Source organism: Mesorhizobium sp. B2-5-3, assembly GCF_006441005.1.
Classification (GTDB): Bacteria; Pseudomonadota; Alphaproteobacteria; order Rhizobiales; family Rhizobiaceae; genus Mesorhizobium.
Genome location: NZ_VFUS01000012.1, coordinates 1 through 115,343, shown reverse-complemented (window position 1 = coordinate 115,343; position 115,343 = coordinate 1). Strand labels below are relative to the sequence as shown.

Annotated in this window: 94 protein-coding genes, 1 tRNA gene and 3 pseudogenes (1 of these 98 running past the window's edge); 42 read left to right on the top strand and 56 right to left on the bottom strand. The window is 61.3% G+C overall.

All coding sequences use genetic code 11. From position 1 onward, the window contains the following. From FJ867_RS24030 to FJ867_RS24005, 6 genes are all read left to right on the top strand, one after another. Positions 1 to 573, top strand: partial view of a DegT/DnrJ/EryC1/StrS aminotransferase family protein gene (locus FJ867_RS24030; RefSeq protein ID WP_140513507.1) — the 3' portion only. Its footprint begins 603 nt before the window's first position; 573 of the gene's 1,176 nt are visible here — the last part of the coding sequence; its start codon lies beyond the left edge, outside the window; the stop codon is at positions 571 to 573. Next, the gene (locus FJ867_RS24025) at positions 570 to 1,580 is read left to right on the top strand and encodes a thiamine pyrophosphate-dependent dehydrogenase E1 component subunit alpha (protein ID WP_140561286.1); all 1,011 of its coding nucleotides are present in this window, start codon (positions 570 to 572) and stop codon (positions 1,578 to 1,580) included. The genes FJ867_RS24030 and FJ867_RS24025 overlap by 4 nt, the downstream gene beginning before the upstream one ends. 3 nt (positions 1,581 to 1,583) lie before the next feature. Beyond that, on the top strand, positions 1,584 to 2,516 hold the full coding sequence (locus tag FJ867_RS24020) for a transketolase C-terminal domain-containing protein (RefSeq protein ID WP_140561287.1): 933 nt from the start codon (positions 1,584 to 1,586) through the stop codon (positions 2,514 to 2,516). Positions 2,517 to 2,522: 6 nt separating this feature from the next. Then, positions 2,523 to 3,617 carry a NeuD/PglB/VioB family sugar acetyltransferase gene (locus FJ867_RS24015; RefSeq protein ID WP_140818778.1) on the top strand — a complete coding sequence of 365 codons (1,095 nt, stop codon included), beginning with the start codon at positions 2,523 to 2,525 and terminating at the stop codon, positions 3,615 to 3,617. A gap of 322 nt (positions 3,618 to 3,939) precedes the next feature. Further along, positions 3,940 to 5,124: an acyltransferase gene (locus FJ867_RS24010; RefSeq protein ID WP_140818776.1), complete on the top strand. Its 1,185-nt coding sequence runs from the start codon at positions 3,940 to 3,942 to the stop codon at positions 5,122 to 5,124. 97 nt (positions 5,125 to 5,221) lie between these two features. After that, positions 5,222 to 5,953 (top strand): cysteine hydrolase, encoded by a 732-nt coding sequence (locus FJ867_RS24005; RefSeq protein WP_140498451.1) that lies wholly within the window; start codon positions 5,222 to 5,224, stop codon positions 5,951 to 5,953. 128 nt (positions 5,954 to 6,081) lie between these two features. Here the strand turns inward: FJ867_RS24005 and FJ867_RS24000 are convergent, their stop codons facing one another. From FJ867_RS24000 to FJ867_RS23980, 5 genes are all read right to left on the bottom strand, one after another. Next, positions 6,082 to 6,843, bottom strand: coding sequence for a Crp/Fnr family transcriptional regulator (locus FJ867_RS24000; protein ID WP_140498452.1), 762 nt, complete (start codon positions 6,841 to 6,843; stop codon positions 6,082 to 6,084). 131 nt (positions 6,844 to 6,974) lie between these two features. Then, on the bottom strand, positions 6,975 to 7,754 hold the full coding sequence (locus FJ867_RS23995) for a response regulator transcription factor (protein WP_140498453.1): 780 nt from the start codon (positions 7,752 to 7,754) through the stop codon (positions 6,975 to 6,977). 440 nt (positions 7,755 to 8,194) lie between these two features. Continuing rightward, entirely contained in the window at positions 8,195 to 9,781 is a 1,587-nt protein-coding gene (locus FJ867_RS23990; RefSeq protein WP_181168430.1) for a GMC family oxidoreductase, read from the bottom strand. 207 nt (positions 9,782 to 9,988) lie between these two features. Beyond that, on the bottom strand, positions 9,989 to 10,468 hold the full coding sequence (locus FJ867_RS23985) for a MucR family transcriptional regulator (RefSeq protein ID WP_318012505.1): 480 nt from the start codon (positions 10,466 to 10,468) through the stop codon (positions 9,989 to 9,991). Between the two features lie 485 nt (positions 10,469 to 10,953). Beyond that, positions 10,954 to 11,148, bottom strand: a complete 195-nt coding sequence (locus FJ867_RS23980; RefSeq protein WP_140498455.1) for a hypothetical protein — start codon at positions 11,146 to 11,148, stop codon at positions 10,954 to 10,956. A 499-nt stretch (positions 11,149 to 11,647) separates the two neighbouring features. On the opposite strand from FJ867_RS23980, the gene FJ867_RS23975 reads away from it, so the two are divergent. From FJ867_RS23975 to FJ867_RS23960, 4 genes are all read left to right on the top strand, one after another. Then, a complete protein-coding gene (locus tag FJ867_RS23975; protein WP_140625471.1) occupies positions 11,648 to 13,654 on the top strand; it encodes a DUF4838 domain-containing protein in 2,007 nt (668 codons plus the stop codon). 758 nt (positions 13,655 to 14,412) lie between these two features. Next, positions 14,413 to 14,742: a DUF768 domain-containing protein gene (locus tag FJ867_RS23970; RefSeq protein ID WP_140658147.1), complete on the top strand. Its 330-nt coding sequence runs from the start codon at positions 14,413 to 14,415 to the stop codon at positions 14,740 to 14,742. Positions 14,743 to 14,821: 79 nt separating this feature from the next. Then, the gene (locus tag FJ867_RS23965) at positions 14,822 to 15,322 is read left to right on the top strand and encodes a metallophosphoesterase family protein (protein ID WP_140498549.1); all 501 of its coding nucleotides are present in this window, start codon (positions 14,822 to 14,824) and stop codon (positions 15,320 to 15,322) included. 178 nt (positions 15,323 to 15,500) lie between these two features. Then, positions 15,501 to 15,806 (top strand): hypothetical protein, encoded by a 306-nt coding sequence (locus tag FJ867_RS23960; RefSeq protein WP_140498458.1) that lies wholly within the window; start codon positions 15,501 to 15,503, stop codon positions 15,804 to 15,806. 135 nt (positions 15,807 to 15,941) lie between these two features. Here the strand turns inward: FJ867_RS23960 and FJ867_RS23955 are convergent, their stop codons facing one another. From FJ867_RS23955 to FJ867_RS23920, 8 genes are all read right to left on the bottom strand, one after another. After that, positions 15,942 to 17,126, bottom strand: a complete 1,185-nt coding sequence (locus tag FJ867_RS23955; protein ID WP_140672073.1) for an FAD-dependent monooxygenase — start codon at positions 17,124 to 17,126, stop codon at positions 15,942 to 15,944. Beyond that, a complete protein-coding gene (locus FJ867_RS23950; protein ID WP_140672075.1) occupies positions 17,123 to 17,845 on the bottom strand; it encodes a class I SAM-dependent methyltransferase in 723 nt (240 codons plus the stop codon). Before FJ867_RS23950 ends, FJ867_RS23955 begins: the two co-directional genes overlap by 4 nt. Beyond that, positions 17,846 to 18,931, bottom strand: coding sequence for a type III polyketide synthase (locus tag FJ867_RS23945; RefSeq protein ID WP_140513489.1), 1,086 nt, complete (start codon positions 18,929 to 18,931; stop codon positions 17,846 to 17,848). 455 nt (positions 18,932 to 19,386) lie between these two features. Continuing rightward, positions 19,387 to 20,574 carry an extracellular solute-binding protein gene (locus FJ867_RS23940; protein ID WP_140672076.1) on the bottom strand — a complete coding sequence of 396 codons (1,188 nt, stop codon included), beginning with the start codon at positions 20,572 to 20,574 and terminating at the stop codon, positions 19,387 to 19,389. Positions 20,575 to 20,608: 34 nt separating this feature from the next. Further along, entirely contained in the window at positions 20,609 to 21,370 is a 762-nt protein-coding gene (locus FJ867_RS23935; protein ID WP_140672078.1) for a glucosamine-6-phosphate deaminase, read from the bottom strand. Positions 21,371 to 21,372: 2 nt separating this feature from the next. Further along, complete coding sequence (locus FJ867_RS23930) at positions 21,373 to 22,425, bottom strand: LacI family DNA-binding transcriptional regulator (protein WP_140650349.1); 1,053 nt, start codon at positions 22,423 to 22,425, stop codon at positions 21,373 to 21,375. Positions 22,426 to 22,637: 212 nt separating this feature from the next. After that, positions 22,638 to 23,822: a mannonate dehydratase gene (uxuA, locus tag FJ867_RS23925; RefSeq protein WP_140625465.1), complete on the bottom strand. Its 1,185-nt coding sequence runs from the start codon at positions 23,820 to 23,822 to the stop codon at positions 22,638 to 22,640. A gap of 35 nt (positions 23,823 to 23,857) precedes the next feature. Further along, complete coding sequence (locus FJ867_RS23920; protein ID WP_140672117.1) at positions 23,858 to 24,532, bottom strand: GntR family transcriptional regulator; 675 nt, start codon at positions 24,530 to 24,532, stop codon at positions 23,858 to 23,860. Positions 24,533 to 24,761: 229 nt separating this feature from the next. On the opposite strand from FJ867_RS23920, the gene uxaC reads away from it, so the two are divergent. The 6 genes from uxaC (at position 24,762) to FJ867_RS23890 (ending at position 30,570) form a co-directional block, all read left to right on the top strand. Next, the gene (uxaC, locus tag FJ867_RS23915; protein ID WP_140818772.1) at positions 24,762 to 26,162 is read left to right on the top strand and encodes a glucuronate isomerase; all 1,401 of its coding nucleotides are present in this window, start codon (positions 24,762 to 24,764) and stop codon (positions 26,160 to 26,162) included. A gap of 2 nt (positions 26,163 to 26,164) precedes the next feature. Continuing rightward, positions 26,165 to 26,380 (top strand): hypothetical protein, encoded by a 216-nt coding sequence (locus FJ867_RS23910; protein ID WP_140686367.1) that lies wholly within the window; start codon positions 26,165 to 26,167, stop codon positions 26,378 to 26,380. Between the two features lie 117 nt (positions 26,381 to 26,497). Continuing rightward, a complete protein-coding gene (locus tag FJ867_RS23905; protein WP_140686374.1) occupies positions 26,498 to 27,673 on the top strand; it encodes an extracellular solute-binding protein in 1,176 nt (391 codons plus the stop codon). A 77-nt stretch (positions 27,674 to 27,750) separates the two neighbouring features. After that, the gene (locus FJ867_RS23900) at positions 27,751 to 28,818 is read left to right on the top strand and encodes an ABC transporter ATP-binding protein (RefSeq protein WP_140498466.1); all 1,068 of its coding nucleotides are present in this window, start codon (positions 27,751 to 27,753) and stop codon (positions 28,816 to 28,818) included. An 8-nt stretch (positions 28,819 to 28,826) separates the two neighbouring features. Beyond that, positions 28,827 to 29,723 (top strand): sugar ABC transporter permease, encoded by an 897-nt coding sequence (locus FJ867_RS23895; RefSeq protein ID WP_140686366.1) that lies wholly within the window; start codon positions 28,827 to 28,829, stop codon positions 29,721 to 29,723. A gap of 1 nt (position 29,724) precedes the next feature. Beyond that, positions 29,725 to 30,570, top strand: coding sequence for an ABC transporter permease subunit (locus FJ867_RS23890; RefSeq protein WP_140513473.1), 846 nt, complete (start codon positions 29,725 to 29,727; stop codon positions 30,568 to 30,570). Positions 30,571 to 30,651: 81 nt separating this feature from the next. Here the strand turns inward: FJ867_RS23890 and FJ867_RS23885 are convergent, their stop codons facing one another. The 5 genes from FJ867_RS23885 to FJ867_RS23865 form a co-directional block, all read right to left on the bottom strand. Next, complete coding sequence (locus tag FJ867_RS23885) at positions 30,652 to 31,668, bottom strand: Gfo/Idh/MocA family oxidoreductase (RefSeq protein ID WP_140625462.1); 1,017 nt, start codon at positions 31,666 to 31,668, stop codon at positions 30,652 to 30,654. Next, positions 31,665 to 32,687 carry a Gfo/Idh/MocA family oxidoreductase gene (locus FJ867_RS23880; RefSeq protein WP_140625461.1) on the bottom strand — a complete coding sequence of 341 codons (1,023 nt, stop codon included), beginning with the start codon at positions 32,685 to 32,687 and terminating at the stop codon, positions 31,665 to 31,667. Before FJ867_RS23880 ends, FJ867_RS23885 begins: the two co-directional genes overlap by 4 nt. Before the next feature lie 7 nt (positions 32,688 to 32,694). Beyond that, complete coding sequence (locus FJ867_RS23875) at positions 32,695 to 33,879, bottom strand: extracellular solute-binding protein (RefSeq protein ID WP_140513467.1); 1,185 nt, start codon at positions 33,877 to 33,879, stop codon at positions 32,695 to 32,697. 224 nt (positions 33,880 to 34,103) lie between these two features. Next, positions 34,104 to 35,297 carry an extracellular solute-binding protein gene (locus tag FJ867_RS23870; protein WP_140513465.1) on the bottom strand — a complete coding sequence of 398 codons (1,194 nt, stop codon included), beginning with the start codon at positions 35,295 to 35,297 and terminating at the stop codon, positions 34,104 to 34,106. Then, entirely contained in the window at positions 35,294 to 36,346 is a 1,053-nt protein-coding gene (locus tag FJ867_RS23865) for an N-acetylglucosamine-6-phosphate deacetylase (protein WP_140513463.1), read from the bottom strand. Before FJ867_RS23865 ends, FJ867_RS23870 begins: the two co-directional genes overlap by 4 nt. Positions 36,347 to 36,457: 111 nt before the next feature. Here FJ867_RS23865 and FJ867_RS23860 point away from each other — a divergent pair, with 111 nt between their 5' ends. Continuing rightward, entirely contained in the window at positions 36,458 to 37,699 is a 1,242-nt protein-coding gene (locus tag FJ867_RS23860; RefSeq protein WP_181167348.1) for an ROK family transcriptional regulator, read from the top strand. 201 nt (positions 37,700 to 37,900) lie between these two features. Here FJ867_RS23860 and FJ867_RS23855 read toward each other — a convergent pair whose 3' ends face one another. The 6 genes from FJ867_RS23855 to FJ867_RS23830 all read right to left on the bottom strand — a co-directional run bounded on the left by FJ867_RS23855 (position 37,901) and on the right by FJ867_RS23830 (position 43,735). Next, positions 37,901 to 38,353 carry a VOC family protein gene (locus FJ867_RS23855; RefSeq protein ID WP_140625459.1) on the bottom strand — a complete coding sequence of 151 codons (453 nt, stop codon included), beginning with the start codon at positions 38,351 to 38,353 and terminating at the stop codon, positions 37,901 to 37,903. A gap of 64 nt (positions 38,354 to 38,417) precedes the next feature. Next, positions 38,418 to 38,696 carry a hypothetical protein gene (locus FJ867_RS23850; RefSeq protein WP_140625458.1) on the bottom strand — a complete coding sequence of 93 codons (279 nt, stop codon included), beginning with the start codon at positions 38,694 to 38,696 and terminating at the stop codon, positions 38,418 to 38,420. An 83-nt stretch (positions 38,697 to 38,779) separates the two neighbouring features. Beyond that, complete coding sequence (locus FJ867_RS23845; RefSeq protein WP_140561318.1) at positions 38,780 to 39,478, bottom strand: ABC transporter ATP-binding protein; 699 nt, start codon at positions 39,476 to 39,478, stop codon at positions 38,780 to 38,782. Then, positions 39,475 to 41,310, bottom strand: coding sequence for a branched-chain amino acid ABC transporter ATP-binding protein/permease (locus tag FJ867_RS23840; RefSeq protein WP_140561320.1), 1,836 nt, complete (start codon positions 41,308 to 41,310; stop codon positions 39,475 to 39,477). Before FJ867_RS23840 ends, FJ867_RS23845 begins: the two co-directional genes overlap by 4 nt. Positions 41,311 to 41,321: 11 nt before the next feature. Beyond that, positions 41,322 to 42,197 carry a branched-chain amino acid ABC transporter permease gene (locus tag FJ867_RS23835; protein ID WP_140561321.1) on the bottom strand — a complete coding sequence of 292 codons (876 nt, stop codon included), beginning with the start codon at positions 42,195 to 42,197 and terminating at the stop codon, positions 41,322 to 41,324. A 185-nt stretch (positions 42,198 to 42,382) separates the two neighbouring features. After that, positions 42,383 to 43,735 carry a substrate-binding protein gene (locus tag FJ867_RS23830; protein WP_140673400.1) on the bottom strand — a complete coding sequence of 451 codons (1,353 nt, stop codon included), beginning with the start codon at positions 43,733 to 43,735 and terminating at the stop codon, positions 42,383 to 42,385. Positions 43,736 to 43,958: 223 nt separating this feature from the next. Here FJ867_RS23830 and FJ867_RS23825 point away from each other — a divergent pair, with 223 nt between their 5' ends. Together FJ867_RS23825 and FJ867_RS23820 are read left to right on the top strand one after the other, a co-directional pair. After that, the gene (locus FJ867_RS23825; RefSeq protein ID WP_140498481.1) at positions 43,959 to 44,696 is read left to right on the top strand and encodes a Crp/Fnr family transcriptional regulator; all 738 of its coding nucleotides are present in this window, start codon (positions 43,959 to 43,961) and stop codon (positions 44,694 to 44,696) included. Positions 44,697 to 44,920: 224 nt separating this feature from the next. Beyond that, positions 44,921 to 45,193, top strand: a complete 273-nt coding sequence (locus FJ867_RS23820) for a hypothetical protein (RefSeq protein WP_140498482.1) — start codon at positions 44,921 to 44,923, stop codon at positions 45,191 to 45,193. A 264-nt stretch (positions 45,194 to 45,457) separates the two neighbouring features. Here the strand turns inward: FJ867_RS23820 and FJ867_RS23815 are convergent, their stop codons facing one another. Next, complete coding sequence (locus FJ867_RS23815; RefSeq protein ID WP_140763130.1) at positions 45,458 to 46,144, bottom strand: Crp/Fnr family transcriptional regulator; 687 nt, start codon at positions 46,142 to 46,144, stop codon at positions 45,458 to 45,460. A gap of 46 nt (positions 46,145 to 46,190) precedes the next feature. Beyond that, positions 46,191 to 49,943, bottom strand: a complete 3,753-nt coding sequence (locus FJ867_RS23810; protein ID WP_181168429.1) for an adenylate/guanylate cyclase domain-containing protein — start codon at positions 49,941 to 49,943, stop codon at positions 46,191 to 46,193. Positions 49,944 to 50,359: 416 nt separating this feature from the next. Here FJ867_RS23810 and FJ867_RS23805 point away from each other — a divergent pair, with 416 nt between their 5' ends. Continuing rightward, positions 50,360 to 54,571, top strand: coding sequence for a GMC oxidoreductase (locus FJ867_RS23805; RefSeq protein WP_140818768.1), 4,212 nt, complete (start codon positions 50,360 to 50,362; stop codon positions 54,569 to 54,571). After that, on the top strand, positions 54,568 to 56,277 hold the full coding sequence (locus FJ867_RS23800) for an alkaline phosphatase D family protein (RefSeq protein WP_140525292.1): 1,710 nt from the start codon (positions 54,568 to 54,570) through the stop codon (positions 56,275 to 56,277). Before FJ867_RS23805 ends, FJ867_RS23800 begins: the two co-directional genes overlap by 4 nt. A gap of 285 nt (positions 56,278 to 56,562) precedes the next feature. Here the strand turns inward: FJ867_RS23800 and proX are convergent, their stop codons facing one another. Genes proX through FJ867_RS23785 form a run of 3 tightly spaced genes read right to left on the bottom strand, consistent with a single transcriptional unit; the run spans position 56,563 to position 59,806 of the window. After that, positions 56,563 to 57,615 carry a glycine betaine/L-proline ABC transporter substrate-binding protein ProX gene (proX, locus tag FJ867_RS23795; RefSeq protein ID WP_224519139.1) on the bottom strand — a complete coding sequence of 351 codons (1,053 nt, stop codon included), beginning with the start codon at positions 57,613 to 57,615 and terminating at the stop codon, positions 56,563 to 56,565. A gap of 56 nt (positions 57,616 to 57,671) precedes the next feature. Beyond that, positions 57,672 to 58,610, bottom strand: coding sequence for a proline/glycine betaine ABC transporter permease (locus tag FJ867_RS23790; protein ID WP_140498487.1), 939 nt, complete (start codon positions 58,608 to 58,610; stop codon positions 57,672 to 57,674). 2 nt (positions 58,611 to 58,612) lie between these two features. After that, positions 58,613 to 59,806 (bottom strand): glycine betaine/L-proline ABC transporter ATP-binding protein, encoded by a 1,194-nt coding sequence (locus FJ867_RS23785; protein ID WP_140525291.1) that lies wholly within the window; start codon positions 59,804 to 59,806, stop codon positions 58,613 to 58,615. A 221-nt stretch (positions 59,807 to 60,027) separates the two neighbouring features. On the opposite strand from FJ867_RS23785, the gene FJ867_RS23780 reads away from it, so the two are divergent. Further along, a complete protein-coding gene (locus FJ867_RS23780) occupies positions 60,028 to 60,690 on the top strand; it encodes a cysteine hydrolase (protein ID WP_140525290.1) in 663 nt (220 codons plus the stop codon). Here FJ867_RS23780 and FJ867_RS23775 read toward each other — a convergent pair. The 15 genes from FJ867_RS23775 to FJ867_RS23705 all read right to left on the bottom strand — a co-directional run bounded on the left by FJ867_RS23775 (position 60,676) and on the right by FJ867_RS23705 (position 77,965). Then, the gene (locus FJ867_RS23775) at positions 60,676 to 60,990 is read right to left on the bottom strand and encodes an NIPSNAP family protein (protein ID WP_140525289.1); all 315 of its coding nucleotides are present in this window, start codon (positions 60,988 to 60,990) and stop codon (positions 60,676 to 60,678) included. The two genes, FJ867_RS23780 and FJ867_RS23775, sit on opposite strands and share 15 nt — an antisense overlap. 16 nt (positions 60,991 to 61,006) lie before the next feature. Then, positions 61,007 to 62,089: an LLM class flavin-dependent oxidoreductase gene (locus FJ867_RS23770; RefSeq protein ID WP_140498491.1), complete on the bottom strand. Its 1,083-nt coding sequence runs from the start codon at positions 62,087 to 62,089 to the stop codon at positions 61,007 to 61,009. 43 nt (positions 62,090 to 62,132) lie between these two features. Then, positions 62,133 to 63,635: an aldehyde dehydrogenase gene (locus FJ867_RS23765; RefSeq protein WP_140818787.1), complete on the bottom strand. Its 1,503-nt coding sequence runs from the start codon at positions 63,633 to 63,635 to the stop codon at positions 62,133 to 62,135. Between the two features lie 4 nt (positions 63,636 to 63,639). After that, positions 63,640 to 64,653, bottom strand: coding sequence for a flavin reductase (locus FJ867_RS23760; protein ID WP_140525288.1), 1,014 nt, complete (start codon positions 64,651 to 64,653; stop codon positions 63,640 to 63,642). A gap of 112 nt (positions 64,654 to 64,765) precedes the next feature. Continuing rightward, positions 64,766 to 66,571: a helix-turn-helix domain-containing protein gene (locus FJ867_RS23755; protein ID WP_181168428.1), complete on the bottom strand. Its 1,806-nt coding sequence runs from the start codon at positions 66,569 to 66,571 to the stop codon at positions 64,766 to 64,768. Between the two features lie 157 nt (positions 66,572 to 66,728). Continuing rightward, on the bottom strand, positions 66,729 to 68,285 hold the full coding sequence (locus FJ867_RS23750) for an aldehyde dehydrogenase family protein (RefSeq protein ID WP_281405512.1): 1,557 nt from the start codon (positions 68,283 to 68,285) through the stop codon (positions 66,729 to 66,731). A 24-nt stretch (positions 68,286 to 68,309) separates the two neighbouring features. Further along, entirely contained in the window at positions 68,310 to 70,058 is a 1,749-nt protein-coding gene (locus FJ867_RS23745; RefSeq protein ID WP_140561338.1) for an ABC transporter ATP-binding protein, read from the bottom strand. Continuing rightward, on the bottom strand, positions 70,055 to 70,825 hold the full coding sequence (locus tag FJ867_RS23740; RefSeq protein ID WP_140633075.1) for a hypothetical protein: 771 nt from the start codon (positions 70,823 to 70,825) through the stop codon (positions 70,055 to 70,057). Before FJ867_RS23740 ends, FJ867_RS23745 begins: the two co-directional genes overlap by 4 nt. Next, positions 70,822 to 72,579 (bottom strand): hypothetical protein, encoded by a 1,758-nt coding sequence (locus tag FJ867_RS23735; RefSeq protein ID WP_140558050.1) that lies wholly within the window; start codon positions 72,577 to 72,579, stop codon positions 70,822 to 70,824. Before FJ867_RS23735 ends, FJ867_RS23740 begins: the two co-directional genes overlap by 4 nt. A gap of 13 nt (positions 72,580 to 72,592) precedes the next feature. Further along, positions 72,593 to 73,333 (bottom strand): ABC transporter permease, encoded by a 741-nt coding sequence (locus FJ867_RS23730; RefSeq protein WP_224619722.1) that lies wholly within the window; start codon positions 73,331 to 73,333, stop codon positions 72,593 to 72,595. A gap of 72 nt (positions 73,334 to 73,405) precedes the next feature. Continuing rightward, the gene (locus tag FJ867_RS23725) at positions 73,406 to 74,347 is read right to left on the bottom strand and encodes an ABC transporter permease (RefSeq protein WP_140513435.1); all 942 of its coding nucleotides are present in this window, start codon (positions 74,345 to 74,347) and stop codon (positions 73,406 to 73,408) included. 195 nt (positions 74,348 to 74,542) lie between these two features. Beyond that, the gene (locus FJ867_RS23720; protein ID WP_181168427.1) at positions 74,543 to 76,054 is read right to left on the bottom strand and encodes an ABC transporter substrate-binding protein; all 1,512 of its coding nucleotides are present in this window, start codon (positions 76,052 to 76,054) and stop codon (positions 74,543 to 74,545) included. Between the two features lie 101 nt (positions 76,055 to 76,155). Further along, positions 76,156 to 76,779: an amino acid synthesis family protein gene (locus tag FJ867_RS23715; protein WP_140498500.1), complete on the bottom strand. Its 624-nt coding sequence runs from the start codon at positions 76,777 to 76,779 to the stop codon at positions 76,156 to 76,158. Next, entirely contained in the window at positions 76,776 to 77,168 is a 393-nt protein-coding gene (locus tag FJ867_RS23710) for a carboxymuconolactone decarboxylase family protein (protein ID WP_140498501.1), read from the bottom strand. Before FJ867_RS23710 ends, FJ867_RS23715 begins: the two co-directional genes overlap by 4 nt. Positions 77,169 to 77,185: 17 nt before the next feature. Further along, entirely contained in the window at positions 77,186 to 77,965 is a 780-nt protein-coding gene (locus tag FJ867_RS23705; RefSeq protein ID WP_181165367.1) for an alpha/beta hydrolase, read from the bottom strand. A gap of 149 nt (positions 77,966 to 78,114) precedes the next feature. On the opposite strand from FJ867_RS23705, the gene FJ867_RS23700 reads away from it, so the two are divergent. The 4 genes from FJ867_RS23700 (at position 78,115) to FJ867_RS23685 (ending at position 81,480) form a co-directional block, all read left to right on the top strand. Further along, complete coding sequence (locus FJ867_RS23700; RefSeq protein WP_181165366.1) at positions 78,115 to 78,837, top strand: GntR family transcriptional regulator; 723 nt, start codon at positions 78,115 to 78,117, stop codon at positions 78,835 to 78,837. Beyond that, positions 78,834 to 79,814 carry an aldo/keto reductase gene (locus FJ867_RS23695; protein ID WP_140498503.1) on the top strand — a complete coding sequence of 327 codons (981 nt, stop codon included), beginning with the start codon at positions 78,834 to 78,836 and terminating at the stop codon, positions 79,812 to 79,814. Before FJ867_RS23700 ends, FJ867_RS23695 begins: the two co-directional genes overlap by 4 nt. Positions 79,815 to 79,895: 81 nt before the next feature. Continuing rightward, positions 79,896 to 80,576: a GntR family transcriptional regulator gene (locus FJ867_RS23690; RefSeq protein WP_140498504.1), complete on the top strand. Its 681-nt coding sequence runs from the start codon at positions 79,896 to 79,898 to the stop codon at positions 80,574 to 80,576. Then, on the top strand, positions 80,554 to 81,480 hold the full coding sequence (locus FJ867_RS23685; protein WP_140567215.1) for an alpha/beta hydrolase: 927 nt from the start codon (positions 80,554 to 80,556) through the stop codon (positions 81,478 to 81,480). The genes FJ867_RS23690 and FJ867_RS23685 overlap by 23 nt, the downstream gene beginning before the upstream one ends. 59 nt (positions 81,481 to 81,539) lie before the next feature. Here FJ867_RS23685 and FJ867_RS29155 read toward each other — a convergent pair. Then, a pseudogene (locus FJ867_RS29155) lies at positions 81,540 to 82,117 on the bottom strand (glycerol-3-phosphate dehydrogenase); the annotation flags it as partial. A 123-nt stretch (positions 82,118 to 82,240) separates the two neighbouring features. Here FJ867_RS29155 and FJ867_RS23675 point away from each other — a divergent pair. The 8 genes from FJ867_RS23675 to FJ867_RS23640 all read left to right on the top strand — a co-directional run bounded on the left by FJ867_RS23675 (position 82,241) and on the right by FJ867_RS23640 (position 90,161). After that, positions 82,241 to 83,281: a metallophosphoesterase gene (locus tag FJ867_RS23675; RefSeq protein ID WP_140818766.1), complete on the top strand. Its 1,041-nt coding sequence runs from the start codon at positions 82,241 to 82,243 to the stop codon at positions 83,279 to 83,281. A 38-nt stretch (positions 83,282 to 83,319) separates the two neighbouring features. Beyond that, positions 83,320 to 84,525 (top strand): ABC transporter ATP-binding protein, encoded by a 1,206-nt coding sequence (locus FJ867_RS23670; RefSeq protein ID WP_140525274.1) that lies wholly within the window; start codon positions 83,320 to 83,322, stop codon positions 84,523 to 84,525. Continuing rightward, complete coding sequence (locus FJ867_RS23665; protein ID WP_140498510.1) at positions 84,522 to 85,442, top strand: sugar ABC transporter permease; 921 nt, start codon at positions 84,522 to 84,524, stop codon at positions 85,440 to 85,442. The genes FJ867_RS23670 and FJ867_RS23665 overlap by 4 nt, the downstream gene beginning before the upstream one ends. A gap of 29 nt (positions 85,443 to 85,471) precedes the next feature. Beyond that, entirely contained in the window at positions 85,472 to 86,332 is an 861-nt protein-coding gene (locus FJ867_RS23660; protein WP_140525325.1) for a carbohydrate ABC transporter permease, read from the top strand. A 120-nt stretch (positions 86,333 to 86,452) separates the two neighbouring features. Continuing rightward, complete coding sequence (locus FJ867_RS23655; protein ID WP_140498511.1) at positions 86,453 to 87,727, top strand: ABC transporter substrate-binding protein; 1,275 nt, start codon at positions 86,453 to 86,455, stop codon at positions 87,725 to 87,727. A gap of 111 nt (positions 87,728 to 87,838) precedes the next feature. Further along, a complete protein-coding gene (locus FJ867_RS23650; RefSeq protein ID WP_140558059.1) occupies positions 87,839 to 88,672 on the top strand; it encodes a phosphodiesterase in 834 nt (277 codons plus the stop codon). After that, the gene (locus tag FJ867_RS23645) at positions 88,669 to 89,454 is read left to right on the top strand and encodes an inositol monophosphatase (protein ID WP_140525272.1); all 786 of its coding nucleotides are present in this window, start codon (positions 88,669 to 88,671) and stop codon (positions 89,452 to 89,454) included. Before FJ867_RS23650 ends, FJ867_RS23645 begins: the two co-directional genes overlap by 4 nt. 26 nt (positions 89,455 to 89,480) lie before the next feature. Then, positions 89,481 to 90,161, top strand: coding sequence for an HAD family phosphatase (locus tag FJ867_RS23640; protein WP_140818764.1), 681 nt, complete (start codon positions 89,481 to 89,483; stop codon positions 90,159 to 90,161). A 300-nt stretch (positions 90,162 to 90,461) separates the two neighbouring features. On the opposite strand, the pseudogene FJ867_RS23630 reads toward FJ867_RS23640, so the two are convergent. After that, positions 90,462 to 92,408: pseudogene (locus FJ867_RS23630) on the bottom strand (AI-2E family transporter); the annotation flags it as partial. 747 nt (positions 92,409 to 93,155) lie between these two features. Between FJ867_RS23630 and FJ867_RS23620 the strand changes: the two are divergent. Together FJ867_RS23620 and FJ867_RS29405 are read left to right on the top strand one after the other, a co-directional pair. Continuing rightward, on the top strand, positions 93,156 to 93,800 hold the full coding sequence (locus tag FJ867_RS23620) for a redoxin domain-containing protein (protein ID WP_140818758.1): 645 nt from the start codon (positions 93,156 to 93,158) through the stop codon (positions 93,798 to 93,800). A gap of 63 nt (positions 93,801 to 93,863) precedes the next feature. Further along, positions 93,864 to 94,034, top strand: a pseudogene (locus tag FJ867_RS29405) (MBL fold metallo-hydrolase); the annotation flags it as partial. A 90-nt stretch (positions 94,035 to 94,124) separates the two neighbouring features. On the opposite strand, the gene FJ867_RS23610 reads toward FJ867_RS29405, so the two are convergent. After that, positions 94,125 to 94,201 (bottom strand) — tRNA-His (locus tag FJ867_RS23610). Positions 94,202 to 94,539: 338 nt separating this feature from the next. Further along, the gene (locus tag FJ867_RS23605; protein ID WP_140498518.1) at positions 94,540 to 94,998 is read right to left on the bottom strand and encodes a phasin; all 459 of its coding nucleotides are present in this window, start codon (positions 94,996 to 94,998) and stop codon (positions 94,540 to 94,542) included. A 251-nt stretch (positions 94,999 to 95,249) separates the two neighbouring features. Here FJ867_RS23605 and FJ867_RS23600 point away from each other — a divergent pair, with 251 nt between their 5' ends. Further along, a complete protein-coding gene (locus FJ867_RS23600; RefSeq protein WP_140818756.1) occupies positions 95,250 to 99,038 on the top strand; it encodes a histidine kinase dimerization/phospho-acceptor domain-containing protein in 3,789 nt (1,262 codons plus the stop codon). 271 nt (positions 99,039 to 99,309) lie between these two features. Here the strand turns inward: FJ867_RS23600 and FJ867_RS23595 are convergent, their stop codons facing one another. Further along, the gene (locus FJ867_RS23595) at positions 99,310 to 101,280 is read right to left on the bottom strand and encodes an acetoacetate--CoA ligase (RefSeq protein WP_140818754.1); all 1,971 of its coding nucleotides are present in this window, start codon (positions 101,278 to 101,280) and stop codon (positions 99,310 to 99,312) included. 239 nt (positions 101,281 to 101,519) lie between these two features. On the opposite strand from FJ867_RS23595, the gene FJ867_RS23590 reads away from it, so the two are divergent. Beyond that, on the top strand, positions 101,520 to 103,373 hold the full coding sequence (locus FJ867_RS23590; protein ID WP_140498521.1) for an AsmA family protein: 1,854 nt from the start codon (positions 101,520 to 101,522) through the stop codon (positions 103,371 to 103,373). Between the two features lie 147 nt (positions 103,374 to 103,520). On the opposite strand, the gene FJ867_RS23585 is transcribed toward FJ867_RS23590, so the two are convergent. From FJ867_RS23585 to FJ867_RS23560, 6 genes are all read right to left on the bottom strand, one after another. Next, the gene (locus FJ867_RS23585) at positions 103,521 to 104,339 is read right to left on the bottom strand and encodes an ABC transporter permease subunit (RefSeq protein ID WP_140513402.1); all 819 of its coding nucleotides are present in this window, start codon (positions 104,337 to 104,339) and stop codon (positions 103,521 to 103,523) included. Next, positions 104,336 to 105,301, bottom strand: coding sequence for an ABC transporter permease subunit (locus FJ867_RS23580; protein WP_140498523.1), 966 nt, complete (start codon positions 105,299 to 105,301; stop codon positions 104,336 to 104,338). Before FJ867_RS23580 ends, FJ867_RS23585 begins: the two co-directional genes overlap by 4 nt. 9 nt (positions 105,302 to 105,310) lie before the next feature. Continuing rightward, positions 105,311 to 106,453 carry an ABC transporter ATP-binding protein gene (locus tag FJ867_RS23575; protein ID WP_140498524.1) on the bottom strand — a complete coding sequence of 381 codons (1,143 nt, stop codon included), beginning with the start codon at positions 106,451 to 106,453 and terminating at the stop codon, positions 105,311 to 105,313. A gap of 80 nt (positions 106,454 to 106,533) precedes the next feature. Further along, entirely contained in the window at positions 106,534 to 107,631 is a 1,098-nt protein-coding gene (locus FJ867_RS23570; RefSeq protein ID WP_140561373.1) for a polyamine ABC transporter substrate-binding protein, read from the bottom strand. Positions 107,632 to 107,969: 338 nt separating this feature from the next. Further along, positions 107,970 to 108,923 (bottom strand): DMT family transporter, encoded by a 954-nt coding sequence (locus FJ867_RS23565; RefSeq protein ID WP_140818752.1) that lies wholly within the window; start codon positions 108,921 to 108,923, stop codon positions 107,970 to 107,972. A 140-nt stretch (positions 108,924 to 109,063) separates the two neighbouring features. After that, on the bottom strand, positions 109,064 to 110,509 hold the full coding sequence (locus tag FJ867_RS23560; protein WP_140561374.1) for an XRE family transcriptional regulator: 1,446 nt from the start codon (positions 110,507 to 110,509) through the stop codon (positions 109,064 to 109,066). Positions 110,510 to 110,743: 234 nt separating this feature from the next. Here FJ867_RS23560 and aceA point away from each other — a divergent pair, with 234 nt between their 5' ends. The 3 genes from aceA to FJ867_RS23545 all read left to right on the top strand — a co-directional run bounded on the left by aceA (position 110,744) and on the right by FJ867_RS23545 (position 113,011). Continuing rightward, positions 110,744 to 112,033, top strand: coding sequence for an isocitrate lyase (gene aceA, locus FJ867_RS23555; protein WP_140818750.1), 1,290 nt, complete (start codon positions 110,744 to 110,746; stop codon positions 112,031 to 112,033). A gap of 52 nt (positions 112,034 to 112,085) precedes the next feature. After that, a complete protein-coding gene (locus FJ867_RS23550; RefSeq protein WP_140498529.1) occupies positions 112,086 to 112,328 on the top strand; it encodes a hypothetical protein in 243 nt (80 codons plus the stop codon). Between the two features lie 239 nt (positions 112,329 to 112,567). Next, positions 112,568 to 113,011, top strand: a complete 444-nt coding sequence (locus FJ867_RS23545; RefSeq protein ID WP_140525262.1) for a response regulator — start codon at positions 112,568 to 112,570, stop codon at positions 113,009 to 113,011. Between the two features lie 16 nt (positions 113,012 to 113,027). On the opposite strand, the gene FJ867_RS23540 is transcribed toward FJ867_RS23545, so the two are convergent. Further along, the gene (locus tag FJ867_RS23540; RefSeq protein ID WP_140561376.1) at positions 113,028 to 113,738 is read right to left on the bottom strand and encodes an HAD family hydrolase; all 711 of its coding nucleotides are present in this window, start codon (positions 113,736 to 113,738) and stop codon (positions 113,028 to 113,030) included. A gap of 141 nt (positions 113,739 to 113,879) precedes the next feature. Here FJ867_RS23540 and FJ867_RS23535 point away from each other — a divergent pair, with 141 nt between their 5' ends. Continuing rightward, positions 113,880 to 115,316: a glutamine synthetase family protein gene (locus FJ867_RS23535; RefSeq protein ID WP_181168425.1), complete on the top strand. Its 1,437-nt coding sequence runs from the start codon at positions 113,880 to 113,882 to the stop codon at positions 115,314 to 115,316. Positions 115,317 to 115,343 lie beyond the last annotated feature (27 nt).

Genomic DNA, 115,343 nt, shown 5'->3' with positions numbered 1-115,343 from the left:
GCCTGGAGCCTCAAGGACCACGGCAAGAACTACGATCTGGTCTTTGCCCCCCATAGGGCGACAGGGTTTCGCTGGCTGCATGACAGCATCGGCACCAACTGGCGCATGACATCAATCCAGGCAGTGCTTGGCTTGCGGCAGCTCGAGCGCCTACCCGACTGGACTCGCCAACGCGAGCGAAATGCCAGCATCTGGATGAGGACGCTTGCTGAATTGCCGATGCTGCACGCGCCCCAGCTCGGTTCGGAGCATAAGCATGCCTGGTACCGATGCTATTTCTATATCAAGCCCGAGATGCTGTCCCCCGGATGGTCGCGCGACGAGTTGATTGCGGCTATCAATGCGGCCGGCGTCCCATGCTTCTCGGGAAGCTGCTCTGAGATCTATCTTGAACATGCCTTCGCGGACGCCGGGGTAGCGCCGCCCGAACGTCTGCCGATCGCACGGCAGCTCGGTGAAACGAGTATGGCTTTTCTGGTCGACCCGTCCTGGACGACCGAGGAGACCATGGCTGCCGCGTCGACGGCGCGGTCAATCCTTGTTACGGCTTCGCGCCAGCTCGAGGCAGCATGACAAAGGAACGCGCGATCAGGAAGGATGAAACCGTTCCAGCGTCTTCTCTGGCAGAGCTGCAGATAGTGACGTCGTCAGCAGCGCGGAACCTCACCCTTGCCCCTACAGAGCGTGGTTTGCTCGGATTCGAACTGCCAGCCGCGGCTCGATTTTATCAGCAGATGATGCTCATCCGGCTCGTGGAGGAGCGCTTGCTCGATCTTTTTTCCCAAGGTCTCCTGTTCGGCACGACGCACACGTCCATTGGACAGGAAGCCAATGCGGTTGGCGTGATAAACGCTCTTGACCGGGACCGCGACATTGTCTGGAGCAACCACCGCTGCCACGGTCATTTCATTGCCTATTCGGGCGAAGTCGAGGGCCTGATAGCCGAGATCATGGGGCGTGTAACCGGCATTTGCGGCGGACGCGGCGGCAGCCAGCACCTGTGCTTCCGCAACTTCCACTCCAATGGCATCCAAGGAGGCATCGCACCCGTCGCGGTTGGTAGTGCGCTGGCGCGAAAGGACGAAGGCGCCGTCGCAGTGGTCTTTCTCGGCGACGGCACGATGGGCGAGGGAGCCGTATACGAGAGCCTTAACCTTGCGTCTGTTTTCGCCGCCCCGGTGGTCTTTGTGATCGAGGACAACGAGATCGCCCAGACGACGCCCAAGCATCTGACCGTCTCCGGTTCGATCGTCGCCAGGGCCGAGCCGTTCGGCGTCCGCACATTCGCCTATGACGGCAACGATCCGGTCGCGATATATGAGCTCGCCCAAGAAGCCGTAGGCTATGTACGCGCCGAATCCCGCCCTTGCTGGCTCTACTTGCGAACCGAACGGATCGGCCCCCACAGCAAGGGAGATGATACGAGGCCGGCGGAGCGTCTTGAGCAAGCTCGAGCCAGAGATCCCATACCCCCGATGCGCCGGCGCGTTGCGAACGCCGATGAGATCGACGCCTACTGCCTGAATGTCGTGGACAGCGCGGTCGAATCCGCCGCCGCGGCCGCCTTGGCGCGGGGCTGATCCATGCGTGTCGTCGAATCTATCAACCGCGCGCTACACGATCTCATGGGAGCCGATCTCCGTCTGGTGATTTTGGGTGAGGATGTCCTTGACCCCTACGGTGGCGCCTTCAAAGTCACCAAGGGTCTTTCGTCAGCCTATAAGGACCGTGTCTGGACCACGCCGATCAGCGAAGGCGGCATTGTTGGCATGGCGGCAGGCATGGCCATCAAAGGCCGGCCTGTGATCGTCGAACTCATGTTCGGAGACTTCATAGCCCTTGCTGCCGACCAGATCATCAATCACGTCGCCAAGTTCCGCTGGATGTACAACGATCAGGTTGAGGTCCCCGTCATCATCCGCGCTCCCATGGGCGGACGGCGCGGCTATGGGCCGACGCACTCGCAAAGTCTGGAAAAGCATTTTTGCGGCGTGCCCGGGCTGACGGTGCTTGCCACTCACGAGTATGCCGATCCTGGCACGCTTCTGCATCGGGCCTTCGCGTCGCGATCCCCTCACCTGATCATCGAAAACAAGGTGATGTATTCCAGGCCCGTGCTCGGACCCGACGCGCTTCCACGCCCGGCGGATGCAGATGTCGTGATCCTGACATATGGGGGTTGCGTCGAGCACGCTGTCGCGGCCGCAAAGAAACTCGCGCAAGAGGAGGAAATCGCGACCACCGTGGTGGCCGTCGAACAGCTGTCGCCCTTCCCTGGCGATGAGGTCCGAAGCCAGGTCGGCAACTGCACGCGTGTGGTCGCGGTGGAGGAAGGCTCTCCCGGCTGGGGCTTCGCGTCGGAGTGTGCGCGCGCGCTGATCGGCCGGGTCAGGCACTTCAGCGCATTGACCGGGCCCGATCACCCCATTCCCTCAAGCCGCGACTGGGAGGACGATCTGCTGCCGGGTGTGAACGCCATCCAGGCGGCCTGCATCGACCTGTTCCAGAAAGGCTAAGCGTACATGACCGTGCTTGTCGAAGCCCCGCGGGTTAACGCCAACGAGGACAATCTCCAGCTCATCGAGATTCGGGTCGCACAAGGTGAAAGGGTCGAACAAGGCACCATTCTTTTCGTGCTTGAGACCACCAAGGCCGCAGTCGAGGTAGATGCTCCGGAGGCAGGAACTGTCGGCCTGCTGGACATCAAGGTCGGTGACTTCGTTCCTGTCGGCGCAACGCTTTGCAAAATCATCGACGAAAATTCGAATGTCGTTGTCGGGGAGACCAGCGCGGCCGATGTCGGGGCCAGCGAAGTCGCGATAACGGCTAAAGCCCGCAAGGCCGCATCCGAGCTCGGGGTCAACCTTGCGGACGTCATTCCGTCCAATGGCCGCATTGGCGAAGCCGAGGTGCGCGCTGCTGCCGGTCGCCGATCCGCCGCCAAGAGAGCCGAACCGGGCGAGCCGAGTTCCGTCGCCTTCTCCAGGCGGGCCGTCATCATCGGCGGCGGCGGCCACGCCGCCTGTTTGATCGATGCTCTCGATGGTGCCGGATACGATATCCTGGGCTGCACCGATCAAGCGTTGCCCGCCGGCCACCACGTCTGCGGCGGTATTTCGGTGATCGGCACGGAAGACTGCCTGGAGCGTTTGCTTTCCGAGGGCACGCGCTATGCTTTCATCGGCATCGGAGGCGCCCAGTCAAGCCAGGTGAGGCGGGCAATGTATGAACGCGCCACCGCAATGGGCTTCGTTCTGCCGCCTGTGATCCATCCTTCCGCGATCGTCTCCAAGGCGACCAGGATTGGACATGGCTGCCATATTCTGGCCGGCGCGAGCATCGGTCCGCGCTGTACGATCGGTAACAACGTCATCGTCAATCAGGGAACTATAGTCTGCCACGACAGCGTCGTTCAGGACAATGCGCACCTGACACCAGGCGCTATCATAGCCGGCGGAGTGGGCATCGGAGCCTTGACCGTCGTGGGAATGGGCGCAACGGTGCTCCTGGGCGTCCAGATCGGCGCCGACTGCCTGATCCACAACGGCGCGCACATCAGCGCCAATGTCGCAGACAACACCATCGTCGACGCGCAGGGCCGCCGCCATCTCCGCTAATGCATGTCGCCCAAGGCGATCTCCGGCTCGAGAAAGCGACATAGCGGGGCGGTTCGACGGGGCGGCTCCCGTGGCTGCGGCCGAGGGTTCGCTACTTCCGATCGGTGTCAAGCCGTACTTCGGTTGCGGTCCAGCGATCGCCCGCAATCAGCATCGGGCCTGGGTTAAATCAGTCCCGCAATGCGGCTGTTAGTCATCCGGTGGAGTTTTTCTGCGGCAGCCCACTACTTTTGGGCGGGGGTGTCCTTCGAATTCCCGAGCATTGCGAGACCTGGGATGGTGTACGGTGAAATGGTCTGCGAGATCCAACTTGAAGGCTCAGATGACCGTTGCACATCTCCATTCTCAGAACTCATCGGGTCCGCAGCATTTTCCCGTCGAAGCGTCAGCGAAGCCGGCTGGCGACAATTCGTTCAATGTAGCCGCGCATGGGTTGCGCGGCATTGCTTCTCTTATGGTCTTCTTCGCTCACCTCCTGGGCGGCACGGCGGAGCACGTCTACGCCTCCAATTCGGCCTATGTCGACCGCATTACGCCCTTCTGGAATTTCGGCACCTTCGGAGTCTGCCTTTTCTTCGTAATCAGTGGCTTCGTCATCCTGCCCAGTGCGATACGCTATAGTCCCGCTCAGTTTGCTGCCCGACGGTTCCTGCGCCTCTACCCTCTGTTTTTCGCGCTAAGCCTGCTTTTCATCTTGCTGAACGCAACCACCAACTTTTATCCCGAAACCAACAATCTCACAGCGGTTCTGGCAGGACTGACATTCCTGAACCTTGCAACCCATACCGAGCAATTGACGCCGAACGCGTGGAGCCTGACCTTCGAGGTCTGGTTCTATGTGTTTACGGCAGCGTTCGTTTTCCTGACGGTTCGTCGCCCAACCAGACTCGGCACAATTGCGCTCGGTCTTCTCGCGGCGCTCTTTATCGCCCGGTACCCGATCGCCTTGTATTTTCTTGCCGGCGGGCTGATCCGCCTTGCCTACGACCGATTTGAATGGGTAAACCGGGGCCGCCATCGGCTTGCCGAGAGCGGGGCGCTGGCAGCTTGCGTCTTTCTCGCCAGCCGCGGCCATTACGACTATCACTGGTCCGATTTCCAAAATGCCGAGCTTCCCTTGCTCATGGTCGCGACGGGGCTCTACTTCTGCCTTGCAGTGTCGCGGAACAGCTTGACGGCACTACTCCTTGGCAATCGGCTGCTTCGATACTTCGGAACGGTGAGCTACAGCCTGTATCTGGTGCATCCCTACACGTATCTTCTGACACGCTCGCTGTTTTCCCGCGCCCATCTTTTTTCCGGCAATGTTGTCCTATCGATGAGCGCCTTCATTTTGGCGGCGGCGGCGATCACCTGGGTGCTGACGCATTTCGCGAACCGAACGCTTGAGCTGTGGCCCTATGAGTTTGTCTATCATCAGAAGATCTATCGCTCGGCCTCGCAGCCAAGCGCGATGCGGCTTTGGCTGGCGTCAAATGCCAAACGTGCGGCATGGCTAAGGGGGTAGGATCGCCGTTGCGCGGCGGCCTGCGGCTTTTGAGGCGGATAGATAGCAGACTGGTCGTAACCATTGTTGTTAGGCTGCAAGCAGGGATGAGGACGAAATGCATCCATTTGTCATCGACGCCAAGCCTCAACCTATTTCAATTGATCCCGCTGACGCCGCCGTACTCGTCGTGGACATGCAGAATGACTTCGGCTCCAACGGTGGAATGTTCGACAGAGCCGGAATCGATATCTCCGGGATTCAACGGGCTGTAGGCCCTACTGCCAGCGTAATAGCTGCCGCTCGCGAATTGAGCATGCCCATCGTCTACCTGAAGATGGGATATCATCGCGACCTCTCGGACCTTGGAACGTCGGACGCCCCCAACCGTATTCGACATCTCCAGATCTTCGGGGTGGGCGCGAACATGACAGCCCCGGATGGCAGCGAGAGCCGGATTCTGATCCGCGACACCTGGGGAACAGAGGTCGTCAACGGCCTCAAGCCACAGGCAGGGGATGTCGTCCTCTATAAAACGCGATTCAGCGGTTTCTACGAAACCGAACTCGATTCTGTTCTGAAATCCGCAGGCGTCAAACACCTCATCGTGACAGGATGCACGACCAGCGTGTGTGTGGAATCGACAATTCGGGATGCCTTCTTCAGGGACTATCGCTGCATACTGCTGACGGATTGCACCAGCGAGCCCATCGCTTGGGACGCCCCAAGGAGCAATCATGATGCCTCGATCACGCTCGTTCAGATACTCTTTGGATGGACATCGACGTCCGACCAATTCCTGAAGTCGGTCGCAGAGCGAGTTCACGGTCGTCTTGAACTAGCCGAATGAGCAGGCGAAGCTGCCTATCAGTCGCCTTGGAGCACCGCGGCTGCCGCTCAGGGCCAGCGTAGATCAAGCCCAAACACAACCGACGTCCCGACCACTCTCGAAAGGTGCCCCGACGCATCGCCTACGATTTAGTCGTCCGACTTTGCCACAAGATCGGCGATACGGGATACATCAGGCACGTAAAGCTCTTTGGCGTGGCGCAGCACGAGTCCGATGTTTTGCAGGTAGCTCAACTCGCGTGCCACCGCCTCGCGGTGGGTGCCAATGCGGTGGGCCAGATCCGTATGGGTCGGGATAGGAGAAATCCTCGCCGAACCGTCGGCTCCGATGTCTTCAGCGCATAAGCGCAGCAACTCCTTATGCACCCGGGACCGAACGTTGAGCGTCGAAAGCTCAACGATGTGCTCGACAAGCACCTGCTGACGTTCCACCAACAATTGTACAACCGCATGCAGGGCTTCAGGATCCTGCTTGACTATGTCCAGAAAGGCACGACTGCCGATCGAAGCGATAGTGCATGGTCCCGCCGCTTCGACCGAATATGGCATCTGGATGTCGCCGCTCAAGGCAATTCCGTTAACAAGCGAGCCACGATGCGCAGGGGGGAGCGACACAATCTTGCCATTGCGGGTATAAACGAGCGCTCGAAGCTCGCCCTCGAGCAGAAAAAAAAGCCGGTCGACACTTTCGCCGGCCGGGACCAGGACGTCCCCTTCATTGAGATGCAACCAACGACAGCGGCGGTCTATCTCGATCAGCGTGGACGACTTAACATTGCTGAAATGCTCGATATTTTTCAAATCCGGCCCGTGCATATGGTTGGCATCAGCTACGGAGGTGATCTCCCCGTCAGTCTGCGGGCCTGGATATCGAACGGGCGGTTGTTTCATCCTGGGTAGCGCCCCCTTGCAAAGGTTCGCAGCCGCTTCCGTTGCGGCTGCTCCCCAAACTCAAGCAAATCACATCTACTAAAACGGTCCGTCAAGAACCATTACTCGTTGAGTGAGGCGGCACCCATATTTCAATTCCGTATGGCAATCCCTTCATACGGCGTTGTGTTGAGTATGTAGGCGACTTCGGTACGGTTTCTCGCACGAAGTTTTTTCATGACATTCCGAATGTGTACCTTGACCGTACTTTCACACATGTTGAGCTCGTACGCGATGACCTTGTTCGCCTTTCCTCGACGCAATGCCTCGATGACAGACATCTGACGCGAGGTAAAAGTGTTGTCTCCGTGCGGCTGCTGCTTGGTCGCGGACTGACCGTCGGTGACGGCGCGTCCTGAATGAAAGAGAACACTGGGCGGGACGAAAGTTCCGCCCGCCGCGACAAGCTGGATGGCCTTGGCGGCCACCTGCAACCTGACGCTGGTGGGAATATAGCCACGCGCGCCGTTTTCGACCACTTTGAGAATGTCCTCAAAGTTCTCGATATCCGATAGGATGACCACCCCTACCTCGGGCCTGGTCGCTTTCAGATGGCCTATCTGGGAAAGATGATAGTCCGCCTGGGAGTTCGACCACATCACACACATCAGGACCGTCGAAACTCTCTGCGTTTCTTCGGGATCCGCCATGTCGAACGCTTCGACCGACGCGTAATGCTGGATATGAAATGATGGCTCAATGATTTCGAGGCTTCTGCTGAAGCAGTCACACATCAAAGGCCGGCCATCGATGATTGCAATCTCGATTCCCTCTCCCGAGGACGGTGAGAGACGATTGACGTCGAGAATAGATGGATATTGATCAAGATCAGTTTTGTCCGTCCGATCATTCGCAGGCAAAAAACTTGTCATGACTCACCCCCGCGCAAATCTCGCCCCAACGGAGATTTCGCTTTTAAACCCATACCTTAACACTTTAGTAATAGCTTGTGGACCGGAGGTGGTGGTGTGACAAAACGCACAGCGCGGCCAAAATTTCGGTTTCCTCAAGCAATCAAAGTGAAAAAGTCGTGATTGCAGTATTATAGTTGGCTTCGAAGTCCATGCGCTTACCAATAGGGGGTAGCTACGGAAGTAGCGGTCATCCAGAATCGTTACGACAAAGAGCTGAACAGGGGTGGCTATGTGAGCCGTTGGTCAGACCTTCGCTCAAAACGCGCACACTTTCTCGGCAAAGCGTAAAATTACATTCAGGAGCCGGCATATTCCATATGGCGGACCTGCGGCATGAGACGTCGCAGCCTGCTCCCTTTCCTCGTCGATTGACCGCTTTGGCGAAGGTGGAGGCGAGCTTATTCGAGGCTTTGCCGCAAGTGCTGGCCCAGTCTGATAGCGAGCGCGACAATGGTGAGGGTGGGCATGTCGTTGCCTCCGGTCGGGAAGACCGAGCTGCCGGCGACGAACAGATTTGCGAGGCCGTGCACCTGGCACGAACTATCAACCACGCCGGTTCGCGGGTCGTCGCTCATCCTCGTCGTGCCCATGTGGTGTCGAACCCAGTGATATGGAATGTCTCGCTCCCCCGCCGGGTTTTTGTCCTGGCCTGGATGAATGGCGCTTCTATGCCCCAGCCGCTTCATCTCTTCAGTGATGATCGCCTGGACACGCTCAAGCGTCCGTCGGACGAGAGGCCCCACGTTCCATTGCAGCTTCACACGGGGCAGACTGAACTCGTCGAGCCTTGTATCGAGCGTGACGCGGCTTGCCGGATCCGGTTCTTGTTCCAGTATCGTGTCAAAATGAAAATGCCTTGCACGCCGACGTGAGTGCCAGATCCGTTCGAAACCTGCCGATATTGCTCCCGCCGGATGCATCAGGATAGTTCGGCCGCATTTGATAAGGTCGCGATGCAGCCGGCCTCTCCGCAGCCAGAAGGTAAGATACTGCAAAGCTTCGGAACCATCCATATGATTGACGCAAGGCCCAGGCTTGATCCATGTGCGGGAATCGAGGAGGCGCTCGCTTGCACGTATTTCGGGCCGCAGCGCCAGTCCGAATGCATCATTGGTGCCGCGGTTTTCAGGCGACAATCCGGTCGTGCGGGTCCAAGGCACGTGGAGGTCTATCATGTTGTCGGGCTGGCTGACTTGCAAGCTTCCCCATTTTACCCGGGGATGCTCCATGAAATAGCGGCCAACCAGGTCATACTGGTTTCCTATGCCATTCGGCGCCTGTCGGTTTGAAACAAGGAGCAGGCGCGCGTTTTCGATACCGCCGCAGGCCAGCACGAAAAATCGCGCAGCAATCTGGAATCGTTTGTTCGGCGTTCTCGCTACCTCGATGGAGCGAACCCGCCTTCCGCAGTCGTCGGTGTCGAGCCGCAGCGCCGTGGCATGCAGCACGACCTGGACGTTTTTTGCGTCCTGAAGCTTCTTGCGAAGCGTTGCTCCGATATCCGGAGTGGGACTGAGAAAGCAGCGTTCCGAAAAGAGCGGCCCGTTTTCAGGCATGACCGCGGAAGTCGGCCAATCGGTCAGCAGGTCGTCGATTCCGAGCAGGCGGGCTGCGGTCTCATAATGGGGTAGTAATGATTTATGGGCGACGGGCCAACCACTCAGGGGTATCCAGGGCCGGTGCTCGAAATCGCCATGGTCCAACATCTTGCACCATCCGCCCCAACCAGCCTTGCCTGTGCTCCCGCCGAACTGACGAAGGCGGCAAAGATCAAGAGCTTCGTAAGGTTGACCCACGGACAGCCCGCGCGACAGCCGTTGGCGCCAGTGCTCGTACGTCATGCCACCGCTTTCGATGACGCATATGCGATGCCGCGTGCCTTCTAGTTGTGATGCTATCGCCAGGCCGGCGGCACCCGCTCCCACGATGCACACATCCGCCTCCAGGCGCATGCCTTGCGGAAAGGCGTTGCAATCTTCAATCATGGCGTCGATCGGGCATGGTGTCGATCGGGACCAGCAATTGCACGCCTGTGAGAGCGTGGCCATTTGCGCCTTGCCCCCAGCCCCATTTGGCTGTTGGTCCCGCTGGCATCGGGCGGGCACGTCAAACTTGTGATCCGAAGAAAACAAATGTCACGATACGAGCAACGGCGCGAGGACTGCCGGAGCCTCGCCCTGTGCTCCATTCGGTTAGCCTCTGGAAGTTCGGCCACTGGCATTCCGTTGTCCAAGCCTGATCCTCTTGGCTGCCTCCGAGCGCAACGCAGTTAAATTTGGCGCCACAATCGGATAATCCGGCGGCAAGCCCCATTTCTGGCGATATTGCGCTGGCGTCATGCCGATGGATGTCAGATACCGCTTCAAGGATTTCATGCGGCGCCCGTCCTCCAGGTTGACGATGAAGTCAGGGGTCACCGACTTGCGGATCGGCACGGCTGGAACAGGTTTCGGTTCGGGCTGGTGATCGCCCACGGCAAGCTTTTGCAAAGCACGGCCGACATTCTGGATCAGGTCAACCAGATCGGAAGGCGACGTCCGGTTTTTCCTGACATAGGCCGAAACAATATCAGCGGTTAGCTCAATGTGGTCGGCGGGGTCAGAGTCCATGAGTCCGCTCATTGCCTGAAGAAGGCTATCTTCCGTGGCCGAGGCGCGGAGCACGTTCTGCATCGCTCATTGAAGGATTGCCCACCGTCACAGGAGAATGCTCCTGATGCCCCGCTCCTTGCATGGCCCAATGCCATCCCCAGGTGCCGTTTGTGTCAATTGTCCCTTGGCGGCAGTCGATCCATCCAAAAGTGGTACCGCTTGCCAATCCCGATCCCGTGATGGCAGCGGCGAAACCGGCAACACCGGCGGCACAGCTAAGCCGGCAAGACCTCACTGATCCGATGCCGGTGCGCACATGTCGCGTACCGGTATCGACCGTCAAATCGATATCCAGCGCCGCCTCGCTGCGACGGCTCGACTTATTCGCGACGGCTCGACTTGTTCAAGGCTGTCGTGTCTGGAGCTTCATGGCGCGCTTGAAGTCACGATTGTCCACGCGGCCGGCGCAAGACATGTCCAGGCCCGTAAGCCTTGAACAATGCTTGCGCCTTGTACTGTGCATGGGCGCTTGGACCTGAGCGGCGCGGCTTGACGAACCGCTCTTTCTACCACTCCGAGCCGGTATAGCCCGCAGCTTCCTTCCACAATGCGAGTGCGATGCTTGGCGAGCGGCCTTTCACTTCAATGTCTTTGCCGCGGTACTTTCCAGCCGCAATCCACACTGTCTTTGAACGCTGATAGATGTTGATGTCGAGGGCGCTGGCTAGAGCTTCCCAGTCCCTGCGTCTCGAAAAATCCATCCGACCCCCATCTCTCCATAATGTGGAGCAGTAACGAACATGGCGGATGAGAGTTCCCAGATCGTGAGGACCTCGGACGACCCGGTCTTTGTCCGGAATCGGCAAAACGGCGAGATGAAAGAAGCCACTGAAGCACTCAGTGAGATTGTCAAAAGAATGTGTTTGATCGTGATAAGCCTCCAAAAGAGGGCATTGCTTATCCCGTGGAGATGGATAGTTTTTCCCGAAAAATATCGCGTATATCTCGATTAATTCTTTGCACTCTTTAAATGATATGGGACTCTGCGTGTATGTACCTATTATACAAAGAGAACCCTCACACGCTGATCTTCGTCTTGGCCCCGAACTGCAGACTGGCCATCAATGGATCGGCATGCGGGTAAGGGAAACGTAACGGCTGAAGCATGCAAAGCTTACGTGATACAAATTGTTGTGAACGCCCGTCCTCCTAAAATGGGTCTACATTCTTGGATGCGCGCGCATAGGTGAGGTCTTTGGCATGGGGCCGTTATCGCGAAGGACGTTTGCACAGGGAACGGTTCTGGGCCTGTTACACTGGCTTGGCTTTACCAACCCTGGCAAAGCGGCCACTCAATCTTCAGCTGGCGTAACGCTTATCGCCCGCGGCAGACCTGCGGCAACGCTCGTTACTTCGGATCAGCCGAGTGGCTCTGTTCACTACGCCGCCACGGAACTCGGCTGGCACATAAAAAAAGCGACCGGCATCCAACCTGCCATCACAACTGAAAACCATGTCTCGCCGGCTGGCCTGCGTAACGCCGCCCATATTTTTCTGGGCGACACCCGGTTCGCCCGGGCAGCCGGAATCACATTCGGCGCATTGGCGCGTGAAACCTGTATCATCCGAACCGTCGGCAACCATCTGTGCATCGCCGGCCTCGATCATCCCGGCAGTGCACTCGACCAAAACACGTCCGCGGGCACCCTCTTCGGCGTGTACGAGCTCCTTGATCGCTATTTCGGTGTCCGATGGCTATGGCCAGGTGAACTGGGAACGTTTGTCCCAAAGGCACAGTCCTTGGTGATCCCCGCGCTTGATTACGTCGTTACGCCCCGGTTCATGCAGCGTCGCGTGCGCGCTGGAGCTGGCTTCACGAGCGAAGAACATCCCGAAATGGGTTTCACCGCAGCAGCGGCGAAAGAATATATGAAAGCCCAGGCCACGTTCCTGCGTCGCCACCGAATGGGCCGCAGAGTACCCACGAACTACGGTCACGCTTTCGTCGACTGGTGGCAGCGGTATGGCACCGAGCATCCCGAATGGTTTCAATTGGTCAGAGGCAAACGGGGCCCGGTGAGGCTGGGCGCTCGCTTCTCGATGTGCATTTCCAATCCGGGCTTGCGAGAAGAGATCGTCTCGCAATGGCGTGAGCATCGGAGCGCCTCTGCGGGACAGCCAACTTTCGTCAATGCGGTCGAGAACGACATCCCGGGGCAGTGCGAGTGCGAAATATGCAAAGCGCTGGATGGCCCAGAGCCGCCTGACTATCGAAAGTTCATTCCGTCGAAGTCGAAGATCGCCAGCAAGCCTTTCGTATCGGACCGCTATGCGCGTTCCTGGCAAGCCATTCAGCGGATAGCCGCGAAAGACGACCCTAACGCGGTCGTGGTGGGATACGCCTATATGAATTACTTCGCGGCACCGACATCGGGAATCAAGTTGAACCCGAATATCCTGATCGGGTTTTGCCCATCGGCCTGGTACTATCCACGCAGCGGCGAAGAGCAGGACTGGATAAAAGACCAGTGGCGCGGATGGGCGGCAACGACTGCCCAGGTGTTCATGCGCACCAACTATTTCCTGGATGGCTACTGCATGCCGCACATATTCGCCGGCCAGTTCGCCGACGAGTTTCAGAACGCGGCGCGAAACGGGATGGTCGGAACCGATTTTGACTCGCTGACAGGCCATTGGGCGACGCAAGGTCCAAATCTCTATTTGTTGATGCGCCTGCAGACACATCCTGAGACTGCCGTGGAGTCATTGTTGTCGGAATATTATTCAGCCTTCGGACCTGCGGCCGACGACGTCAAAAGCTATTTTGATTATTGGCAGGCGTATACTTCGAACGCTCGCGCCCAGCTGCGGGAGGGGTTCGAGGCTCTTGGAGCATCTCGTTGGCGAAGCTGGGCGAAGGCGGCGCACGCTGTCTATCCAGAGGAGAGTTTCGCGCCGGCGGAAGCCTTGCTTGACAGGGCGGCAGCCTCCGCAATCCAAGATCCGGAAGCCTCGATGCGGGTGAAGTTTCTTGAGCTGGGATTGCAGCATGCGAAGCTGTGCTCGCGAGCGGCCAGCAAGCTCACGCTCGGCGATCCGCAATCCGCCTATGAGCGCGGAAAGCCGGAACTGGAAGCGTTGCTGCAATTTCGGCGATCATATGAGCATATGTGGATATCTAACATGAATCACTGCGCGTGGGTAGAGAGCCAGAGTTGGATCCTCCCGGGCTTTGCGATTCAATCTCCGGACCTTGATCCGGAATGATCCATCTATTTTGAAAGAAGGTTTGCGGGAAGCTAGCTGGCCGAGCCGCACGATATCGCGCCCTGGCCAGCTAGGGAGAGGTGGTCGGCGTTGTGCCAGGCACTGCCGACTGTGCTCGGTGCAGTTGCGGGAGCGCTTCTGTCCATGAACGGGGGGACTGCGTCAAGACAGGCGACAGACGCGACAATCACCTCGCAATTTTTCCTCAATCGCCGGAGAGGACACGTCGTGCTGCGCGGAAGTCGGTGCCTGGCTCTGGTTTCCCGATGTGAGGCCGAGACTTGCCGGACTGCATTTTTCCTGTCGGCTTTGAGCTGTGTTAACGTTGCCCTTGAACCGGTGGATCGGACCGAGGGGACTAGGGTCCGAAACCCGATTTTCATCCTGTTTGGCTGACACCTCCCATTGTTTTGGGAGTTGTGAACCACCTGGGCATTTCGCGATTCGAAGGCGAACCGTCAACCGCGCACTAAAGTATTGTTAGGCCCAGGTACTTCCCACCTCCCTTTATAGAACACGGGAAGTCTGTAACCTATGACTGCAAATTGTAAGCTGACAGTTTGGGGCTACTCCGTTCGGATACCGTGTGTTGCCGACGGCAAGGGCCGCGGCACCGATGGCAGCGGCAATGGCCATGCTCAACCGGCGCGTTCATCGGATCCCCGGTACCCAAGGTCAACGTCACAAGAGTCCGCAAAGTGTAGCCAGGAACATGGAACAACCGCTCTCAGCAGCAGTTGTCCGGTTCAGGAGGCAATATGAGCGCGACGATCGAGTTCTTTCGAACCTGGCTGCAGGAGAATGTCGGAAACCTGGCGACCGACACGCAAGTCAGCGTCGCGGTGTTGGCCCAGCAATTCGAGCAGGATGCGGACGCCGCAGGATACGGGCGCGAGGTTCGCGAAGAAGATATCGGCAACATAGAGGACGCCATCCAGCAGGCCCTCGACAAGGCGAACGCAGCCAACGGCCGGCAACCAGTTCCGGAGGAAGATGGCTCGCTTACGCCGATTATCCAAGGTCTTGAGGCTGCGGAGCCTGAACACTCAGCGTCTGCCGCCGGTGACGGCCGTAAGGAAGGAAGCTGACGAGCGCGTACAGCCGAATACCGGATCGTTAGTCCGGCGTATCGGGCTGGGTCGATCAGCGAGGGAAGTCGCGCACAGGATGATCTTCTTCACGAGCGATACTCATTTCAACGACCCACGCATCCTGCGAATTGATCGGCGGCCGTTCGGCTCGCTGGCAACGCATGACGCGGCGCTGATGAGCCTCTGGAACGAGACCGTCGGCTCGGACGACGAGATCTGGCATCTGGGTGATTTTGCCCGCCCGAAGGCCGGCATCGAAAACATCCTGTCGCAGCTCAACGGGCGCAAGCACCTGATCATCGGCAACAATGACGGAAGCGATGCAACGCTCGCATCTGGCTGGGCCAGCATCCAGCACTATGCGGAACTGGTGGTGGACGGTACCCTCCTCGTCCTGTGCCACTATCCGTTTCGGACCTGGAATCAGATGGGCAAGGGATCGGTGAATTTGCACGGCCATTCGCATGGCAAGCTGAAGCCGCTTACTCGCCAGCGTGATGTCGGCGTTGACGTGTGGAATTTCCGGCCGGTTTCCCTGCCGATCCTGCTCAGCAAGCACAACCGTCGATCAGGCTGAGCGTGGCCCGTCGCCACTGACCGGCAGTCGTCCTTTATACAGTTCTGGATGTGCTTCGCTCAGCATCAAAGCCGGACAAGAATGAAGATCGATCACGATTTTCCGTTACAGGAACAACAAGGACGGCGCTCCGTTGGGAAAGTGATCGCAACAAGCGATTTAACCAATGGAGGCACTTATGATGAAAACGATCTTGGTCGCATCCGCCCTGTCCTTAGCGCTCGCCACATCCGCCCTGGCCCAAACGAGCGGCTCGGGCAATGCCGGCGGTACCGCGGGCGGCGGCATGAACAACAGCGGCACGAGCGTCAACGGCTCCGGCAGCACCACGGGGACCGTCACAACTGATCCGAATGCGACGAACTCGACCACGACAACACCAAACGGCATGAATGACCGTTGCAAGGACACTGCGGGCAATGACGTCGACACCAATACCGCCAGCGGCACTGCCACCTCGCCGTCCCAAAATTGCAACAAATAGTTCCGCCAGCAGAATTCAGCTCAGGCCCGGCGATGACCCGGGCCTGAGACGTCATCCCTAATCGCAAGGCTGCGCCTATCGAAAGACAGAGTTCATGACCGCTATAGCGTCTTGGAGCACCAAGTCTTGAGCCTCTCAGTCGCACGCGATCGGCAGCGGTTTCGTCTTGCCGGTCAATCTGGCTCCCAGCGTCAGGCTGTTCGGGAAACCGCTCACGAACGTGTTCATCGCGGCAGCGGACATGGGATGGGAGGCAAGGCGTGCCAACAAGGCAGCCACGCGAATGCGGGTTGCAAATTGGCTGTTCCAGCCCTTGGAATAGCGGCGTCCAACAGCAATCCTTGCCGCTCGGTCCCAACGGGCGAACCTAGCCAGTTCATTGGCCAACAACCAGCCTGACTGCAAGGCCATCGAGATCCCTTCAGCGATGATGGGATGGGACTCACCGGCGAGGTTGCCCACCCGAAATATGTCGTTGGCAAAACATGGGCGTATGCCAGGCCGTATGGGACCTGCGGCGAGCCATTCGCCATCGAGCGTGGCATTCACGATCGTGGAGGCGACACGGGGACACGAAGCAAGGATATGCGCATGAACAGCTTGGGCTGCCGACGAGGCGTTGCCTTTTTTGCGTAGCCTGATCAAGGCGTCGCGGCGTATGCAGCACGACAGCGACATCCTGTTCCGGTCGGCCCAGACCATGCCGCCATAGCCGCCCGGAAATGCCAGCAGGGGCATGAGGTCGCGGTCGAGCTCAGCGCCGGTGAAATGAGCCTTGAATCCGAAAAGATCGTGCGGCGCGTTGGTTTTCGGCAGGTTCGTCGGAAGCCTTCCTTGTTCCCACGAGCCATGCGCGGCAATAACGACCGGCGCAACGAGAACTCCCTGATCGTGCTTGCTTTCGATCCGAACCATAGCGTTGTCACCATCGGTGGTGATCTCCGCCGCCCGCCAAGGCTGGAACACGTCGGCTCCGGCATCGCGAGCCGCATCCAAAAGCATGCCATCCAGAACGTCGCGCCCGAGCGCGCGTCCAAATGCATCTCCCGCGGCCCGCGGCATGCCCGCATCCGTGCCGGGACCCGATGCAAAAAGTGCAACCCGCTTGACCTCCGGACCGGCTTTGGCGCGAACCGCGGCGCCTCCGCCCAATCTATCCAATAGATCCAGATTGACCGCGGACATGTATTCCCCGCAAACTTTGCGGCGCGGGAATTCACTTCGCTCGACGATGGCAACGGCGCGCCCCTGGCCGCTCAAAGCCAAGGCCACCGAAGAACCACTTGGCCCGGCGCCTATGACGATGGCGTCGTACATCATGGCAAACCTTCCGAAGCGCGGTCGACGGCAAGGAAGGCATGGGTAAACGGTCCAATTCTGCGTTCTGCACACTGGCGCCTGAAATCCGGGGGCCATAAGCTGGAAAGCTCATGACCCGCAAAACCGGCGCGGACGCTTGCCGGCGCATCGTGCAAAGTCACCTCGTTCGCGCCAATGATATGCAGAAGCGAGCAGGCTCTTAAGGCAATGGCGTTTCGGCTCGGCTCGGTGGCGAGAAACACTGGCGCCAGAGGGCGAATCGCCAAAAACAGGCGTTTCAGGGCTGCGTCCGGAAAATGGTGCAGAAACAAGTTGGCCGATACCACATCGAAGGCGCCTGCTCGGGGGCTTTCGATCCATTCGAAGACATCATCGATGATGATTTCGACCCGCCAACCAAGTGCATAGAAATCAGCGAACCGCCTGTCCGAAATGAGGTTGAACTGGTCAAGCATGACCAGGTCGACATCTGTCCAGCGCCGGGCGAGGCGCTTTGCGACGGAAAGCATGAATGCTCCATCGCCGGAACCAATTTCCAAAAATCTGGTCGGGCTTTTGCGCACGCTTGCCTTCAACAGGCTGGCCATGATCGCGCTCTGAAACATCAGTGCGTTTATCCAGGCGAGATCACGCCGCGAACCGACGGCCCTTGGATCGTCGGGAGGCAAATTGTCGAGCAGTTCCCGCTCGATCCGACGATGGTCGAGATCATTGACCATTCAGGTATCGCCGGCTGTGTGGAACATCATCGTCTCGGTCGTCAGGCCAGGTCCGAATGCCATGGCACAACCCACACGGTCTTCCTTTGTGGCCTCGCGCAGCATTCGCTCGAGTACGAACATGACGGTAGCAGAGGACATGTTTCCGTTTTCACGAAGGACCTCGCGGGAGGTCGACAACGCATCGGAACGGAGATTCAGCGCGCGCTCCACTGCGTCGAGAACGGAGCGGCCGCCCGGGTGGACGGCCCAAAGGTCGACGTCTGAAACGCTCCTGTTTCCCAGAATGCTGCCTATGTCTGTGCCGAGTGCATGGTGGATTGCGGCGGGAACCTCTCCCGACAACACCATGTCGAAACCGTCGTCGTGTATGTTCCAGGTCATGAGGTCGCGGCTGCCGCCATCGACGAGCGCGTGAAAACTATCCAGTCCTATGCCAAAAGGACTGGCGCTTACCGACGCAGCCGAGCAGCCATCGCCCCACAGGCAGAACGAGAGCAGCTTTTCAAGGTCGGAGGTCTCCTTGAGGTGAAGCGTACAGAGTTCGATGCTGACCACCAGAACCCGGGCCTCGGGTTCCGACCGGATGATGTGTCGTGCCTGCTTGAGTGCGTTGATCGCTGCATAGCAACCCATGAAGCCGAGGATTGTGCGCTCGATGGAGGTCGGCAGGTTGCACCGGGCAATTATTTCCAGATCCAGGCCGGGGGCGGAAAACCCCGTGCAGGTGGTGACGATCAAATGTGTGATACGGCTCCTGTCCTGACCATGAAGGAGCTTCTCCACGGCCTGTTCAGCCAGAGCGGGCGCTGTGGCCGCGAACATCTCCATGCGCTTTGCCGTGCCTGGAAACGCGCCGCGTTTGAAAACACCCTCCAAATCGACACTTGGGCCTTCAGGATCATCGGCGGGCGCAAAGCACGAATAACGATGCTCTATTCCGCATCTGTCCGCCATGCGATCAAAGATCGCCCGGCGACGGGGATTTGCCGTCAACTGGGAACCGGCAAATTGAAGAAAGAAGCGGTGAACGCCATTCTCCGGAACGGCTGCCGCAATCCGGTTGATGAAAGCTTGAGCGGGCATCTTTTCCTCGGCCTACAGCTTTAGGCTGGTGTACCGCGGGCGGTGACTACGAACCCGACCGGGTCGGGACCAGCCCCTGAGAGGTGGTAAACACTCTCATAAACGTTCGGGACAGATGAAAGCTTCCCTCGTCCTCGACGATTTCCAAGGTGCCGGCCAATGGCGGCACCAAGCGCAATTGGAGGCTTCCTCGCTGTCGGCGGCGCAGGCGGGCGAGCGTCGAATGTGGCACCGTACCGCAACGGATGCCGCATTCGCATCAGGATGGATGGCATCGCGGCCGCCATATAGCCAGACGAGTCATCCATTCCTTGACCGGCCAAGGCCTGGCCAGTCGACCGCGATCTCGGGTGGACCGGCGGCTTCCCCGGACCACCAGGGGTATTGTTTAAGGCGGCCTAGCCATCATGGCGGCGGGGACAAACCGCTGTCGAATGGCGGTGCGCGGAGATACCCTATTTGCCGTTTTTGGCCCCGCCGATCTCCTTGTCCCACTTCTCGAACATGGCAACCAGCGGTTTGGCGTCGAGCGGCGGTTCGATCGGGTTGTCGGCGATCATCGCGGCATATTCGGGCCGGCCGAAACGCTTGATCGTGTCCTGGCTGTCCTGCGGCGCCATCTCTATCGGCACGTCCCTGATCGACGGGCCGGGGTACATGTAGCCGTGATCGTACATGAATGCCTGCTGCTCGGGCTCAAGGATGAAGGCGATCAGTTGCAGGAGAACGCCGAGCTTTTCGTCGGAAACGCCCTTTGGGATAGCCACATAGTTGGCGTCGCTGACCCAGTGGAAGCCCTTCAGGGTCGCAATCTTGTAGTCTTCGGGAACGATGCCGAGATAGCGCGGATTGATGTCCCATCCGGTGGTCGTGACGATGATGTCGCGCGTGCCGTCACCCAGTTCCTTCATGGTGACGGTCGTGCCGGAGGGATAATAGTCGATGCAGTCGTTCAGTTCCTTGAGATAGGCCCAGGTCTTCTCCCAGCCGTCGATAGGATCCAGCGGATCCTTGTCGCCGAGCAGGTAGGGAAGGCCCATGACGAAGGTTCGGCCGGGGCCGGAATTCGCCGGGCGCGCATACATGAACTTTCCCGGATGCGCCTTGCACCAGGCAAGCAACTCTTCAGCGGTCCCAGGAAGGTCCTTGACCCGATCCGGCGCATATTCCAGGAGCGGGCCTGACGGATACCAGCTATCGACGAAGGCTTGGCCCTTCGCCATCTGCTGCATGGCATAGGCGCCCGGTAGGTAGCGCTCGTCGAGCTTGGGGAACATATCGGCGTAGTCGGGCAGGATCTGGGTCCACAATCCCTGGTCGATGCCCGCGGCAAGGGCGTCGTTACCGGTGAGCACGAAATCGATGTCCAACCGGCCTGCCGCCTGCTGGGCCTTGAGCTTGGCGGCAAGTTCGGGCGCGGGCGCCTGCGTGTAAACGAACTTCGAAATCAGTTCCGGATGGGTCTCGGCGAACTTTTCAAGCGCCCGCTGGCTGAGTTGCAGGTCGCCGGCAACGTCGACCACATTGATGACCAGCGGTTCCTTCGGCTTCGGGAACTCCTTGGCAAGCACGAAAACCGGCCTTGCCGCCGCGGCAACGCCAGCACCCAGGATCGTTAGAAGGGCATTGCGTCGGGTTGTCATTGGTGTCTCCTCCCTTTCTAGGTTGCGTGGACGGTTATTCGCCCACGGTGTCCGGCACTTCGCGAAGCAGAGCAGCCGATTGCGGATCGAGAAACAGGTGGCAGTCGGCATGCCTGCGCAAGATACCGGCCGGCACCATCGGCGAGATCGGCGCTTCGACCGTGTCGCGCACCGCCTCGGCCTTGCGGCGGTCCGGCACCGCCAGCACGATCAGACCGCTTTTCATGATCTGGTTGACGGTCATGGAGATCGCCCTGTGCGGGACGTCTTCCAGCGTCGGAAACCAGCCTTCGCCGAACTGCTGGCGGCGGCAGCGGTCGTCCAGCGTTACCAGGTGGAACGGTGCGGTCGTCTCGAAGTCCGCGGGCGGATCGTTGAAGGCGAGGTGGCCGTTCTCGCCGATGCCCGCGAAGGTCACATCGATGGGGTGACGCGCAATCAACGCATTGATGCGCGCCACCTCGGCACCTGGATCCGGCACGTCCCCGTCGATGAAATGAAAGGCCCCGAACGACGGCAGCAACGCGGTGAAGCGCTCCTTGAGATAGCGCCGAAAACTGGCCGGATGCGTATCCGGCATGGCGACATATTCATCGAGGTGAAAGCCGGTGACGCGCGACCAGTCGATGTCATCCCGCTCCACCAGCGCGGCAAGTACCTCGAACTGGCTGGCTCCGGTGGCGACGACGATATTGGCCGCGCCGCGCGCCTCGATCGCGGCGCGGATCGACTGCGCCCCCAGTTCAGCGGCAGCGGCGCCCAGCAGCTTTTTGTCCGGTTTCACGTAAATTCGCATGATCACTCCGTGGTTGTAAGTCGATCGAGCCCCGCCGTGGCTCGCTGCGAGCACGGGGCCTGGGTTGTCGCCCTGATGACGAATTCGGTGACGAGATTGATGCGCTTGTGAGCGAGCGGCTTGCCTTGCAGCATAGCGACGAGAAGCTCGACCGCCTGCCTGCCGGCCTCCGCGCAATGGGTTGCGATGGACGTCAGGGGCGGGAAAAGGGTCGGCGCCAGTATGCCGTCGCAGCCGATCACGCTGTAGTCGCCCGGCACCGACAGGCCGCGCGCGGCAAGCCCGGCCATGATGCCTTGCGCCATGACATCGTCGAATGCGAGTACGGCGGTCGCGGCCGTCAGGACGAGTTCATCGACGCAGGCCTGGCCGGCCTCGAAGCTTGGCCGCGAGGTCGGAACCCGTACAATCTCAACCCCAAGCTCGGCGGCCCTCCTGGTCACGGTGCCGTAGCGCTGGCTGTTCGACCAGGAGAATGCCGGCCCGGAAACATAGGCGATCGATCTATGGCCCAGCGAAACCAGATGCTCCAGCGCCTGCCCATAGCTTGGCCCGCTATCGACCAGAAGCCGTACCATGCCGGGAATGTCGCGGTTGACGAGGACGCAAGGCCGCCTCCGCGCATGTTCAAGGATCTGTTTCGTGTGCAGGCGCGAAGAGGCGATGATGAAACCTTCTACCTGCGCCGACAGCTTGGTCAGGAGAATGTCTTCCACTTCCGGCGTCTCGTCAGAATCGCCGATAAATGTCGCATAGCCACAGTCGCGGGCCGTCGCCTGCCCCCCACGCATCAACGCCGCGAAGAACGGGTTGGTGATGTCGGGCACGATCAGCGCGATATTGCCCATCCGGCCGGTGCTTAGTGCGCGCGCGGCATGGTTGGGGACATAGCCGAGTCTTGCGGCGACCGAGTGAACCCGCGCGACCGTCTCGCGACTGAGAAGCTCCGGCCGGCTGAAAGCACGCGAAACCGTAGCCGAAGAGACGTTGGCTGCGTCCGCCACCTCGCTCAGCGTCGGTGCTGAAGATGAATTGTTCCGCCTTCGGTCAGGCATGCGCGCCCCTAATGCAAGCGCTTGCATGAAAGCGCTTGCACGAAGTCGTGTCAAGGATTGATTGGCCTAGAACAGGTCGGATAATCGGACTGTCCCCCGAGGCAGTCCTCCACAGGCGGAAACCGACCTAATGCCGATCGACGTCAGGGATAGGGCAGGATCGGCGCAGGCGGACCGAAGCCGCGCCGATCACGGTAGGCATTGCCGCGCTGTCAACCCTTCGACTGGAGCGCGTGGATCACGCCGCGCAGTTCCGCCAGACCGCGCAGGCGACCTATCGCCGGATAGCCGGGATTCACCGTTTTTGTGAGATCATCCAGCATGCGGTGGCCGTGGTCGGAGCGGAAGACGATGGTGTCGTGCGGTTCCCGTTTGCCGTCTTCGGCCAACAATTCGCGCAGTACCGCAACCATGTCCACGTCGCCGTCCAGATGCGCCGCTTCATGGAAGGTGCGGCCATCGCCTTCGCGCTTGGTCGCCCGCAAATGTGCGAAGGGGATGCGCGACGCGAAGTGCTTCGCCATCGCCGGAAGATCGTTGTCGGCGCGCACGCCAAGGCTTCCGGTGCAAAAGCACATGCCGACGGCCGGCGACGGAACTGCCTCGAAGAGCGCGTTGTAGTCGGCGGCGGTCGAGGCCACCCGCGGCAGACCAAAGAGCGAGCGGGGCGGATCGTCCGGATGCAGCGCAAGCCGGACGCCGCTGCTCTCTGCGGCGGGCGCGATCGCCGCCAGGAATTCGGTGAGATGGTGGCGCAGCCGGGCGGCATCGATGCCCGCATAACGCGCCAGCCGGTCGCGAAACTGCGGGACCGTCAACGGCTCCGTGGTCGAGCCCGGCAGCGCACTGGCGATGTTGGCGACGAGGGTCGCGGCCTCCTCTTCGCTCATCGCCTCGAAAACAGCTTTCGCCCGCTCGCGGTCCTCGTTCGAATAATCGGCTTCGGCTCCCCTGCGCTGCAGGATGTGGAGGTCGAAGGCTGCAAACCGGTCCTGGTCGAAACGCATCGCGGTCGCGCCGCTTGGCAGTTCGTAATCGAGATCGGTGCGGGTCCAGTCCACCAGGGGCATGAAATTGAAACAGATGATATGGATGCCGTTGGCCGCAACCGCTTCCATGCTGGCGATCCAGGCCTCGATCTCGGCTTTCGCCTCGCCGCCGTGACGCTTGACAGCGTCGGGGACCGGTATGCTTTCAACGACCGACCAGACAAGCGGCGAGCGGTCGGACGGCGTATCCTCGATCATCGCCTTGCGCGTCGCCACCTCCGCCTTCGTCCAGGCACGCCCGATCGGGACTTCGTGCAACGCCGATACGATATCGGTGGCGCCGGCCTGACGCACGGCATCGAGCGGAACCCCCGCATCCGGCCCAAACCATCTCCATGCCTCGCGCATTCGTCATTTCTCCAACTATTTCAGGGCTGGTCGGCTCAAATAAACCAGTCGGGGTAGGCGTCGCGCAGTTGCTCGACATCGGGAATGACAGCGCCCAGGTGGATTCGCATGGCCTCGCAGGCAGCCTTCACGTCATGCGCCCCTATAGCGTTGCGGATGACCGTATGCTCGCCAATCACATGGTCCATGCGGCCGAGCGCGGGCAGCGTCATGCGTCGCGCCCGGTCGATCTGCACCTTGACCGGCTTCAGATAGTTCCAGATGCCGGAATAGCTGGCTATTCGGGCAATCGCCTCGTGAAAGGCCTCGTCGGCCTCGTGAAATCCGTTCATGTCCTGTCGTTCGGCAAGGAACCGCTGCCGCGCCAATATGTCGTCGAGCTTTCCCACATCGTCGCCGTTTGCGCATTGCGCGGCCTTTTCGACCGTGGCGCCTTCCAGCGCCTTACGGATGACGACGGCTTCGGGAATGAGCGAGATCGGTATCGGCGCGACGAAGGTTCCCGACTGAGGATAGATATTGACCAGCCCGTCTTCGACTAGGCGAATCAACGCCTCGCGCACCGGCGTGCGGCTGACACCGAAACGCTCGGTCAGCACCTTTTCATTCAAGGCGTTGCCGGGCTTAAGCTGCATGGATACGATCGCCTCGTGCAGTTCGCGGTATACTGCGGACGCAGCCGTCGTACGCACGATGCCCGGCCGACGCATCTTCGTTCGAACGGAGACGGCGTCGCGGTCGGAGCCCGCAATGCCCGCATGCGCCTTTGCTGATGTCATTTCTCGATCCCCGATCTTCAATCAGTTGACATATTAATATATTATTCCTTACTGTTCGCCAATATCGGAACGCCGCTTCATCCCAAATTATGATCGCGCGCATTCAATCGCCCCTCCCTTCCGAACGCCGCTTTCGCGGCTCGACCGCAAGGATTTTGCAATGCCGCTCCATCCCGACAGGCTTTTTTCGCCTGATCCTACCGTCCGTTCCATCGCCAGGCGCCTCTATGAAGGCGTGCGTGCCTTGCCGATCATCTCCCCGCACGGCCATACCGAGCCGGATTGGTATGCGTATGACCTGCCGTTCCCGGATCCGGCCACGCTGTTCGTCAAGCCCGACCACTACATTTTGCGCATGTTCTATTCCCACGGAATGCGCATGGAAGATTTCGGCGTCCCACGACTGGATGGGGGCCCGATCGAAACCGATCCCCGCAAGATCTGGCGCCGCTTCGCCGAGAACTACGCCCTTTTCCGCGGCACGCCGACACGGCTGTGGTTCGAGCATTCGCTGGCAACGGTCTTCGGAATCGAAGAGCGGCTCGGCGCGAAGAATGCCGACCTTCTTTATGACCGCATCGCCGAACAGCTCGAGCGGCCGGAGATGCGCCCGCGCGCGCTCTACAAGCGTTTCAACATCGAAGCCATCTCAACGACGGACGCCGCCACCGATGCGCTTGCCGCGCATGATGCGATCAAGGCTTCCGGATGGGACGGCCGGGTTGTGCCAGCCTACCGGCCAGACGCCGTCGTCGACCCTTCGCGCAAGGGTTTCCATGCCGAGGTGGAGCGGTTCCTGGCGTTGGCCGGAACGCCGGCCAGCTATCCCGGCTATCTTGAGGCGCACCGAATCCGCCGTGCATATTTCAAGCAGCGCGGCGCGACGTCCACCGACCACGGCCATCCGAATGCCCGCACCGCCGACCTGTCGAAGGCGGAAGCAACGGCTCTGTTCAACCGGGTGCTGAAGGCCGATGTTTCGCCCGAGCATGCCGACCTGTTCCGCGCGCAAATGCTGACCGAAATGGCGCGCATGAGCGTCGAGGACGGCCTGGTCATGCAAATCCATCCCGGCTCTTTCCGCAACCACAACCCGCAGATTTTCGCCGAGTTCGGCTTCGACAAGGGCGCAGACATTCCCACCGGCACCGATTATGTCCACGACCTCAAGCCGCTCCTCGACGCGTTCGGCAACGACACGCGCCTGACATTGATCCTGTTCACACTGGACGAGACGGCCTATGGGCGCGAGCTTGCGCCGCTTGCCGGGCATTATCCGGCGCTGCGCCTCGGGCCGCCCTGGTGGTTTTTCGACAGCCCCGGAGGCATGTACCGGTTTCGCAAGCTTACCACGGAGACAGCCGGCTTCTATAACACGGTGGGCTTCAACGACGACACCCGTGCCTTCTGTTCGATCCCCGCGCGGCACGACATGGCGCGCCGCGTCGACTGCAATTTTCTCGCGGAATTGGTGGCTGACCACCGGCTCGACGAGGACGAGGCGCAGGAAGTGGCGCACGATCTCGCCTACTGCCTGGCCAAGAAAGCCTATAGGCTCTGACCATGGCGCAGCGGCTTTCCAATCGGACCTGGGTGACCTGCCGGCCGGGATCGGGCGCGCGGACCGCAAAGATCGGCTTGGCTGCCCAACTGGCCGCCGTCTTCCTGCGGCTGAAGCAGGTCCTCGGCACCGATCTCCCGGCCGAGCCCATTTCGCAAGCCTGGGAACCGTATTTGACCGATCTTTTGAACGACGGCGCCGCAGCCACCGTGGCATGATTGGCGCAGCGGTTCATGCACGGAGCAGAAAGCGGTTGTTTTTGATGACTGGTAGATTAATATATCAAAATTGAAATCCTGCCGGACAAGACAGGACCAGCGGAGGAGATGAAGATGATCAAGATCACTCGGCGACAGGCGGTCGGCGGACTAGCCGGCATGGCGGCGCTTCCGGTTGCGCGCGCGTTTGCCCAGACCGCCAAGCTGCCGACCGCGCCCGTCACCATCAATATCGTCGATGTCGCCGGCAATCTGGCGCTAACCCAGAAGGCGATCGAGAATTACAAGACGGCCAAGCCGGAACTGATCTCGAACATCGTCTTCACCAAGGCGCCCGCCCCCGAGCTTCCCGGCAAGATCAAGGCGCAGCAGGCGGCGAACCGCGTCGATATCGACCTCGTGCTTACCGGAACGGATGCGCTGTCGGCAGGCCTCGAGATGGACCTGTGGGTCAAGCTGCTTCCTGACGATGCGGGCGCCTTGCCGAAGCTGGCCGATATCTATCAGGAGCCGGCAGCGCGGATGCAGACGCTGGCCAAGGACCACGGCGTCGTCGTCACCTACTACCCGTCCGGGCCGCTGCTCGAATACATGCCCGACAAGGTCAAGACGGTGCCGACCACGGCGGAGGAGCTTCTGGTGTGGGCCAAGGAGAACCCGAACCGGTTCCTCTATGCGCGCCCGGCCAATTCCGGCCCCGGCCGCACCTTCCTGATGGGTCTTCCCTATCTGCTCGGCGACAGCGATCCGAAGGATCCGGTCAAGGGCTGGGACAAGACCTGGGCCTATCTTAAGGAACTGCACAAATACATCGAATATTATCCGACCGGCACCGGTGCGCTGATGAAGGAACTCGGCGAAGGCACGCGCGACATGACGGTGTCGACGACTGGCTGGGACATCAACCCGCGCGTTCTCGGCGTCGTGCCGAAGGAAGCCAAGGTTGGGGCGCTGAAAGGCTTCCATTGGGTCGCCGACGCCCATTACATGTGCGTGCCGAAAGGGGTCAGCGACGAAAAACTGGCCGTGCTCAAGGACCTGATGGCATTCCTGCTGACGCCTAAGCAGCAGGCCTATACCTATGACGAGGGCTATTTCTATCCGGGCCCGGCGGTCAAGGATGTCACCCTCGACATGGCGCCGCAGGAAAGCCAGAATGCGATCGCCGAATTCGGCCGCACCGAATATGCCGACCTGATCGCCAACAACCCGATCGAACTGCCGCTGGAGCCCGCTTCGATGGTAACGGCATTCCGAATCTGGGACGAACAGGTCGCCGCCGCCGCGAAATGACAAACTTTTGAGTTTCAGCGCATAATAGGAACCGGGCATGCCGCCCGGTTCGCCTACAACAATGGGGCTACGAACGGATGCTGCTCGCCTCGTCGAAATTCGACGAACTCCGCCTCGATCATATGAGTCGAAAATTCGGCAGTATGAGCGCGCTGAGTGACGTTTCGCTGACCGTGCGCAAGGGGGAATTCATCGCCCTGCTCGGACCTTCGGGCTGCGGCAAGTCGACCGCACTGAACTGCATCGCCGGACTGCTTTCCACCACGGGCGGCAGCATCTATCTCGACGACAAGCGCATCGACCAGCTTAAGCCGGAAGACCGCGGCTTCGGCATGGTCTTCCAGAACTATGCGCTGTTCCCGCATATGACCGTCAAAGCCAATATCGGCTTCGGCCTGAAGATGCGCGGCACGCCCAAGGCCGAGATCACGCAACGCGTCGACGAGGCGCTGGGGCTGGTGCGGCTGGAAACGCAGGGCCACAAGCTGCCGGGTCAACTGTCAGGCGGTCAGCAGCAGCGGGTGGCCATCGCCCGCGCCATCGTCATCGAGCCGCCGCTGGTGCTGATGGACGAGCCGCTCTCCAACCTCGACGCGAAATTGCGCATCGAGATGCGTGCGGAAATCCGGCGCATCCACAACCAGCTCGGGGCCACCACCCTTTATGTGACGCATGACCAGGACGAGGCCTTGTCGCTTGCCGACCGCATAGTCGTGCTGCGCGATGGCCGAATCCGGCAGGTCGGCGCTCCGCGGGACCTCTATGAGAGCCCGGACCATCTCGACGTCGCCGAATTCATGGGTTACCGTAACCGGCTAACCGGCAAGGTCACCCGGCGCGACGGCGACATTGCCATGGTCGAAGTCGGCGGCGTCAGCCTTTCGGGCAGGCTGCGCGACGATCTCGCGGTTGGCGCGCAAGCCGTGATCGCCGCCAGGCCGGACGATGTCACCGTGAGCGACAAGGGCATCGGGACGCTTGATGCGAAGGTCGAAACCATCGAGTATCGCGGCCGGGAATTCGTCGGCACGGCACGCACCGAGGGCGGCCTCGAGCTGATCTTCCATGCCAGCCAGGCCGCGTCGGTCGGGAACACGGTTTCGCTCTCGATCGATTCTGCCCACGCCCTGATCTACGCGGCCTGAGGACGGCGATGTCGACGCTCGATCATACGCCCTCTCCTTCCCTGCGCCAGCGGCTGGCCTTGCACGGGATCGACGGCATCACCCTTCTGGTGCTTCCGGCCGCCTTGTTTACGCTGGCGATCTTCGTCTATCCCTTTGTCTACGGCCTGCTCCTGTCCTTCCAGCCGAAGGAAGGGGGGCTCCTCGCCAACTACCAGCGTTTCTTCTCCGACCCGTTCCTTTACAACACCATTGCCACAACGCTGTGGCTGGCGGTGCCGGTCACCGTTATCAGCCTGGCGCTGGCGCTGCCCATCGCCTTTCGCGTTCGCCTGATGACGCACCAGCGTATGCTGACCACCATCCTCGTGCTGCCGGTAACGCTCGGCACGGTGCTGGTGGCGGAAGGCCTGCTCAACTATCTGGGACCGCAGGGCTGGTTCAGCCGCACGCTGATGTTGTTCGGCGTCATCAGCAGTCCCGTGAAACTCACCAACAATTACTGGGGTGTTTTCGCGTCGCTGATCATCACCGGTTTCCCGTTCACGTTCCTGTTGACGCTTTCCTATGTGACAGGCATCGATCCGGCACTGGAACAGGCAGCGGCGACCCACGGCGCGCGCTCCTGGCAGCGGTTCCGCTATGTGTTCCTGCCGCTGCTGATCCCCGGCCTGGCCATCGCCTTCCTGCTTTCGTTCGTACAGGCCTTCGCCGTCTTTCCGTCGGCGGTTCTGCTCGGTGCGCCGGCCGGGCCGACCCGCGTGATCTCGATTGCGGCCTACCAGGCCGCCTTCGAGCAATATGACTACTCGATGGCCTCGGCAATCGCGATGATCATGGCCGGTGTGCAGTTGGTCATCGTCGTCGCCATCCTGATGCTGCGCAACCTGTTCTATCGCGGCAGCACCGCAGGCGGAAAGGGCTGACATGATCCGCGACACAACCATCGCCGCCAAGCTCTGGATCACCGCCATCTGGGTGGTGGTGGGTTTCTTCGTACTCAACCTCGCGGCGATGATTGCCACGGTCATCCTGTCGTCCTTCGGCACGCGCTGGCTGGGCACATGGATTCCTGCCGGCTTCACCACCCGCTGGTATTTCGCCGCCTGGGCGGAATTCCAGCTCCACGATATCCTGATCGTAACCTTCCAGATCGCCTTCACCGTGGTCGCGCTTTCAGGCCTGCTCGGCGTGACGGCAGCCTATGCGCTGGCGCGGCGCGATTTTCCCGGCAAGAAGCTGATCATGCTTCTGTTCCTGCTGCCGCTTCTGGTGCCGCCGATCACCTTCGGCATTCCGCTGGCTACCGTGCTCTACCAATCGGGGGTCGGCGGCACATTCTGGGGCGTGGTGCTGGCCAATCTTGTGCCGACGGTTCCTTTCGTCATCCTGGTGATGATCCCCTTCATCGAGCAGATCGATCCCAAGATCGAGGCGGCCGCGCGTGTCTTCGGCGCCAACACGTTCCAGCTCTTCCTCCATGTTCTGCTGCCGATGCTGATGCCGGGCATCTTGGCGGCGCTGCTGCTGGTGCTGGTGCGTACCATCGGCATGTTCGAACTGACCTTCCTGACGGCCGGGCCGACCAGCCAGACGCTCGTCGTGGCGCTGTACTATTCTGTCTTCGCCTCGGGCGTGCGCGCGGTGCAGTCGATCGACGCGATGGCGGTGGTGTATATGATAACGACGCTGGTCTGGCTGCTGATCGCACTGCGCTTCGTCAATCCGACGCAGATTGTCGCGCGGGCAAAGCAGCAGCCCGCCTCCGCCTGAAGCAGGCTTTTCTTTCCGCCGCATGATGGCGGCGGAAAGCCACTCTCTCCAGGAATCCTGGAGCGTTCGAGAAGGAAGCTCTTATACGGGTTGGTTGCTGGCCGGATCCGCACGGATGAGGGCTGCGATCAGGCGCTGTGTCTGGAGCGCCTCCTCACCCGTCACGACCGGATCGCGGTCTTGCGAAATCGCATCGGCGAAATCGTCAATCAGCGCACGATGCGCGTCATGGGGGAAGTCCATGATGGCTGCGCCGCTGCCTGTCTTCCCCTCCGCCTCGACGCGCTCTTCGCGCCCGTCGAGCCAGTCGACGCTCAGCGCCCCGCCGGTCAGCGTGGCCGTGCCGACCGAGCCGACAATCTCCATGGTTTCAGGCGAGCCCGGATAGGCCGCCGTCGTGGCGAGCAGCGAGGCCGGTGAGCCGTTGCCGAGCCGCATCAGGGCGGTGACGTAATCCTCAGCTTCCATCCGGTGCAGGCCAGTCGTCCGCACCTGCGAAGCCAGCACCTCTACCTCTCCCAGCAGAGAGCGGAAAAGGTCGATGGCGTGGATGGCCTGCGACAACAGCACGCCGCCCCCGTCCCGCGCGAAGCTGCCGCGGCCGCCGGTGTCGTAGTAGGCCTGCGGCCGCCACCACGGAACCCGAAGACTGGCCGCCTCCACCGTGCCGATGGCGCCGGAAGCCAGCAGTTGGCGCAGCCGCAGGCTGGCCGGCCGGAAACGGTGCTGCAGGACGACGCCGAGGCGCAGGCCGGCCCCGCGGGCCAGCGTGACCAGCTTCTCGGCGCGGGCCAGTGTTGTTTCGAGCGGCTTTTCGACGAGCACGTGCTTGCCGGCGGCAAGGGCCAGTTCGGCCACCGCCAGATGTGCGTTGGCCGGCGTCAGCACCAGCACCGCCTGAACCTCGGGATCGGCAATCGCGGCCGCAATATCGGTCGTCACGGGAAAGGAAAACTGGTCGGCAAAGGCTTCTGCCGTCGCCTGGCTGCGGCTGGCCGCCCATTTCACCTCGATCCTGCCAGCAAGATCGACGAGGCTCTTCGCATGCGGCAACGCCGCCGGACCCAAGCCGATCATGGCGACACGTAGCCTGCTCATCGCGCGTTCCTTTCCTGCCCCGTCACGACGACCGCCGCCGCCTGCGCCTCGAGCGCCAGCCGGCAGACCGTGAAGACATGCTCCTGCGTCATCGCCGTTTCGGTACGCTCGCACACGTCGGCAAGCAGGCGCTCGAAATAGGATATCTTTTCGCCCGACGCATCGAAATGGCGCGTGCCCTGGCCATCGACGAGGAATACGTGGTCCGTGCCAGGTTTGCCGGCTATGTCGACATATTTCCTAAGTTCGATCGTGCCCTTGGTGCCGAGCAGGATGAGCCGTCCATCCCCCCAGGTCGGCAGCCCGTCGGCGGTGAACCAGTCGACGCGGATATAGCCGCTCGCTTTGTCTCCGCGCAGGAGGATGTCGCCGAAATCCTGGAATGCTGGAATGTCAGGAGCGCCAAAATGGCCGACCGCACTTGAAACGACATTCGCGTCGGCGCAGCCAGTATAGAACAGGAACTGATCAATTTGGTGCGAGGCGATATCGACCAGGATGCCGCCGTAATTCACGGGATCGAAAAACCACGCCGGGCGTAGCGCACGGTTGAGCCGGTGCGGCCCCAGGCCCGTCACATGGATGACTTCGCCGATGGCGCCCTCCATCGCCAGCTGCGTCGCCAGCGTCGAGGCTCGGGTCAGGAGGCGCTCCGAAAAGCAGATCGAAAAGATGCGTCCCGTCTCACGCACGGTCTGCCGCACGGCGGCAAGCTGCTCGAACGTGGTCAGGCCGGGCTTGTCCGCAAGCACGTCCTTGCCATGCCACATGGCCTCGACGGCAATGGCGGCCCGGTCGGAGGGGACAGCCGCGGTAACGACGAGGTCGATGGCGGGATCCTCGATCAGGCGCCGTCGTTCGACCGGCGCGATCCGTGGAAAACGCTCGGCGATGCCGGCGGCAACCTTGGGATCGGTCGTCGCGGGATCGTAGCCGGCGCACTCGGCGCCGGCATCCAGAAGCCCACCGATCAGGTCATAGACGTGACGATGATCGATGCCGATCACGGCAAATCGCATTGGTCCGCTATTTCATCTTGTTGGCACCGACCTCGCGGTCCCATTTCTCGAAGGCGGCGACCAGTGCTTCCGGCTTTAACGGCGCTTCGACCGGGAACTTCCTGATCAGCTCTTCATATTGTGGGCGGCCGAACTCTGCGATGGCGTCCTGGCTTTCCTGCGGCGCGGCGCTGAGTGGTACCCCCTTGACCGCTGGACCGGGATAGAAATAGCCCTTGTCGTAGGTATAGGCCTGCTGCGCGGGTTCGAGCATGAAGGCCATGAGCTTGACCAGAACCGCGACCTTTTCCTCCGCGACGCCCTTGGGAATGCACATGAACTGCGTATCGGGCACCCAATGCGTGCCTTCGAGCGCAAACGTCTCGATCTCCTTCGGCACGATGCCCAACACACGCGGGTTGATGTCCCAGCCGAAGGTGGAAACGATCATGTCGCGGGTGCCCTCGGCCAGCTCCTTCATCGTCACCGTGGTGCCGGAGGGATAGTAATCGATGCCTTCATCCAGCGCCTTCAGATAGGCCCAGGTCTTCTCCCAGCCATTGATGGGATCGGAAGGATTCTTGTCGCCGAGGATGTAGGGCATGGCCATCAGGAAGGTCCAGCCCGGTCCCGAATTGACCGGCCGCGCATAGCAGAATTTGCCGGGATTGGCCTTCACCCACGCCAGCAGTTCGTCGGTGTTCCTGGGGATGGTCTTGACCCTGTCCGGCGCATATTCGAAGAGTGGGCCCGACGGCGAATAGACGACGGCGACGCCTTCGTTCTGGCCGAAGTTCTTCTGCATCATCAAGGCGCTGTCGAGATAGACGTCCTCAGCCTTGGGCAGCACAGTGGGGTATTTCGTCCACACGTCGATCCACAGGCCCTGGGTGATGCCGTCCGACATGGCACCCGGCCCCGTCAGCACCAGGTCGATGTCGACCCGGTTGGCCGCCTGCTGCGCGGCGAGCTTGGCCGGCAGTTCGGGGGACGGCGCGCGCGAGAACGTGATCTTGGAGACGAGCCCCGGATTTTCCTTGCCGAATTTCTCGATTGCCGCCTGGGTAAGCTGCAGATTGCCCGCGACATCAATGATGTTGAGCGCCACCGGCGAAGTGGGCAGGGCAAGCTCGTCGGCGAATGACCTGCCAAAGGGCAGCGCTGCAAACCCGGCCAATCCGCCGAGCGCCTGGCGGCGTGAAATCGTGAACATCGTCGTCGTCCTCCTCATTTATCTCCTTGAAAGAGCGGCATCTCCACACTTTCATCCCGGCTCTCCCAGACGAATGATATATTAGTCTATTAGTATCGAATGCAACGCAAATGACGCCCCGCTGCGCTGAAGGTCCCGTCGCGGACAGGCCGCGTCAGGCCGCGCCTGGCATGCTGCACTATCCTAGCGCCAGCCCCTCGACGCGGCCGGCCTTTGGCGAAGCATCAGGATTTCTTTGCGCCGACCAATTCGTCCCACTTTCGGAAGGCGGCGATCATCTTTTCCGGCGGCAGCGGCAGTTCGATCGGGTTGTCGGCGATGAGGCTGGCATACTCGTCCCTGCCGAAACGTTTGACGATGTCCTGGCTGTGCTGCGGCGCCATGGAGACAGGCACGTTCTTCACCGCCGGGCCGGGGTAGAGATAGCCCTCATCGTAGGAATAAGCCTGCGCTTCGGGCGTAAGCAAAAATGCCATCAGATCAAGCACCACGGCGAGCTTGTCGTCGGAAATGCCTTTCGGAACGCACATGAAAAAGGCGTCCGAAACCCAATGGAAGCCCTTGAGCGTGCCGATCCTTGCCGATTCCGGCACGATGCCGAGGGCACGTGGATTGATATCCCATCCCGTGGTCGAAATGATGATGTCGCGGCTGCCTTCCCCGAATTCCTTCATGGTGACGCCGGTGCCCGCGGGATAATAGTCGATATACTGGCCGATCTCTGCCAGATAACCCCACGTCTTCTCCCAGCCGTCGACGGGATCCTGCGGATCCTTGTCGCCGAGCAGGTAGGGGAGACCCATCATGAATGTGCGGCCAGGGCCGGAATTGGTGGGCCGCGCATACATGAAGCGGCCCGGATTGGCCTTGGCCCAGGCTAGCAGCTCCTCGACCGAGCCGGGAACCTCCTTCACCCGCTCAGGGGCGTATTCGATCAGCGGGCCGGAAGGATAGTAGTTGACGACAACGCCATATCCCGCGCCCTGCTTCTTGTGCAGGGCCAGTGCGGCCGGTTCGTAATTGTCCTCGATTTTGGGAAACTTGTCGTTGAAATCAGGCAGAATCTTGATCCATGTGCCGTTGGCTAGGCCTGCCGCCAGACCGTCGGAGCCGGTCAGCACCATGTCGATATCGACGCGGTTGGCTTCTTGCTGCGCGCGCAGCTTTCCGGCAAGCTCGGTCACCGGCGCCTTGGTGAAGACGATCCGTTCGGTGCGCTCGGGATATTTCTTGGCGTAGTTTTCGAAGGCCGGCTGCGAAAGCGCCAGCGCGCCGCCCACGTCCATCACCGAAATGACGACCGGCGATGCCGGCAATTTGGGTGACTGCGCCCAGGCCCGCGTCGTGCCGGCGAGGAATGTACCGCCAATGCCGCCAAGGATGGTGCGGCGATTCACCTTGAGTTCACGAGCAGTCATGGTTGTCTTCCTTCCCATTTTGTCGTTTGCCGGTCGTATTCGCGTTCTTCTTCTCCGACGCGCGCATGGGTGATGGTCATGTCGGGCGCCCACTCGATCTCGCTGGCGGGCACGCGAAGGCCATGCGCGTCCAGCACCGGCTGCAGCAGCGCCATCACATTTGCCGAGGCCATATCGACAGCCTGTGCGAAACCGGCGATGCCCCAGCGCACCAGGTTGCGCACGGCGTCGTCCAGTCGCAGCGCCGACCCGGCGAGCCCGATGCCGCCAGGAACGCGGACCGAGCCATCGGCGCGGCTCTCGACCCGCATTCCGGCAAATTCGTAAGACCCGTGCGGCGCACCGGCCGCCGAAACGGCATCGGTAACCAGGACCGACCGGTCCAGCCCTTTTGCCCGGACCAGCGATTTCAACGCGCCTGGCGGAACGTGAATCCCGTCGGCGATGAATGTCGCGGCGAGACGGTCTTCGGCCAGTTGGGCAAACAGGGTATTGTCCAGTTTCGGCAAGGTTTGCGGCAGCCCGTTGCCGAGATGGGTGGAAAGGACAGCGCCAGCCGCCGCGGCCTGCGCCACGAGCTCAAAACCGCAAGCCGAGTGGCCGATCGAAACAAGAATGTTGTGCCGGTTCATGGCCCGTATGAAAGCAATGCCACCTTCCACTTCGGGAGCCAGCGTCGTCAAAAGGATCGGGCGCTTGAGCAGCGACTGCAGACGCTCAATGAGCGCAGGATCCGCAGCGGTCATCGCCGAGGCGGGATGGCATCCGGAATAACCCGGGGCGGGATTGAGGAACGGACCTTCCAGATGATAGCCGGGGCACATGAGGGGACCGAGGCGGCTTTCGGAGACAGCCTTGTCGAGAGCGCTGAACCGCGCCGACAATTCGTCCGGCCTTGCCGTGATGATCGTCGGCAGGCACGCTGTCACGCCGCACGCCAGGAGGGCCTCCAGCGCTTCGTCGAGTTCCGCCGCCGTCAGGGTCCCCGAGTTGAAATCGACGCCGGCGAAGCCATTGACCTGCATGTCGACCAGACCGGGAGTAATCATGTTGCGGCCGATCGCCAAGATTCCTTACGCGGAGAGTACACGGCTTGATACCGCTTGCAAGCCATTTTTGAATAATGTTATCCAAAAATGCGAAAGGAAAAGAATCCGGGCATGTTGACGCTCTACACCGCGGATTTCGAGGACGCCCGCCAACGCGACTGCGCACGCGTCATCGCCAGCCTGCACGAAGGCGGCGGCAAATCCCGCGCCGCACTTGCCGCCGAGTTGGACATGACCTCGATGGCGATCTCGCGCGCCATCGCCGACCTCGTCGGCAGGGGCATCATCGAGCAAAGCGTCGGCCAGGTGAGCGGCCGTGGCCGCCCACCGGCGCAAATCGTTTTGAACCCCGGTTGCGCGGGCGCGACCGTCCTTCTTGTTTCCAGCCAGGAACTGGTTGGCGTCCTTGTCGATTTCCGCGGAAGTGTCCTCGCCCGGCAAACCGCCCATGTTCCGTCCGACGCCGATTCGGCCCGCATGACCGCGACGATGCGTGACCTTGTCGCCGGTCTGCTCGGCAGCTGCCCGTCTGGCATGCGTCATGTCGGAACGTCCGTTGCCGTTTCCGGCATCGTGGACGTGAAGACCCGGACGTGGATATTGACCTCGCGATGGCCGAACGTTCGCGATTTCGACGTCGGCAAGGCGCTCGATGGCATCACGCCGCGCGTGTTCCTGTTTCGCCAACTGGATGTCGAATTGAGCGCCCGATACGCCGTGCCGGGCATGGAACGACTGGAAGGCGCCTTCATTCTTCATTGGGGTTGGGGCATCGGCCTGGCCTATCGCGGCAGCGACGATGCGCCGATGCGCCAGGGCGGCCCCTTCGGCGAAATCGGCCATTGGCGTTTCAACGTGCTCAAGGATCGCCCCTGCGGATGCGGCAACCGGGGCTGTCTCGAAACAGCAGCTTCGCTGTCAGCCCTGTTGCCGGTCATACGGGAGATATATCCGTGGGCTTCAGGGGAGGAGGAACTCCTCTCCAGCCAAATCGAGACGATGGAGCTGACGGATATTCCCGAAATCCGGGTCGCCGTCGATCTTATGGCGCGCGCGCTGGGGAACGCCTGCAGGCTGCTTTTCCCCGAGAAGGTGTTCATCACCGGCCCGTTTACCTGCAATGCCGGACTCTACGAACTTCTACGCTCCCGCTTCGAGGCGGAAGGATTGATCGGCACCTTGCGCCTGCCGACCCTGATCTCCGATCGCTCCAGCCTGGACTACGTCGTCCAAGGCGCCGCGCAACCGCTTCATGAAATCGCCGTTCGCGTGCTGCTCGGCACACCGCAGGGGAAACCGAATGGCGCAGGGCGGACCCGGCGGAATGGAAAGCGGCAAAGGCCGATGCCCTGACACGAAGCATCTGAATGATTCACGCTGCGGGTTCAGAGATCCGGGAGCAATCTCGATGCCCCACACCTCTCACGTCCTGTGGAGAATGCTGCGACGCCGCTCGGGCGAAGCTCACTGCCTCGCGGAGGTTTTCGAGCCGGTTCTCACTAGCGAGCCGCACAGCGAACAGCCGCATTTAGCATGTCGCCAGCGTTTTCTTCTTTAGGCCAGGAGCGCATTCCCGCGCCGTTCCATCTCTGCCGGATCGAGGTCCTCCCTCCACGACAGGAGCACCCAGACGTGGCCGAAGGGATCGCGCACGGTGGCGGAACTGGCGCCATAGAACATATTCGTGGGTGGCTGAATCTCTTCCGCGCCAGCCTTGACCGCGCGCCGCAGCAAGGTCGCGTTATCATCAGTGAAGATGTGAAGGCCAGCTGTGCAGCGACCAAGTGTCTGCGGCTCGCCGTATAGTCTCTCGTCCGGATCCCCGATCATGATCACGGCTCCGCAGATCAAAATCTCGGCGTGCATGATTTTGCCGCCTGGGTGGGCAATTCGGAACAATTCCATCGCTCCGAATGCCCGCTCGTAGAACGCGATCCCATCCGACGCCCCGTCGACGTAGATATGAGGGACAATCGCATTTCGATATCTCTCCGGTCGTTCAGTCATCTCGGTGTCCTCGCGCCAAATATCAGAGCGCTCGTTTGCGGTGCACAAGCCGGCGAAACACTCTTTACAAGACCCGGCGGAAGGCTCGCCTCAGGTCGCCCACCGCACCGCCGGAGACCATCAACCGTGCGTCGACACGATCCGTTCCGGGTTCCACGCGATCATCTGCTCGATTGCCGCCGAAGCCGGCGCCGGCTCGACTTGAAATTCCTCGAAAATCGAACGGTGCCTCTCTTTTCCAACACGGCAGGTCGGCAAAAATCCAGGCCGACTCCAACCTGGAGACTGTCCTGATATTTCCGGCGATCAGCGGCTGGCGCCAGAAGGCGATACGGTCCTGCAAGCGATGGCCTGGATAGTCGCCGGCATGAAGCACGGATGGCCGAAGGCGGTCGGAAGTCGAACGCCGTCCGCGGCTGCTCGCCCCTAGACGCCGAGATGATGCTGCAGCAGCCCCGGCTGTGTCTTGAGCTCGGCGGCCGGGCCCTCGTGGGCGATATGGCCGTTATTGATGATATAAACGCGGCTCGCGAGCGCCAGCGTCGCGGCGATGTTCTGTTCCACCAGCACGATTGTCTGCCCTGCCTGGGCCAGTTCGCGGCAGGCGCGCACCAGATCGTGCACAATGACTGGAGCAAGTCCTTCGAAGGGCTCATCAAGCAGAAGGATCTTCGGGTTGCGCACCAATGCACGGGCTATGGCCAGCATCTGCTGTTCGCCACCCGAGAGATCCGTGCCACGGCTGGTGCGCCGTTCCTTCAGCCGTGGGAACATCGTGTAGATGCGTTCCAGCGGCCAGCGGCCGTCGGCGGTCAATCCGGCCAGAATGATGTTTTCCTCGACGCTCAGGCTGCCGAAGATGCGCCGATTTTCGTGCACGAGCTGCATGCCTTCCCGAGCGATGCTGTGCGCCTTCCTGCCAACCAGCTCAACCCCGTCGAGCTCAACCGAGCCGGCTCGTGGCGTCACCACGCCCATCAGGCTCTTCAGCGTCGTCGACTTGCCCGCGCCGTTGCGCCCGAGCAGCGCCACGACCTCGTTTTTCTCGACCCTCAATGAGACGTCGAACAGAATGTGACTGTCGCCATAATAGCTGTTCAACGCCCTGACTTCGAGCAGGCTCATGCAACCTCTCCATGTACCCCGCCGAGGTAGGCTTCCTGCACCTTTGCGTTGGTCTTGATCTCAGCGGGCATGCCTTCGACCAGTACCCTGCCCTCCTGCAGGACGGTCACTTTCTCGACCAGCTCGAAGAGCGAATCCATGTCGTGGTCGATGATGATCATCGTGCGTCCACGCGCGATTGACTTGAGCAGCGCCACGGTCTCGACGCGCTCGCGCGGGCTCATGCCGGCAAGCGGCTCGTCAAGCAGGAGCAGGCTCGGCGACGTCGCCAGCGCAAGGCCGATTTCCAGCCGCCGCTTCTCGCCATAGGCCAGTTCCGAAACGGGCCGATCGAGCCGCGCCGTAAGGTTCACCAGCGCCGCCGTTCGCTCGACCTGCTCATTGAGACCGGGAACGCTGTGGATACTCTTGAACAGGTCAAGCCGGAACTTTCCACGCGCCTCGCCCAGCGCGGCAATCATCAGGTTCCGCCGCACCGTCAGGCGGTCGAACAGCTGGTTGATCTGGTAGCTCTTGGTGAGCCCGAGCTGGCACACCTCGGACACACCCATGCCCGTAATGTCGCGGCCGGCCAGTATGATGCGGCCGGAGGTCGGCGCGATCTCGCAGGTGAGCATCTTGAAGAACGTCGTCTTGCCCGCGCCGTTGGGTCCAATGATGCCCCTTATCTCCCCATGGTCGACGCTGAAGTCGATGTCGCTGTTGGCTGTGATACCGCCATAGCGTTTGGTTAGGCCCTGCACCTGCAGGATCGGTCCGGATGCTGGCGCAGTGCCATGCCGGCGCGCCGGCATCGGTTCGACGACGGTCACGACGTGCGGCGCACTCTCGACCGCGGGATTGGCCCGTTCGATGCGCTTGCGGCCGCCGGTCAACCCATAGAGATCGACGATCGCACCGACGATGCCGCGCCGCAGGAAGCAGACCAGCAGCACGAAAACGATGCCGAGCACCAACTTCCATGTGGCGCCGAGATGCAATGTGTTCTGGAAAAAGTCGCTCAGATAGAGCCACACCGTCGCGCCCACCAGCGGCCCGAACAGTGTGCCGGCACCGCCGATCGCCGTCTGCATCACGACCTGGCCAGACGTGTCGAACATGAAAGCGTCCGGCGGCATGAAGCCCTGCATGACGCCCAACAGGCCGCCGGCAAAGCCGGCATAGATCGCCGCAACCACGAAGGCCGTGAGCTTGTAGCCGTGTATGTCGTGGCCGAGCGCCGCGGCGCGGAGCGGATTGTCACGGATCGCCGAAAGGATCGCGCCAACCGGCGAGCGTACGATGCGAAGTGCGACGACAATGCCCACGAAATACCAGAACGCCAGGAAGGTATACATCGTCCAGTCGGTGTTGAATTCGAGTACCGTGAAGCCGAGGTTGACGACCGGGGTTGGCACGCCAGGCAAGCCGTTCTCGCCGCCTGTGAATGCCGAGAGCGGATTGAACTCGACAAAGAAGAAGACTTCGGCGATGGCCACCGTGATCATGGCGAAATAGATGCCGGTGCGTCTCAGGGCGATCAGGCCGATCACATAGCCGACGACACCCGACACGACGGCGCCCATGACGATGGCAGCCATGACATAGGAGAAGCCGGTTTCAGTCAGGAGATAGGCGGCGAACATCCCGCCAGTACCGTAGAAGGCCGACTGGCCGAACGACAGCAATCCCGTGTAGCCGAACAGGATGTCGAAGCCGATCCCGAACAGGCCCCATATAAGGATACGATTGATCGTGCTGGGCGAAAAGCCGAGATGGGGCAGCACGAACGGCGCCAGGACGAGCGCCAGCGCCGTCAGAAGCTCGACAAGGAAGGGATGTTTGATGTTCATGGCGACCGCGTCTACTCGCGCCCTGCCGTGCCGAGCAGCCCGTGCGGGCGAAGCACCAGCACCAGAGTCATCGCCACGAACAGCATGACATACGAATAACCGGGATTGAACATCGAGGTGATGCTGATGATTTCGCCGGCGATGAGGCCGCCGAGGATCGCGCCCGGAAAGGAACCGACGCCGCCGATCACCACGACCACGAAGGTCTGGACCAGTATGGCTTCCCCGACATCGGGCGCGATCGACACCACGGGTGCATTGACAATGCCGGCGAAGCCGGCCGCCATGGCTCCGATGCCGAAGACGAGCATGAAGATCTTGTAGACGTCGATTCCAAGCGAATCGACCATTACCGAATCCTCGATGCCTGCTCGCACGATCATCCCGATGCGGGTGCGATAGAGCACGACATAGAGCATCAGCAGCGCCAGGGCGACGATGCCGAGGAGCGCCAATCGGTAGGTGGGATAGACCATGAAGCCCAGATGGGTGATGCCGACCAGCGAGGCGGGCGGCGGCACCGTGCGCGAGAGGCTGCCGAAGAAGAAGCGGATCGTCTCGACGAAAACGATGCCGAGCCCGAACGTAACGAGAAGCTGGTCCTCAAGCGGCCGCATGTAGAAATGGCGAATGATCAGCCGCTCGATCAACACGCCGACGATCATCACGAACAGCGATCCGGCCGCCACCGCGGCCAGGAATGAACCTGTGTAGGTGTAGGCGAGCCAGCCGGCATAGCCTCCGAGCATGAACATCGCGCCATGGGCAAGGTTCAGGACGCCGAGCGTCCCGTAGATGATGGTCAGCCCGGAGGAGATCAGCGCCAGAAGCGCGCCGAGCACGAGCCCATTGAAGCACTGCGAGATGAAATTTGCCCAGTTGATCACTCTGCGCCCACCTTAATCATGAAAAATATGCCCTGCCCTCGCGCCAGCAAGGGTTTGGTTGACAAGTCGCGAACAATCGACATTCCACCGACCGCCGGGAGACGAACCGTCTGCGTCCAGCCAGAGCCAGTCCCGGTGCGAGCGCCTTCTCCACCCGTGACGGGCGGAGAAGGCGCTGCGGGATATCAGGTGTAGCTGCCCAGGTTGCAGCCGAACTCGTCAGGCTTCTGCATCAGCGGCGCGCCATCGACCACCTCGACCACGTTCCAGTAGTCGTCGTCGCTCTTCATGTCCTTGGGGTCCTTACCCTGGACGAGTACGACCGGTCGCACGCACTGATGGTCTTCCGGCCGATAGTGAACGTCGCCGACGAGTGAAGGGATGGTCTCACCCTTCTCGTATTGCTTGATGACGTCCGGCGGATAGAAGCTACCGGCCTGCGACACCATGCGCGCCCAATGAGCGAAGCTGACATAGGCATTTTCGGCGCCCCATTCCGGCCGATAACCGAACTTTTTCTGGAACGCGTCCACGAACTGCTTGGCGAGCGGGTACTTGTCCTGCAGGGTCCACCAGAAATCGGTAGCGGCAAAAACGCCGGCTGTCAGTTCGGGGCCTACTTCCTTGGCAAGGAAGGGGATCTGGTAGGGGATGACCATCTTCATGCTCGGAGTCAGGCCGAACTGCTTGGCCTGCTGGATCGACAGCACCGCGTCGCGGCCCCAGTTGACGTTGACAATGAATTCGGCGCCCGAATTGGCGATGTTGGTCAGATACTGGCTGAAATCCTGGGTGCCTAGCGGCGAGACCTGGTCCGTCACCATCTCCCATCCACCCTGAGAGGTCAGGTAGTCGTTCACCGACTTGGTGACGGTGTGACCGTAAGTGTAGTCCGGCGTCATGAATGCCGCCTTCTTTCCCTTTCCGTAGGTCTTCAGAAGGATCGGGCCGATCGCGTTGGCTGCGGTCTGGCCGTAGAAGTTCTGGCGGAAGCCGTAGCGGACACAGTCCTTGCCTGTTGTGTCGTTTGAGCCGGAGATGCCCGCGACGTAGAGGATCTTCTCGCGCTGCGCGAATTTGTTGAGCGCAACCGCGACCGCCGATGAAGTCGAGCCAGTCATCAGGATGATGTTGTTTTGGTGGATGAAATTCTGCTCGAGCTCGACGGCCTGGTTCGGCTTGGCCGCGCTGTCGGCGGACAACAGCTCGACCTTCTTGCCGAGCAACCCCTTGTCGACTTTCGGCGCCAACGCCTTCATCAACTCATGGCCGTTGTTGATGTGGTCGACCGCCAGCTGCCAGCCCTTAAGTTCATCAGCACCCTGCACGGCATAGGCACCGGTAAGGGGCACCGCGGCTCCGATGTAGACGGTGTCGCCCGCCGACCCGGCCGGCCAGGTGCCTATCGCGGGCTTGTCGTCGGCTGCAAAAGCCGCAAAGCTGGATAAGGGCAGAACGGCACTACCGAGAAGACCTGCGCCCGCGTGCAGCATGGTACGGCGGGATATATTGGAAGTATTTTGATCGTCGAGCGGCATCAGCTGTTCCTCCTTAGCGTGGAGCCGTCGGACGGCTCTCATTTGTTGTTCCCGGAAACCGGTTTTTTCCAGCGAAACGCTGAAAATTGCCTATTTGCATGGGCATTCGCAGTGGCGTAGGCCTGCCAGTCAATACAACTTTCGTTTGATGATTCTGTTCATTGATCTGGATTAATAAGCATAGGAAAGTTTCGTTGAAGGTCATGAACATTTGGAGCATGGCATGCCGCTGACCGGCCACCCGATTGTGACCCGACTGACACGTGCAATGAAGCTGGATTCGCTAGACATCAAACGTCTTGAGGCAATCTTCGAGCGCGATCTTACCATTCGGAAACGGGAGGAACTCGTCGTTCACGGCTCCGAGTTCCGAAACCTGTGCTTTGTTAAAGACGGCTACGCGATCCGCTACAGGTTGCTGCGCAGCGGCAGGCGGCAAATCCTGAAGCTCATCCTGCCCGGTGATGTCATTGGATTCCCGGTCAGCTTTTTCGATCGATCCACTTGTTCGGTCGTTGCCGTGAGCGAACTGACCTACGCCGTCTGCTCGTTCGACGCGTACATTCGTCTCTGCTACGAGCAGCCCCAATTCGGTCTGGTGTTAAGTTGGCTCGCCGCCCAAGAGGCAGCGACTTATGCGGAACACATCGTCAATCTAGGTCGGCGCACTCCGATTGAAAGGTTGGCGCACCTTTTGCTGGAGATTCACGCGCGTCTCCTGGAAGTCGAACGCGCCGACGAAGCAAGTTTCGATCTGCCGTTTTCACAGGAAATCATGGCGGACGCGCTCGGGTTGAGCGTGCCCCATCTCAATCGCATCATTCAGCAATTGCGCGCCGAACAGCTTATCACCAGCAACGCGCGCTTCATCGACTTGACTGATCTTGCGGGCCTTCGAAGACTGGCTCAGTACCAGCCGATGTCCCTCGTTCCGATCCCGGTGCTGAAGCAGCGGGAATGAAAAGCGTCCCGTCGATCATATTAGCACCCTGCGTGAATTCCTTCACATACAAATCTCACCCGCGGCGTACAAGAGATGACAGAGCAGGCAATTTAGTCTCTCTTTCGGACAGATCATAAAGAAAATAGCAAAGATCAAGCCCGAAGAGGAAGTTGGTTTTTAAACTAAGCCAATTTCGTTCTCATCACGAATTTTGTGATGCCATCAACCAAAGGGAGAGAAACATGTATAAGATCATTACAGCTGCGTCTGCATTCTTCATCCTCACGGTGCCTTCGTTCGCGATCGACTCGACCTTCGTCCACAGTCTGCGAGCCGACAATGGTGACTTCGAAGCCCCAGGTGACTTGAAGGGTCAACATTCATTGGCTTCAGAAGAAGCGGTGTATGGCTTCCCGACCGGGTCGATCGGATTGCCTGGTGGCGCTTCGAACTCCAAGTGCATGGGGGTCAGCCCACACCAGTACGATCCTGTCAGCCCGGACTGCCGGAATTGATCCAGATAAGAGCGGTGGCTAGCGCCACCGCTCTGCCTCCTTGAGCGGGTACCGACTGACCGACGGACTATTAAGAAAAGCCCGACCATAGATCGCGCGACAGCCGTGGCAGGTCCAATCGCCTGGGACGGCGTCAGGATGCTGAACGGAGGTTCCCAGTTCGTCACCACGACAGGTGGAGGACTATCCCTTCATGCCGATCCGGTCTTCGTTGCGCAATCTGATTCGCGGCTCTGATGCGCGCGCCGATTGCGAATGGCGAGATCAGTCATCGTCCTGTGACTCGGCAATGTGACGAAGCGCACCGGCATTCGTTATGCGCAGGCCACCACGCTTGATTGCGATGATCGAACGGTTGCGCCAATCGTTAAGTGTCTTGTTGACGGACTCGCGCGTGGCGCCCAGGAACTCCCCCAGTTCGGACTGGGAGATCGGTATCCAACCTGAGCCATCCGCCATAACGCCGGCCAAAAAGACCAGTCGTTTTGCCAGCCTGGCCTCAATGCCGAAGAAAGCCTGATCGCCAAGTTCGCCGCTGACCCAACGCAGCCGTGCGCACAAAAGCTCAATCATGGCGCGTGCCAGAGGTGGAGTTTTTTCGATGCGATCGAAGAGCTGCTTCCGACCGAGCGAGGCCAGATCGCAAACGGTCAGGCAAGTGGCGGTTGCGGTGCGCGGGCGCCCGTCGAGCGCGCCGATCTCTCCGACCAAGCTGTGCGAAAGCTCGATATTGGCCACCAGCTTCCGGCCTCCCGGCGAATACATCGAGATCTCCACCGTCCCGCTCATCACCCCGTAAATACGATCGGATGGATCTTCCTGGACGAAGAGAATCTGGCCCGCCGCGTGGCGTTCAACCTTGCAGCCGCCGAAAAGAAGATCGAACAGGCGCGGATCGATCCGTGCAAGGCGCGGGAGATCATTTCTTTCGTTCGCGCCGCCAAAAGCCATGTCGCCCCCAAGTTGCCGATCGGATACTCCAACGCAGGAGAGTATCTTAGATCTTGTCTTGCCGGCGCCTCAGCTCGGCCGCAATGATCGACTGATCCCTGCGTAACGAGAGGCGCCGCGCAGCCGCGAGTGCTTGCCGCCAAGTAGAGACGGCGCGGTCACCGCGTCCGTCCAGCCAATGGGCCACGCCGACCCACAGCCCATATTGGGCGGTGCCGACAGGAAACGCGCGGCGGTAGCGCTTGAGCTCATGCAGCGCTTGGCGCTCCCAGTGGCGCCACTGGTCGTACTCGCGCGAGAGGCCTGCCTCCCTGCCGCGCAGAAGCACTTCGCACACGCCGGCAATGCCGGGCAGTGTGCTGTGCACAGTCGGCCGACGCATCTCGCGCAGCAGGCGTAGCGTCTCGACCACAGCCCGAAGGCTCTCAGCATGGAGCCCGACCCGTGCAAGCGCGAGCGCAAGCGACCCTTTGGCGGAGACCAAGTCGGCGAGATCGGCGGATCCGACCATAGCGGACGTGGTCAGCCGAAGGATGTCGACCGCTTCACGGGGGCTATCCGTGTGGAGCACACACAACGACTTGCATCGGAGCGCCCAAATCTCTTGCTGGAGGTTTCCGCTGTTCTGCGCGCGGGAGAGCAGCGCCTGGGCGGTGTACTCCAGCGCACCCGATTCACCGCGGTAGTACATTGACCAGAAGCGCATGGCCTGGGCGTTGCACCAACTTAGTTGATCGCCCGCCTTTAGACACAGCTCTTGAGACTGATCCAGACGACGATCTACCATCAGCCAGTCGCAGCGGCCGATGCGCCAGAGCGCATCGAGATTACACAGGTGGGCATGGACCGCTGGATCGGCGAGCGCAGTCACCACCCGTTCTGCCCTTGCCATGAAGTAGTTGCAAGCGCGCCGGCGCCCCAGAATTCCCAGCCCGCATGCCAGTTGGGCGGACGCGACCACCATCTCCATGGTGAGCCCCGTGCGCTCCGCATGGGCGACAGCCGCGACGGTGTGGGAAAACGCTCGCGAAAAGCGAAGCTCGAAATAGTCCACGACCGCCGCCTGGTTAAGGCAGCGAGCTAGTTCTCGCTCCCAGGAGTCCAGCACACCATCCTGAGTTGACCATAGCGAAGGAGGTAACACTTGTTGGAACGCGAGCCGCATTCCACCCCCAAGCAGCCGCATCAAAAGGGCTGCCGAGGAACGTGGAACCGGCGTGCCCGCCAAGGTGAGGGCGCGCCTCACCGAAATGCCCTGAGCATGGAGGTCGCCACGACTGTAATGGGCCTCGCCGAGCTGCCTGCGCCAACGCACCGACTGAAGTCTTTGCTCAGCACTCCAAGGCTGCTTCGACTCGTATCTCAAGCAGATTTCCAGAAACGCCTCGACCTCTCGAAAAGCACCGACCTGCAGCGCCTTGATTGCTGCCAAATTGGCATATCCAACTGCCTTGAAATTGTTTCCGGCGGCCTCAAAATGCTGAACGAGGGCCGCGACATCCGCGCCCATGGCGGCCGACTGGCTCGACTCGATCCAAACGGCCAGAGCTGCATGAAGTCGCTGTCGCACTTCACTGGGAATTGAGCCATAAACGACGTCTCGGATTTGATCATGACGGAACTCGTAGTTCCCTGATCCAGTGCCCTGACGCACGAGATGCGCCGCCACGAGCGACTCGACAGCTGCACCCACACCGTCGTGATCCAACTCGCCCTCGAGCAACGTCGCCAGGGCCTCGCCGGTAAATGAACGCCCGATCACGGCCGCAGCCCTGAGAACGTGCTGGACTGGGGTCTCCAATCGATCAACGCGCTCCCGAATGACCCGATCGACACCTTCGAAATATCGAAGGCTCTCGAGCGGGCGGATCGGACACCACAAACCATCGCGTATGGCGATGAGCCCCTGGCTCTTTAATGTCAGCGCTATCTCCTCGGCGAAAAACGGATTGCCACCGGCTAAGGCCGAGACCCGGCGCGCCAGTTCGCCATGTGGGGGCACATCCCCGAGCGTGCGGGCGACCAGTTCGCAAATCGACGCCTCGCTGAGTTCCTCAAGATCCAGGATACGACACAGGCGCGCGGGATCGTCAGGTTCCGTTCCGGATGTATTCCTTCTTGTGGCCTCGGCTCGCCTTCGTAGGTTTTTTAACTCCTCCGGAACTTCGTCCGAGCGTACGCACAGGACCAGAAGCAACGAGGACAGAGATGAGAGAACCCACTCGACGAGGCGCCACGATGCCGAATCCAGCCACTGACTGTCCTCCAGGACCAATGCCAACGGGCGCGGTGCCAAGTTATCCATGAGATCACCCAAAAGACGCATGGTGGCATCAGCGCGATGAGGTCCCTCCAGATGTCGCGTCCCGTCGTTTTGGGGAATTTCGATGCTCAGAACATCACCTAGCAAGGGCAGTCGCCCAACGAGCGACGAGTTGCCTTGAACCCGTTGTGTGACGACATCAAGCACCGCAAATCCATCGCTGTCGGACGGTAGGCCGAGAAGGGACACAAGCACCCGCCGCCATGGCAGGAGCGATGTCCGGCGATCGTCACGTTCGGCGCGCGCGGTCAAAACCTCGATTGCGGTTGAGCGCAGTTCGTCCGTGAAAGCTCTGATCAAAGCGGTTTTTCCAATGCCCGACTCACCCAAGACAACGAGCAAACGCCTGCCTCCACGGCGGGTCTCCTCGAACGTACGTTTCAGGAACTCCAGCTCGCTCTGCCGACCAATCAGCGGACTAAGAGGTTGGACCGGGGCGCGCGGATCCATGGGACAAAATACCGTTGCCATGTCCCCAAGTCCGTCCAGTTGCAACGTGCCGTGTTCTTCGAACCAAAACGCCGTCCGGCTGGCTCGCTCTGTTGGTGCATCGCAGAGAACGTTTGCCGATGCCGCCGTCATAAGCCGCGCCGCCCGATTCACGGGCGCGCCGATCACCATCAGCTGGCGCCGACGTGCGCTTCCGACAACACTAAAAAGCGCATCGCCGGTAGCCACGCCCATCGACGCGGAGAGGCCCAAGCGTTGGGCCGTCAGACGGATCGCGCGAGCAGCATCGACGGCACGGCAAGGATCGTCGCGGTGGAAACTGCCTCGCGCTCCGAACGTCGCAAAGAAAATCAGACCTTTGTCGTCAAAGAGCAACTCGCCGGCCGGCCCACCGCGCGAACGCAGATCCTCCTGGAGGGTCGCGCATAGCAATTGATAGCGCGCAAGCGCCTGAGGTTGACGATGGTCAAGTCCGGCAATTCGCGCGAAAAGGGCGGTGATCGGCCTAATCTCCGCCAGGGCGTCTAAGCGGGCGGTCGTTGGATGATCTTCTTCGGAACGGATGGCAACGGCGCTGTCCGCGGCAACTGAGCGCAAGTCGGCTTCGGACAGCAGGTCCCTGAGCTGCAAAGGCAAAAACCTTGCCAGCCAGCCCGGAGGCGGAGAAGCCAGCGTAGGCCGACTGCGCCGCGATTGAGACGGCTGCGCAAGGGCCAAGTTGGCTTTGTCGGAAAGTACATATTCCCATCGGCGCGCAGCCGCTTGGGACTGAGCGGCCTGCATGATGGCATCTCCGCCTGCAAAGAGAGTCCAGACCGGCTGACCGCCTAAAGCCGCCGCCCAGAGGGCCCCCGCCCCTACTCCAACATGCAGCGCGGGTGCGATTTCAGCTGTTCCGTCCTCCAAACGCTCGTTCCGGCCGCCGCAGATTGCCTTGGCACAGGCTGTCGCCGCTCGCACCGCGCTTTCAAGTCCGCGGACATCCGCCGACCAGTAGGCCAGCAGTTCGTCGCCGGCGAGGTACAAAATCTCGCCTCCACGATTGTATACTTGCTCTACGCATCGTGCGTAGGAATGACTAAGCAGGCTCGGGATTCTTTCAAGTCCTTCTTGCCCCCGTCGTGCTAGTTGCTCGACCAAGGCCGTGTATCTGGACACATCGACAAACACCACTGCAGCCTGGAATTCGACGGCTACTGGGCCATCCGCTCGAAGTGCGTGAATTCTACCGAGTAATTCCAGCGGCAGAAAACTCTCAAGTAGCTCGCAAGTACCCTCCATGGGTTCCTTCCCGCAGCCGTGCCCATGGTTTCAGGGCAGAGAAAGGCACCGCCGACCGCGCACTTCCTAAAGGGAATGAATATCGCCCCGATAGATTGCGTGACTTCCTGACGTTACACCAAATTTCGTATATGATTGATATCTAAATTAGGGAGGACGCATTGCCTGTACACATCAAGGCAGCGCCGGAGCCGCCACGTGCGACGGCTTGGCTCTCGCACCGACTCGAGACATTGGTCCACGATTTTCCGCAGATCGCCGATAGGGAAAGGACAACCGTCAAGGGCGGATATGACTTTGATGTTGCCATCGTTGGCAGCGGCTATGGCGGCTCGGTGGCTGCCGCCGAATTGAGCGCCTGCAAGGATGTGCAAGGCCAATCTTTAAAAATCTGCGTACTGGAACGCGGCAAGGAGTACCTGGCCGGAATGTTCCCTTCGCGATTGGCCGATCTGGGCGGCCACGTCCGCTTTGCCACCCCCTTTGCGAAACGCCAACGCGGCGTGTTCGATGGTCTTTACGACTTGCGCTGCAGCGACGACGCGGTAGCTCTCGTCGCGTGTGGCTTGGGTGGAGGCTCATTAATTAACGCCGGCGTGATGGAGATGCCGCTGCCGGAGATTTTCCGGGAAGCACGCTGGCCCACCAAAATCCGCAGAGATACGACGCTCACAGAGACGGCTAAACGGCTGGGCGATTGGCTGGGAGCCAAGCCGATACGTGTCACCAAGCCTTTCCTGGCCAAGTCCGAAGCAATTAGAAATTTGGCTGGTGGCAAAGCACGACCCGCTCACATAACCGTCGCTTCCGATTGCCACACCAACCACGCTGGGGTCGCGATGAGCGAATGTCGCCGTTGCGGCGACTGCGCCACTGGTTGCAACTACAATGCCAAAGAATCCCTCGACCTGAATTTGTTGCGGCTGGCTCGACAAAGCGGAGTACGAATCGTCACTGGCGCCACCGTCTTGCGCGTTTTGCGCGCGGGCGAAGGATGGCAGTTGGACGTCAATCACACCGATGGCCATCTACGCGACAACCAGCGGAACCCGTTCGCGCTGCTGGCGAGGCGCGTGATCCTTGCAGCAGGCACATTCGGCTCGACGGAAATTTTGATGCGCTCGCAAATCCGCGGGATAAAGTTCTCCGATCAGCTGGGAGGCAAGTTCTCCGCCAATGGTGACATGCTCGTCGTTGCCCATGATTTGGCGGCAAGGGTGAATGGCGTCGCTGATGAAACCGAGGATCCGGCCCCAAACACCAAAAGCGAGGATTGCGGTCGCGCGGTCGGCCCGACAATAACCGCAATGATCGATCTGCGCGACGGCAACGCGGCTACTGACCTGGTGATCCAGGATCTTGCCGTACCGGGACCGCTGCGCCGCCTGTTTGAGGAAAGCGCCACCACATTCGATGTGCTCAATCGCGTCGCCGATGGCGACTGGGCGAAGCATGAGCCGGATCCTTCACGAGTAGACGACGCAGCCGTCAATCCTGCCGCCATCACCAACTCCCTGGTGCTGGCCATGATCGGCCGCGACGACGCGGAGGGAGCACTTGCGCTAGGGCCCTCGATGCAAAACAGCGCCGATGAGATGCAAGGCGATCCTGAAAAAATGCGCGCCGACGGGATGCAAAAGGATGCTGAAAAATTGCGCGCCGACGGGGTGCAAAAGGATGCTGAAAAAATGCTCGCCGACGGGATGCTCACGGTGCGCTGGCCGGAGTTGCGACTGGACCCCCGGCTGGAGAACCATCATGCGCGCCTTGGCAAGTTGCTTCGAGAGTCTGGATTGGGCGGACGGCTGGTGAACAACCTGTTGTGGCGACCTTTGTCCGACAGGCTCGAAGCCGTGTTCGGTCGCCAACGCGGGCCGCTGCTGACGGTGCATCCCCTTGGGGGCTGCGCCATGGGTGACGACGTTCGCCAAGGCGTGACCGATCATTGCGGCCGCGTGTTCGATGCCGCCGCGGTCGGCCTCAGACGCACTCACGAAGGGTTGATCGTGCTCGATGGCTCGGTCGTGCCCACGTCGCTGGGCATCAATCCCGCCTTGACCATAGCCGTTCTGGCATTGCGAGCGATCAGCGAGCTCAAGGAGGAATGGCAACTCAGTGGCGGCCGTTTGATCAACGCCCCCTTGCCTGGGAACTCTCGTGGCGAAACGCGGCCGATATATTCCACGCCGCGGACGAACCCTGCGCCTACGCCTACCAGCATCGAACTGACCGAACAGGTGCGCGGCAAGGTCCCTCTGGCGATGCGCGGCAGCGGTGTGAAACCACACATGGTCGAACTGACGCTAACCACCAAGCCGGTGGTGCTCACCGATCTCTACGCGCTGCAAACGCCCCGTGGACGGTGTTTGCCGATTGCCCATGGTCGGCTGCGCATTCTGCGTGCAGGAAAGGAGTTCGACCCCATTGCAGATCAGGCCTATGAAAGCCATGTTGCGCTCGAGGCGGAGATCTCGGGATCGCTCCACCTGTTCGATCTGGAAGAATCGCGCCCCGTGCCCCGAATGCTGCGCGCTATCCTTGCGTGGGCGCTCAACCGCGGGATGCGCGACTTTGCTTACCGCTTGGTCCGCCAGGGCCAGGAATGGTTGCGTCTCACGCCGCCTAGCGGAGGGGCATCCCATCTCAGACTGCTCGACATTCTGCACCTGTGCTCGCGTGCGGGCGGGGTCCGCCTGATCGAATACGATTTGCACATCGACAAGGTTGTCGAGCCGGAAGATCTCGGCACGGGCGCGAGGTTCGACAGCTCTCTGTTCACGCAGAAGAAAATCAGAGCGGTTAAGCGCCTCACCTATGCGCGCGGCGCCAGCCCTTGGCAGCAATTGATGGAGATGTCGGTCGAAGTTTTCCCGCAGATGAGCAAGACCGTCATTGGCAAGAAGCTACCGTCGCTAGAGCTAAACAAACGATACCTGGCGCGGCAATCGGTGCCTCTGCTGCGGATAGTGGGGCAGCAAGACCGTGTCGCGGCACTGGCAGATCTGGCCTCTTTCATACTCTACGGTTTTCGCGTCGTGCTTCAGATACATGCACTGAGTTTTCGCCGCCCCGACCCGCCATCTGCGCGTGAACCACAACGGTTGCCCGGGGCGGTGCCGGGCTTACCTGCGCCCCAAATCGACTGGTTGACCTTGAAAGGTCAGCTCAGCCCGCCGATCCGCATTCGCCTGGCCCGCTATGACGGCAGTTCCGCAAAGGTGATCGAGAAGGGCGTCCCGAAACGCCCCGTCTTGCTCATCCATGGTTACAGTGCGAGCGGCACCACATTTGCTCATGCTGCCGTACCCGGCAACCTCGCTCAATCGCTGTGTGATGCTGGGCGCGATGTCTGGGTGCTCGATATGCGATCGAGTTCAGGCCTGACTACCGCCACAGGCGGTTGGTCTTTTGAGGAGATGGCGGAGAATGACATTCCGATCGCCGTCCAACACGTGCTGGCTGCGACAGGGCAGGAAAGGCTCGATGTCGTCTGCCATTGCATGGGCGCGGCAATGTTCAGCATGGCAGTGCTTGGCGAGCATGATCGAAGGAATTTGCACAATAAGATCGGGCGCGTGGTGTTTTCGCAAGTCGGCCCGGCAATGCTGTTGAGTTCGGCAAATGTGCTCGCCGCATATGTGATGCGATATGTACGTTATTTTCTTCAACTTGAAGACTATGTGTTCAGTCCGCATGGCGATATCTCGCTCGCCGGTCAATTGCTCGACAGAGCGCTCTCGGCAATGTGGCTGCCGTCCGACGAGTATCGGCGCGAGAATCCCCTCTGGCCCCCAGGCAAAGCGACGCCTTGGGTCGGCACAAGACATCGGATGGACGCGCTCTATGCACGCACCTTCTCGCTCAACAATCTCTCTGACCTCGTACTCGACCACATCGACGATTTCTTCGGCCCGCTCAGCGTCGAGACAGTCTCGCAGGTCATACATTTTGCTGGCTTCAACACCGTGACCGATCGCGCCGGCATAAATCGCTATGTGCTGCCGGACCGGGTGAGGGATCGACTGAGATTCCCGATGATGTCGATCCATGGAGCGGAAAACGGTTTGGTCGCCCCCTCAACGCTAAGACTGATGCGAAATATGCTCAAAGGGGCCGGCGTGCCGCATTTGAACTCATCTCTGCATGCGGTCGAGGCGGTGCAATCGGAGGAAGAAATCAGGGATCTTATTGACAAAAGCGGCCAGTTCCTGGCGCTCGGCCAACCGTCCTACCTGACCTGGTGCATTGCCGGCCACGGTCATCAGGATTGCCTGATCGGCAAAGACGCCTCGTCGATCTGCGGCGTTATAGCGAAATACCTAGGAATGCCGGATATCTCCGATATGCCGGGGCCCTTGGAGGAAAAGCCATGACGCATTCTCTCCCCTCTGAAGCCAGGGCGCCCGCCTTCGGGGTGCGCGTAGAGGTCGAGGCGGGCAAGATCCTGGTGCAAGCGGCCGATAGCGGAGGGCGGGGCTTGCCTCATGCAGCTTTCATTGTTCCCGTCTACGCAAAGGGCGACCGCCTGCACATGATCGGTCCGCCGGTTACGAGCCGCGGCGACGAGAAAGGACAGAGCGACGATAGCCTCTATAATAGTCTTCCGCATTACTATATTAAGCAACCCGCATCTCCTTACGTATTTGAAGTTCCGCTCCATGAGTGGCCTGAAGCGCAGCAGGTACTGGTCTTGCTGCTGTACGTTCAGGCGCAGGGTATTGGCGGCTTGGCTCGGTTACCGAAACTGCCCGACGCGGCGGGATCACCACCTGAAATCCTCGACACAGGTTCGCATGCCAAGAACGCGGTGAAGAGGGCCGCCGAGGCTATTCGGTATGCGCTCGAGACTGACACATTGGATGATTTGCGAGGTGGCCTGATCGTCGGCAGGCCTGGAAGGTCGCACAGAAGCCATCGGCACAAGAGCGATGCCCGCGCGGTATCGAACCTTTCATTCGCTCTCGCAAGTTGCCAATACCCCAGTGATTTCCTCGACCACATGCCCGACGGTCAGCATGCGACACGAGGGCCCGCGGATGCGTCTCTGCTCGCGCTCGGCGATCTACTGGGCAAACCCGGCGCCCCAACGTTGCTGCTGCTGGCCGGCGATCAGGTATATATCGACGCTACGGCAGGGCTTTTCGACCCTAAGGTAGTCAACGACCGATTCCGAATACCCTACGAACGCCGGGGCCAGAGCCGCGGTGTGAAGGCGGTGATGCAGCGCTTGGACATGGCGGTTGAAATGATGCTGGACGATCATGAGATTCGCGACAATTGGGCAAAAGACCCCGACCCGGCGATGCGCAAGAATGATATCGTCATAAAGCCTGGGAAGCTGGCTTACTTCAGGTACGAACGTGGCAAGACCGAGGTGCTGGAAAAGCGCCTGCCGGCACACATCTGGCGAGACGATTTAACCCACAACGGTATGCCATTCTTCCTTTGCGACACGCGCACCGAACGTCAAGGACGGACGGTTTCGAACTGGTGCGAAGCGCGGATCATGGGTTCAACGCAATTCGCCAAACTTTGTGAATGGCTTACCAAGCCTGAACACACCGAAATGCCCAAATTTGTTCTCACATCCTCGGCAGTGCTGCCGCGGCGGCGGGAGGTGGCCGAGGCCCCCACTTGTGCCTTGCGTTCGGACGCGTGGGATGGATACCCGTTTTCCTTACATAAACTGCTCAGGTTCGTGTGCAACAAGGAAATAAAGGGACTGGTATTCCTGTCGGGTGACGAGCACGTGAGCAGCCTGGTCACCGCTCGTGTAACAAACAGCAAAACCGGCAAGCAGAGCATCCTGCATTGTATCCACAGTTCGGCGCTGTACGCGCCATATCCGTTTGCGAACGGAACTGCCGACAATTTCCAGGCCAATGAGACTTTTTGCTTTCCCGATCCCGATCCTGAGCAGGGGCCGTATTGTTGCGAGGTGCAGACAAGTTTCGCCCCTGGCGACGGTTTCGCGCTTGTAACGACATGCCGCCGCCGTTCGCATTGGCGTCTGGATGTCAAGTTCCACGACAGCGGGGGGCTCAAGGAGAACGGAACCTTCACGCGCGACCTAGAGTAATAGCTGCGCGTGAAATAAGGCTTCACTCAGTTTTTCTCACTATACCAAGCGGCCCGCGCTCGATCAGGCGCGGCGGCAGCTATTTATCCCGAGATAATCGTCTCTGAGGCCGCATGTCCAAACGATCGCCTGCCCTTTGCATGAGCCTGTGTAGCCGCTCCCCATAAGGAAACGTCGCCATGAAGCGAAAACGCTTGGCCGGCAATCGGTCTCCTCAATCGACAATGGTGGCGGACAGGGTCCGCCACCATTGTGATAACAGGCCACGATAGAGGCCTGCCCGGATTATTTCCCGGCGGCAGCCGCATTCTTTACCCAGCCATCGAACTCCGACTGATTTGCGGCAATCCAGTCGTTGGCGATCTTCTTGATCTCGGCGTCGGTCTTGTTGCCGGCCCCCAGATCGCCTTCCCACTGGCTCCAGATGTCCAGCGACCATTTCGCTTGTTCGATGAATTTCTTGGCCGCCGGATTGTCAGCCAGGAACTTCTTGTTGGCGAGCGTGCGCCAGTTCCATGGGCCAACCGCCATGCGGCATGGGTTCTGCCCCCCCGCACAGCCAACCACGTCCTTGACCTCGTGCGTCTTCGGTTTCGATACGCCCTCGGGAAGAGCGTCATACGGGATCGGCAGCCACACCACGTCCTTGCCGGGCTTCAGCCGATAGACGATCCAGGACGGGCTCCAGGTGTAAAGAAGGATCGGCTCTCCTCGGTCGGCCCGTGCAAAGACCTCGCCGATCAGCGGCTCGTATTTGGCGCGGATGGAGCGCACCGTATCGCTCAAGCCGAACTCCTTGACCTGGAAATCGACGACGTCACCGCACTTCCAAGCGGGATCGCAATTCACCAGATTGGCTTTTCCGTCACCGTCGGTGTCGAACAAGGCGGCGATCTTCGGGTCCTTCAGTTGCGAGACATTGGTGATGTTGTTGGCTTCGGCTGTCTTCTTGTCGATCATGTAGCCGTTGATGCCGCCGCCCGCGATCGTGCCTTCATTGATCAGTTCGACCGTATCCGAGATCTGTGCGATGGCGGGCTCGGCCTGCGGCCAGTTGATGTCGCCGGTCATGTCGAGGTCGTCCTGCGAAATGGCCTGCAGGATCGCCGACATGTTCATGGTCGACAACTTTACGTCGTAACCGAGTTTCTCGAGGCCCGCTATCAGGACCTGGTCCTGAATATAGTTGGCGCCCAGGCTGTCGGAGGACGTGAAACGAATGGTCTTGCCTTCGCCAGGCTTATCCTGCGCAAAACTCTGCCCACCCATCATGGTTGCTGCAACAGCCATGGCGCAGGCCAGTCTCAGCCCTTTGCGGTATCGATAATTCGCCGACATGTATTCTCCCCTTGTTGTGATATTTGTTGCGTCGTTCCGCCTGATCGAGACGGTGTTCAAACCTGCTGGTGGTTCGTTTCGAAACTCCCCGCTTCCTCATTTCTGGGACGCAGCAACTGAGCCAGGGCGGCCCGGATGCCCCGGGTTGGTCCGGCCTTGTCCTGGTTGGCCAGGCCCTGCGTGATGCGATCGAGGATCATGGCTAGCAGGACGATGGCGATGCCGCCGACGGCAGCCATGCCGACATCGAGACGTCCCAGCCCCTGCAGGACCACAAGTCCGAGCCCTTCGGCCCCGATCATGGATACGATCACCGACATGACCATGGCCATCAGTACTGTCTGGTTGAGGCCGCCCAGAATGGTTGGCAAGGCCAATGGAAGTTGGACTTCCCAGAGAAGTTGGCGATCGGTGGCACCGAAGGCCCGCCCCGCCTCGACCATCTCCTTGTCGACAAGACGAATCCCGAGATTGGTGAAGCGGATCAGCGGCGATATCGCCGCCACGATGACCGCGACTGCCCCAGGCACCGTTCCGACGCCGAACAGCATGACCACCGGGACCAGGTAGACGAAGCTGGGCGTCGTCTGCATGACATCGAGCACCGGCCGCACGATGGTCCAGGCGCGATCGTGGCGCGCGCACAGGATTCCGATTGGAATGCCAAGGATGACGCACACCACGATTGCCGTGGCGATGAGCGACAGGGTGGTGATCGCTTCCGCCCACAGGCCCATGAAGGCAATCAGGGTCAGCGAAAGCAGCGTGAATATAGCCACGCCACGCGATGCGGAGCGCCATGCGATGAGGGCAAAGATCCCGATCAGGATCGGAAACGGAATGGCATGGAGTCCATGGTCGATCGCGGTCAGAAGGGTCTCGACGGGCCACTTGATGGTCTGGAAAAGTGGCCGGAAATGCATTGCCAGCCAGCGGACGCCGACCTGGATCCATTGGTCCAGCGGGATGACATAGAGATTATCGACATCCAGCATGATCAGGCCTCCGCTCCCCGGGATTGCGAGGAAGCCGCCGCCGGAGCGCCAATGCGGGACAGTATCTGGAGTGGATCGACACGCCCCAAATATCGGCCGCCCTCGTCAACAACGGCTATCGGCCGGTCTCGATGGCACAGGCTGGCCACCACCGACAGCTTTTCCGTGCCGCATACCGTCTCATAGTCCTTGCTCATCAATGATTGGATCGCCGAACCATCGGCGAGGCGTGGCAACTGGCGTGGTCCGACGACACCCACGACCTGCATCGAATCGTCGACGATGAACACCGGTTCGCCATCGGCATCGCGGCCGCCGGACGCACGTCCGTCTAGCCGGAGCGGGCTGCTTTCCACCATCACGGAACTCGCATCGAACAGATGGGCCCGGTTGACGTCGCGGGTGAAGGCTGCGACGTAGTCATTGCCGGGCTTGGTCACGATGTCCTGCGGAACGCCTTCGCGCATCACCATTCCATCCGCCATGATGGCGACCCTGCTTCCGAGCTTCAGCGCCTCCTGGAAATCATGCGTGATGAACAGGATGGTCTTGTGGAAAGTCCTGTGCAGGCGCAGCAGTTCGTCCTGCATTTCGCTGCGGATGAGTGGGTCCAGCGCGCTGAAAGCCTCGTCCATGATCAGGACATCGGCATCCGTGGCGAGTGCGCGGGCCAATCCGACGCGCTGACGCATGCCGCCGCTCAGCGTACCGGGAAGATGATTTGCCCACGAAGCCAGCCCGACGACCTCCAGCACCTCCATCACCTTCTTCCTGCGCGCGGCGGCTGGCACACCGCGCAGTTTCAGGCCGAACTCGGCATTCTCCAACACCGTTCTGTTCGGCAACAGGCCGAAGTGCTGGAACACCATGGAGATACGCGTCCGGCGGATTTCGCGCAGCCGCGCTTCGCTGGCGCCGGTGATCTCCTCGCCATCGATAAGGATGCGCCCTGCATTCGGCTCGATGAGGCGATTGATGCATCGCGCAAGCGTCGACTTACCGGAGCCGGACAAGCCCATGATCATGTAAATCGAACCGACGGGAACGGACAGCGACACGTCGCTCAAGCCGACGACCTGCCCGGTCTTCTGGAGCACAGCTTCCTTTGTCTCGCCAGACTTCAGCATGGCCAAAGCCGATTCCGGCGATCTGCCGAAAATCTTGTACACGCCCTCGACCGTTATGCGATCCGTCACACCTGTCCTCCACTCCTGGCCTGGCGGACGATAGTCAGCACATTCCAGAGCCACGATCCCGATTAATGAAGATAGAACTGCACCCGCCGTCTTCCCCCGTTCGGCAGGATACCCGCCTAGCCCAATGCTATGAAGGAAAGCATACGGCTCGCGGGTTCGATGATATAGGCTCTCCGCTACCCGGATAGGTATAATCCGGGACGCCTGTATGGAGGAACGGCATGCTGGCTTCGCCTAAAAACCCTGCCCTCATGGTCGTGGACATGCAGAACGATTTCGTGCGCAGGCATGCGCCGATGGAGGTTGCATCCGCGCGCGAAACCATACCTTCGATCAGCAGACTCATTGCGGCGTTTCGCGGCAACGGCAAGGCGGTGGTATTCACGCGATACGTTGCCGACCCCCTGTATCAGGCCTTGGCCGGCAAGCTGACCTGGATCAAGCTGACCGATGCGCCGACCCATGCGTGCGTGCCGGGCTTCATGCGATCCTACGGCGATGTCGAGGGCCTGCGGGATGCCGCGGAGGTGATCGACGAGCTTGCGCCACAGGATGGCGATATCGTGCTGGACAAGGTCTATTTCAGCGCCTTTCATGCCACGGATCTTGCCAAGACGCTCAAGCTGCTTGCGGTAGACGGTCTGGTATTCGTCGGCACGGTAGCGGAGATGTGCGTCGAAGATAGCTGCCGTCACGCCGTGCATTTCGGTTATCCCACGATTGTGGTGGAGGATGCTGTTTCTTCCAACCATCCGCCCAGCCGGCAGGCCATGCTCGATGCTTTCGCACGCAACTACGGCTGGGTGATGACCACGGACCGGCTCCTGGATTCTTTCGCGGTCGGGCAAGCGGGATGCGAGGTCTTGAACCTACCGCAGCGGTGAAAAATCGGTCGGGATCAGGATTCGGTTTTCCATCGTTTCGATATTCTCGGTGAGCTTGACCGTAAACGCCCGCCACGCGGGATCTTCGGCCAGCCGCTGACGCCGCTCGGCGCGGTCGTTCAGGTTGCTATAGCCCCATAGATGCACGACATGGTTGAGAGGTCCGATCTCGGTGCGGAAATAGCCGATCAGGTTGCCCAAGATCGGCTGCTGGATGGCAAGGCCTTCCTCGCTGATAAGTTGCATGTATCTGGCGAGACGGCCGGCCCTTATCTTGTAGATGCGTTCCTCGACAATCATGGCGCGACAGCTCCCATCAGGCGATCACCCGCGACTTTTCCCTGCCCGCTTCCTTCTCGCGCATCGCAAATACGGGCATCACTTCCTTGATGAACAACGCCAGCGATTTCTTCTGCACTTCAAACGGCAGGTCGAAGGCGAGGCCGAGGCAGAACTGGTCTACGCCCGCCGCTTCATAGACCATCAGCTTTTCGACCACCTCGTCCGGCGTGCCGAACAGGAGATTGTCGCGGATCGACCGCGGATCGTAGTCGCCGCTGTTGCCAACGGTGTCGTAAGAAACCGCTTCAGGAAAGCCGTTCTTCACCGTGCCGATGTTCTGGAACAGGTTCTCGAAGCTGCGCCCATATTGATAGCTGTAGCGAACCGGCAGTTCCCAGTCCTCGGGACGTTCATACACGCAAGTGCGGCGCAGCATCATGAACCGCGGCCTCGGCACTTCGGGATGATCCTGGACCGCCTTCTTGAACTTGTCGCCGAGAATGCCGATTTCCGCGACCGGCCGCGACAACGGCGTGGAGAGGATGTTGTGGCCATTGCGCACCGCCCAATCGAATGTGCCGGGGTCACGCGCCGCCACCCAGATGGGCGGGTTGGGTTGCTGCAAGGGCTTCGGCACCGAGGTTGCCAGCGGGAAGTGGTAATACTTACCCTCGTGGGCGTAGTCGCCTGCCCATAATTTCTGGACTGCCGGCAGCAGTTCCTGCATGTAGGCGCCGCCTTCCTGTTGCGGGATGCCTCCCGCCATACGGTCAAATTCATACTGATAGGCGCCGCGGGCGATGCCGAATTCCAGCCGCCCTCCCGTCAGGTGATCGCAAAGTGCGGCCTCTCCCGCGAGACGGATCGGGGTCCAGTACGGCGCGACGATGGTGGCGGTGCCAAGCCGGATCTGTTCGGTATGAGCTCCCCACCAGACCAGCAACTGGAACGGGCCGGGCGCGATCGTGAATTCAATCGTGTGATGCTCGGGCGACCAGGCGGTCTCGAAGCCGCCGGCATCGGCCATACGGACCAGTTCCAGCGTCTCAGCCGCCACCTGGCGCATATCCTTGTCGGGACTGAACCTCTCCATGTTCAGGGAAACGGAAAATTTCATGGCAATGACCTTTTCGAATATTAGGGGAACCGTCGGATGAGCGTCAGCACAAACGGATTACGAACGGGTCCTGCGTGGCGCCGGAGTAGTCGATGACGACATTCTTCAGGCGGGAGAACTCGCGCATAACCTCGAAGCCCCCGCGCTTGCCGTAACCGCTCTCCTTGAACCCGCCGGAGGGCGACATGTAAGCAGCAGAGCGATACGTATTGACCCAGACCGTGCCGGCATCAACGTTGCGCGCAAAGCGCAGCGCCCGGTCGATGTCGCGGGTCCAGACACCCGCCGCCAGCCCATAATGGGTGTCGTTGGCAAGCCCAATCAGCTCGCTTTCATTGTCGAACGACACGACGCCCACGACGGGCCCGAAAATTTCGTCGCGCATGAAGCGCATGTCGTTGCGCGCATCCGCCAGAACCGTGGGCTCGTAATACCAGCCGCCGGGGAGGTCGTCCCGCCGCGGCCGGTGGCCTCCGGCAACCAGCCGCGCGCCATCGGCGACGCCGTAGTCCACATACTGCTCGACCTTGTCGAGTTGGGCAGCGAGCGCCAGCGGACCGATTTCCGTGTCCTCATCGGTCGGATGGCCGATACGCACGCGCCTGGTACGATCCGCCAGCTTTTCTACGAATGCGGCATAGATGGATTTTTCGACGAAACAGCGCGAGCCTGCGATACAGGTCTGCCCGGCAGCGGCGAACACGCCGGCAACCACGCCGTTCACCGCGCGCTCGATGTCGGTATCGGCGAATACGACATGAGGCGACTTGCCGCCCAGTTCCATCTGACACGAAACAAGTCGGTTGGCGGCGATGCGGCGGCCGGTTGCCGTACTGCCCGTGAAGGCGATCTTGGCGACATCGGGATGCAAGGTCAGCGCTTCGCCCGCCGTGGCGCCCTTGCCGGTAATGACATTGAAAACGCCAGCCGGGAAGCCCGCTTTTGCAATCAGTTCGGCGAGGGCAAGGGTGGACGCGGAAGTATGCTCTGATGGCTTGACCACGACCGTATTGCCAATCGCCAGGCAGGGTGCGAGCGTGCCGGTCAGCAGCATCAGCGGTGAATTCCACGGCGAGATCATGCCCACCACGCCGATCGGCTCGCGCAGCGTGAAGTTCAGCATATCGAGCTTATTGACCGGTATGGTCTCGCCATGCAGCTTGTCGGCCATTCCGGCGAAATAGAGATAGCTGTCCGGCGCCGCGCGCAGTTGCACACGCATCTCTTTCAGAAGCTTGCCGTTGTCACGCGTCTCGATGGCCGCGAGTTCATCGGCGTGTTCCGCGATGAGATCGGCCAACCGGCGCAGCAGCTTGCCGCGATCCGTCTGCGTCAGCCTGCGCCAGGCCGGATCGTGAAACGCTCTTTTGGCTGCCTGCACGGCGGCGTCGACATCATCCGCCCCGGCGTCGGCAACCTCATACCAAGGCGCCGCGTTCGTCGGATCGTAGCTCGGCATGTAGCGGCCGGACCGCGGCGCGACGCGCTCCCCGGCAATGAAAAGATCCTGGCGCGATCCTTCGATCACCTTCAGCGTCAGGTCCATCATCTCATCCCTTCGCGGTTTCTCGGTCGCCAGCCAAGCCGTTAAGCGACCGCCACGGACGCGGGGCGCCGTCTATCATCGCCACCCGGCCGCCATCGCTGGAATCGACGTAGATCCCGAAGCGAGAGTCCGCGCGCTCATGCAGGTAACGGCGCAGCGTTGCGCGTATCTGCCTGATCGGAATGCTGTCCCAAGGCAGCTCTTCATGGGCAAAGAACCTCAGCGACGGCGACAAATCCGGAATTTCGCCGGGCGGGCCCGCGAGCGCGCCACGGTAAACGACATAACCGGGCTGCTGGTCGGCCACATCGAAGACCGAATAGAGAAACGCATCGCTGGTGAGCGGCGCAACCACGCCGCCGCCTTCGAAGCTGAGCATGTCGCCCGGCTTACGGTGCGTTGCCGTCGGCAGTTCCCAGCCTCCGGCGCCATCGTCGCGCAGCAGGATGCGGCCGTCATGCTCGACCAGGTAGCCGATGATCATGCGATGGGAAGGCGTCCAGCCAGGCGGCATCGGGTCTTCCACGCAGACATAGCGCCCCCGGCAAAACCCTAGCGGAGCGGCAGGGCTGGTGCCGAAAGCACGCACCCGGCCGATCAGGATCACATGGTCTCCCGCCTCGATACGGTCATGCACCGTGCAGTCGAACCAGGTAAGGCTGTCGGTGAGCACCGGCGAGCCCGTATGCACGGTAGTATGGGCTATCGTCTCGAACTTGGAGAGTGACTTCGAGGCGAAGAGGCTCGCCACCTCCTTCTGGCGCTCGTGCAGTACGTTGACGGCGAAGCCTTCGGCCGTGTTGAATGCCGGAAAGCTGCTGGCGCTCTTTCCTATGCAGACGAGCAGCAGCGGCGGCTCAAGGGAGACTGAGGTGAAGGAATTCGCAGTCATGCCGCGCGGCGAACCATCTTCGTCCCGCGTCGTCACCACCGTGATGCCCGTGACGAAGGTGCCGAACGTTCGCCGCAGTTCCACTGGATCGATCGTGCTCAGCTCTTTTTCCCTCTTGTCCGCCATGCGTCCTGCCTCTCCAGGAGGGTGGAAGGATAAAGGGACGTGAGAGAGGGTCTTCCTGCTCTACGCAGGAGAGGCGGTAGTCAGACTCCTAGGACACGAAGCAGAGACCGCATCAGACAGGTTGCTCCCGGGCAATGGTCTCGTTGAGGCGTATTGCCAGTTCAAGCGCGAACCGACGTTCGGGTGAATCGATCTCGATGCCAAACAGTTCCTGGATACGGTTCAGGCGATAACGAAGCGTAGTAACATGCAATTCCATCGCGTCCGCGCAGGCCTGGCTGCGGCAACCGTGCTCCAGAAAGACGGTCAGGGTCCTGATATAGTCCGTTGCATGCGCCTCGTCGTGACGCACGACCGCGCCAATGGCGATATCCACGAACGACCTCACTTCCTTGCTGTCGGCCGCCGAAAGCAGCAGCGGAAAAGGACCGAAGTCCTGGGGCGCAAGCAACCCGGTACGGTTGAAGCGGACGGCAAGACGGATCATGCGCTCGCATTCAAGCCATGCCTGGGGATAGTCGTGAATGCTCGAACAGGTCTTACCCGCCACGATGATCGGCTTGGTGCCGATCAGCCACTGCGTTTCCTCGATCAGCTTGCGCACAAACGTCTTGACCACCGTGTCCGCGTCGCGGGGCGCGTCGGGAATGCGGCACAGAATGATCTCGCCCAATGCGGCGGCGGTCGCCTGCGGCGCCAATTGGCCGGCGAGCCGCATGATGGAGCGGTGCAGTTCGGGTATGGTCTTGCCCTTTTCCGGCACAGTTTCCGGGAGGCCGATCGCGACCAGCCTGGCGGTGGCGTTTACGTCAATGCCGAGCCGGCGCGCCCGCGCCGTCAAATCGTCCACGTTGCGCCAGTTGCCGGAAACGATTTCCATGAACAATTCGCTGGAAGTCTGCGATTCCGTCTGGAACCGTAAATGGCTGCGCATCAACTGGACGCTGAGCGCGAACCGAGCGCTCTGAAGAAGAAGATGATCGAGGTCGCCGAAATTGGCGTCGAGCGAAAACACGATCAGCGCCCCTACCGTCTTGCCATCCACGACCAACGGCTCCACCGCCGCCGGCAGGTTGAGGTGATGGCCGCCGCAGTTCAGGTACAGCTTGCGCATTTCAAGCCCGGCCTGGTCCGAGATATCGCGAGCAAGACGGAGAAACTGGCGGCTCATGCAATCGTCCATCTCCTCGCGCCAGCGGTCGGTGTCGATGAGGTCCGGCTTGGGCGAACGTCCGGCAACGACCAGGTTGGCAGTCAGATCCACCACGACGATTGCGTTCGGCAGGAAGGTTTCGACCATGGAAGCCGCGGATGCGACGGAACCGTCCGACAGGACCTGGTGCATCAGGGAGGAATGCGCGGCAAGTGCGTTTTGGAGTTGCGCGGCGGCAGCATGTTCCGCCCTTAGCCTGTGGGCCTTGTCCACGGCTATGGCGCCCAGATGGACGATCGTCTGCAGGAATGCGAGATCGGCCGCTGACAGATCGACAACGTCGCGCGACTGCACCGACAAGACCATCGCGCGATCTTCCATGTCCCGGCAGCCCAGAGGCAAAACCACGACAGTGCGATAACCGCGCTGGATTGCCTCTTCCCGATAGCCCGGAAATTCGATGCTCTCCTGGGCATCGCGAATGATCACCGGATCATTGCGGGTCAACGCGATGAGGGATGGGCTTGTCGCCAGCGTCCAGCGGTTGCGATAGGACTTCGTCAACTGGCTAGGATCATGCCGGGTCACGACCACAGCATTGCCATCCGCCTGATCGATGCTCATCACCGCCGCCATCGACCAGGCATCGTGCTGGCATGCCGCATCGACAAGGTGCTGCAGCGTTGTCTCGAGGTCGACGCTGGAATTGATGAGGCTGGTCACGTCGCGCAGGACGCGTGACAGCGGGCGATCCAAAGCGCTCAACAGAACCTCGCTGCTTGCCGGTACTCGATCGTTACATAGCCTTCCTGGTCGATGGCGCGCCACAGTCATATTCGTTACCGGGGGTCATGCCGCCGCCATATGGCCGGCATGGATAGGATCGACCTTGCCGGCTGTTCGCGAAAGGTTTGGCAGGCCTTCAAAGCGACATGATGACCGACTTGGTCTCCGTATAAAGGTTCAGCCCTTCCTGTCCCCGTTCCCTGCCCCAGCCGGATTGCTTGAAGCCGCCGGTGGGTATCGCCGCGTCCACCGAGCCGTGTACGTTGACCCCGATCCGGCCCGCGCGAATTCGCCGTACCATCTTGTGGGCGACGCTCAGGTCCCGCGTCCAGACGCTGCCAGCTAGTCCGAAGATGCTGTCATTCGCCTGCCGCGCGATCTGTTCCAGGTCGTCGTCATCGAAGCTCATGGCGCACAGGACAGGACCGAAAATCTCTTCCTGCACCACCGCCATGTCGGGTCGGGTATCGGTCAGCACCGTCGGCGCAATGAAGTTGCCTTCATTGCCTATCCGCGTGCCGCCAAACGCCACCGTTGCACCGGCGCTCCTGCCCTGCTCGATATAGCTCATGACGCGGTCGCACTGGACCGGGGAAATGACCGGCCCCATCTGGACGCCTTCGCTGAGGCCATGACCAACGCGGATGTTCCCCGCCCGCTGGCCGATCCCATCCACGATCTGGTCGAACACCTTCTTGTGGGCGAACAGCCGCGATCCTGCGGTGCAGACCTGGCCGCTATTGGCAAAAATGCCCTGCGTGACACCGGGAATGGCAACCGACATGTCAGCATCGGGAAAGACGATGACGGGCGACTTCCCTCCCAATTCGAGCGACACTTTCTTCAAATTGCCCGCGGCAGCCTTGACGATGATGCGGCCGACCTCGCTGGAACCCGTAAAGGCAACCTTGTCGATCTGGGGGTGCGAGGCTATCGCTGCGCCCGCCGTAGGTCCAAAACCGGTCACGATATTGATCACGCCGGCGGGAATGCCGGCCTCCTGGACCAGTTCACCGAAGCGCAGCGCCGTCAGCGGCGTCTGCTCCGCCGGCTTGAGCACGATCGTGCAGCCGGTGGCCAGCGCCGGAGCTACCTTCCAGGCCAGCATGAGCAGTGGCGCATTCCACGGAATGATCTGCCCGACGACGCCGACCGGCTCGCGCACCGTGAAGGCATGGTACTTGTCCGGCGCAGAGATCGAAATGGTTTCGCCTGTGATCTTGGTCGCCCAGCCCGCCATGTAGCGGAACATATCCACGCTGAGCGCGACGTCGGAATTCCGGGCATTGGCAAGCGGCTTGCCATTGTTGAGAACCTCCAGTTCGGCCAGTTCATCGGCGTTCTGTTCCAGCAGATCCGCCAGTTTCCAGATGAGACGTCCACGTTCGCTGGGCGTGATGCGGCTCCATGGGCCTTCTTCAAAGGCCCGCCGCGCAGCTTTGACGGCATTGTCGATATCGGCGGCGCCGCCCTCCGGAACCTGTGCAATTATGCGTCCCGTGCCCGGATCATATGTGTCGAAAATCTTCCCGGACTGAGCCGGCACCCATTTTCCATCGATAAGGAGTTTTTTCTCCTGGCGTAAAAAGGAAGCCGCCTTCTCTCCAATTCGGAACTGATCAGCATGTGTGTTCATCGAATTCTCCATAGGTATCGGGAAGCGCCTTGCCCGGATTCGTTCAAGGGCGTCCATCTGAAGCGCCCTCGTTAAAGCTTGTCACTCGATCACGAAGTGGTCGGGTCCGACCGCGCGAGGCTGCCGCTTCGGCGGAATGAAATCGAGCGGCCGCACGGGAGACGGCAATTCCGTCACCGGCTTGCCGATCAAGCGGTGCCTGTCCGCGGCCGGCTCCGGGTTCGGCACCGCTGCCATCAGCTTCTGGGTATAGGGATGTTTCGGATTCCCTATCACCTCGCGGCTGGGCCCGATCTCCACGATCTCGCCAAGATACATGACCGCCACGCGGTGGCTGACACGTTCGACAATGGCCATGTCGTGACTGATGAAGAGGTAGGACAACCGCAGGTCCTCCTGCAACTCAAGCAGCAGGTCGATCACCTGCGCCTTTACCGAAACGTCGAGCGCCGAGACAGCCTCGTCGGCTATAATGACCTTCGGGTCGAGCATCAGGGTCCGCGCAATGCAGATTCTCTGGCGCTGTCCGCCGGAAAACTCGTGCGGAAGACGGGTGATCATCGACGGTTCGAGGCCGACACGCTCCAGAAGATGTTTCGCCTTGTCCAGGGCCTTGGCCCTGGTCGCCAGCCCATGGCATAGCAGGGGCTCAGCCAGGATCGCACCGACGTTTTGCTTCGGGTCCAGGGAACTGAACGGATCCTGGAAGATCATCTGCACATTGCGCCGGAGATCCGAAAGATCGGACCTGTTGTCGCGCCGCACCGTGCGTCCGTCGAAGACCACCTCGCCGGAATCCGGAGGATTGAGAAACAGGATGCTGCGTCCGGTCGTCGACTTGCCGCAGCCGGACTCGCCAACCAGCGACAGCGTTTCTCCAGGCATGATGTCGAAGCTCAGACCCTCGACGGCATGGAGACGCCCCACCTTGCGACGCATCGCCCCGCCACGCACGTCGAACCGGGTCACCAGCTTGCGCACGCTCAAAACCGGCTTCGGAACAACATCCTTGGCAGGCGCGCGGTAGGAGCGGGCGACGCCTTGCCCCAGGCGGGGGACCGCGTCGATCAGCATCCTCGTATAGTCCTCGCGCGGACGCTCGAAAACGTCCTTTACTGCTCCCGTCTCCACCACGCGTCCCTTGTGCATGACCATGACGCGGTCGGCGATGTTGGCCACTACGCCCATGTCATGCGTGATGAACAGGATCGCGGTGCCGGTATCGCGCTGGACCTCGTTCAGGAGATCGAGGATTTGCGCCTGTATCGTCACGTCGAGCGCTGTTGTCGGCTCGTCGGCGATAAGCAGCTTCGGCGAGCACGCCAATGCGATGGCGATCATGATCCGCTGCCGCATCCCCCCGGAGAACATGTGAGGATAGTCATTGAACCGCCGCCGCGCGTCAGGAATGCGAACGCGGTCGAAAAGCCGGATGCCCTCCTCCCGCGCCTCGGCATCGCTTAAGGGTCGATGCTGGCGCAGCATTTCCTTGATTTGGGTGCTGACCTGCAGAACCGGGTTCAGGCTCATCATCGGTTCTTGGAAGATCATGCTGGCAATGCCGCCACGCACCCGCCGCAATGTCGATGTCGACGCCCCCACTACTTGCTGGCCATCCACGATGACCGAACCGGTCACTTGGGTATTGCCGGAAAGCAGTCCCATGATCGTCATGGAGGTGACGCTCTTGCCGGACCCCGACTCGCCGACAAGCGCCAGCGTCTCGCCAGCATGGATGGCCAGATCGACATCATGCACCACCTGATGCTTGCCGAAAGCGACGTTGAGGCCTTTTACCTCGACCACTGGATCGGATTTCCGTTCACTCATGAGTTTGGCGCCGGTGCAACAGTGAAGCCCGCCTGCGAGCGAGAGCGCTCCGAAGTTGGAGCCCAGGTGAGCATTTCGAGCGCGTACAGCGCATCCAGCGTCTCGCGCGACAGGGGAATGCCCTTCTGGTGCGCCATGGCGATCTTTTCCCGAGGCCGAACGGCAATGTGCCCGGACGCCTTCAGTTCAGGCCTGCGGGCGCTGACCATGAGAAGCGCGCAGCCCGGCGTCAGCCCGGCGGCGTCGATCGATTCCAGAACCGCCGTGTCCTCACCGAGGAGCGCCGCCAGGGCATCCCGGCCCCGGCCCGAATAAAGCGCACCCCGTGCGTCGGGGTCAGCCAACAGCCAGTCGAAGGTTCCATCCCTGGCGATGATGCCGATAGAGGAGAGATTGTAGTCCATCGCACCGACCAGCGTGGCCGGAACAAGCGACAGCTCGGTCGCCGCCAATATCCGGCACATTTCCCATTTGGCGCCGCCTGCATGCGCGGCGAGAGCATCGATCGCGGCAGGTCCCGTTTCCAGAAATGAAACGCCGGCGGCGTCCAGCATCGTGAGCCCGTTCGATTTCCGGTAGCGGAAGCCATGGGAGGGCCGCGGTCCCGCCTGGCGAATTTCATCCAGAATAGCCGGATCGAGCGCCGCACCTGTTGCAACGAGATGAGCGCCCCGGTCAGCGGTTCCGAACGCGTAGCCCAGCGCCCTGAGCGACCACGGCAGGACGCGAGTCAGTTCGGAATAGGCAACAAACATGCTCGTGCTCACAGGGCGACCTCATTCTCATGCTTGCGAACCCGGGAACCCGGCCTGTCAGGCTCGAGGAATTCCGAAGGCAGCGGCTGGTCTTGGAAGAAAGTCCCCCGCACATAGCGGATGCTGAGCGGCGTCGAGCCGCGAATGCCCAGCGACGCAAGGAAAAACCGTATGAGATCGGCGGGGACGAAATCGCGATGCGCGAGCGGATCGCGTATTTCCGCATAGAGCAGGCCATCCAGATATTGCACCCGCGAAATGGCGTAATGCAAGTCCGGATGGTCGAGGACGACGTCGCCGGCGCGCTCCTTGTCACCACGGCTGACCAGCACCGCCGCCAGCCTCTGGATCAATCCGATATGATCGATGAAGGATTCGAAACGCTCGTGCGGGTCGATGACCCGCTCGCCGCGCCTTTGTTCGCCATTGTCGATCGAATGGTACCAGAAGTGCTGATGGGTTTCGGCAAGCGTGCGGTCGGCGGTGAGAGCCCAGACGTAGTTCCTGCGCAGGATCTCGCGCAATTCAGCGACCGTCATTGCTGGCTGCAATTGCCGCTTGCGGGCTGCGCCGATCTGGAAATAGGGCGCGATGGCGTCACAAAAGTCCGGTACCACGTCGAGAAGTACGCTGTGGAACTGCTCACTGGTCTCGCCATCCATGACTTCTGCGACGTGCGCAGCAACGTCGCCCCAGCACCGAAACTGTCCTTCGCGCAGGCTTGCCGATATGCGTGTCAGGTTCTCGATGATGGTTTCGTTGGCCACCACGTAGTCCTGCGTCTGTGGGTCGGTCTGCGCATAGATGCGGATGGTGCTCTCTATCGAGCCGCGGACAACTGAAATGCTTCCCGCATCGACCGGCAGGCTTTTTGCGTAGCCAAGAGCCGCCTCGCGTACGGTCACCCATGTGGCGACCCAATGCGGCCAGCGCTGGAGGGCAACGCACATGCCCTGGCCTGAGGAGTTGCCTATTCCAAGCCCGCGCGCGATCGAAATGTCGAGCTGCGCTGCGTCCGGATTGCGCCGCCGCGCCACGGCATTGACGAGATCGATGGAGACGAGCCGCACCAGGTAGATGGCGAAGATATCCGCAAAGAACGGGTGCGCCAGCGGATGCCCCTCGGGAATGCCCGGATAGGAAACCGTGCCATTCCGGCCGCTGCTTTGAAAGCCACCGTTCCGCATGAGATAGGCGATGCCGAGCTCGGGGGCGGGCTGTTCGCCGCGGGACAGTGCTTCGACTACGGCGTCGAAATGCCGGCTGCTGCGATTGGCCGGGGTCCAGCCGACCACATCCGAATCCGTACGCATCTGGCCTTCAGCCTTGATGTCGAACGTTTCAAATTCCCGCTCGATACGCTGTTGGCTGGCAAGATTGACGAAGAGCGCGCCGAACATGTCACGGTCCGCGCCATCGGAGCGGCGTCCGACTTTTTCGATTCCGTCCCATGGATATGCTCGGGCAATATAGGAGAAGGAATGGCCTTCCGCGTCGATCCGGTAGACGAATCTCGCCGCGCCGTCATCGCCGCATTCCGCCGAGATCATCCTTATCTGCCAGCGTTCGCGAACGATCCTGCGCAACAACATGTCGGCAAAACTGACGCGCGAAGCCTTGAAGCAGCGAAGGTTCTCCACACGCATCAGAACATCCGCCGGCCGCATCCATCGCCGCGCTTTCAGGGCACCTTCCCGGCCGGCAAACTCCTGCAGGCGTTGTTCTATGAATGCCGGCAGCGGCGGCTCGATCTGGTTAGACGTCATTTCCCTGTTCCAATCAGCGATCATTGCGGGACGCGGCCTCGTTCATGCTCGACCCGACAAGATAAAATGTGAAAACTGTAAGGGCGACGGCAGCGCCCGGCCCCAGGCTGAGCAGCGGCAGGATCGGCAGGAACATCGAACCGTCGCGTACCATGCCGCCCCAGTCCGGAGCCGGCGGAGGAACGCCCAGCCCCAGGAAGCTGAGGCTTGCGGAGGTGAAGATCGCGAAGGCCACATTGATTGCGAACTGCGCCCACACCACGCGCATCGTGTTTGGCATGATATGATGGCGGATGATCCAGAAAGAGCTTGCGCCCGTGGCGCGCGCAGCTTCCACGAAGACCATTTCCCGGACGACGAAGACCTGACCACGAACCAGCCGGGCGACCGTCGGCGCGGTGACGACACCCAGCGTGACCGCCAGGTTGACCACCGATGGCCCGAGCATCGCGGTGATGATCAATGCGAGAACGAGCCCCGGCAAGGCGATGAAAATGTCGATGATCTGGACGAGGACAAAATCGATCCAGCCACGGAAAAATCCGGCGATCAGGCCAATGGGGGCGCCGATCAGCACAGCCACTATGGCCGCCGAAGCGCCCACCTGCAGTGAAACCCTTGTTCCGTAGATGACGCGCGACAGCACGTCCCGGCCAAGTTGATCCGTGCCAAGGATGTTTTCAGCCGAAGGCGGGCCGAGGACGTTTACCGTCGTGGCGGTCGGGTGCAGGGGCGCGATCAAGGGCGCGAACACCGCGATCAAAGTGATGATCACCAGAAGCGTCAGGCCAAGGACCAATCGGAATGGAAGTTTTCTCATTGGATGCTAAGCCGATGTTCGCACGAGCGGATTGACGAGGCTGTAGGTCACGTCCGCCACAAGGTTGAGGATCATCACGCCGACGATGATCACCATTCCAACCGACAGCATGACAGGAAAATCCCGGGACGAGATCGCTTCCACCAGAAGCCGGCCCATGCCCGGCATCGAAAAGACGGTTTCGGTGACGACCGCGCCGCCAACCAGTTGTCCAAGCGAAAGACCGGCATAGGTGATCAAGGGCAATATGCTGTTGGGCAGAATGTGCCGGTAGGAAATGCGCGCCTCGGACAGCCCCTTCGAACGCGCGGCCTGGATGTAGAGGCTGCCTTTCACCGACTGGTATTCGGCTTTGTAGACGAGCGTGAAGGAGCTAAAATAAAAGGTCGTAAGCGTGATGACGGGCAGGATCATGTGGATGAGATGCTGCCCGGCGCCCCGTGACCACGGCGACCATCCGGTCGTCGGTAGCCAGCGGAGTTGAACCGAAAACAGGTAGATCAGCAGCAGTCCGAGAAAGAAATTCGGTACGGTGATGCCGACGATGCTGACGGCGGCGGTGAGCCGGTCCACCAGCTTTTTCATGAACGTCGCCGAATTGATCAGCGTGGCGCCCAGGAAAGCGATGAGGATTGCCCAGGATGCCAGCTCAAGCGTTAGAGGAAGGGCATCCGCGATCATTTGCGCGACAGGCTGTTGGGTGGAATAAGACCGGCCCAGGTCGCCCGACAATGCGGCGCTGATCCAGTTCCAGTAACGCGACAGAATGGGCTGGTCGAAGCCTAGCTTCGCGTTGAGTTCGGCGATCGATTGGGGGGATGCGTTCTCGCCCAGCATGATCGCCGCCGGCGTCCCCAGAAAGGACGTCACCGACGTGAACAGCAGAAACGTCAGAACGATAACGTTCGGAACCATGATCGCTATGCGGGAAAGTACAAGCGCAAGCATGCCGGCCTCAGTTCATCGCGAAGGATTGAAGAAACGCCTCCGGGGCGCCCGTCCCGCAAAGCGGGCGGTTGGGCACATCCGATGGGCGGCGGTCATAATGGCGATCAAGTTCCTCTACCGGTTGCAGGCGGGACCAGGTCCCACCCGCGCCAGAGGCCGCGGCGCGCCGCGCCGCGCCGCGGCAAAGCATGAAGATCAGGCCTGCGTTTTCCAGACGTAACGGAACCGCGGGATCTCGTCCGGCATCGGAGCGAACCCTTTGACGGTGTTGCGCATGGCGTTGAATTCGACGCTGAACCCGACGGGCATGTAAGGCAGATCGGCAGAAATCTGACGCTGGATCTTTTCGTACAATTCCTTGCGGCGCGCCTGATCGGAAATTACCCGCGCTTCATCGATCCATTTGTCCACTTGGTCATTCTTGTACCCCGTGGAGTTCGCGGTGCCTTTGCTGGAGAAGAGATAGTGGATCAGGCCGTCGGGATCCGCCCGTTGCGTCCAGCGCATCGGCGTGAAGCGTATCTCGCCTGAGACCGCCTTTGCGTAGTAGTCGCTTTGGGGGACCGGCTCGAGCTCAATGTTGAGGCCGATCGCGTCGAGGTCTTCCTTGGCAAGTTCGGCAAAGCGTCGCAGCGTATCGCCGCTTGGCGCCGCAAGCTTGATGGTGGTGCCCTTCAGGCCGGAATCAGCCACGATCTTGCGCGCCTTTTCCGGATCGTATTCGTAGTGCACCAGATCGGTTGGGGTCCACCACAGGCCGTCTGGCGTGAAGCTGTCGGAAATCTTGCCTTGCCCCGCCCATATGATCTGGTTGATGCGGTCGCGGTTGAGGCCATGCGCGATGGCCTGGCGCAGTTCCGGCTTGTTATATGGCTCGGCGTCCCACCGCCACTGGTAGGAATACCAGACGCCACCCTTCGACGGCACAAGCTCGATGTCCGGGCTGGCCTTGGAAAGGCGCGTATCCAACGGATCAAGCTGGCTTATGAAATCCAGTTCACCGATGGCCATGCGCTGAATGCCGACGACGTTCGTCGGAATGTCATGGAAGGTAATGCCGTCGAGATATGGCATTCCCTTCTGCCAATAGCTGTCGTTCTTGGTGAGCGCGATGCGCGACCCGCGGACCCATTCGCCGAAAACGAACGGACCGGTCCCGACAGGATTGGAACCGACGTCGCTGCCGTATTTCTTGGCCGCAGTTGGCGAAGCCATCAGCCCTGCGCGGTCGGCAAACAGCGCCAGCAGCGGCGGATAAGGTTCCTTCATGTCGATGGCGACGGTGAATTCGTCCAGCACTTCGACATTCTTGACGCCTTCCAGCAACTTGAGCTGCGATGAGTTGCCTTTCGGATCGAGACGCGCATCAAGGTTCCATTTCACGGCCTCGGCGTTGAACGGTGTGCCGTCATGGAACTTCACGCCTTCCTGCAGCTTCAGGACCACGCGCTTGCCGTCGTCCGAAAACTCCCAGCTTTTCGCCAGGGCAGGCTTCAGGGAGAAGTCCGCCTCGGTCTCGAGAAGCGTATCGAATATCAGGAAAAGGATCTGCCGCTCGGTCCATTGCGACGACTGAAGCGGGTCGAGCGTGCGGACGTCGCTGATGAAGCCGACGTTGAGCGTGCCGCCGGTGACCGGCTGGGTATCTTGAGCCAGCGCTACCGCCGGCAAAGAGGCCACGATTGCGAAGCCGCTGACGGCGGCCATAAATTGCCTTCTATCCATGACAAATCCTCCGTTGGTTCAGTTCCCGATATTATCGGCATTGCCGTTATTGGCCTCCGGGCAAGGACCCGGAGGCTTGCGCGTTATTTGCTCTCGGCTGGCAGCGGCCGGCCGGCCTGATCGACTCCCATGATCCGCATGTCGTTGAACCGATCGCCGATGCGATGGTGCGGACGCCCGCCGCTCGCGGCGCCCAAGGCGATGACGATCTCGTCATGCGCAGGCGCGTCGGGAATGGTGAATTCCACGGTCAGAAAATGAGCGCGGCTTCCCTTCTTCTCAGCGTCCTTGTGGGTCAAGGGAACGGTGAGCGCGGTGCCGGCGCCGGCACGCTTGTTCGTGAACGGGAGAAAGGAATCGCCACCAGCGGCGATGCGGAAGACATTGCCGAAATGCAGCGTGTGGATCAGGCCGGCCGCGTGTTCGACTTCGCCGTCCGTCCCGGTCACCGCGCACTTTCCAAACGCTTCTATCCTGTCCGGACCGCCCATGATCGCCACCAGGCGAGGCACGAGGGCATCCGTGAGAGCCTTGGCGTGCTCCATGATGTGCGGCTGCAGGTCCTCGACGAATGCCGATCCTGCCCAGGGATTGCGGATTACCGCCGCGCAGGCGGCCATGCGAAGCGGAACCGGCGCGACGCGCCCCCCTTCGATAAGCGTGTCCTCGACGAAATCGACGATCTTGCGGATCAGGACCCCAGTCATTTTTCCACTCCGCCGGCTGCGAGTTCGGCAAGCACGCGGTTGGCGATGCGATGGCATTCGACGCCGACAGGAACGCCGCAATAAATCGTGAGATGGGTTATCAACGCGTCCAGCTCGTCACGGGTGACCCCGTTGCGAAGGGCGCCGCGAAAATGCAGTTCCCACTCATGCATGCGGTTGAGCGCGGCAATCATGACGATGTTCAGCATGCTGCGGGTCCTGGCATCCAGCCTGTCGTCACCCCAGGCCGTTCCCCAGCAATATTCTGTGATAAATGACTGAAAACCCTTGGAAAACTCGGTTGCCTTGCTCAGCGAATTTTCAACATATTCGCTGCCGAGCGTCGCCTTGCGCCGCTCCAGCCCACGCTCAAATAGCGTCTCGTTCATTCGTCTTCCCTTCATTTTCAGCGTGGACGCAAAAGGAACTCGCGGACATGGTCGGACACCAGCTTGGATGCCTCGACCAGGACGCTGTGCTTCAGGCCGGCCAGAATGCGTAATTCCGAATCGGGGATCAGCCGGTGCATCGTCTCGGCCATCCGGACATTCGACCCCTGATCGAATTCGCCCGTCATCACCAGCGTTGGCTGTCTGATCTCGGGAAGCCGATCCACCAGTTCGGTAAGGCCGAACACCCGATACGCCTCCAGGTAAGACGGCACGTGGACAGCCTTGAGCTCGGCAATTCGCCGCTCGATCACATCGGGATGGCGCTCGGCGAATTCCTTGGTGAACCAGCGGTCGTGCGCAGCACCAACGACTGCGTCCATACCGCCGTCGCGGATCATCTGCAGGCGCGCCACAACCTTCTCACGTTCGGCGGGGGTGCGCCCCGCAACTGCGGAAAGAAGCACGACGCGCTCAAACCGGTCCGAATAGGAACAGGCCAGTTCTTGCGCGATCAAGCCCCCCAATGAAAAGCCGACCAGATGGGCTTTGCGCACGCCGGCGTCGTCCATCACCCGAACGATATCGGCGGCAAACTTCTCGACGGAATATTCCGAATCGATGTGCGCGGACTGACCATGACCGCGCAGGTCGGAGCGAATAATGTCGAAGCTGCCCTCCAATTGGAGGCTGACGTCCTCCCAGCTTTGCAGGTTGGCGCCGACACCGTGCACCAGCACGAGAGGATGGCCCTTACCGCTTCTCTCATAGGCGATGAGATCGTCTTTGGTGCGCATCGGCGCCATCCCAGGTCCCTCGTTCGAACTCGATTTTTTTGGTATACCGACAGACAGGCATATGGTCAACCGTATTTGAATCGGCTACTTGTGATGAAAGAGTCGAACGCGTAGCTGTCATGGAAGGAACGACGGGAGAGGACGCCGCGATGCATGAATGGACGGACTGGTCGATTGCGGATTCGCCGACATTGCGCGAGCAGACCGTTGTCACGCTGCGCGAGGCGTTGTTCAACGAAGTGTTCAAGCCGGGTGACAAGCTGGTGGAACGGAAGCTTGCCGAGCAGACCGGCGTAAGCCGCACAAGCATTCGGGAAGCGCTGAGCCAGCTTGAGTCCGAAGGGCTTGTGACTCGGGTAGCCGGCAAGGGCATGTTCGTGACCCGCTTGTCGGAACGGGAAGTCCGGCAGATCTACGAGGCCCGCGCAATCCTGGAATCGGCCATGGCGCGCCTGTTTGTCGAACGGGCCAGCCAGGAACAAATGGACGAATTGGCGCGGCGTATTTCGGAAGCAGGCGAAACCGACACCTCCGAGCTTGCCAGGCAGCATGCCGAGAAGCTCGACGCGGTGTGGGACATCATCATGCAAGGCGCAGGCAACGACATCACCAGGCAAATGACCTTTCTCCTGCATGGCCGCGTCACCTATCTGCGCACCGTCACCACCCGCGTCGCCTCGGCTGAACGGCGCAGGAATACGATGGCCTTGCTCCACGGCATTTTCGACGCGCTGCGCGCGCGCGATGCCGACCTCGCCGAAAAGCTCACGCGCGGGTATGTCGAAAGATCCGCGGCTTTCGCGCTGTCGCTGCTGCGGGACTCTGGGCAGAACGCCAAATCCTCATCACGCAAGCAACGGATCGACACATGAACTATGTCAGGCTCGGCAAGAGCAATCTGAAGGTATCCCGGCTATGCCTCGGCGCGATGGGATTCGGATCCGCGGGATGGCGGGCCTGGGTGCTCGATGAGAAGGCGTCGGCGCCGATCGTTGCGCGCGCCCTCGACCACGGCATCAACTTCTTCGACACCTGCGACTTCTATTCGGCTGGCGAGAGTGAACGCATTCTCGGCCAGATACTCGTTCTCAAGCAGCCGCGCGACAGCTTCGTCATCGCCACCAAGGCGGGAAACCCGATGGCCGCGCATTGCAACGGCCGCGGCTACTCCAGAAAGCACCTGTTCAAGGCAATCGACGATTCGTTGGTCCGCCTTGGAACCGATCACGTGGACCTCTTCCAGACGCATATCTGGGACAAGGACACCGACCTCGACGAACTGGTCGATGCCATGGCGGATATCGTGCGCGCCGGAAAGGCGCTCTATGTAGGCGTCACGACGATGCCCGGCTGGACACTCGCAAAATGCCGTGCGGCTGCCAGCGCACGCGACCTTCCGGCATTCATCTCGATGCAATGCGAATACAATCCCGCTCACCGGGAGTGCGAGCGGGAACTGCTTGCCTACTGCCGCCACGATGATGTTGCCCTGATACCGTTCAGCCCGATCGCGCGCGGCTTCCTTGCCGCGGACCGCCGCAATCCCGGCCAGCAGACGGCGCGCACGAAAAGCGACGACTATACGCAGAGATATTACCACCGCGACGGCGACCACGCCGTGCGCGAAGCCGTCGCTGCCGTTGCCGCCGACATCGGAAAGACACCGGCGCAGGTGGCTCTCGCCTGGACATTGGCGCGCCCCGGCATTACCGCGCCCATCTTCGGAGCGACCTCGACAGACCATGTCGACGAGGCAGTCGCGGCATTGGACATAGTGCTTACGCCCGAACATATCGACCGCATCGACGGGGCCTACGAGCCACGGCCGCTGAACGCCTCAGGCCACTGAATGAAGCACAATGCTTGCGGTAAGCTGATATGCTTGTGACATTGCACTCGTCCGCGCAGGTTTCAAAGGAGCAAATCCGCCGTGTATGATCTGCGAGTCCATGCTCCGCCGCGCCTGTACACGCAGGTGGCCGATACCATCCGCAACGCCATCGTCGTCGGAGAACTGGCGCCGGGAGAGCGGCTGGTGGAGCGCACGCTTTGCGAGCGCATGGGCGTTTCACGGACGTCGCTCAGGGAAGCGATGCGCGAGCTCGAGAACGAGGGCTTGGTCACGAACCTGCCCAACCGGGGGCTTATCGTCTCTGTCGTCGATCCCAAGATCGCGAAGGACATTTTTGACCTTCGCGAGGCGCTGGAGGCGCTTGTATGCAGGTTGTTTTGCGAGAATGCGACTGACGATCATATCACGCGTTGTCGGGGCGTGTATGACGAGCTGATGGAAACCTATCGCGTCGGTGTGGCGCGCGAAATGATAGCTGCAAAGACTAGATTCTACGACGTCTTGATAGCGGGCGCGAACAATTCCGAGGCGGAACGGATGCTTCGCAGCATCCATATGCGGGCCTCACAGTTGCGCATGATTTCTCTTTCCGATGCAGAGCGGCGAAAGGCATCTCAGGAAGAGCTGGCAGCCCTGCTCGACGCCCTGGTGAACCGCAGGGCATCGGATGCCGAGCGGCTTGCAAAAAAGCATGTACGCAAAGCCGCCCAGTTCGCGCTCGGGATGATCGAACAGCTTGAAAACCAATCCGTCAGCTGATCGGCGGCGCTTGAAAGCGCGAGACGCCGCCCGTCCGCCGCTACCCGCGGCGACGGTGAAGGAGAATTATGTCGTGGCGGGCGGCATCCGTACGCGCTATTTCGAAGCTGGCAGCGGACCGGCCGTGATCCTTCTGCACGGCTCGTCACTGGCGATCGATGCCTGGTCCACCTGGCACAACACCATCCCGGCACTCGCGCATGACTTCCGGGTGCTGGCGCCCGATCTGGTCGGCTTCGGTCTCTCGGATGCGCCGGTGGACGGGAAACACGTTCCCCGCCTCGAAAGGCGGCATCACGTTTCAGCCTTCATCGAAGCGCTCGGCGTCACCCGATGCGCGCTCGTCGGCCATTCCGAAGGCGGTTTCATCGCGGCAATGCTCGCCGTTGAAAAGCCAGGTCTGGTCGATAAGGTGGTCGTCGTGAGCAGCGGTGCGACCTCCCCGCGCCTCGGCGGAAATGAGGACCACGCTTGGCAGGCAGCAGCGGCAGCAGCGTATAATGTGCTCGAGGGATGCGACACCGAGGAAGACTTTCTGCGAACCAATGCGAGGCTAAGCACGAAGAATCCGCCGGAGTTCGTGGAGCTGCTAAAAAAGAACTATCGCCTGGCCTGCGAGTCCGGTCAGTTGGAGCGCTTCAAGCAGGCTGCCCGGAAAAAGGACGACACCGAATATACCCAGATCCAGGAGGACCATCTCCTTCCGCATTTGCCCACCATGCAGGCCAAGCTGTTCATAGCCTGGTCAGGCTGCGACGAAACCGTGCCGGTGGCGCGCGGCATCAAGCTGCTGGAACGCGCGCCGCAAGCCGACATGCACATTTTCGCCAATGCCGCTCACATGGTCATGATCGATCGCCCACGCGAATTCAATGGAGTTGTCCGGGACTGGCTTGGCAGCTAGCGCCGGTCAAACCGTCCAGCTTATGACCCACAGCAAGTCGTCCCAAGAGGCCCGCCATGCCGCGGGAGGATGTCCTCGGGCGTGCGCCCCCACTCCCTCGCCACCAGGTAACGCGCTTCCGAGTCGTAGAGCAGCCCGCCATAGTGCTGCCCGAGGTCGGACATGCCAGCCGTGGCGCCCACCACCTCCTGACCGCGTGCCGTAGAGCCGCCGGTAATGATGAACGAGGGCGCGCGGCATCCACGGCCATGTTTCGCATAATCCGTTGACGGAAGGCTCAAAGTCCGCGTTCGGCATGTTGCCGCCCGGCAGCGGCACACTCGCGGTCCAGTCGCCCCCCATCTGCGGAAAGATATGTTCGAGGCGATGGGCCGCGCTAGGCCAATTTCCGGAAGGTCGTGATCTTGCCGCCGAAGACATTGAACAGTGGCGTGTCCCCGGTCTCGTCAAGGTCGAAGACGTAGTCGCGCGTAACCGCCGAAGGGTTCCCATTGCCGTCGTCGAACAACAGCCGCACGCCCCAGAACGCATACAGCAAGTCCTGGGGGCGCAGCTTCTCTTTGAAGTAGCGGTTCACGGCCGCGCTCAAACATTCGATCTCGGTCTGGTCGATCTGCACCGCTTCGGCAGCACCCTCTAGGCGCCGCAGTTCGAGGTGCGGCTACGGTCGCGATTTTTGTCTTGATATTTTTATCAAGCTGTGAAATTTTTTTCAATTAAATGCTGGAGGAAGTTTTCCGCACCTCAGAATGCCCTGACAATGGGCATCGGACGGAGAACACGATGGGAGGTTCAATATGCCGGTCCAAGCCGTTTCAACCGAGTGAGCCTTTCCTGCGGGAGACGCCGCGTCCTGGACCTAAAAATCCGGCGTCGTCGTCACACCTTCACAGGCAGGGGAAAGAGTGCATCCGGCTTCAGGCGCTTTTTTCAAAACGACGAGATCAACGCCGCGAGACCGGCAAAGGTTCCAGAACGTCCGATGACGCGAATAGTGCAGATTTCCGATACCCATCTCAGCCCTGGCAAGCGACACTTCCATGCCAACAGCCAGCCGCTCCTCGACTGGCTGAAGGAAAGCGATGCCGACCTCGTTATCCATACAGGCGACGTCACCGTGGATGGCGCCGATGTCGAGGAGGACATGCGCTATTGCGCCGAGATGATGGACTCCATCGGACTGCCCTATCTCGCCGTGCCGGGCAATCACGACGTGGGCGAGCCCAAGCATCTCTATCAGCCAGTCAACGCAGAACGCCTGGCCCGCTGGCGACGTCATTTCGGGCCGGACTGGTGGCATCGCGACATCGAGGGCTGGCGCCTGATCGGACTCGATTCGATGCTGTTCGGCAGCGACGAGCCGGCCGAAACGGAGCAGATCGCGTGGCTGGAAAACGCCATGCGCGAAGCGTCCGGGCGCCGGATCGGCTGGTTCACCCATCGCCCGCTCTTCATCGGCGAGCCGACCGAAGGCGACGTTGGATACTGGGCGCCCACTCCCGAGCCTCGCGCGCAACTGCTCGACATGGTGCGCCGCTACGACGTGGCCTTCGTGGCCAGCGGCCACCTGCACAAACTCTACGATCGTCAACTCGGCGGCGTCCGGTACCTGTGGGGGCCGTCGTCCGGCTTCCTCGTCGAGGCGCACTTGCAGCCGGAAGGGATGGCCGGAGAAGCCACCTTGGGCGTGCTCGTCTACGACTTTTCCGGGTCCGATTTCACCGTGCGGCCTCATGAAATTCCTGGCCTCACACCCTTTTTCATCGGTGATGTCGTGCATGAGGTCTATCCACCGAGATAGCGCCTCTACCCAATTGTTCGCGAAACGGAGCAACCCCAGTGGCTGCAGTGGAAATAAAGAACCTTTCGAAGTCCTTCGGGCCCCACCGGGTTCTCAAAGACATCAACCTGTCCATCAACGATGGCGAGTTCCTGACGCTTGTCGGCCCCTCCGGCTGCGGAAAATCGACGCTCATCCGCATCATCGCCGGCCTCGAGCCGCAAACCTCGGGCTCGATCCTCGTCGATGGCGCGCCGATCGATCATCTGAGGCCGCATGAGCGGCGCATCGCCATGGTGTTCCAGAGCTACGCGCTCTACCCGCACATGTCCGTCTTCAACAACATGGCGCTGCCCCTGACGATGACCGGGCTTAGCCTCTACGAGCGCCTGCCGCTCGTCCGCCTACTCTCGTCCCGGCGCCGCAAGGTGATGCAGGAGATCGGCAAGCAGGTCAGGGGCATCGCGGCGCAACTTCAGATTGAACCTCTTTTAGAGCGCAAGCCCGCCCAGCTCTCCGGCGGCCAGCGTCAGCGCGTCGCGCTCGGTCGCGCCATGGTGCGCCAGCCCGCCGCTTTCCTGATGGACGAGCCACTTTCTAACCTCGACGCCAAGCTGCGCGTCCACATGCGTAGCGAGCTGGCCGAGCTTCACCAGAGACTCGGCGCGACATTCGTCTACGTCACGCACGACCAGGTCGAGGCGATGACTATGTCAAGCCGGGTCGCCATGATGGAAGGCGGAGACATCCTTCAACTCGGCACGCCCGACGAACTCTACGACAGGCCGGCCAACGTCCAGGTCGCCCAGTTCATCGGCAGCCCGACGATCAACCTGATTCCCGTGACGGTGGGGGTCGGTGGGCGGCTGGAATTGCTCGGAAAGCCTCTGCCGATCGGCACCGCCCTCCCCGCCGGAGAGAAAGCGACGATCGGCGTCCGCCCGGAAATGATCCTGCCCGGCGCGGTCTCGGGCCAGTCGGCGGACCAGGTCCCGCTTCCGGCGAAGCTGCGGCGCAGCGAGCATCTCGGCTCCGAGAAGATCCTGCATTTCGATGTTCCCTCGCTCCCTGGGATCTTGGTGACCTCGCGCATAGGCGCGGGCGTGCCGGACGGTGAGGTCGAGAACACCGAACTCTTGTTCCATCCCTCGGCCTGCCATGTCTTCGATGCCGCCGGAAACCGCGTGGAACCCCAAGTTTCCCAAGACGCGGCCACCGCCGCCAAGGGAAAGCTGCGCCTCGCAGAGGGAGCGCGCGCATCATGAGCCTGACCGCGGTACCCGCTCCGCCCGCCCGGCCCGGTGCCCGGCAGGCCTTCATCGAGAGGCTGGTCGCCGGCGGCTTCGCGCTGCCTGCCCTGCTTTTGCTGGTGCTGACGATTCTCGTGCCGCTCGGCGTGCTCGGTTATCTCAGTTTCACCGACTACGAGCTCGGCGAGGTCGATGTCCATTATGTCGGCCTGCAAAACATCACCGACGCGCTGACCGATCCGGAATTCCGCCGCGCACTCAAGAACACGCTCGTCTACGTCGCGATCGTCCTGCCCGGCTCGGTGATCCTGTCGCTGCTCGTCGCCGTCCTCGTTCACCGCCGCAAGCGCACCCGCTCACTCTACGAAATCATCTACTTCCTGCCTGTGACCTCGACCTTCATCGCCATGGCGACCGTGTGGCAGTTCCTGCTGCACCCCAGCCTCGGCCCGGTGAGCGCGGTGCTGCGCTGGCTCGGCATCGGCGAGGTCGCCTTCCTGAGCAATCCCTCGCTGGCGCTGCCGACGCTTGCCGTGATCGGCATCTGGCAACTGGTCGGCTTCAATATGATCCTGTTCCTGGCCGGCCTCTCGACCATTCCAAAGGACCTCTACGAAGCCGCCGAGATCGACGGCTGCGGCGGCGAAATCGACCGCTTCCTGACGATCACGTGGCCGCTGCTGGGACCGACGACCATGTTCGTCATCGTCACCAGTTCGATCACCGCCTTCAAGGTGTTCGACACGGTGGCGGTGCTGACCCATGGCGGTCCGGTGGGATCGACCGAGGTCCTGCTCTACAAAGTCTACCTCGAAGGCTTCCAGTACTTCCGCATGGCGTATGCGTCGGTCCTCACCTTCATCTTCCTCATTTTCATTCTGGTCTTCTCGATCCTCCAGACCGTCGTCATGGACCGCAGGGTGCATTACTGATGACCGACACAACCATCACTGCTCCCGCGATGACGGGCACAACAACCACACCAGCTGGCTCCGCCGGCCGGCGCTTCGCCTCTCTGTTCATCACTCACGGCATCCTGATCACCGGCGCGGCCTTCATTCTCCTGCCTTTCCTGTGGATGCTGGTGACCTCGATCAAGCCGCCGGAAGAGGTGTTCAACGCCCAGCTCAGGATCTGGCCGAAGCATTTCTACGGCTTCGAGAATTATGCGATGGCGCTGACCAGCGCGCCGCTGCTGCGCTTCGCTCTCAACGGCGTCATAGTGTGCGGCGGCATCCTCATCATCCAGCTTCTGGTCGCCATCCCATGCGCCTACGCGTTGGCCAAGCTGAAGTTCCCGGGCCGCAACCTGCTTTTCGTCCTCGTCCTGCTCGGCCTATGCGTGCCCGAACAGGTGCCGGCGCTGCCGATCTACATCGCGCTGGCGAAGATGGACCTGCTGAATACCTATTTCGCCATGATGGTGCCCTTCTTCCTCTCAGTCTTCGCGATCTTCCTGTTCAGGCAGTTTTTCCGTTCCTTCCCCGACGACATCATTCATGCCGCGCGGCTCGACGGGATGAGCGAGTTCGAGATCGTGTGGCGCATCGTCACGCCCAGCGCCATGCCGGCGATCGCCGCCTTCGCGGTGTTTTCCTTCGTCGCGCACTGGAACGACCTCTACTGGCCGCTAATCGTCATATCCGACGTCAACCTGGCGCCGCCGCCGCTCGGCATGATGTTCTTCTCGGACGCCGAAGCCGGCACCAATTACGGCGCACTGACGGCCGCCGCGACCATCCTGACCGCGCCTCTGCTGCTCGCGTTCCTGTTCGCACGCCGCCGCTTCATCGAGGGCGTCACGATGACCGGCGTGAAATAAAACTGACAACTGGCGCGGCTAGAAGCCCGGTCGCGCCGTTCCCCCACACCTTTCGCGGGGCAAGGCGGCATCATCGCCTCAAGAGCATCGGGCAAATCGCATAACCGGAGGAAAGCCTTAATGAAATTCCTGTCAAAGATCATCGCGGCCTCGGCCGTATTGCTGGGAGCGGCGTCGACAGCGCTGGCCCAGTCTCCCGTGACGCTCGACGTCTACTACGCATTCCCGGCCTTCGCGAAGTTCCATGAGCCGCTGGCCGCGGAATTCATGAAGGAACATCCCGACATCAAGATCCAGTTCCGCGCGCCGGCGGCCAGCTACGACGAAGGCCACCAGGCCATGCTGCGGGCCTCCATCACCAACAACCTGCCCGACGTCTATTATTCGGGCTATCACGTCCTGCATGAACTGGTCGGCAAGCTGAAGGCGCGCAACCAGATCTTGGACCTCGGCACGATGATGGACGCCGAGTCGAAGGAATGGCGCGACGCCAACTACGCCGGCAACATTCTCGACCTCGGCCGGGTGGACGGCAAGCTCTACGGACTGGCCTTCAACGCTTCCATGCCGATCATGTTCTACAATGCCGACCTGGTTAAAAAGGCCGGCGGCGATCCCGACAACATGCCCACCGACTGGCCGGGCATCATGGAACTCGCCAAGAAGATCAAGGCCACCGGTTCCGGCATCGCCGGCCTCGCCTACAATATTCATGACTGGCCCGACGAATGGCTCTGGGACGCCATGTTGATGCAGGGTGGGGGCGAGCTGACCAAGGACGGCAAAGTGGCCTTCGGCGACGAGCACGGCCTGAAGGCGCTGGAATATTTCCGCAGCTTCGTCACCGATGCCGGCATGCCGTTGATCGACTGGGATCAGTCGCGCCAGGCCTTTATCGCCGGCCAGATTGGCATCTTCTTCGATACGCCTGCCCGTCTCAGCCAGGATACCGAACTGATCGGCGACCGATTCAAGCTGCGTACCGCGGTCTTCCCGGTCGACGACAAGGAAAAGGGTGGCCTGCCCACAGGCGGCAACGCGGCGGTGATCACTGCCTCCGACCCGGCAAAGCAGAAGGCGGCCTGGGAATTCCTTAAATTCGTCACCGGCCCCAAGGCGCAGGAGCAGGTCGTGAAGATGAGCGGCTACCTCCCGACCAACAAGGCCGCCACCGGGACCGACTATCTCGGCCCGTTCTACGAAGCGAACCCGAATTACGCCACCGTTGCCAAGCAGATGGCACTGTCGCGCCCGTGGCCCGGCTATTCGGCGGGCAACACGGTCCGCATCTGGCGCACCCAGCGCGAGATCATCAGCAAGGTCATGAGCGGCGACGTATCCATCAAGGACGGGCTCGACAGCCTCGTCTCCGAAACACAGGCACTCATGAAATAAGTCGCCATGCCACGCGCGCCGGCCGGCTTCGGCTGGCGCGCCCTTTTTAAGGTGGCGCCGATGTGGCGCCCTTCTTGTGTCAGCCCTCCCTTCACACTGCCGGACCTCCCGATGCTCATTGCACAGATCAGCGATTTTCATATCCGACCCGACGGCCAGATGGCCTATGAGGGTCTCCAGACCAACACCATGACTCGTCGCGCCATCGCGACCGTCGCCGCGCTCGATCCGGCGCCCGATTGCGTCCTCGTCACCGGCGATCTCGCCGATTGCGGTCGCCCGGAAGAGTATGCGCTGGTCGCCGACATGCTGTCGGCCCTGCCCATGCCCGTCTTCGTCATTCCTGGCAACCATGACCGGCGTGAGACAATGCGCGAGGTGATGGCGCCGAAATTCCCCTATCTGAGCCAGTCGCCGGATTTCCTGCATTATACGATCGAGGACCTTCCGGTCCGCCTTATCGGGCTGGACACGGTGCAGCCGGGCGAGGACGGTGGTGCGATCTGCGAGCGGCGCGAAGCCTGGCTCGGTGAGCGTCTCGCCGAGGGCGACGGCCGCCCGACCTTCGTCTTCATGCACCATCCGCCCTTTCCCGTCGGCGTGCACGGCATGGACATCATGATGTGCGTCGTCGGCGACGGCTTCCGCGACATGATCAGGTCCCACGCCGAAATCGAGCGGGTGGCCTGCGGGCACTATCACCGGCCCATCACCACGCGCTTTGCCGGCACGGTCGGCTTCGTCGCGCCGGGCGTCGCGCACCAGGTCGCGCTCGATCTTCGTCCGGGCGAGCCCAATCGCTTCATCTTCGAACCGCCGGCTTTCGCCCTGCACGCCTGGTCGCCGCAGACCGGTGTCGTTTCGCACGTCGTCCCGATCGGCGATTTCGGCCCCGCCCACGATTTCATCACCGATGTCGACTACCCCGGGAAAAACGAAACATGAGCGACTACCGTCAAATCCTGAAAGACGCCGATGCCATCGCACGCAAGGCAGCCGCGACGTTGATGTCGATGCGCGAGGAGCGCCTCGACGTCACGCGCAAGGAAGGGCTGGATATTGTCACCGCCGCCGATCTCGCTTCGGAGCGCATTGTCATCGACGGGCTGCGCGCGCTTACGCCGCAAGCTTCCATCCTGTCGGAAGAAGCCGGCACGACGGGAATCTTGGGCGAAAGCCGCTGGATCGTCGACCCGCTCGACGGCACGATAAACTACGCGTCCGGCCTGCCGTGGTTCTCCGTCACCATGGCCTATCAGGAGCAGGGTGCGACGAAGATCGGCCTGACCGTCGCACCCGCCGCCGGCTTCGAGGCGCACTACACCAGCGACGGAATCGCGACCGTCAACGGCAAGACGGCCAATGTGTCGACAACTGCAAGACTGGCCGATGCGGTCATTGCCGTCGTGCTGACGTCGCACTTTTCGGCCGAGGAGGTGGCGCGCACCGCAGAGATCGTGCGGCGGCTCGGCGTCGGCGCGCGCGGCGTGCGCGTTATCGTCTCAGGGGCCTTTGAACATTCGATGGTCGCCGCCGGCCAGCTCGATGCGGCGGTTTCGATCAAGGCCGACGTCGTGTCCTACGCGGCTGCCATGCCGCTGCTACGCGCAGCAGGAGGCAAGGTCACCACGCTTTCAGGTGTCGACTCCACAGACGAGGACACGCAGAAGGTCGGCTCGAACGGGCTCATTCACGACGAACTTCTTGAAGCGCTACGCGGCCTGTGACACCTGGCGCGCAAACCGGAGCGAGCATGCAAGACACATTGATCATATTCGACTGCGACGGCGTGCTGGTCGACAGCGAACCGCTGGCGGCGCTTGCCTACGGGCGGGTCTATTCGAAACACGGCATGGAACTCGACCCGCAGGCGGTCCTGCAATGCGTCGGCATGAAGCAGACCGATATCCTGGAGCGCATCAGGCTCACGACCGGCCATCGCCTTGAGGAGCACCAGACCGCGGATTTGTGGGACGAGGTGAAAGCGCTCTTCACCGAAAGTCTGCAGCCGATGGCGGGCCTGAAGCCCTTCCTTGAACGGCTGTCCAATCCCCGCTGCGTCGCCTCATCCTCCTCGCTGGAGCGGATACATCACAGCCTTTCGGTCACAGGGCTCGCGAGATTCTTCGGCGAGAACATATTCTCATCGTCAATGGTCGCGCGCGGGAAGCCCGCCCCCGACATCTTCCTGTTCGCCGCGGATCAGATGAGCATCGAACCGAAGCACTGCGCGGTTGTCGAGGACTCGCCTTTCGGCGTGCAGGGCGCAGTCGCCGCCGGCATGACGGCGATCGGCTTCATCGGCGGCGGCCACACCTATCCGGGGCATACCGAGAAACTGCGCGTGGCCGGCGCCCGAACCATCTGCGCCGACTGGGACGAAGTCGCGCGCGAACTCGTTTCTCTGGAGTTGATCGCACCCGTCTCCGTTTAGATTTCAGGCCCAGCGAAAGCCGGGCAGCAGATAATCCGGCACCGCCCTTCCTGCTCGAACACCGTCGAAAGCGCGCGTCGTCGAATGTAACAGATAGGTAGGATTCCGTAATTGGGGCCGGAACAAGAGCTGTTTCAGAATCTGCTTAAGGTCGAACGGAGAGCGAACACCCGGATGTTCGCTGTGGATGCGCGATTGCTAGCGAACTTTCGAAACTACCTGCCGGTGCCAGAGGTACCGCTCACATGATCATTATCAGGTAGCCGAAGTTGGTCCAAAAAGAGGCCGTGCCGTTGACGATCACCGCACCGGCTGAGCCAACGAATCGTCCAATTGCACCGTCGCCGCCACGCCCTGACGAGCGCGAGGCCGCCTTAGATTTCTTTGCTTTCTCTTTTTCACTTGACGCGGTTCTTCGTTTGAAAGCGCACCCGTCACGCAGTCGACCACGTTGAACGCAACAAAGTCCGCTTCCAATTGCTCGGCGAGGCCCGCCGCATCCTCCCTGGGCTTGTCATGGGTGTCGTGCCAGAGCGCGATTCCGATGCGTGCATGCGGTGCGAGTCGCCTCAAGCGCCTCACGACGAACACCGCGTGTTTGAACGAATCGCGGTTGAGGAAGCCCACGACGACTGCGTCGCGAGCTTCAAGCGGAAGTTTCCGGATCCGCGCGGGGAGGAGGTCACGGTGGCTCGCGGCCGCGCAATCCGCACCCTCGATCGAAATGACCTGCGCGAGCATCGCAGCGGCTACATCGTCGAGGTCTCCGCGCCCGCCGATACACAGCACTGACTTCCCAGCACCATCCGGGAGATCAGGCGCAAACTCGGCTTGATCCTCATCCTCTTCGCCCGGATCTGCGCTCGCGCCTTCTTTTTCCGCGTGCTCTTCTTCTTCCTCTTCTTCTTCCTCCGCGGCGATCTCGTTGAGATTGGCCACCAGGGTGCGGGCGTTTTCGGCAAGGTTCGCCAACTGACTTGCCGTTAGCGCGCCCCGAGCCCGATCCTGTTCACCAAGCAGCAACGCCGGAATGGCAACCGTGCTGTGGAACTCGATCAGGTATTTCTCCTCGAGCATTTCTTCCGCGTTGTCGGTGGCTTCGTCGATATCGTCGGCAAGAAGCCGCTGGTACAGACGCTCCTTCGGGTCAAGCACCGGCTCATCGCCAAACAGGATCTGCAGGAATTCGAATTGGGGCACGTGCCGTCCAAGCACGACAAGGCAGACGGTCAACGGCGTCGACAGCACCAAGCCGACCGGGCCCCATAGCCAGGCCCAGAAAACGGCGGCTACGATGATCGCCAGCGGCGAGAGGCCCGTGTGCGAGCCGTAAAGCCAGGGCTCGACGATGTTGCTGATTACGAGCTCTGCCAAGATGAAGAGAGCGCCAGTCCATACCAGTAAGCTCCAGCCGGGAGCCACTGCGAAGGCAAGAAACAAAGGTATCACCGCCGCGATAACCGGACCGATAAAGGGTACGAAACGCAAGACAACGGCCAACATGCCCCATAGCAGGGCATTGGGAATGCCAAGAAACCAAAGACCTATCGCAAGGGGCACGCCGTAGACGATGTTCACGACCAATTGCATGAGCAGATATTGTCCGACGCGACTGCCTGCATCCTGCAATGCCTGGGTCGTGCGATGGAGATCGCTGTAGCCCACAAGGCGGATGAATCGATCCCGCAATTCTTCACGCTCGAGCAGCATGAAAATCACCACGATGATGACAAGGCCGGTCGTGGCGAGTGGTCCGATCAGCGGCTCGATGATGTTCCTCAGCGTCTCTATCGGACGCTGGGGCGAGAATATCTGAACCAGAAGCGGATCCTGCTGCTTCGTGGTTTGCTCCACATCTGCCTGCCCGCTGGATTGGGATTTGTTTATCTCAGTGTTGACGCGCTCGAACACCTTGCCGAGCCGGCTGATAAGGCCGTCTTCGGATCCTGTTTCTTTCAAAGTCCGAATCTTCTCGAGGATGTTGGATTGGTATGTCGGAATGTCCTGCGCGACCTGGCTCACCTGCGTGGCAACGATCAGGCTGAACAGCGACACGAGGACGAAGGCCGATGCAACCGCGCCAAGCACAGCGATCATTCGCGGCAGCTTCAACTTTCGGAGCAAAGAAACAATCGGCGCCAACGCAAATGTGAGAAGGACCGCTATTGCCAATGGCAGCAGGACCTCCTTGGCGACGTAAAGAATGGCGACGGTAGCAATCATCGCCACGACGGTTGCCAACTTCGATGTCATAAAAGCAGGGGGCATGATGGGACCTATCTGCAATCTCGCGATTTAGAGGACGGCCATGGCCTAACCGCGCAAAGCGTGCGCTGGTCCATATACTGGCACCTCCTCAGCTTCTGGCCAATGACCTGGTTCGTTACACCGCATGTGTGATGATCTCGAACTTTTGCAGGGCATGTAGCCCAAAGGTGTGGATCATCGGAACATCCGCAGCGTCCCTCGCAGGCCCAAAAGATTTCTTTGGCGGCGTGCTTCCTACCCGGCTGGCAATGACCAAGGTCATCACGCATGGCGTGACCGGCGCGTCCGTATTTCGGCCAGGTGACTGGCCAGCGGAATTCGCTGAACGGATCAGCGCTGCGGTTTCGCCGGGCTACAACACGTTCTCCCGAGCCGACACTTTGAAAGCGGCGGATTCTCGGCCGCAGCCGACGCTACCGTGCATTTTCAGGATCCCGACGAGGGTGCCATCACGCGCTACACGGCGGTTACGCGGAAATCCGTTTAGCGATGATCAAGGGAGTGATTGACGAACTCAAAAGCAGGCACCGAAAACCGGTCGAAGCTCGAGTTTGGAAAAGGGCGGCAAGCCGATCGTCGATGGCGAACTCGACTTGGATGCGCTCTCGATGGGGTCGCCGGTTCGACGGCAGACGGCCGTCATATCGGCTTGCCTGGAATCAAGGAACATGGGGGGGAGTCTTTTGTTCGGGAGTTACAGAACCGGATCGATGGGAGCGACTGAAAATGAGACAAGACATTGTGGCTGGCGCGAAGTTCCCCGACTACGTTCTTCCCGACCACACCAAGACACCACGGCGGCTGTCGGACCTGCAGGGCGACCAGCTGATGATCGTGATGCTGACGCGTGGGTTCTTCTGTCCGAAAGACCGGCAGCAAATGCTCGAACTGGTGCGGTTTCACTCGCAATTGGTCGTCGGCTACACACAGCTCGTCACGATCACCACGGATGATTGGCATACGACCAACAATTACCGCCAGCAGACCTCCGCGCCCTGGCCCTTTCTTTATGACGAGGAACGGCTCGTGCAGAAGGACCTGGACATCAAGGAATACACCGACACCACGCACGACGTGATGATCCCGCACACGATCGTGCTCGGGCGGGACCTCGAAGTCTTCAAGGTCTACAACGGTTACTATTACTGGGGCCGCCCCTCCACCGCCGAATTGCACGCAGAACTGCGCGAACTGGCGCAAAGGACCTATCGCGACTGGGACATCACCGAACCCGAGCTGCGGGAGAAATGGAAGAAAGGCGATAAATCCGACTTCTACCCCTGTGGCGGGAATTCCATCTCCATGGACACACTCATGCTCCAGATGGCCGGCGCGGTCGACCAATATGCCGGTCGGGCAAAGAGAAGCTGAACGGAGGAAGCCAGCATCGCTCGCGGCGGTCTTCTCCCGGTCACGCTTTTTGTCCAGCCGCGCTTGGTAAACGAACCTTTTTCCGATCCGGGCCTGCTACTGGATTTCCGCTTCCGCAACAGGGCCATCCTTTTCTATCTCGGAGAGCTTTCGACGCTTTCGCTGCGCGAAATCCTGCGAATCTCGCACGTCTTCGTGACGCATATGCACATGGATCACTTCGGCGGTTTCGACAGCCTGAGCAGGCTGTCGCTTTACAGAGCAAGCCCGGAAGTCCACGGTCAAAATTTTATTGAGCAAACCAGTTGTTTAGAGGAAAGCCGATGGTACCGTTGGCTGGGATCGAACCAGCGACCTCCGGATCCACAATCCGGCGCTCTAACCAGCTGAGCTACAACGGCACGTTTGCCTGAGCGGGATCGGCGGAACGTAGTCCCCTCGAGTGCTCTGTCGTTCGGCGATGCGTCCTTACGGGCTTATGGATTTTAATTCAAGGCTTTTGCAAAGCAAAGGTCACTTGCCCACATGGAAGCGGATCTGCGGACAAGAAAAAGGCCGGCGGGAGGAGGTGCCGGCCTTTTCCTGTTACGAGCCAGCGGGAGGAGGTGCTGGCTGGTCACCCCGGAGGCGGAGGGAGGAGGTTCCGCCGACCGGGTATTCGTTGATGGCTGCCATCATACACACGATCATTTCGAAGAAAATGCGACCTTTTGTTACATCTTCTGATCATGCGCAAATATTAGGCGGCCTTGATGTCCTTCATCGCCTTCTCGAAAACGGTCTTGATCGGCTTGGAGACATCCTCGGCCGCCTTGGAGGCGACGGTCTGGAACTCCTTGGCTTGCTCGACGGTCATTTCGACGCGCTTGCGCAGGAACGCGGTCTGCAGCTCCACGACTTCCGACAGCGATTTGGCGCCGATCAGCGCCTCGAGATGCGAAAAGCCCGCTTCGGCATTGGCGCGCAGTGCGGCAACGGTCTTGAGCGACAGGTCGCTGGAAACGGTCTTGGCGGACTCGTATGTGGATTCCAGGGCCTTCTGGGTCTCCTCGGCGCCAGTCTTGAGCTTGGCGTAAGCCTCCTTCGACTGCTCAACGCCCTTCTCGGCGAAAGCGCGGATCTGGTCGGTGGCCTTGGAAGCGTCAAAGCTCGGGAATTCAACGTTTTCGATGGTCTCGGCAGTCTTGGTCCTGGACATTTTCCATCCTTTTCAGCGGTAGCGGCTTTGACGGAAAGCCGTCTCGTTCATGTATGATGGCAATATAAAGGCAATTTTTGTGCATTGCAATATCTTTGTTGCACTGCACCATAGATTCCCGTCTCGGCCGTTAACCAAGAGCCGAAATTCAGGCCTATGCACGTTCTGGCTTGTGGACCTTCGCGCCGCCGGCTTTTATTAACAAAGCGTTAACTGCAAAAATGCCCGCTGCATGAGGATTTCGCCAGCGCATGCCGTCCGAATATTCCTTTCTTGACGTCGCCGTGCTCGACGCGGTCCGCCAGCGCTTCGCCGCCGGCGACGCGATCGCGATCCTGTCGGCGAATCTGGAGCAGGTGATCTGGGCCAATGGACCGGGTGCCGCGGTGTTCGGCTATCCCGACATCGAAAGCATCATCGGCGCCGAGGCACGGCTGCCGCTGATCGCCCGCCGCCAGATCATGGCAACCAGTGGATTTCCCGACATCGGCAGCGACCGCACCATCACGGTCAGGCTGGCGACCGGCATGTCCAGCCGCGCCATCGGTTTCCTTGCAAGTGCTGTGGCGCTGCCCGACGGCGAGAACGCCATCATGCTGGCGGTGCCGGCGGCCCAGACCGGCTCGCGCAGTGCGGCCGAAATCGCCGGCAGGGCCATCAGCGGCTTCACGGAAGATGGTCATTTCATCGCCTTCATCGACGCCAGCGGCAATGTCGAAGCGGCATCGGAGAGCTTTTCGCAGCTCGGCATCGAGCCCGCGACGCTGGCCGCGCTGGTGGCCGACGTCGCGAATGAGAGCGACCGCATCGTCAAGCGCCTGGTCCCGGGCGGCGGCACATCCTATCCGGCGGGCCTCGCCCGACTGACGCCTGAGCGGCATTTGCTGGTGGTGATCGACGAAAACAGACTCGACGACGGTGCGCTGGCGGAGGGAATTCCAGCGGCCGAGCGTTCCGAAGGATCTGACCGCTCACAGGGCGTCGCCAAGGACATCTCGGAACCGGAGGCACAAGCCGCTGCCAAAGCGGCCGTGCAGGAGGCGGAGGCGGCAGAACCCGGACAACCGGCGACAAGCGGCACGCCGGCACAGCACGACCATTGGTATTTCAATGCCGGCGAGGACGGGAGGCATGCGCGCGGCCCAGCCGCGCCGGACGCCGAAGCTGCACCTTCGCCGGCTGCCGCCGAAGGTCCAGCCGAGGACGCGAAGCACGATGCCCAGGCTCCAGTTGTTCCGGCAGCCCCGGCCGCCAGGACCGTGGACCGCACGGCGGCGCCGCTGCGTTTCGTCTGGCGAACCGACGCCGAGGGCAGGTTCAGCGCGCTGTCGCCGGAATTCGCCGACGTCGTCGGCAAGCCGGCAGCGGATGTCATCGGCCGGCGCTTCAGGGACGTCGCGGCGGCCTTCGGGCTGGATGCGTCCGGCGAGATCGCCGGTCTCCTGGAGCGGCGCGACACCTGGTCCGGCCGTTCCGTGCTGTGGCCGGTCGTCGGCACGGACCTGAAGATCCCGGTCGACCTGGCGGCCCTGCCGGTCTATGGCCGCAGCCGTGCCTTCGAGGGCTTCCGCGGTTTCGGCGTCGCCCGCGCCGGCGACGCCGTTGTCGATCCTGAAGCGATCGGCATGGCGCTGGTGCCCAACAGCGAGGCACCCCCGGCGTCGGAACCGGTCGAACCCGCACCCGAGGAACCGAAGACCGAGGAGTTGAAGCCATCGGACCCGTTCCGGGGCGAGGTGCCGGCGCTGACCATCGTGCCGAAGCCTGAACGCCGCTTTGCCGACAAGGTGATCCGTCTGGCCGAACATCGCCAGCCGGCTAACGACAAGGGTCTGTCGACCCTGGAACGCAGCGCCTTCCGCGAGATCGGCGAGCGGCTGAAGAAGGAAAGCAGCCCGGCCGAGCCGGAGGCCGAAAGACCGGGTCCGGACGATGCCGGGCAACCGGAGGCGGCAACGCCGGCGGGGCCGTCCGAGAAACCAGCGGACGCCCGCAAAAACCTTGCGCCAAAGGGCGAAGCCGCACCGGCTGAGCCGTCCGAAACCGATGTCGATGCCGAGGATGCAGAGGATCTCGCCCGGCTTGATGGCGAACGGCCGGACAAAACGGCTGATGAGGAGCCCGCCGACACGGTAGCCGGAGTGACGGGTTCGCTGCTCGACTATGCCGAGCGGAGCGAGGAACCAGCGCCGATCGCCGACAACAATGACGAGACCCCGGCTTCCGAACCGGCGGCGGCGCGGACGGAACGGGAGAGCGAAGAGCCCGTCGCGGCGGCAGGCGAACCGGCCGCCGCCGGCACCAACGATGACATTGCCGACGACGAGAGCATGACATCAGCCGATTTTCGCGATGCCGAGGACAGTGAGGACTGGGTCGGGGACGAGGAAGCGTCCGCGTCCGATGAGCAGGCCGCGACCGCCGAGGGGGCCGCCGGCACAAGCGACGCGGTGGAGGCTCCGGTCGAGCGGCCACGCCTCAAAGTGCCTCCGCTCAAGCTCGAAGGGTTCGTGCCGTCGGCCTTTGCGGTCGGAGACGAGAGCAAGGCTCCCGACACCTCGCTCCTGAGCAAGCTGCCCGTGCCGCTGCTCATCCATTCCGGGGATGAACTTCATTACGCCAACGAGGAGTTTCTCGTCCTGACAGGCTATGAGACGCTCGATGAACTGGCGGATGCCGGCGGGCTGGGCGCGCTGTTTGCCGATCCCTATGGCCATGATGGCGCCGCCGAGGGCGCCGACCGGGCGTTGCGGCTGAAGACGCATGGCCGGCAGGAATTTCCAATCGAGGCTATCCTGCGCTCGGTGCCGTGGCGCGACGGCAAGGCGCTGATGCTGGTGGTGCGCCGTTCGGGCGAGGATGAGGCACCGGCGGCACTGCATGCGGCCGGCGACGAGCAGACGCAGCCCGATATTTCCGAGCTCAAGGCGCGCATCGCCGAGATGCGCACCATCATCGATACCGCCACCGACGGCGTCGTGCTGATCGGCCGTGACGGCGCGATCCGTTCCATAAGCCGTCCAGCCGAGGCGCTGTTCGGCTTCGATAGCGACGACGTGACCGGCAAGCCGTTCGCCTCGCTGTTCGCCATCGAAAGCCAGCGCGCGGCGCGCGATTATCTCGACGGCCTGTCCGAGCCCGGCGTGGCGAGCGTCCTGAACGACGGCCGCGAAGTCATCGGCCGCGAGGCGCAGGGCCGCTTCATTCCGCTGTTCATGACCATCGGCCGGCTGCCCAACGACAGCGGGTTTTGCGCGGTGGTGCGCGACATCACGCAGTGGAAGAGGGCCGAGGAGGACCTGACCCAGGCGCGTGCGGTGGCCGAGCGCGCCTCCTCGCAGAAGACGGATTTCCTCGCCCGCATCAGCCACGAGATCCGCACGCCGCTCAATGCCATCATCGGCTTTTCCGAACTGATGGTGGACGAGAAATTCGGGCCGGTGGCCAATGACCGCTACCGCGATTACCTGCGCGATATCAACCGATCGGGCAATCATGTGCTCGATCTCGTCAACGACCTTCTCGATATCTCCAAGATCGAGGCCGGCCAGCAGGAAATGGCCTATGAAGCGGTGTCGCTCAACGACACACTGGCCGAGACGGTGGCGATGATGCAGCCGCAGGCCAACCGCGAGCGCGTCATCATTCGCTCCAGCTTCGCGTCGCGACTGCCGGAAGTGGTGGCGGACCTGCGCAGCGTGCGCCAGATTGCCCTCAACATCCTGTCGAACGCCATCCGTTATACCCAGGCCGGCGGCCAGGTGATCGTCTCGACCGCCTATGAGACCTCGGGCGATGTCGTCATGCGCGTGCGCGACACCGGCATCGGTATGAGCCAAGCCGAGATCGAGCAGGCGTTGAAGCCGTTCAAACAGATCAATGCATTGAAACGGGGGCGCGGCGACGGCACCGGTCTCGGCCTGCCGTTGACCAAGGCGATGGTTGAAGCGAACCGCGCCCGTTTTATCATCACCTCGACGCCCGGCGAAGGAACCCTGGTCGAGATCGCGTTCCCGTCGACGCGCGTGCTTGCGGAATAGGCAAGCTCCCGTCCATCCAGCCGCCTGGAAAAGAAAAGGCGCCCAACAGGACGCCTTGAAAGATGGGATTTGCTGTCACAACGGGGGCTTGAGCGAATTCAGATCCTCCGGGGGCTGAGGAACGGGATTTCTCCCTCAAGTTACGTGCGACTATCGACGCCGGGCCTTAACAAGTCCTTACCAGGTCCCGAAAAAATTTACGAATGTGTACCACTCGTGAAATCTAGGTAAATTCGCGCGGCAGATTTGATTAACCATGCCGGGCGGGCGGTCACTCGGCCAATTGCGGCAGGTTTCTGAACAGCTCGAGCGCCTCGGGATTGGCGAGCGCCTCTTTGTTCTTGATGGCGCGGCCATGCACGACGTCGCGCACCGCAAGCTCGGTGATCTTGCCCGATTTGGTGCGAGGAATGTCTGACACGGCGATGATCCTGGCCGGCACGTGGCGCGGGCTGGCGCCGGCGCGGATTTTCGCCCGGATGCGCTTCTCCAGATCCTCGTCGAGCTGAACGCCGGCGGCCAGCCGCACGAACAGCACCACGCGCACGTCATTGTCGAAATCCTGGCCGATACAGAGCGCCTCCAGGATTTCCGGCATCTGCTCGACCTGATTGTAGATCTCCGCCGTACCAATGCGCACACCACCCGGATTGAGCGTCGCGTCGGAGCGGCCATGGATGATCATGCCGCCATGAGCGGTCCACTCGGCGAAGTCGCCATGGCACCAGACATTGTCGAAACGCTCGAAATAGGCAGCCCGGTATTTCTTGCCCTCGGGGTCGTTCCAGAAGCCGATCGGCATTGCCGGGAACGCCTTGGTGCAGACCAGTTCGCCTTTCTCCTGCCTGACCGGCTTGCCGTCGTCGTCCCAGACGTCGACAGCAAGGCCGAGGCCTGGTCCCTGGATCTCGCCGGTCCATACCGGTTCAGTCGGGACGCCGAGGACGAAGCAGGAAACGATGTCGGTGCCGCCGGAGACCGATGCCAGATGCACGTTCTTCTTGATCCCGTCGTAGACGAAGCGGAAATCCTCGGGCGACAGCGGCGAGCCCGTCGAGGAGATGGCGCGCACGGTTGACAGATCATGGCTTTGGATCGGCTTGAGGCCGGCCTTGCGTACCGAATCGATGAATTTCGCCGAGGTGCCGAAGAAGGTCATCTTCTCGGCGTCGGCGAAGTCGAACAGCGCATTGCCGTTGGGGTAGAAGGGCGAGCCGTCATAGAGCAGCAGCGTCGCGCCCGAAGCGAGGCCCGACACCAGCCAGTTCCACATCATCCAGCCGCAGGTGGTGAAGTAGAAGAAGCGGTCGCCGTCGAGCAGGCCTGCGTGCAGGCGATGTTCCTTGAGGTGCTGGATCAGCGTTCCGCCGGCCGAATGGACGATGCATTTGGGAATACCGGTCGTTCCGGACGAGAACAGGATGTAGAGCGGATGCGCGAACGGCAGCCGCTCGAAGGTGACCTGCCTGACCGCGAAGGGCGACAGCGCCTCTTCCATCGCCACGGCCTTTTCGATCGTATCAGCGACATCGGCCGAGGTGCCGAGATAGTCAACGACCACCACCTTGCGGACAGTGCCCAGCTTTGCGGCCACCGCGGCGATCTTGTCGGCGACCTCGATCGCCTTGCCGTTGTACCAGTAACCATCGGGGACGATGAAGACGACGGGTTCGATCTGCCCGAACCGGTCGAGAACGCCCTGCTCGCCGAAATCCGGTGAGCAGGACGACCACACCGCGCCGATAGAGGCGGTCGCGAGCATGGCGGCGACCGTTTCCGGCATGTTGGGCATCATCGCAGCGATACGATCGCCCTTCTTGACCTTGAGCGACAGGAAGAGCTGCTGGAAGCACGAGGTGAGCGCATGCAATTCGTTCCAGGACAGCCGGCGCTCGACCTTGTCCTCGCCGCGAAACACGATCGCCTCTCCTGCTCCGGTCTTCTTCAGGAGGTTCTCGGCGAAATTCACCATCGCGTCGGGAAAGAAGGCCGCTCCCGGCATCTTCTCGCCAGCGACGAGCACACGCTCACTTTCGGCGCTGCCCTTGTCGCCGACGATGCCGCAAAAATCCCAGACCAGGCTCCAGAACGCTTCGCGGTCCGCCACCGACCAACGGTGAAGGTCGGCATAGGAAGTCACGGATATGCCGCTTTTTGCAGCGGCGGCCTTCATGAAGGCGGTCAGCGGCGCAGCGTCAATCTGGTCCTGCGTCGGGGTCCAGAGTGGTACTTCGGCAGCCATGATGGGTCCTCCCAGGATCGCCACCGCTTATGCATATTGCGCCGCAGCAGAGCAAGATTTTGTTCGGCCGAGGCGTCCAGATGTGCGCAAATGCCATCGCCGGGCCATAAAGACTTGAAATGCCTCGACCCTAAGTCGTAGTGACGACTAGAAGTCGTAGTGACGACTGGAAGTCGTGGTGACGACCGGGTTTACACCCGCCGGACGATTTTTGTCGGAACGAAAGCATACGGGGCGATATGCCATCATCTTTGATCCGACGCGGAACATGGGCGATCGGCGCTGCCGTGATCGTCATCGCGCTGGTGGTCGCCGCCCTGCCGCTGATCGCTTCGACGCGTATCGTGCGCGATCGTATCGCCTGGGAATTGAGTGCCTGGAGCGGTTTCCGGGTTGCCATCGAAGGCTCGCCGCGCATCGAGGTCTGGCCGAACTTCCGGGCGATCCTGACGGATGTGACGCTTTCGAAGTGGACCGACGTCGACGCACCGCCGGTCGTCGAGGCCGAACGGGTCGAGGTCGACCTCTCGGCCATGGCGGCGCTGCGCGGCGACGTGGTGTTTTCCACGGCGCGGCTGGTGCGGCCGACGATCAGGGTCCAGCGCACGGCGAGCGGCCTGTTCCTGCCCACCGCTCCGACCGGCGGCCGCATCGCACGCGCCATCGACGTGGCGCGCGGCGTGGTCGGTGCGGACCCCGCCAAACCCGATCTTGACAAGCTACCGGCCGACACTTTCGGCACGGTGGAGTTCAGGGACGGCCGCATGGTGGCGTCCGTCAACGGCAAGGACGAAGAGGTGCTGAGTAGCCTGAGCGGCCAGGCGACATGGGCGGCGATGAACAGCAATGCGACGCTCTCGGCGACCGGCATCTGGCGCGGCGAAAGCGTCGCCGTGGATGCCGCATCGCCGAAGCCGCTGGTGTTGTTTGCCGGCGGCATGGCGCCGCTCACCCTGTCGTTCAAGGCGGCGCCCGCCACCTTCTCCTTCGACGGCACGGCCAGCATGTCCGAAAACGCCTATTTCGACGGCCAGGCCAAGTTTTCAGCGCCCTCGCTGCGGCGTGTGCTTGAATGGTCGCAGGCCGATATCGCGCCGGGCGCCGCGATCGGCTCCGTCAGCATCTCGAGCAAGGTGACCGCGACGGCCGGGCGCGTCAAATTCGAGAACACCGCACTCTCCCTCGACAATAACCCAGGCATGGGTGCGCTGGACCTGTCGCTTGGCGACGCACAGCCGGTGATCTCCGGCACGCTCGCCTTCGACACGCTCGATCTGAGGTCGTTCCTGTCCGCCTTCACGCCGCTCGGGCCGGCAAGCGGGGCAGGTCCGAGCGAAGTCGACACGAATTTCGCCGACCGGGTCAATCTCGACCTCAGGCTGTCGGCGGCGCACGCCACGGCCGGCTCCATCCAGCTTGCCGACGTCGCCGCCACGGCGCAGGTCAAGGATGGCCTGTCCGTTTTCGACATTTCCGATGCCTCGGCCTTTGGCGGCAACATACAGAGCAGCCTTCGCTTCGACCGCAAGCCCGAGGGCAGCCAGGTCGAGATCCGGCTGCTGGCTTCCGATATCGATGGCGGCGCTTTCGGCACGGCGGCCGGGATGACGCGGCTGGTGCCGGTCGGCACGGGGACCGTGTCCGTCATCCTCAAAGGGCCCGGCAGGACCTGGGACTCGATCTTTGAAACCGCCGACGGCTCGGTTTCGGCGACCTTCGGGCCAGGCGCGCTCAGCAAGTTCAACCTGCCGGCCTTTCTCAAGCATACCGAACAGGGCGGCTTCTTCGCACTTGACGACGTCTCGGACGGGACACTGCCGATCGATGGCGCCGAACTGAAGGCCACCATCTCGAAAGGCGTGGCGAGGCTGGACAAGGCCGAAGCCAATTCGGCGAAGTACAAGATCTGGCTTTCCGGCATCGCCTCCTATGCCGGACGGGGGCTGGCGCTGTCAGGCGGTGTCATCCAGCCGGACCAGGTCGCCACGCAGGCAAACGGCCAGCAAGGCCCCAAGCAATCGTCCTTCTTCGTTGGGGGGACATGGAGCACGCCGTTCATTTCGCCGATCAACCGCGGCGTGTCGGGCGAATAAGCAGCCTTTCGGCCTCGTTGTTCAAGCATGATCTCGACAAACGGAACCGTTTGTCCGCGAAAACCGGTGCCCACTTTTCGGGATCATGCTCAGCCTATTCGGGCATGATCTCGCCCGAAAACCGGTGCCCACTTTTCGGGATCATGCTCAGCCGCGTTGGGCGGCCTGCTCGTCGCGCTGGCGCTGGACCTCGCGACGCTTATTGGCAAGCGAAGCGACGATGACGCCGACCGCGACGACCGCGATCAGAATGGTGCAGGCGGCGTTGATCTCCGGCGTCACGCCGAGACGAACCTGGCTGTAGATCTTCATCGGCAGCGTGGTCGCACCCGGCCCCGAGGTGAAGCTGGCGATGACCAGGTCATCGAGCGAGAGCGTGAAGGCAAGCATCCACCCCGACACGATCGCGGGCAGGATGACGGGCAGCGTGATCTGGAAGAATGTCTTGACCGGCGGCGCGCCGAGATCCATCGCCGCCTCCTCGAGCGAGCGGTCGAAAGACACAAGGCGCGACTGCACGACGACGGCGACGAAGCACATCGTCAAGGTGGTGTGTGCGAGTGTGACGGTGAGGAAGCCCCGGTCGAGGCCGACAGCGACGAAGAGCAGCAACAGCGACAGGCCGGTGATGACTTCGGGCATGACCAAAGGCGCGAACACCATGCCGGAGAACAGCACCCTGCCCCGGAAACGCGTGTAGCGTGTCAGCGTCAGCGCCGCCAACGTGCCGAGCACGGTCGCCGCCGTAGCCGAAATGACGCCGACGCGCGCCGTCACCCAGGTGGCGTCCATGAGGCCCTGATTGTGGAACAGCGACACGTACCATTTGGTCGAAAAGCCGCCCCAGACGGTGACCAGCTTGGATTCGTTGAAGGAGAACACGATGAGCAGCACGATCGGCAGATAGAGGAAGGCGAAACCGAGCACGATCGAGGTGATGTTGAAGCGGCTCCAGCTGCTGTTCATTTGTCCTGCTCCTGCGCCTTCGCCTGGGCCTGCTGGAAGATCATGATCGGGACCGTCAGCAACAGCAGCAGGATGACCGCAACGGCTGAAGAGACCGGCCAGTCGCGATTGGCGAAGAACTCGTTCCACAACGTCTTGCCGATCATCAGCGTCTGCGAACCGCCAAGCAGATCGGGAATAACGAATTCGCCGACCGCCGGAATGAACACCAGCAGGCAGCCGGCGATGACGCCGGGCAATGACAGCGGGAACGTGATCTTCCAGAATGCACTGGTCGGCGGACAACCAAGGTCCTTGGCCGCCTCGATCAGCGAATAATCCATTTTTTCCAGCGACGAATAGAGCGGCAGCACCATGAACGGCAGGTAGGAGTAGACGATGCCGATGAAAATCGCCGTATAGGTGTTGAGGATGACCAGCGGCTGGTTGATCAGATGCAGCGACAGAAGCAACTGATTGAGCAGCCCCTCGGGCTTCAGGATGCCGATCCAGGCATAGACCCGGATCAGGAACGAGGTCCAGAACGGCAGGATGACCAGCATCAGCAAGGTCGGGCGGATCGTCGCCGGCGCGCGGGCCATGCCGTAGGCTATGGGATAGCCGACGATCAGCGTCAGCACGGTCGAGATCGCCGCGATGATCAAGCTGGTGACATAGGCGTTGAAGTAGAGCGCGTCCTGCGTCAGCCAGGCATAGTTGTCGAAGTTGAGATCGCGAAAGCCCGCGAAGAAGCCGGAGACGCCATCGCTGAAATCAAGCACCGGCGTATAGGGCGGCATGGCGATCGCCGTCTGCGACAACGAGATCTTGAAGACGATGATGAAGGGGACGAGGAAGAAGAACAGCAGCCAGAGATAGGGAATGAAGATGACGAGACGGTTGACGAAGCCGGCGCCCAGCCGCGCCAGCAACGGTTTTGCCGCGGCCGGTAGGGCGGCGTCGGTGGCGGCGATGTCGGACATGTCAGCCCCCTACCGCGTCAGTACGACGCCGGCATCCGGCCGAAAAGAGACCCAGGCGCGGTCGTTCCAGGTCAGCGGGTCCTCGGTGATGCGCGCCGCGTTCAAGGCGCTTGCCCGCACGAGTTGCCCGTCGTCCAGCCGGACGTGATAGACGGTCATGTCGCCGAGATAGGCGATGTCGTAAACCTCGCCCTCCAGCGCATTGACGCCATCGGCCGGCTTCTTGGACGACACCTTGATCTTCTCCGGCCTGATCGCGAAGACGATATCGGCGCCCGCGGCGGCGGCATTGCCGGCATTCTCGACGAGGATCTGGGCGCCGGTCGCTCCGGTGATGCGCGCCGTCTTGTCCGTCCGTTCGGCAACCTTGCCCTCGAACATGTTCACGTTGCCGACGAAATGCGCGACGAAGCGCGACGCCGGGGCCTCGTAGACTTCCGCCGGCGTCGCGACCTGCATGACCTCGCCCTTGTCCATGATGGCGATACGGTCGGCCATGGTCATGGCCTCTTCCTGGTCGTGGGTGACAACGACGAAGGTGAGGCCGAGTTCCTGCTGAAGGTCCATCAGTTCGAACTGCGTCTCCTCGCGCAGCTTCTTGTCGAGCGCGCCGAGCGGCTCGTCGAGCAGCAGCACCTTCGGCCGCTTGGCGACCGAACGGGCGAGCGCGACACGTTGGCGCTGGCCGCCGGAGAGCTGGTGCGGCTTGCGCTTGGCGAACTGCTCGAGCTTGACCAGCTTGAGCATCTCGGCGACGCGCCTTTCGACGTCTGGCTTGGCCATCCCTTCCTGCTTGAGGCCGAAGGCGATGTTGTTCTCCACAGTCATATGCGGAAACAGGGCATAGGACTGGAACATCATGTTGACCGGCCGGCGATAAGGCGGGATGCCGCGCAGATCCTGGCCGTCGAGCAGGATGCGGCCGGCCGTCGGCTCCTCGAAGCCGGCGAGCATCCTGAGCAGCGTCGATTTTCCGCAACCGGAGGCGCCGAGTAGGGCGAAGAACTCACGCTCGAATATGGTCAGCGAGAGGTTGTTGACGGCGGTGAAGTCGCCGAACTTCTTGGAGACATTGTCGAACTGGATGTATGGCTTGGCGTTCGGATCGTTCCAAGGCGCGAAATCCCTGCGGATGCTGCCAAGCGATTTCATGTGCCCACTCCGTCCTGCTGCTTTGCCCCATCGAAAAGAAGGAGACCCGGCAGGGTGACTGCCGGGCCTCCTCGGACTGACTACTGACCGGTGACGATTTTGGTCCAGGTGCGCGTGATGACGCGCTGGGTCTTGGGATCGTAGGGCGAGATCGTAAAGAGCTTCTGCAAGGTCGCGGCGTCCGGGTAGACAGCGGGATCCTCCAGAAGCGCCTTGTCGACGAATTGCTGGGAAGCCTTGTTGCCGTTGGCATAGAGCACGGCGTTCGACGATTTGGCGATCACCTCCGGCTTCATCATATAGTTCAGGAACTCATGCGCCTCGGCGACATGCGGCGCATCGGCAGGGATAGCCATCTGGTCGAACCACATTTCGGCGCCTTCCTTCGGCACGGCGTAGCCGATCTCGACGCCCTGCTTGGCCTCCTCGGCGCGGTTGCGCGCCTGGAACACGTCGCCCGACCAGCCAACCGCCAGGCAGATATCGCCATTGGCCAGAGCGTTGATGTATTCGGAGGAATGGAACTTCCTGATGTAGGGCCTGATCTTCATCATCAATTCCTCGGCCTTGGCAAAATCGTCCGGCGACGTGGTCTCAGGATTGATGCCGAGATATTTGAAGGCGGTCGGGAAGATGTCGGTCGGCGAATCCAGGACATAGACGCCGCAATCCTTCAGCTTGGCCAGCTTTTCCGGATTGAAGAACACGTCCCAGCTGTCGATCTTGTCGGTGCCGAGCGCTGCCTGCACTTTCTTGATGTTGTAGCCGAGGCCGACCGTGCCCCACATGTAATTGATTGAATATTCGTTGCCCGGATCGTATTTCGCGGTCCGTTGCGAAACCGTGTCCCACATGTTGGAGAGGTTCGGCAGTTTCGACTTGTCGAGCTTCTGGAACACGCCGGCCTGGATCTGGCGGGCAAGGAAATTGCCGCTCGGGACGACGACGTCGTAGCCGCTGCCGCCGGCAAGCAATTTGGTTTCCAGGATCTCATTGGAATCGAACGTGTCGTAGACCACCTTGATGCCGGTCTGCTTGGTGAAATCGTCGATGACCGAGGGGTCGATATAGTCCGACCAGTTGAAGACATTGACGACGCGGTCCTCGGCGTGGCCGCCGAGCGTAAAGAGCGCCAGAAATGCCGAAGTCGCCGAAAGCCAGAGCGCTTTGCGGATCATGCTATTCTCCTTTGTGAGTGTTCCATCGCCGGCGCGTCGCGGTATCCGCGCGGCCGGGCATTTGCTTCAGACTATTGAGCTTTCCAGGAGGCGACAAGCGCCAATTGCCGCGCCGCCGGCTGTCGCAAGCGATGCTCGCGCGCCACTGTCCTGGGCTGGAAGGAGTCGCCGCATCGTCAGAAGCTTTCGCCGCCGCGCAGGCAGAAATACTGGGATGTGATCCGGTCTCGATCGGGTCGCCGGGGAGACTTGGCAAGATAAGCCTGTCTTGTTGTTGCCGTGGTCCCAGCCTGCCCGCGCGGCAGCGAACTTGTCAATGGCAAAGCTAGGGCGCCGCATCAATTCGGCGACGGCACGCCGGTGACCCCTGCCCGTACCGGCCGCGTCTGTCGCTTGAACTCCAGTCCGATATGGACGAGCAGCGCCGTGACCACCACCGCGCCGCCGACGATGGTGCGGCCCGACGGCACCTCGGAGTGGATCAGCCACACCCATATCGGCCCGAGGATCGGCTCGAACGTACCCAACAGCGCGGCGACGGCGGCCGGGATCAGCCTCGCGCCGGTGGCGAAGAAAGCGAGGCCAAGGCCCAGATTAACCACCCCGAACACGAAGAGAAAACCCATGTCGATGCCCGATACGGCGAAGGTCGAAGCCTGCGAGGCGGCAAAACCCGCCGCCAGGATCGTGCCGAGGCAGGTCGCCGGCGTCATGCGCACGCTGGAGAAGCGCCGGGTGATGACCGTGGCGATCGAGAACATGACGGCGATCAGCAGCGCCAGCCCGTCGCCCATGGGCGAAACGGCGCCATCGAGCGATTCCGACACCATGATGGCGACACCGGCGATGACGGCGGCAATCGCCAGCCAGGTCGCGACCGCCACTCTTTCGCGAAAGAGCGCCCAGGCAAACAGCGCCGCAAGCAGCGGCACGCCGGCCTGCATCAACAGGATGTTGGCGACGGTGGTGTAGGCAAGCGCCACGACAAAAGAGGTCGACGCGGTGGCGAAGCAGAAGCCCACGGCAAGGCCAGGCAGGCCCATGCCGCGAAACGAGCTCAGCATGCCGCGCCAGCCGTCACGCCAGACCATGAAGCAGAGCAGGAAGGCGGCCGCCCACACGGAACGCCAGAACACCACCGTCCAGCTGTCGCCGGCGGTGATGAAGCGGGCGATCGTGCCGCCGAAACTCCACATCAATGCCGACAGGAACACGAGCAGGAAGCCGATGCGCTCCTCCCGCTGCGGGACGGTCGATGAACGAGCGATCGGCGATGATGCTGTGTCGGTCATGGGTACGACTGTCGAGGTTTTGAGAACGGCACAATGCGCAGGGGACGACAAAAACGTACCTTATTCGCGTAACGCAAAGGCGCGGGTCCGGCGTGATCCAGAGACCGGCGGCGATTGTGGCAAGTCCGCCTTGCGAAGCGTCACTGGAAATCGAAGGCGCTCAGGCCTGTCACCATCTCGTCGAGGCCAAGCGGGCGCGTCACCGGCGGCTCGGCGCGCGTCAGGCAGCCGACGCGCTCGCAAAGCCGGCAGGCGGGCCCGACCGGCGTCGCCGCTACCGCGCCAGCTCCGCCTTTTCCGGCCGTCGGGCCGGGAAGTGCCGCACCGTAGACGATGTCGTCGCGAAAGCCGATGTCGCACCCCAGCAGCAGCGCAGTACGGCGCGGCCGCTCGGAGAACGCGCCTTGCGGCCCCTCCAGCGTGCGGGCGATGCAGAGGAACTCGGCGCCGTCGGGCATTTCCACCGCTTCCACGAAAATCTGGCCGGGCTGGCTGAAGGCGACGTGCACGGGAAGCTTGGGACAAGCGCCACCGAAGCGGCTTTGCGGAAAGCCCAGGCTGCCGGCTTTGCGGAAGCGATTGCCGGCATTGTCGATCTCCAGCATGAAGAACGGCACGGCCGAGGCGCCTTGCCGCTGCAGCGTGGTCAGCCGGTTGGCCGCCTGCTCGAAGGAAACGCCGAAGCGCGAGCGCAGCACGTCGATATCGTAGCGGGCACGAACGGCCGCCGCGTGGAAAGCCTGGTAAGGCATCATCAGCGCATGCGCCGCGTAGCGCCCGAGTTCGAACCGGGCGAGGCGGCGGGCCTCATCTGTGGACAGTTTCAACGCCTGGATCTCGCCGGCTATCGCGACGGTCATGCGGATCAGGCATGCCTCCATCGCCGTTTCGCGTAACTGGTCGAACGGCGACAGGCGCTCGGACAGGAACAGGCGCTGCGAATGGCGATCGTAGCGGCGGCGCCAGTTCGGCATGGTGGCGACCGGCAGCACCTTGACGACGATGCCGTATTCGCGCTTCAGCCAGCCCTTCAGCGCAGCAGACAAATCATCGCCGGGATCGAGCACCGAAGTGAATGCTTCCGCCTCTTCCTCGATATGCGCAAAATGGTTCGGCCGACGCTCGAAAATCTCATGCACCTCGTCGATCGGCAGGCGGGCGCTAGAAAGCGCCGTCGCCCGCCCCTCGCGCGCAAGAAGCTCGTTGAGATCGGACAGGCGCTCGGCCTGTTCGCGATAGGCACGGAACAGTTTTATCACGGCCGCGGAGGCATTGGGCGCGGCTTCGGCAAGCTCGATCAGTTCCTGGTCTCCCGGCAATTCGCCAGCTAGCAGCGGATCGGCAAACACTTCCCTCAAGGCCGCGACAGAGCCGCCCGCTTCGCCCTGCAGCTCATGCGGATCGACCTTGTAGACGGACGCCAGCTTCAGGATCAACTGCACCGTCAGCGGCCGCTGGTTGCGCTCGATCAGGTTGAGATAGGATGGCGAGATGCCGAGGCCTTCGGCCATTGCCGTCTGGGTCAGGCCCTTGGCGTTGCGGATGCGGCGGATACGCGGCCCGGCAAATATCTTCTGGTCGGCCATAGGGCTCCTTAACAGGAATTTACATTGCCGTCGCTGCTACGCTTCCATGCGATTTTTACAATAATTACAAATTTACCTCGCCCATCTGTCAAACACAATACAGATTTTCCCTTATTGATGGCCTGATTCTTCGATTTCCATGGTTCTTTTCGCCTCGCACTGTAAATTCAGTCACATTCGAACGCGGCGAGGAATGCCGTGGAGCCGCAAAGAAACAATCCTCCGGAGTAGAGCATGACTGATTTTTACAACCTCGTCCCCTCGGCCCCCAAGGGCCGCTTCGATGGCATCGAACGCCCCTATTCGCCGGAGGATGTGACGCGACTGCGCGGCTCGGTGCAGATCCGCCAGAGCCTGGCGGAAATGGGCGCCAACCGGCTGTGGAAGCTCATCCACGAGGAGGACTTCGTCAACGCGCTCGGCGCCATGTCCGGCAACCAGGCCATGCAGCAGGTGCGCGCCGGGCTGAAGGCGATCTACCTGTCTGGCTGGCAGGTCGCCGCCGACGCCAACACCGCCTCGGCCATGTATCCGGACCAGTCGCTCTACCCGGCCAATGCGGCGCCCGAACTCGTCAAGCGCATCAACCGCACCTTGCAGCGCGCCGACCAGATCGAGACCTCCGAAGGCAAGGGGCTTTCGGTCGATACCTGGTTCGCGCCTGTTGTCGCCGATGCCGAAGCCGGCTTCGGTGGGCCGCTCAACGCTTTCGAGATCATGAAGGCGTTCATCGAGGCAGGTGCCGCCGGCGTCCATTACGAGGATCAATTGGCGTCGGAAAAGAAGTGCGGCCATCTCGGCGGCAAGGTGCTGATCCCTACCGCGGCCCACATCCGCAACCTCAATGCCGCACGCCTGGCAGCCGACGTGATGGGCACGCCCACCCTGGTCGTGGCGCGCACGGACGCGGAAGCGGCAAAGCTGCTCACCTCCGACATCGACGAGCGCGACCAGCCCTTCGTCGACTACGACGCCGGCCGCACGGTGGAAGGCTTCTACCAGGTGAGGAACGGTATCGAGCCCTGCATCGCGCGCGCCGTCGCCTACGCTCCCCACGCCGACCTGATCTGGTGCGAAACCTCGAAGCCCGACCTGGCGCAGGCGAGGAGATTTGCCGAGGGCGTGCACAGGCATCACCCCGGCAAGCTGCTGGCCTATAATTGCTCGCCTTCGTTCAACTGGAAGAAGAACCTCGACGACGCCACGATCGCCAGGTTCCAGAAAGAGCTCGGCGCCATGGGCTACAAGTTCCAGTTCATCACGCTGGCCGGTTTCCACCAGCTCAATTACGGCATGTTCGAACTCGCCCGCGGCTACAAGGAGCGGCAGATGGCAGCCTATTCCGAGTTGCAGGAAGCCGAGTTCGCGGCGGAGGCCAACGGCTACACCGCGACCAAGCACCAGCGCGAGGTCGGCACCGGCTATTTCGATGCCGTGTCGATGGCGATCACCGGCGGACGGTCATCGACCACGGCCATGCATGAATCGACCGAGCACGCCCAGTTCAAACCGGCTGCGGAATAGCAAACCAGGGATCTCGGCAAACGCCCAAGGGCATACAGCAAGGAGAAGACCAATGGCATCGATAAGCCGCGTCAAGGAACGGGCCGAAGAGCAGTCGACCACGATGAGCATCGACCAGCAAGCGACGATCCGCATGCTGGCCAACGATCTGCACCGGCTCAACCAGTCGGTGATGAAGGCGGTGGAAGCCGGCGTCTCGGTCGAGCTGGTGCGCTCGGCACGACACCATGGCGGCGACGGCAATTGGGGGGACCTGTTGATCCCGGTCATCGTCACGCAGCAAAGCCATGGCTGATCGAAGATCGCGCAGGCCCGCCTCTCACCTGCGCCGTGTATGCGCAGGTGAATTTTATTTTCATGCAACCAAGGAATGGACAGAGCAGTACAGTACTGTTGCTTGGATTGACTGCTGTGGGAATGCTTTCCCCAGCTTTTTATTTCGGCTTGACAGGGACCGCGATCTCACGCCAATTGTCGCCTGATTTCAACTCTGCATTGAAATGGGACGAGTTTCTTGGCTGACTTGGGTGCCCAGTGAAGCGTGACGACGAAAGCGCGAGACATCCGAATCTGGTGAGCCGGGATTCAGCCACGGAGACGATCCGTCAGACCTCGCAGGTGCTCGTTGTCGGCAAGTCGCCGATCAATCGGGTGGTGATTTCCAAGATCGTCGAGCGGTCCGGGCTCAAGCCGATCTCGGAATCACCCGACATGGCGGCGAAGACCTTGCGCTTGCTGGCCCTGGCCGTGATTGTCCTGGACGGCGGCGCCGATAACAGGGACTGCGACACTCTGATGCCCGGCATCGAGATGTTGCGGCGGGCTTCGGGTAAATCGCTCCCTCCGGTGGTACTGCTTTCAACCAAGAACGGCACGCCGGAGAGCCTTGGCCTTTCAAACGTCGTCGACGCGGTGGTGGCCAAACCGATTACGCCCGAGCGATTGCAGCCGGTGATTGATCGGCTGGTCAACCGCTGAGAGCGGCAAGCAAGCCCTATCCGGCGAGGCTTTCGATCAGTTCGGGTAGTTGTCCGAGATCGGAGATCTGCCGGAAGCGCGGTTCGGCAATGGGCGCTTCGACATGTTCAAGCACCCAGGTCAATTCATGCGGCACATGAACGCCCCAGCCGCCGGCCTCGATGGCCGGCACCACATCGGACTTCAGCGAATTGCCGACCATCATGCTCCTGGCCGGGCCGTCGCCATGGCGACTGAAAACGCGCGCATAAGTAGCCGCGTTCTTGTCGCTGACGATCTCGATCGCGTCGAACAGATCGCCGAGGCCGGACCCGGCCAGCTTGCGTTCCTGGTCGAACAAATCACCCTTGGTGATCAGCACGAGGCGATAGGCGCCGGCGAGCCGTTCCACGGTCTCGCGCGCATGCGGCAAGACCTCGATCGGGTGGCTCAGCATCTCGCGGCCGGCGCCGAGGATCTCCGATATGACCGAAGCCGGGACGCGGGCTTGCGTGACCTCGATCGCCGTCTCGATCATCGACAGCGTGAAGCCCTTGATGCCGAAACCGTAGACGGCAAGATTGCGTCTCTCCGCCTCCAGCAGCCGTGCCGAGATATGTTCCTCTTCGCCGTGATCGGCAAGCATGGCGGCAAAGCGCTTCTCGGTTATGCGGAAGAACTGTTCGTTCTGCCACAGCGTATCGTCGGCATCGAAGCCTATGGTGGTCAGTTCGCCGGTCTTCTGCATCGACGCCTTCTCGTATGTGAACGAGGCTGAACCTAATCGCGCAGCCGCGATTTTCAACCGCAACGGCCAATGCCGGCTGCTCCCCTTCCCTTCGGTCGCCGGGCACAGCTATACTCCTAAATCCGCAACCCAATCTGGTGAATGATGCCGCCTGCAAAAAAGGAAGTCCGTCCGTCGAGCCGCGGAGGGCGCGCCCGCACGCCTGCCTTCGTGAAAAACCTGCGTGGTGTGAAGAACTGGAAGGAAGTCAGCGAATGGCTGGAATGGCGCGGCATCGAAGACATCGAATGCATTACACCTGACCAGGCCGGCGTTGCCCGCGGCAAGATGATGCCGTCAAAGAAATTCACCTCCAACACCTCGCTGGCGCTGCCTTCAGCCGTATTCATGACCACCATCTCAGGCGGCTATCCCGAAGACGGCAACGGCTTCCATTATCCGGAGGACGACGGCGACCTCAAGCTCATGCCGGACCTGTCGACGCTGACGGTGGTGCCTTGGGAGGAAGACCCGACGGCGGCCGTCATCTGCGACCTCGTCCACCAGGACGGCCGTTCGGTGGAATTCACGCCGCGCAACGTCTTGAAGCGTGTTCTGGCCGCCTATGACAGGCGCGGGCTGAAACCGGTGGTGGCGCCCGAGATCGAATTCTATCTGGTGCGCAAAAACCCGGATCCGGATTACCCGCTGACGCCGCCCGTCGGCCGTTCGGGGCGGGCGATCGGCGGCGGCGCCGGTTATTCGATCGCCGGCGTCAACGAGTTCGACGAGCTGATCGACGACATCTATCATTTTTCCGAAAGCCAGGGCCTGGAGATCGACACGCTCATCCATGAAGAGGGCGCCGGCCAGCTCGAGATCAATTTGCGCCACGGCGATCCCGTCGAACTCGCCGACCAGGTGTTCATGTTCAAGCGCACTATTCGCGAGGCGGCGCTGAAACACGAAATCTACGCCACCTTCATGGCCAAGCCGATCCAGGGTCAGCCGGGCTCCGCCATGCACATCCATCAGTCGATCATCGACAAGAAGACGGGCAAGAACATCTTCTCGGCCGAGGACGGCTCGGAAACCGAGGACTTCTTCCATTTCATCGGGGGCATGCAGAAGCATGTGCCGAACGCGCTGGTCATGTTTGCGCCCTACGTCAATTCCTACCGCCGGCTGACGCAGTCCGCCTCGGCTCCGGTCAACAACAAATGGGGCTACGATAATCGCACAACGGCATTCCGCGTGCCGCGCTCGGATCCGGCGGCGCGCCGCGTCGAAAACCGCATCCCCTCCTCCGACGCCAATCCCTATCTGGCAATGGCCGCTTCGCTCGCCTGCGGGCTGATCGGCATCACCAACAAGATCAAGGCCGAACCTCCGGTGCTGACCACCGCCAATGCCGACGAGATCGACCTGCCGCGCAGCCTGCTCGAAGCCGTCGACCTGTTCGAGGGCGACGAGGAACTCTGCGCGCTTTTGGGCAAGTCCTTCGCCGCGACCTATGCGGCGATCAAGCGGGCGGAATTCGAGACGTTCATGGAAGTGATCAGTCCTTGGGAGAGGGAGTATTTGTTGCTGAATGTGTAGGGGAGTAGGGGAGTAGGGGAGTAGGGG

What these genes read in the sequence shown, in the direction of transcription:
- FJ867_RS24025 (WP_140561286.1), top strand. Translation starts at nt 570, where the DNA reads ATGACAAAGGAACGCGCGATCAGGAAGGATGAAACCGTTCCAGCGTCT.
- FJ867_RS24020 (WP_140561287.1), top strand. Translation starts at nt 1,584, where the DNA reads ATGCGTGTCGTCGAATCTATCAACCGCGCGCTACACGATCTCATGGGA.
- FJ867_RS24015 (WP_140818778.1), top strand. Translation starts at nt 2,523, where the DNA reads ATGACCGTGCTTGTCGAAGCCCCGCGGGTTAACGCCAACGAGGACAAT.
- FJ867_RS24010 (WP_140818776.1), top strand. Translation starts at nt 3,940, where the DNA reads ATGACCGTTGCACATCTCCATTCTCAGAACTCATCGGGTCCGCAGCAT.
- FJ867_RS24005 (WP_140498451.1), top strand. Translation starts at nt 5,222, where the DNA reads ATGCATCCATTTGTCATCGACGCCAAGCCTCAACCTATTTCAATTGAT.
- FJ867_RS24000 (WP_140498452.1), bottom strand. Translation starts at nt 6,843, where the DNA reads ATGAAACAACCGCCCGTTCGATATCCAGGCCCGCAGACTGACGGGGAG.
- FJ867_RS23995 (WP_140498453.1), bottom strand. Translation starts at nt 7,754, where the DNA reads ATGACAAGTTTTTTGCCTGCGAATGATCGGACGGACAAAACTGATCTT.
- FJ867_RS23990 (WP_181168430.1), bottom strand. Translation starts at nt 9,781, where the DNA reads ATGATTGAAGATTGCAACGCCTTTCCGCAAGGCATGCGCCTGGAGGCG.
- FJ867_RS23985 (WP_318012505.1), bottom strand. Translation starts at nt 10,468, where the DNA reads ATGCAGAACGTGCTCCGCGCCTCGGCCACGGAAGATAGCCTTCTTCAG.
- FJ867_RS23980 (WP_140498455.1), bottom strand. Translation starts at nt 11,148, where the DNA reads ATGGATTTTTCGAGACGCAGGGACTGGGAAGCTCTAGCCAGCGCCCTC.
- FJ867_RS23975 (WP_140625471.1), top strand. Translation starts at nt 11,648, where the DNA reads ATGGGGCCGTTATCGCGAAGGACGTTTGCACAGGGAACGGTTCTGGGC.
- FJ867_RS23970 (WP_140658147.1), top strand. Translation starts at nt 14,413, where the DNA reads ATGAGCGCGACGATCGAGTTCTTTCGAACCTGGCTGCAGGAGAATGTC.
- FJ867_RS23965 (WP_140498549.1), top strand. Translation starts at nt 14,822, where the DNA reads ATGATCTTCTTCACGAGCGATACTCATTTCAACGACCCACGCATCCTG.
- FJ867_RS23960 (WP_140498458.1), top strand. Translation starts at nt 15,501, where the DNA reads ATGATGAAAACGATCTTGGTCGCATCCGCCCTGTCCTTAGCGCTCGCC.
- FJ867_RS23955 (WP_140672073.1), bottom strand. Translation starts at nt 17,126, where the DNA reads ATGATGTACGACGCCATCGTCATAGGCGCCGGGCCAAGTGGTTCTTCG.
- FJ867_RS23950 (WP_140672075.1), bottom strand. Translation starts at nt 17,845, where the DNA reads ATGGTCAATGATCTCGACCATCGTCGGATCGAGCGGGAACTGCTCGAC.
- FJ867_RS23945 (WP_140513489.1), bottom strand. Translation starts at nt 18,931, where the DNA reads ATGCCCGCTCAAGCTTTCATCAACCGGATTGCGGCAGCCGTTCCGGAG.
- FJ867_RS23940 (WP_140672076.1), bottom strand. Translation starts at nt 20,574, where the DNA reads ATGACAACCCGACGCAATGCCCTTCTAACGATCCTGGGTGCTGGCGTT.
- FJ867_RS23935 (WP_140672078.1), bottom strand. Translation starts at nt 21,370, where the DNA reads ATGCGAATTTACGTGAAACCGGACAAAAAGCTGCTGGGCGCCGCTGCC.
- FJ867_RS23930 (WP_140650349.1), bottom strand. Translation starts at nt 22,425, where the DNA reads ATGCCTGACCGAAGGCGGAACAATTCATCTTCAGCACCGACGCTGAGC.
- uxuA (WP_140625465.1), bottom strand. Translation starts at nt 23,822, where the DNA reads ATGCGCGAGGCATGGAGATGGTTTGGGCCGGATGCGGGGGTTCCGCTC.
- FJ867_RS23920 (WP_140672117.1), bottom strand. Translation starts at nt 24,532, where the DNA reads ATGCGTCGGCCGGGCATCGTGCGTACGACGGCTGCGTCCGCAGTATAC.
- uxaC (WP_140818772.1), top strand. Translation starts at nt 24,762, where the DNA reads ATGCCGCTCCATCCCGACAGGCTTTTTTCGCCTGATCCTACCGTCCGT.
- FJ867_RS23910 (WP_140686367.1), top strand. Translation starts at nt 26,165, where the DNA reads ATGGCGCAGCGGCTTTCCAATCGGACCTGGGTGACCTGCCGGCCGGGA.
- FJ867_RS23900 (WP_140498466.1), top strand. Translation starts at nt 27,751, where the DNA reads ATGCTGCTCGCCTCGTCGAAATTCGACGAACTCCGCCTCGATCATATG.
- FJ867_RS23895 (WP_140686366.1), top strand. Translation starts at nt 28,827, where the DNA reads ATGTCGACGCTCGATCATACGCCCTCTCCTTCCCTGCGCCAGCGGCTG.
- FJ867_RS23890 (WP_140513473.1), top strand. Translation starts at nt 29,725, where the DNA reads ATGATCCGCGACACAACCATCGCCGCCAAGCTCTGGATCACCGCCATC.
- FJ867_RS23885 (WP_140625462.1), bottom strand. Translation starts at nt 31,668, where the DNA reads ATGAGCAGGCTACGTGTCGCCATGATCGGCTTGGGTCCGGCGGCGTTG.
- FJ867_RS23880 (WP_140625461.1), bottom strand. Translation starts at nt 32,687, where the DNA reads ATGCGATTTGCCGTGATCGGCATCGATCATCGTCACGTCTATGACCTG.
- FJ867_RS23875 (WP_140513467.1), bottom strand. Translation starts at nt 33,879, where the DNA reads ATGTTCACGATTTCACGCCGCCAGGCGCTCGGCGGATTGGCCGGGTTT.
- FJ867_RS23870 (WP_140513465.1), bottom strand. Translation starts at nt 35,297, where the DNA reads ATGACTGCTCGTGAACTCAAGGTGAATCGCCGCACCATCCTTGGCGGC.
- FJ867_RS23865 (WP_140513463.1), bottom strand. Translation starts at nt 36,346, where the DNA reads ATGATTACTCCCGGTCTGGTCGACATGCAGGTCAATGGCTTCGCCGGC.
- FJ867_RS23860 (WP_181167348.1), top strand. Translation starts at nt 36,458, where the DNA reads ATGTTGACGCTCTACACCGCGGATTTCGAGGACGCCCGCCAACGCGAC.
- FJ867_RS23855 (WP_140625459.1), bottom strand. Translation starts at nt 38,353, where the DNA reads ATGACTGAACGACCGGAGAGATATCGAAATGCGATTGTCCCTCATATC.
- FJ867_RS23845 (WP_140561318.1), bottom strand. Translation starts at nt 39,478, where the DNA reads ATGAGCCTGCTCGAAGTCAGGGCGTTGAACAGCTATTATGGCGACAGT.
- FJ867_RS23840 (WP_140561320.1), bottom strand. Translation starts at nt 41,310, where the DNA reads ATGAACATCAAACATCCCTTCCTTGTCGAGCTTCTGACGGCGCTGGCG.
- FJ867_RS23830 (WP_140673400.1), bottom strand. Translation starts at nt 43,735, where the DNA reads ATGCCGCTCGACGATCAAAATACTTCCAATATATCCCGCCGTACCATG.
- FJ867_RS23825 (WP_140498481.1), top strand. Translation starts at nt 43,959, where the DNA reads ATGCCGCTGACCGGCCACCCGATTGTGACCCGACTGACACGTGCAATG.
- FJ867_RS23820 (WP_140498482.1), top strand. Translation starts at nt 44,921, where the DNA reads ATGTATAAGATCATTACAGCTGCGTCTGCATTCTTCATCCTCACGGTG.
- FJ867_RS23815 (WP_140763130.1), bottom strand. Translation starts at nt 46,144, where the DNA reads ATGGCTTTTGGCGGCGCGAACGAAAGAAATGATCTCCCGCGCCTTGCA.
- FJ867_RS23800 (WP_140525292.1), top strand. Translation starts at nt 54,568, where the DNA reads ATGACGCATTCTCTCCCCTCTGAAGCCAGGGCGCCCGCCTTCGGGGTG.
- proX (WP_224519139.1), bottom strand. Translation starts at nt 57,615, where the DNA reads ATGTCGGCGAATTATCGATACCGCAAAGGGCTGAGACTGGCCTGCGCC.
- FJ867_RS23790 (WP_140498487.1), bottom strand. Translation starts at nt 58,610, where the DNA reads ATGCTGGATGTCGATAATCTCTATGTCATCCCGCTGGACCAATGGATC.
- FJ867_RS23780 (WP_140525290.1), top strand. Translation starts at nt 60,028, where the DNA reads ATGCTGGCTTCGCCTAAAAACCCTGCCCTCATGGTCGTGGACATGCAG.
- FJ867_RS23775 (WP_140525289.1), bottom strand. Translation starts at nt 60,990, where the DNA reads ATGATTGTCGAGGAACGCATCTACAAGATAAGGGCCGGCCGTCTCGCC.
- FJ867_RS23770 (WP_140498491.1), bottom strand. Translation starts at nt 62,089, where the DNA reads ATGAAATTTTCCGTTTCCCTGAACATGGAGAGGTTCAGTCCCGACAAG.
- FJ867_RS23765 (WP_140818787.1), bottom strand. Translation starts at nt 63,635, where the DNA reads ATGGACCTGACGCTGAAGGTGATCGAAGGATCGCGCCAGGATCTTTTC.
- FJ867_RS23760 (WP_140525288.1), bottom strand. Translation starts at nt 64,653, where the DNA reads ATGGCGGACAAGAGGGAAAAAGAGCTGAGCACGATCGATCCAGTGGAA.
- FJ867_RS23750 (WP_281405512.1), bottom strand. Translation starts at nt 68,285, where the DNA reads ATGGACGCCCTTGAACGAATCCGGGCAAGGCGCTTCCCGATACCTATG.
- FJ867_RS23745 (WP_140561338.1), bottom strand. Translation starts at nt 70,058, where the DNA reads ATGAGTGAACGGAAATCCGATCCAGTGGTCGAGGTAAAAGGCCTCAAC.
- FJ867_RS23735 (WP_140558050.1), bottom strand. Translation starts at nt 72,579, where the DNA reads ATGACGTCTAACCAGATCGAGCCGCCGCTGCCGGCATTCATAGAACAA.
- FJ867_RS23725 (WP_140513435.1), bottom strand. Translation starts at nt 74,347, where the DNA reads ATGCTTGCGCTTGTACTTTCCCGCATAGCGATCATGGTTCCGAACGTT.
- FJ867_RS23720 (WP_181168427.1), bottom strand. Translation starts at nt 76,054, where the DNA reads ATGGCCGCCGTCAGCGGCTTCGCAATCGTGGCCTCTTTGCCGGCGGTA.
- FJ867_RS23715 (WP_140498500.1), bottom strand. Translation starts at nt 76,779, where the DNA reads ATGACTGGGGTCCTGATCCGCAAGATCGTCGATTTCGTCGAGGACACG.
- FJ867_RS23710 (WP_140498501.1), bottom strand. Translation starts at nt 77,168, where the DNA reads ATGAACGAGACGCTATTTGAGCGTGGGCTGGAGCGGCGCAAGGCGACG.
- FJ867_RS23705 (WP_181165367.1), bottom strand. Translation starts at nt 77,965, where the DNA reads ATGCGCACCAAAGACGATCTCATCGCCTATGAGAGAAGCGGTAAGGGC.
- FJ867_RS23700 (WP_181165366.1), top strand. Translation starts at nt 78,115, where the DNA reads ATGCATGAATGGACGGACTGGTCGATTGCGGATTCGCCGACATTGCGC.
- FJ867_RS23695 (WP_140498503.1), top strand. Translation starts at nt 78,834, where the DNA reads ATGAACTATGTCAGGCTCGGCAAGAGCAATCTGAAGGTATCCCGGCTA.
- FJ867_RS23675 (WP_140818766.1), top strand. Translation starts at nt 82,241, where the DNA reads ATGGGCATCGGACGGAGAACACGATGGGAGGTTCAATATGCCGGTCCA.
- FJ867_RS23665 (WP_140498510.1), top strand. Translation starts at nt 84,522, where the DNA reads ATGAGCCTGACCGCGGTACCCGCTCCGCCCGCCCGGCCCGGTGCCCGG.
- FJ867_RS23660 (WP_140525325.1), top strand. Translation starts at nt 85,472, where the DNA reads ATGACGGGCACAACAACCACACCAGCTGGCTCCGCCGGCCGGCGCTTC.
- FJ867_RS23655 (WP_140498511.1), top strand. Translation starts at nt 86,453, where the DNA reads ATGAAATTCCTGTCAAAGATCATCGCGGCCTCGGCCGTATTGCTGGGA.
- FJ867_RS23650 (WP_140558059.1), top strand. Translation starts at nt 87,839, where the DNA reads ATGCTCATTGCACAGATCAGCGATTTTCATATCCGACCCGACGGCCAG.
- FJ867_RS23645 (WP_140525272.1), top strand. Translation starts at nt 88,669, where the DNA reads ATGAGCGACTACCGTCAAATCCTGAAAGACGCCGATGCCATCGCACGC.
- FJ867_RS23640 (WP_140818764.1), top strand. Translation starts at nt 89,481, where the DNA reads ATGCAAGACACATTGATCATATTCGACTGCGACGGCGTGCTGGTCGAC.
- FJ867_RS23620 (WP_140818758.1), top strand. Translation starts at nt 93,156, where the DNA reads ATGAGACAAGACATTGTGGCTGGCGCGAAGTTCCCCGACTACGTTCTT.
- FJ867_RS23605 (WP_140498518.1), bottom strand. Translation starts at nt 94,998, where the DNA reads ATGTCCAGGACCAAGACTGCCGAGACCATCGAAAACGTTGAATTCCCG.
- FJ867_RS23600 (WP_140818756.1), top strand. Translation starts at nt 95,250, where the DNA reads ATGCCGTCCGAATATTCCTTTCTTGACGTCGCCGTGCTCGACGCGGTC.
- FJ867_RS23595 (WP_140818754.1), bottom strand. Translation starts at nt 101,280, where the DNA reads ATGGCTGCCGAAGTACCACTCTGGACCCCGACGCAGGACCAGATTGAC.
- FJ867_RS23590 (WP_140498521.1), top strand. Translation starts at nt 101,520, where the DNA reads ATGCCATCATCTTTGATCCGACGCGGAACATGGGCGATCGGCGCTGCC.
- FJ867_RS23585 (WP_140513402.1), bottom strand. Translation starts at nt 104,339, where the DNA reads ATGAACAGCAGCTGGAGCCGCTTCAACATCACCTCGATCGTGCTCGGT.
- FJ867_RS23580 (WP_140498523.1), bottom strand. Translation starts at nt 105,301, where the DNA reads ATGTCCGACATCGCCGCCACCGACGCCGCCCTACCGGCCGCGGCAAAA.
- FJ867_RS23575 (WP_140498524.1), bottom strand. Translation starts at nt 106,453, where the DNA reads ATGAAATCGCTTGGCAGCATCCGCAGGGATTTCGCGCCTTGGAACGAT.
- FJ867_RS23570 (WP_140561373.1), bottom strand. Translation starts at nt 107,631, where the DNA reads ATGATCCGCAAAGCGCTCTGGCTTTCGGCGACTTCGGCATTTCTGGCG.
- FJ867_RS23565 (WP_140818752.1), bottom strand. Translation starts at nt 108,923, where the DNA reads ATGACCGACACAGCATCATCGCCGATCGCTCGTTCATCGACCGTCCCG.
- FJ867_RS23560 (WP_140561374.1), bottom strand. Translation starts at nt 110,509, where the DNA reads ATGGCCGACCAGAAGATATTTGCCGGGCCGCGTATCCGCCGCATCCGC.
- aceA (WP_140818750.1), top strand. Translation starts at nt 110,744, where the DNA reads ATGACTGATTTTTACAACCTCGTCCCCTCGGCCCCCAAGGGCCGCTTC.
- FJ867_RS23550 (WP_140498529.1), top strand. Translation starts at nt 112,086, where the DNA reads ATGGCATCGATAAGCCGCGTCAAGGAACGGGCCGAAGAGCAGTCGACC.
- FJ867_RS23540 (WP_140561376.1), bottom strand. Translation starts at nt 113,738, where the DNA reads ATGCAGAAGACCGGCGAACTGACCACCATAGGCTTCGATGCCGACGAT.
- FJ867_RS23535 (WP_181168425.1), top strand. Translation starts at nt 113,880, where the DNA reads ATGATGCCGCCTGCAAAAAAGGAAGTCCGTCCGTCGAGCCGCGGAGGG.